The 81,570-nt window shown below is 36.5% G+C and carries 67 protein-coding genes and 2 tRNA genes (1 of these 69 running past the window's edge); 33 read left to right on the top strand and 36 right to left on the bottom strand.

Going from position 1 to position 81,570, the window contains the following annotated elements:
- Positions 1-15 precede the first annotated feature (15 nt).
- Positions 16-89, top strand: a tRNA-Ile gene (locus tag Q0983_RS07805).
- A 246-nt stretch (positions 90-335) separates the two neighbouring features.
- Here Q0983_RS07805 and Q0983_RS07800 read toward each other — a convergent pair.
- From Q0983_RS07800 to Q0983_RS07775, 6 genes are all read right to left on the bottom strand, one after another.
- Positions 336-704, bottom strand: a complete 369-nt coding sequence (locus Q0983_RS07800; RefSeq protein ID WP_299550988.1) for an ASCH domain-containing protein — start codon at positions 702-704, stop codon at positions 336-338.
- Positions 682-2,187 (bottom strand): PIN domain-containing protein, encoded by a 1,506-nt coding sequence (locus Q0983_RS07795; protein WP_299550985.1) that lies wholly within the window; start codon positions 2,185-2,187, stop codon positions 682-684. Before Q0983_RS07795 ends, Q0983_RS07800 begins: the two co-directional genes overlap by 23 nt.
- 4 nt (positions 2,188-2,191) lie before the next feature.
- A complete protein-coding gene (locus Q0983_RS07790; RefSeq protein WP_299550982.1) occupies positions 2,192-3,022 on the bottom strand; it encodes an HNH endonuclease in 831 nt (276 codons plus the stop codon).
- A complete protein-coding gene (locus tag Q0983_RS07785; protein WP_299550979.1) occupies positions 3,019-4,083 on the bottom strand; it encodes a hypothetical protein in 1,065 nt (354 codons plus the stop codon). Before Q0983_RS07785 ends, Q0983_RS07790 begins: the two co-directional genes overlap by 4 nt.
- A gap of 52 nt (positions 4,084-4,135) precedes the next feature.
- Entirely contained in the window at positions 4,136-4,669 is a 534-nt protein-coding gene (locus Q0983_RS07780; protein WP_299550976.1) for an ATP-binding protein, read from the bottom strand.
- Positions 4,670-4,933: 264 nt separating this feature from the next.
- The gene (locus tag Q0983_RS07775; RefSeq protein ID WP_299550973.1) at positions 4,934-5,155 is read right to left on the bottom strand and encodes a helix-turn-helix transcriptional regulator; all 222 of its coding nucleotides are present in this window, start codon (positions 5,153-5,155) and stop codon (positions 4,934-4,936) included.
- Positions 5,156-5,268: 113 nt separating this feature from the next.
- Between Q0983_RS07775 and Q0983_RS07770 the strand changes: the two genes are divergently transcribed.
- Positions 5,269-5,568: a hypothetical protein gene (locus Q0983_RS07770; RefSeq protein ID WP_299550970.1), complete on the top strand. Its 300-nt coding sequence runs from the start codon at positions 5,269-5,271 to the stop codon at positions 5,566-5,568.
- Positions 5,569-5,609: 41 nt separating this feature from the next.
- Here the strand turns inward: Q0983_RS07770 and corA are convergent, their stop codons facing one another.
- From corA to ppk2, 4 genes are all read right to left on the bottom strand, one after another.
- A complete protein-coding gene (gene corA / locus Q0983_RS07765; protein ID WP_299550967.1) occupies positions 5,610-6,665 on the bottom strand; it encodes a magnesium/cobalt transporter CorA in 1,056 nt (351 codons plus the stop codon).
- A gap of 7 nt (positions 6,666-6,672) precedes the next feature.
- Positions 6,673-7,530: a mechanosensitive ion channel family protein gene (locus Q0983_RS07760; RefSeq protein ID WP_299550964.1), complete on the bottom strand. Its 858-nt coding sequence runs from the start codon at positions 7,528-7,530 to the stop codon at positions 6,673-6,675.
- Positions 7,531-7,535: 5 nt separating this feature from the next.
- Positions 7,536-8,306: a hypothetical protein gene (locus Q0983_RS07755; RefSeq protein ID WP_299550961.1), complete on the bottom strand. Its 771-nt coding sequence runs from the start codon at positions 8,304-8,306 to the stop codon at positions 7,536-7,538.
- A gap of 313 nt (positions 8,307-8,619) precedes the next feature.
- Entirely contained in the window at positions 8,620-9,357 is a 738-nt protein-coding gene (ppk2, locus tag Q0983_RS07750) for a polyphosphate kinase 2 (RefSeq protein ID WP_299550958.1), read from the bottom strand.
- A 450-nt stretch (positions 9,358-9,807) separates the two neighbouring features.
- On the opposite strand from ppk2, the gene Q0983_RS07745 reads away from it, so the two are divergent.
- The 3 genes from Q0983_RS07745 to Q0983_RS07735 all read left to right on the top strand — a co-directional run bounded on the left by Q0983_RS07745 (position 9,808) and on the right by Q0983_RS07735 (position 14,710).
- Positions 9,808-11,202, top strand: coding sequence for a tetratricopeptide repeat protein (locus Q0983_RS07745; RefSeq protein ID WP_299550955.1), 1,395 nt, complete (start codon positions 9,808-9,810; stop codon positions 11,200-11,202).
- A gap of 66 nt (positions 11,203-11,268) precedes the next feature.
- On the top strand, positions 11,269-14,196 hold the full coding sequence (locus Q0983_RS07740) for an FAD-binding and (Fe-S)-binding domain-containing protein (protein ID WP_299550952.1): 2,928 nt from the start codon (positions 11,269-11,271) through the stop codon (positions 14,194-14,196).
- Between the two features lie 313 nt (positions 14,197-14,509).
- Positions 14,510-14,710 carry a hypothetical protein gene (locus Q0983_RS07735; protein WP_299550949.1) on the top strand — a complete coding sequence of 67 codons (201 nt, stop codon included), beginning with the start codon at positions 14,510-14,512 and terminating at the stop codon, positions 14,708-14,710.
- On the opposite strand, the gene Q0983_RS07730 is transcribed toward Q0983_RS07735, so the two are convergent.
- Complete coding sequence (locus Q0983_RS07730) at positions 14,711-15,310, bottom strand: riboflavin synthase (RefSeq protein ID WP_299550946.1); 600 nt, start codon at positions 15,308-15,310, stop codon at positions 14,711-14,713. It abuts the gene before it with no gap.
- Between the two features lie 146 nt (positions 15,311-15,456).
- On the opposite strand from Q0983_RS07730, the gene pdxA reads away from it, so the two are divergent.
- From pdxA to Q0983_RS07690, 8 genes are all read left to right on the top strand, one after another.
- Positions 15,457-16,497 carry a 4-hydroxythreonine-4-phosphate dehydrogenase PdxA gene (gene pdxA / locus Q0983_RS07725; RefSeq protein ID WP_299550943.1) on the top strand — a complete coding sequence of 347 codons (1,041 nt, stop codon included), beginning with the start codon at positions 15,457-15,459 and terminating at the stop codon, positions 16,495-16,497.
- Positions 16,498-16,577: 80 nt separating this feature from the next.
- Complete coding sequence (locus Q0983_RS07720; RefSeq protein WP_299550940.1) at positions 16,578-17,123, top strand: DUF177 domain-containing protein; 546 nt, start codon at positions 16,578-16,580, stop codon at positions 17,121-17,123.
- An 8-nt stretch (positions 17,124-17,131) separates the two neighbouring features.
- On the top strand, positions 17,132-17,332 hold the full coding sequence (gene rpmF, locus Q0983_RS07715) for a 50S ribosomal protein L32 (RefSeq protein WP_299550937.1): 201 nt from the start codon (positions 17,132-17,134) through the stop codon (positions 17,330-17,332).
- A 177-nt stretch (positions 17,333-17,509) separates the two neighbouring features.
- The gene (locus tag Q0983_RS07710) at positions 17,510-18,502 is read left to right on the top strand and encodes a beta-ketoacyl-ACP synthase III (protein WP_299550933.1); all 993 of its coding nucleotides are present in this window, start codon (positions 17,510-17,512) and stop codon (positions 18,500-18,502) included.
- Positions 18,503-18,537: 35 nt separating this feature from the next.
- Positions 18,538-19,026: an acetyl-CoA carboxylase biotin carboxyl carrier protein gene (gene accB, locus Q0983_RS07705; RefSeq protein WP_299550930.1), complete on the top strand. Its 489-nt coding sequence runs from the start codon at positions 18,538-18,540 to the stop codon at positions 19,024-19,026.
- Positions 19,027-19,110: 84 nt separating this feature from the next.
- Positions 19,111-20,466, top strand: coding sequence for an acetyl-CoA carboxylase biotin carboxylase subunit (gene accC, locus Q0983_RS07700; RefSeq protein ID WP_299550927.1), 1,356 nt, complete (start codon positions 19,111-19,113; stop codon positions 20,464-20,466).
- 165 nt (positions 20,467-20,631) lie between these two features.
- The gene (locus Q0983_RS07695) at positions 20,632-21,741 is read left to right on the top strand and encodes an FAD-dependent oxidoreductase (protein ID WP_299550924.1); all 1,110 of its coding nucleotides are present in this window, start codon (positions 20,632-20,634) and stop codon (positions 21,739-21,741) included.
- 12 nt (positions 21,742-21,753) lie between these two features.
- Positions 21,754-22,203 (top strand): 3-oxoacyl-ACP synthase, encoded by a 450-nt coding sequence (locus tag Q0983_RS07690; RefSeq protein WP_299550922.1) that lies wholly within the window; start codon positions 21,754-21,756, stop codon positions 22,201-22,203.
- Position 22,204: 1 nt separating this feature from the next.
- Here Q0983_RS07690 and Q0983_RS07685 read toward each other — a convergent pair whose 3' ends face one another.
- Positions 22,205-23,119, bottom strand: coding sequence for an ABC transporter ATP-binding protein (locus tag Q0983_RS07685; RefSeq protein ID WP_299550919.1), 915 nt, complete (start codon positions 23,117-23,119; stop codon positions 22,205-22,207).
- Between the two features lie 186 nt (positions 23,120-23,305).
- On the bottom strand, positions 23,306-25,462 hold the full coding sequence (locus tag Q0983_RS07680; protein WP_299550916.1) for a prolyl oligopeptidase family serine peptidase: 2,157 nt from the start codon (positions 25,460-25,462) through the stop codon (positions 23,306-23,308).
- Positions 25,463-25,617: 155 nt separating this feature from the next.
- Between Q0983_RS07680 and Q0983_RS07675 the strand changes: the two genes are divergently transcribed.
- Together Q0983_RS07675 and Q0983_RS07670 are read left to right on the top strand one after the other, a co-directional pair.
- Positions 25,618-25,977, top strand: coding sequence for a hypothetical protein (locus Q0983_RS07675; RefSeq protein WP_299550914.1), 360 nt, complete (start codon positions 25,618-25,620; stop codon positions 25,975-25,977).
- Positions 25,978-25,980: 3 nt separating this feature from the next.
- Entirely contained in the window at positions 25,981-27,093 is a 1,113-nt protein-coding gene (locus tag Q0983_RS07670) for an HTTM domain-containing protein (protein WP_299550911.1), read from the top strand.
- Between the two features lie 42 nt (positions 27,094-27,135).
- Here the strand turns inward: Q0983_RS07670 and Q0983_RS07665 are convergent, their stop codons facing one another.
- The 4 genes from Q0983_RS07665 to Q0983_RS07650 all read right to left on the bottom strand — a co-directional run bounded on the left by Q0983_RS07665 (position 27,136) and on the right by Q0983_RS07650 (position 30,465).
- Positions 27,136-28,125 carry an aspartate-semialdehyde dehydrogenase gene (locus Q0983_RS07665; RefSeq protein ID WP_299550908.1) on the bottom strand — a complete coding sequence of 330 codons (990 nt, stop codon included), beginning with the start codon at positions 28,123-28,125 and terminating at the stop codon, positions 27,136-27,138.
- A 143-nt stretch (positions 28,126-28,268) separates the two neighbouring features.
- Positions 28,269-28,670, bottom strand: a complete 402-nt coding sequence (gene mscL, locus Q0983_RS07660; protein WP_299550905.1) for a large conductance mechanosensitive channel protein MscL — start codon at positions 28,668-28,670, stop codon at positions 28,269-28,271.
- 48 nt (positions 28,671-28,718) lie between these two features.
- Positions 28,719-29,825 carry an alanine racemase gene (alr, locus tag Q0983_RS07655; protein WP_299550902.1) on the bottom strand — a complete coding sequence of 369 codons (1,107 nt, stop codon included), beginning with the start codon at positions 29,823-29,825 and terminating at the stop codon, positions 28,719-28,721.
- Positions 29,818-30,465 carry a thymidine kinase gene (locus Q0983_RS07650; RefSeq protein WP_299550899.1) on the bottom strand — a complete coding sequence of 216 codons (648 nt, stop codon included), beginning with the start codon at positions 30,463-30,465 and terminating at the stop codon, positions 29,818-29,820. The genes alr and Q0983_RS07650 overlap by 8 nt, the downstream gene beginning before the upstream one ends.
- A 234-nt stretch (positions 30,466-30,699) precedes the next feature.
- On the opposite strand from Q0983_RS07650, the gene Q0983_RS07645 reads away from it, so the two are divergent.
- The 5 genes from Q0983_RS07645 (at position 30,700) to Q0983_RS07625 (ending at position 33,533) form a co-directional block, all read left to right on the top strand.
- The gene (locus Q0983_RS07645; RefSeq protein ID WP_299550896.1) at positions 30,700-31,440 is read left to right on the top strand and encodes a hypothetical protein; all 741 of its coding nucleotides are present in this window, start codon (positions 30,700-30,702) and stop codon (positions 31,438-31,440) included.
- 101 nt (positions 31,441-31,541) lie between these two features.
- Positions 31,542-32,213 (top strand): 16S rRNA (cytidine(1402)-2'-O)-methyltransferase, encoded by a 672-nt coding sequence (rsmI, locus tag Q0983_RS07640; protein WP_299550895.1) that lies wholly within the window; start codon positions 31,542-31,544, stop codon positions 32,211-32,213.
- A 37-nt stretch (positions 32,214-32,250) separates the two neighbouring features.
- Complete coding sequence (locus Q0983_RS07635; RefSeq protein WP_299550892.1) at positions 32,251-32,514, top strand: hypothetical protein; 264 nt, start codon at positions 32,251-32,253, stop codon at positions 32,512-32,514.
- An 11-nt stretch (positions 32,515-32,525) separates the two neighbouring features.
- Entirely contained in the window at positions 32,526-32,870 is a 345-nt protein-coding gene (locus Q0983_RS07630) for a HopJ type III effector protein (protein WP_299550890.1), read from the top strand.
- A 93-nt stretch (positions 32,871-32,963) separates the two neighbouring features.
- On the top strand, positions 32,964-33,533 hold the full coding sequence (locus Q0983_RS07625) for a uracil-DNA glycosylase family protein (protein ID WP_299550888.1): 570 nt from the start codon (positions 32,964-32,966) through the stop codon (positions 33,531-33,533).
- A gap of 123 nt (positions 33,534-33,656) precedes the next feature.
- On the opposite strand, the gene Q0983_RS07620 is transcribed toward Q0983_RS07625, so the two are convergent.
- Positions 33,657-34,247 (bottom strand): carboxymuconolactone decarboxylase family protein, encoded by a 591-nt coding sequence (locus tag Q0983_RS07620; RefSeq protein ID WP_299550885.1) that lies wholly within the window; start codon positions 34,245-34,247, stop codon positions 33,657-33,659.
- Positions 34,248-34,307: 60 nt separating this feature from the next.
- Here Q0983_RS07620 and Q0983_RS07615 point away from each other — a divergent pair, with 60 nt between their 5' ends.
- From Q0983_RS07615 to Q0983_RS07600, 4 genes are all read left to right on the top strand, one after another.
- Positions 34,308-34,736, top strand: coding sequence for an OsmC family protein (locus Q0983_RS07615; RefSeq protein WP_299550882.1), 429 nt, complete (start codon positions 34,308-34,310; stop codon positions 34,734-34,736).
- Between the two features lie 90 nt (positions 34,737-34,826).
- Complete coding sequence (gene recJ / locus Q0983_RS07610) at positions 34,827-36,518, top strand: single-stranded-DNA-specific exonuclease RecJ (protein WP_299550879.1); 1,692 nt, start codon at positions 34,827-34,829, stop codon at positions 36,516-36,518.
- A 164-nt stretch (positions 36,519-36,682) separates the two neighbouring features.
- Entirely contained in the window at positions 36,683-37,813 is a 1,131-nt protein-coding gene (locus Q0983_RS07605; protein WP_299550876.1) for a Fic family protein, read from the top strand.
- 13 nt (positions 37,814-37,826) lie between these two features.
- Positions 37,827-39,095: an MFS transporter gene (locus Q0983_RS07600; protein WP_299550874.1), complete on the top strand. Its 1,269-nt coding sequence runs from the start codon at positions 37,827-37,829 to the stop codon at positions 39,093-39,095.
- On the opposite strand, the gene Q0983_RS07595 is transcribed toward Q0983_RS07600, so the two are convergent.
- From Q0983_RS07595 to Q0983_RS07575, 5 genes are all read right to left on the bottom strand, one after another.
- Positions 39,092-39,844, bottom strand: coding sequence for a UDP-2,3-diacylglucosamine diphosphatase (locus Q0983_RS07595; protein WP_299550872.1), 753 nt, complete (start codon positions 39,842-39,844; stop codon positions 39,092-39,094). The genes Q0983_RS07600 and Q0983_RS07595 overlap by 4 nt on opposite strands.
- Positions 39,845-40,027: 183 nt before the next feature.
- On the bottom strand, positions 40,028-40,483 hold the full coding sequence (locus tag Q0983_RS07590) for a 6-carboxytetrahydropterin synthase (protein WP_299550870.1): 456 nt from the start codon (positions 40,481-40,483) through the stop codon (positions 40,028-40,030).
- Positions 40,484-40,590: 107 nt separating this feature from the next.
- On the bottom strand, positions 40,591-40,767 hold the full coding sequence (locus Q0983_RS07585; RefSeq protein WP_299550868.1) for a hypothetical protein: 177 nt from the start codon (positions 40,765-40,767) through the stop codon (positions 40,591-40,593).
- Positions 40,768-40,798: 31 nt separating this feature from the next.
- A complete protein-coding gene (locus tag Q0983_RS07580; RefSeq protein ID WP_299550866.1) occupies positions 40,799-42,127 on the bottom strand; it encodes an MATE family efflux transporter in 1,329 nt (442 codons plus the stop codon).
- Positions 42,124-42,624, bottom strand: a complete 501-nt coding sequence (locus Q0983_RS07575; RefSeq protein WP_299550864.1) for a GNAT family N-acetyltransferase — start codon at positions 42,622-42,624, stop codon at positions 42,124-42,126. The genes Q0983_RS07580 and Q0983_RS07575 overlap by 4 nt, the downstream gene beginning before the upstream one ends.
- A gap of 59 nt (positions 42,625-42,683) precedes the next feature.
- Here Q0983_RS07575 and Q0983_RS07570 point away from each other — a divergent pair, with 59 nt between their 5' ends.
- Positions 42,684-43,478 (top strand): universal stress protein, encoded by a 795-nt coding sequence (locus Q0983_RS07570; RefSeq protein WP_299550862.1) that lies wholly within the window; start codon positions 42,684-42,686, stop codon positions 43,476-43,478.
- 57 nt (positions 43,479-43,535) lie between these two features.
- Here Q0983_RS07570 and Q0983_RS07565 read toward each other — a convergent pair whose 3' ends face one another.
- Genes Q0983_RS07565 through Q0983_RS07555 form a run of 3 tightly spaced genes read right to left on the bottom strand, consistent with a single transcriptional unit; the run spans position 43,536 to position 46,383 of the window.
- Positions 43,536-44,165: an intradiol ring-cleavage dioxygenase gene (locus Q0983_RS07565; protein WP_299550860.1), complete on the bottom strand. Its 630-nt coding sequence runs from the start codon at positions 44,163-44,165 to the stop codon at positions 43,536-43,538.
- Positions 44,166-44,174: 9 nt separating this feature from the next.
- Entirely contained in the window at positions 44,175-44,453 is a 279-nt protein-coding gene (locus Q0983_RS07560) for a hypothetical protein (protein WP_299550858.1), read from the bottom strand.
- A gap of 58 nt (positions 44,454-44,511) precedes the next feature.
- On the bottom strand, positions 44,512-46,383 hold the full coding sequence (locus tag Q0983_RS07555) for a sulfatase-like hydrolase/transferase (RefSeq protein WP_299550856.1): 1,872 nt from the start codon (positions 46,381-46,383) through the stop codon (positions 44,512-44,514).
- Between the two features lie 127 nt (positions 46,384-46,510).
- On the opposite strand from Q0983_RS07555, the gene Q0983_RS07550 reads away from it, so the two are divergent.
- Positions 46,511-46,584, top strand: a tRNA-Ala gene (locus tag Q0983_RS07550).
- A 111-nt stretch (positions 46,585-46,695) separates the two neighbouring features.
- On the opposite strand, the gene Q0983_RS07545 is transcribed toward Q0983_RS07550, so the two are convergent.
- The 3 genes from Q0983_RS07545 to Q0983_RS07535 are packed head-to-tail and all read right to left on the bottom strand — an operon-like array spanning position 46,696 to position 48,039.
- Positions 46,696-47,148, bottom strand: a complete 453-nt coding sequence (locus Q0983_RS07545) for a hypothetical protein (RefSeq protein ID WP_299550854.1) — start codon at positions 47,146-47,148, stop codon at positions 46,696-46,698.
- On the bottom strand, positions 47,138-47,560 hold the full coding sequence (locus tag Q0983_RS07540) for a helix-turn-helix transcriptional regulator (RefSeq protein WP_299550852.1): 423 nt from the start codon (positions 47,558-47,560) through the stop codon (positions 47,138-47,140). The genes Q0983_RS07545 and Q0983_RS07540 overlap by 11 nt, the downstream gene beginning before the upstream one ends.
- Before the next feature lie 20 nt (positions 47,561-47,580).
- Positions 47,581-48,039 (bottom strand): hypothetical protein, encoded by a 459-nt coding sequence (locus tag Q0983_RS07535; protein ID WP_299550850.1) that lies wholly within the window; start codon positions 48,037-48,039, stop codon positions 47,581-47,583.
- 548 nt (positions 48,040-48,587) lie between these two features.
- Here Q0983_RS07535 and Q0983_RS07530 point away from each other — a divergent pair.
- From Q0983_RS07530 to Q0983_RS07515, 4 genes are all read left to right on the top strand, one after another.
- Positions 48,588-52,760 (top strand): hybrid sensor histidine kinase/response regulator transcription factor, encoded by a 4,173-nt coding sequence (locus tag Q0983_RS07530; protein ID WP_299550848.1) that lies wholly within the window; start codon positions 48,588-48,590, stop codon positions 52,758-52,760.
- A 328-nt stretch (positions 52,761-53,088) separates the two neighbouring features.
- On the top strand, positions 53,089-56,115 hold the full coding sequence (locus Q0983_RS07525) for a TonB-dependent receptor (RefSeq protein WP_299550846.1): 3,027 nt from the start codon (positions 53,089-53,091) through the stop codon (positions 56,113-56,115).
- Between the two features lie 18 nt (positions 56,116-56,133).
- Entirely contained in the window at positions 56,134-57,675 is a 1,542-nt protein-coding gene (locus Q0983_RS07520) for a RagB/SusD family nutrient uptake outer membrane protein (RefSeq protein ID WP_299550844.1), read from the top strand.
- A gap of 287 nt (positions 57,676-57,962) precedes the next feature.
- The gene (locus Q0983_RS07515) at positions 57,963-61,250 is read left to right on the top strand and encodes a VCBS repeat-containing protein (protein ID WP_299550842.1); all 3,288 of its coding nucleotides are present in this window, start codon (positions 57,963-57,965) and stop codon (positions 61,248-61,250) included.
- A gap of 11 nt (positions 61,251-61,261) precedes the next feature.
- Here Q0983_RS07515 and Q0983_RS07510 read toward each other — a convergent pair whose 3' ends face one another.
- Positions 61,262-62,605: a gluconate:H+ symporter gene (locus Q0983_RS07510; RefSeq protein WP_299550839.1), complete on the bottom strand. Its 1,344-nt coding sequence runs from the start codon at positions 62,603-62,605 to the stop codon at positions 61,262-61,264.
- A 66-nt stretch (positions 62,606-62,671) separates the two neighbouring features.
- Positions 62,672-64,891 carry a glycoside hydrolase family 3 C-terminal domain-containing protein gene (locus Q0983_RS07505; protein WP_299550837.1) on the bottom strand — a complete coding sequence of 740 codons (2,220 nt, stop codon included), beginning with the start codon at positions 64,889-64,891 and terminating at the stop codon, positions 62,672-62,674.
- 577 nt (positions 64,892-65,468) lie between these two features.
- Between Q0983_RS07505 and Q0983_RS07500 the strand changes: the two genes are divergently transcribed.
- From Q0983_RS07500 to eno, 3 genes are read left to right on the top strand one after another with little or no spacing between them, the layout of a single operon-like run.
- Positions 65,469-66,962, top strand: coding sequence for an aldehyde dehydrogenase family protein (locus tag Q0983_RS07500; RefSeq protein WP_299550835.1), 1,494 nt, complete (start codon positions 65,469-65,471; stop codon positions 66,960-66,962).
- 14 nt (positions 66,963-66,976) lie between these two features.
- A complete protein-coding gene (locus tag Q0983_RS07495) occupies positions 66,977-67,963 on the top strand; it encodes an aminoglycoside phosphotransferase family protein (RefSeq protein ID WP_299550833.1) in 987 nt (328 codons plus the stop codon).
- A 12-nt stretch (positions 67,964-67,975) separates the two neighbouring features.
- Positions 67,976-69,277 carry a phosphopyruvate hydratase gene (gene eno / locus Q0983_RS07490; RefSeq protein WP_299550831.1) on the top strand — a complete coding sequence of 434 codons (1,302 nt, stop codon included), beginning with the start codon at positions 67,976-67,978 and terminating at the stop codon, positions 69,275-69,277.
- Positions 69,278-69,444: 167 nt separating this feature from the next.
- On the opposite strand, the gene Q0983_RS07485 is transcribed toward eno, so the two are convergent.
- From Q0983_RS07485 to Q0983_RS07465, 5 genes are all read right to left on the bottom strand, one after another.
- Complete coding sequence (locus Q0983_RS07485) at positions 69,445-71,862, bottom strand: glycoside hydrolase family 2 TIM barrel-domain containing protein (protein WP_299550829.1); 2,418 nt, start codon at positions 71,860-71,862, stop codon at positions 69,445-69,447.
- Between the two features lie 52 nt (positions 71,863-71,914).
- Positions 71,915-73,114 carry a glycoside hydrolase family 88 protein gene (locus Q0983_RS07480; RefSeq protein ID WP_299550827.1) on the bottom strand — a complete coding sequence of 400 codons (1,200 nt, stop codon included), beginning with the start codon at positions 73,112-73,114 and terminating at the stop codon, positions 71,915-71,917.
- Between the two features lie 15 nt (positions 73,115-73,129).
- Entirely contained in the window at positions 73,130-74,656 is a 1,527-nt protein-coding gene (locus tag Q0983_RS07475; protein WP_299550825.1) for a RagB/SusD family nutrient uptake outer membrane protein, read from the bottom strand.
- Positions 74,657-74,668: 12 nt separating this feature from the next.
- Positions 74,669-77,686: a TonB-dependent receptor gene (locus Q0983_RS07470; protein ID WP_299550823.1), complete on the bottom strand. Its 3,018-nt coding sequence runs from the start codon at positions 77,684-77,686 to the stop codon at positions 74,669-74,671.
- 229 nt (positions 77,687-77,915) lie between these two features.
- Positions 77,916-81,570: the 3' portion of a two-component regulator propeller domain-containing protein gene (locus Q0983_RS07465; protein WP_299550821.1), read on the bottom strand. Its footprint extends 401 nt past the window's final position; the window shows 3,655 of its 4,056 coding nt (coding positions 402-4,056); the start codon falls outside the window, past its right edge — the gene reads right to left on this strand; the stop codon is at positions 77,916-77,918.

Below are 81,570 nucleotides of genomic sequence, written 5' to 3'. Positions count from 1 at the left end.
TGCACTCCAATTTCAGGTCCTATAACTCAGTTGGTTAGAGTATCTGACTCATAATCAGAAAGTCCCTGGTTCGAGCCCAGGTGGGACCACGAAGTGGTACAAAGCCTCAGCTAAAAAGCTGAGGCTTTTTTATGGAATAAACCTGGGTGAGAGGTTTATCCCGCCTTGGCGGGAAGCCCAGGTCTGTGACGCTTTAGCGTTATGGGACCACGAAGTGGTTTAAAACTTCGCACTCTATTTTCAGGATCAACACTTTTTGTTGGCGTTACCAATTAGTTCGAAGTTATGCTTATACAGGCTCAACACGGGAAAACTTCGAAGAGTAGGTTAGGGAATTATAAATATACATATGATTGAGGAGGAAAGACGTTGAAATCTTCTTTGATACATAAAGGCTGATTATATTTTTTTGTCTCTTTTATCTTGATTGCATGTGCAATTTCCCTATTGGCAAAATACTCATAAAAAAAATCCTCCGTTATTCCGGATTGTAATTTTGTAGTTTCCCATAAATCTTTAGGGCTGGAAGTAATGATATCATCTATTTCAAATTCTCCTATTACCCTTTTTACGGGTGATGAAGCATAAACAATAACTGTTTTGATCTCAGGTTTTTTAAAGATAACTTTTCTAAACTCAAATTTTTTAATTCCGTCAAATATTTTGAATGCAAATTCAGGTTTAATCGACAATAAAACTCTCATCGCTTTTTGTGGCTTTTAAAATTGTGGTTAACTGTTCTTTCGATATTTTTTTAAATCCTCTTGGAGCATCGTTCACTCCAGCAAGTACTCGCAAATCTATTAATTCTTTCATGTTTATTCTATGGGGAAAAGAATAATTATATAGGAATTTAACAACAAATGGTTTCTCTGGAGAATAATTCCACATTTTGCGTAATTGTTCTTCTGGAAACACGCTACTTTTTCTGCAATATAATATAAATTCATCTTCATTGACAAAATTATATTTTACTTCTTGAACAATGCCAATCGTAGAAATCACGCTTTTATAATACCCTCCTGTCATATAAAATATTAGTATATCACCCTTACTGGGATGTGGTAATAAAGCTCTTGATACATAAACTTTATTTATTGAATTTCTATGAGGAAAATCTTCTATAAATTCTTCTGGAGACTCTGTGTTTAAAATAGAATCGGGTAATAATTCTGTGTGATATTCAGGATAGATTGGGACTATATAGCAATCATTTTTTCTTGAAATATATGGATAGGTATGTCTCAACTTATTTGGGTTTACTTTTTTAGTAAAGTCTCTAACATAAACTAATTCATTATTTCCTTTTTTACCCCACTGAACAAACCCCCATTTTTCAAAAAGGTCAATTAACCTTCTTTGCCCTTCTCTTTTATCGAAAATGGTGACATATATTTCATCAACCTTATTTTTAAGTGCATTGTCAAAGATTATTTTCATAAATCGCTCACCTAATCTAAAACCATTGTTAATGACTTTAAATGTTCCAATTTTCAACCTTTTTTTCGAACTAAATTTAGGTAATATGTCGTTGTAGTTCTCATGTTTATTTTCAATCTTCAAATAAAGAAAGGAAAGTAATAAACCGTTGTTTGAGTTCACAGTTATATAAGCTTCTTCATCAAATTTTTTAATGAACCATTTGTCAAAGCCGTGATAATCTTCTTTTAGACTTGAAAAAAAATCATCATCAAGGTTTATTCTTCCAAATTTTAATTTCTGAACATTTAGAACCTTATAATTTACCAAGTCCGGGTGTTCGGCAAATGTTTTTTCCAAAAATGAGTCAATCGTATATACTTTATGATCAATTCCTAGTTCAAGTGCTTTTTTGTGCATTTTTTTGTCTTCGGTAATTAATATATCAACCCTTTCTACGAAGACTTCATTTAAAAGCTGCGTGTCATTCCTATCATTTTGATTAACATCAATGTTCTCTGATACAGCTGTTACTTCAGGTTGTATTGGAGAAGGAATTTCTATTTTTTCATAGCTTTCTAGTTTTATCTGAAAAGTTTCAACAGCTTGATGATTTTTATATTTCTTAATTTCAGTTATTGTCACTGAGTGCACATATTTAGTATATTTAGCTCTATCTAGCCAACGGTACAATATTCCAACATCTTGGTTCACTACTTTAGATGCTTCTCTATGAATAATAATATTTGTATCAAGTAAAGCTCTCATATATTTAAGTTTGAATGAAATTCCGTTTTTCCATTTGTAGAATTGATTTATTATCATTATTAGATAGCCACTTCAAGTATCTATCTAGTCCTGTATTAGTTAAATTTATGGTATATTCAACACCCATAATTGCCATTACAAAATATAAATTATCTAATCGATTATCTTCTCCATTGATAGTTGGTTTATCGGGAATAAAGAAGTCATACTCATTCATTATTTCCATTGTTTTATCAGACTTCCTGTCGTAGCTAATTTGATTCTCATCGTAAATTCTTCTAATATAATATGGCCAGAGAGTGTAACCTTTTCCATATCTTACAAAGTGACGTAGTTCATCTAAACCATCATTTTCAACAAAATCATTTTGCCAACCTTCACACGAAGACACTCTTTTTGCAAGTGCTTCTAGAGCAATTTTACCAATAAACTTAGATACATTTAAATTATCTTTTGGGGGTTTATCGTAAAGTGGAATATAAATTTTATCATAATTTTCTATAGAATCCCAGACATTTTTGTCCTCTACAACAATTTTTAGGGTATTGCTTTCGCTTGGGAAAACCTTTAATTCCGTTTCATTTTTATTTTTCATAAATCCTGGGATACCAGGTATTTTTCCCTTTTTAGTCTCGATTGCTTTTCTTCCTCTTAGTGATGCATAATATGGCATTTCTAAGACTGGTTTTTCAATCTTAAGAGCAAAATAATTGTTACAAGAATCACAAACGATGCCTTTTGAAAGTACTTGCTTTTTATTTCCCAGACTTTCAGGTATAATGTGCTCAACAGACTTTGAATTAGAACTATCCTTTTTACAGAAGATACACCTCATCTATTTTTTTTAAATATTGAACGAGCCCTTTCCCATAAACTATCAAGATAATTTTTTAACCAAGGCCACAAAAAGAAAAGTATCATACTAATCACAATAATAATTGCAATGTAAATCTCAAGTGGTAGTTCTTTTATAATTTCTCGAAATCCTTTTTCTGAATTTAGAGTGTTCCTATATCCAGGAATAAATAATAGAATTCCGCAAACAATATTAATTAGTATTGCTAAGGAAAATTGACCAAAGCCTATTCTTTCTTTAGAATAAATAGAGAAAAACGAATATGATTCTTCAGATTTCTTCTTATTAAAAATCACTATCAATTCATCTTTTTTCACTCGCTTATCACCTAAATATTTATTGAAGGATTCATACTCTAGAGTCCTTACATTCTTTAAAGAGGAATTGTCATAAAACAAAATATCATATTTGTTAGGCACTATATTAAATGAAAAACATTGTTCAATTTCACAGATTTCTTTATCGTTAAAAAAGTCTATTTGATCATCTGGAATATTTCTTTTCTCGTTGATTTTGATATCATGAATAATGGTTGACTTACCAATTCCTTTCTTTCGCATGGATATATAAGAAATTGTTGGTTTCACCCAAAACCTAAAATAAACATTTGGTCTTTCTTCGTCTGGGAGAGCGCGATATGAGTTTAGGTTAATGGTAGTTGTGATAAATTGGTCTCTAGTTTTGTCAAGAGCAACTGGCATTAGGCACAACCTATTCCTATTTGAAAATGTATGGATTACACCTGTCCTGTTTAAACCACCATCTAAAGAATGAGTACTGCTGACCGAATCATTAAAAATAAACCTACTATTCTCAGAATTTCTTAGTTTACCGTATAAATCTTTGACTTCACAAGATTTATTCATCCATGGAATAAATAAGGATATGGATAAACTATCTTCTGTAATTGATTTATTATCAACTTCAAAACCAAATTCAATTAGAGAGCTGTTATTATTAAACTCCCAAGTACACATATGGAACCTCTTTAATACAATTGGGATGTTGCCGTCTGAGAACACAAAAAATGAGTTTTCCATAATAGCTATTTGTTAAAACAGTGTATTGTTGTCATGTTCAAAATCCTTTATTTCACATAGTAATACGGAGAGAATTCATAATCTTTTGGTAGTCTTTTTGAGTACCGATATTTAAAATCACTCCCAATTCTTTTGATAAATGCCTTGCATGAGATAACTCGCTATCTTGTAAATTCTTCAGTAAAGAATATTGGTAAGATTTTCTGTCTCTTTTTTCAAGTCGCTTCTTTATCTCAGGTATTTCTCCTAAAATAATCGCTAATGATACTGGAGAAATTTGTTTAAAAGTCATTAAAGGAACATTTACAATTTCATTTTTATTATTGAGCAAACAAAAATGACCATCTAATAAATAGGTTTTATCCTTTGAAATAGTGTTTTCTAAACCCATTATCAGCCTATTCTGCGTTTCATTTATATCCTTTACTCTTTTATTTTTTAAATCGCTGTTTAATTCTTTCCACTTCAAAAGCTCACTTGCTGATAAATATTCAATATTTAGATCATTACAAATTTTTTTGCATATGGTACTCTTGCCTACACCGTGTATGCCACCTACAAAAATAATTCTCGAACTATTTTTCATCAGTTCTTCTGAGTTGTTTCAATTGATATTTAATAATAGGGAGAGATTAACCAAATATACGAATTTTCTTAAAAACCTGTAATTAGTTTTTTTAGGCTGTAATGGACCAATTTAAAACCCAAACTACATTTGAAATTTGGTTTTTTATTATAAGTGTATAGTCAGATAGTTGTTTACTACTTCTTGATTCCAGTTTGAATTTCTTAAGGCTTTTTGGAATTCGTGCAGTGTTTATAACTCTACATCAATAATAGAGTATAGATATTACTCCCCAATCATTTTAAAAAATTCTGATATTTTTATTTCACGAGCTTCGCAGATTCTTTCCAGTGTAGTTAAAGAAATACCACTTCCCTCAGGTTTTAGTATTCTTCTAACTACTTTTTCGTCTATGGCATGGTCTTTAGCAAATTGTCGATTGGATTCGTATTCACTAATCCATTCAGATGCTATGTAATTACAGATTTTTTTCTTTAGACTAACCATATAGAACAAAGTAATGGCTTGTCTTAAACAATAATGCGGAAAAAATTCCGCAATGTAAAATTTATTCCTATATTTGAGAAGCACAAATCCAAAATACATGACAAAACCATAAAATGACACCACAGGAATTTAAGACAAACTATTGCCATACGCTGCATACAGACCCTGAAACCCATCTGACTGACGGGCAGGCCAAACAGTGCTATATAAAAGTCCCTATCAGTGACTTAAATGAACTTGCCTATATGCAGGAATCCTTACTAAACGGTGTATTAATGTTGGCTCAACTGGAACCAAGCCAATATAAAAACCAACAAATGCAAAGTACCATGTATTGGTTATGCCGGCTGGCCCAAAACAGTTGCCCGCATGAAGAAATCAATGGGTTGAACGAATGGTTACAACAGGACTAAGCGGATTTGTACAAACCTGCTTTTTCTCCTAAGTAATAAAGTTACAGCCACTTCTTTTTCTTGAAAAAGTAAATCATAACCACAAAGATGAAGATCATGACTCCCCAAAGAATAAAGTATGCGTATTTATATTTTAATTCAGGAATATTTTCAAAATTCATTCCATATATTCCGGCCAGAAACGTTAAGGGAATAAATATTACAGAGATGATCGTAAGCAGTTGCATGACTTTATTCATCTTAAAGCTAACCTCTGAAATAAAAAGGTCTTGCAGGCCATTTAATATATCTCTATACGATTCTACCGTATCCATGATTTGAATGGTGTTTTCATATAAATTCCTTATGAAAACACGGCTGTTTTCCTGAACAAAAGCACTTTCTGTTTTATAAAAATTAGCGATGGCTTCTCTAAGGGGTACTATAGACTTGCGAAAAGCCAATAACTCTTTTTTCAAATGATGAATTTTATTTTTATTGCTATCATCCACACTTTCCACCATCTTGTCTTCTAAGGCTTCAATATGAGATTCAATACTTTCCAGGGCAATGTAATAATTGTCTACGGTCTCATCCATTAAAGCGTAGGCAAGATAATCAGCCCCTCGCAGTTTTATACGGGGGCTGTCAGAATTAATACGCTTTCTAACAGACTCGAACAAGTCACTTTCTGTTTCCTGAAATGTTGCCACGAACCCTTTATTAAAATAGATGGCTACATGTTCTCTTTTCAATTCTAATGTTTCAGAATCAAACTTTAAGGAGCGAAGCAGAATGAAATTCCCTTTGGGGTATTCTTCAAACTTGGGCCTTTGGTGGATGTCAACAACAGCTTCTAATATTAACGGGTGAATGTCAAATGTGCTTCCAAAGAGACCAATTAATTCCGTATCATGCATGCCTCTAACATCGTACCAGTCAACCAAAGTGTCCTCAGACCTGGTTAAAGTTGATTTTGAATGACTATCTATGACTCTTTCCGTTAAATTATTGGAGTCATATTGCAAATGATGAATGACTACCTTATCAACTTTTCTATTTCCGGTAAAAACTATGGAACCGGGAGCAAGACCTATTTTTTTCTTTTGTTTATTCATAATAGATTTACCCGTTATTAATGGCTTTTTCTTTGTGAACGATCGTTCTGTGAGGGAATGGAATTTCTATACCTTCCCTGTCAAATCTCAATTTAATACTTTCAAGTAAATCACAACCCATTTTAAAGGAATCGGCAGAGTCTTTGGCCCAGGCCCAACCTCGTAAATTAACAGATGAATCTGCCAATTGTATAACTTTTACGGGCGCTAATTCTTCTCCTTCATTTTTTTGAATGTCTGTTCTGTTGTCTATATGCAGAGGATGGTTTAAAATTTCACTTTTTATGATAGATTTTGCCAATTCAATATCGGAGTCATAGCTAATTCCAATATCTATCCATTTACATATTTTATCATCGCCATAATCAGAATTAGTGATAATTTCCTGGCTTATAATTGAATTTGGAATAATGATCCTTCTATTCTCAAAATCTCTTATAACAGTATGCCTGAGACTTATATCTTCTACCATGCCAATCCTGCCTCCAACATTGAGCCGGTCATTTATTCTGAATGGTTTAAATATGACAATAAATATGCCACTAATAATATTACTGAGTGCATGCTGAGAAGCAAAACCTACGGCTACAGCCAGGACACCTGCCCCTGCTAAAAGAGAGGTAGCTAAAAGCCTTAATTTTGGCATGGTATATATGGCTATACTTGTACCAACTATGTAAATTAAAGCAATTACCAAATGCCTTAAAAATTGATAGTTGGTTGGGTCTGTTTTCATCAGTTCAGTAGATTTCCTTATCTGACGCTTAAAGAATTTATTGACCAAAAAGGAAACTAAAAAAGTCAATAATATGATACCGGCAAAGGTTAATATATGCTCCAAATTATCAAGTAGCTTTTCTTTCATTTACATTAAGTGTTTAATTTGTCAGAAGTGTATTTGAATACTAAAGTAGGGGCTTCTATTTCATTTAGAAAGCCTAATACAGTACTGGGGTCGGCCATTTTTTGCCAAAAATTTCTTTTATGCGTAGTCAGTACCAGGCAGTCATAATCTGGTTGAGTATTGGAAGATTCCTGTTCCATAAATTCATCAATTGTTAAATCCTTATGACAGAATGTGATATTTGTATCTGCTATTTCATGCTTTAAATATTTAATCCATCTGTGATGCTCAGGGGTTTCTTTAAAATTTCTTGAAAAGTGAAGCACTTCAATAACAGCATTTGGAACGTTATTTTTTAACCATTGGATATTGATGAAGTCATCCTGTTTAAAATCTGTTAAATAGGCAAACTTGCGTATTGGCTCATAAGAATTGTTTTCCGGTATAAGTAGCGTAGGGAGGTCAGAAATGTTTAACAATATTTGTTTAAAAATATCATTACTGTAAATACCAAATCTTTTAAAGGTTGTTTGCCTGGCAATGATTAAATCAATTTTTTGCTCATTAATAAAAGTATCTAAGCATTGCCTGATATTGCCGTGCACTATTTTGGTGGATACCCAGGAAGACTCAATGATATCGTTAGTATTCTTTAATACGAAGGACTCTAGTTCTTTTTTATTTGGCACTGTTTGAGAACTTGTCCTTAGTCCTAATCTACTGTGGTAATGCGGAGCTGAAACAAAAACAGGGTCATGCTTCTCTTCAATTTTTAAAACATGAAAGCGTAAGTCCAAATCTCTGCATAATTTAGCCGTGTATCTAAGTAATGGAATGGAATTTCCATCAATATTTCCTATTAAGAGTATATGTTTTATTGTGTTGACTTTTAAAGGTTTATAACTACTAATTTAATAATTTATTTCCAGCCTTATTAGTGTAAATTAAACTTGTTTTTAATCTAATTTTAGAATCCTTTTTGTTCCCAATATCCAGAAGGGACTTATTAATAGGGTCAAAGAAATAATTATGACCGTAAGTTGATAACTAAAGTGTAAACTTTTATAAGATTGGTGATTTGTAATGAATTGGGGTGGATAAAGCCTTATTCTAAATTACATATTTTACAATATTCTTATCCGGAGAAAGTCTAACACCGGTATCTCCTTTTTTGTTATAATCTAATTTATTAATGACACAACGCATCGCCTCTTTACGAGCTACTTCCCTTTCATTTCCATTTATAATGATCCATGGCGATTTTTGAGTACTGGTATTTTGAAACATTTTTTCTTTATACTCTGTGAATTCTTCCCATTTTGATTGGGCCTCTGCATCAACACTACTTAATTTCCACTGTTTTAAAGGGTTGTGGATGCGGTCATCTAACCGTTTCTTTTGTTCCCGGGCATTTATGGAAAACCAGAACTTAAACATGTGTAGTCCATCTTCAATTAGCATGGATTCTAACTGGACAACTTGTTTGTTAAATAATTCGTGTTGCTCTTTTGAACAAAAACCCATCACAGGCTCAACAACGGCTCTGTTGTACCAACTTCTATCAAATAATACTATTTGACCCGGCCCGGGTAAATGTTCAATATAACGTTGAAAATACCATTGTCCCGATTCAACTTCCGTAGGTTTAGATAGAGCAACAACTTTAAAAAGACGAGGATTTAAATATCTTATGAAACGCATTATTGCTCCTCCTTTTCCTGCGGTATCCCTACCTTCAAAAAGCATAATAACACGTTGGTTGGTTTCTTTAACATGTTGTTGTAACCATACCATTTCTGTTTGCAGGCTAATATATTCCGGGTCCTCTTCTGAATTAATAAGTTTCATATAAGCGTTGATTAAAGAATTAAAATGAGTTAAAATCTAACTTTAAAGATAATTGGTTTTGGTCTAAAAACTTAGGTTTGTAATGGTAAAACAGCAGATCATTAGAGTTCTGAGTTCCATGCAGGGAACGCAGGGCATCTCTTTTACTACTTATGAAAAAAGACTAGAATAAATTAGCATCTATAGTTTTATTCTCAAATGGTTTAGCACATTGGAAAACTTGGTACCCCTGCCGTCAAAAACTGGGACGATCATTATAAAAAGGAGTCTTAGGTTTTGGGCAAAGCAGTTCGGATTATTTTAAAGTAGGGGGTCCTTGAAGGGGTAGAGCATGAAAAGGCCTTGGCGATAGCCGGGCTTTTATCATTTTAACCAGATTCAAATATGGCTAAACTTCGGCACATATTTTGTGGCTTATTTTATTAACAAAATCCTAATAACTAACTCGTTATGAAAATCAAGATCACCATATTGCTAATGTGTTTTATGGGTTGCATGCACATGGGGTTTGCTCAAAAGGACATGGAATGCAAGACCAAACTTTCCATTTTTCATGAATACGTAAAATCGAAGAACTATGACAGAGCCTATGAACCCTGGCTGTTTGTCTGGAACCATTGCCCGGAATTGAGTATGGCTATCTATATTGACGGAGAGAAGCTACTAAAGAATAAGATCAAAAAGACGAAAGGTACTGAACAAAAAAAGTTCATTGAAGACCTATTAAAACTATGGGAAGACCGCGAGACTTATTTTCCGGATCAAACAGCGGATGGGGAATATATTTCTAAGGCCTATCAGCTTAGGTATAATTATAAGGAGCTGTTTCAAATATCTCAAGAGGCGTTGTACGAGGGTTTTGATAAAGCATTCCAAACCGATAAAAAAACATTCACCAATCCGAAAAGCCTGTATACGTATTTTTCTTTGATAGTGGATTTACAAGATGAAGGGAAAAAAACATTAAAGGAGGTTTTTGATAAGTATGATGACGTTAATGAAAAAATAGAAAACGAGGTTAAAAATTATTCGCTTAAACTAAATAAATTAATTGAAAAAGAAGATCAGGGCACCCCTTTAACCAAAAAAGAAATACAACGTAAAGCATCTTACGAAAGCTATTTAAAGAATTACAGTTTGATTTCTGATAATATTACTAAGCTACTTGATAAAAAAGCTGACTGTACCAACTTGATCCCGTTATATACCAGGGACTTTGAGATCCACAAAACAGATGCTGTTTGGTTAAAACGGGCCGTGAGTAGGCTGTATCATAAAAAGTGCACAGAAGCGGCTTTGTATGAAAAACTGGTTAAAGCCTATGATGAGGTAGCGCCTTCAGCAGATACCAAGATTTATGTGGTGACCGTCCTTATCAAAAACGGAAAAACAGAAGAAGTGAATAAGTATTTAGCCGAAGCATACGAGTTAGAAACCGATACATTTAAAAAATCCAGGTTAGCTTATAGAATAGGGTTGATTTTAAAGCAGAAAAAAAACTATAGTCAGGCCAGGAACTATTTTAGAAAAGCTCTGAAATTAAACCCCTCAAACGGAAGGCCTCATTTAGCTATAGCAGCCATGTATGCGGCCAGTGCCAATAACTGTGGCGATGATACATTTAATAAAAGGGCCGTCTATTGGCTAGCTGCCAAAGAAGCCAGAAAGGCTTCCAGGGTAGATCCCACCATAAAAAGGGATGCAGACAAATATGTTAAAAGATACGAGGCACTGGCACCTAGCAAACAGATGATATTCATTTGTGAGTGTTCCGGTAAAGAAATTAAAATCCCCTGCTGGATCCGGGAATCGGTTATAGTTCCTAAAATAGAAAAGGCCTCGTAAAATCTAAAAGACCGTTGTGGTTTAGGCTTTTTTTGTTTAAAGAATTATATTCGCTTAAAACATGTCATGCCTGGATCAAAAATCAATCGGAAATTAGCACGCCTGTCCACTCAATTAAAAGGAGACCTGTTTTTTGACGATCTACATAAAAGTATTTATGCAACCGATGCATCGGTGTATCGTAAAATACCGTTAGCAGTAGCTTTTCCAAAAGACAAAGAGGACATTAAGAAACTCATTGCTTTTGCACATGACAATGAAACAACTTTAATTCCCAGAACAGCAGGGACCTCATTGGCAGGCCAATGTGTAGGCGATGGTATGGTGGTGGATGTTTCCAAGTACTTCACGAACATTTTAGAATTTGATGAAGCAGAAAAGACCGTAACCGTTGAGCCCGGCATTATAAGGGATGAATTAAATAATTTTTTAGAGCCTTACGGCCTGTTTTTTTCACCCAATACCTCCACCAGTAACCGGTGTATGATAGGAGGCATGGTAGGAAATAATTCTTCGGGATCTACTTCTATTAAATATGGTGTTACCAGGGATAAGGTTCTGGAGTTAAAAACGATATTATCTGATGGTTCGGAAGCGACTTTTAATAGCCTAACCAAAGATGCGTTAGATGAAAAACTTCAGGGAGAAAGCCTGGAAAATTCAATTTATAAAACACTTTTTAATGAACTTTCCAACCCGGAGGTTCAGGCTGAAATTCATAAAGAATTCCCTAATAAAACCATTCATAGAAGAAATACGGGATACGCTGTTGATGCTTTTTTAGATAGCAACACCAAAGACGGATTATCTGAAAACATAAACGTCGCTAAACTACTATGCGGAAGCGAAGGGACCTTAGCATTTACTACAGCCATTAAATTACAACTAGATGAACTCCCGCCTAAAAAGGAAGTGTTTGTAATACCGCATTTTAAAAGTGTTCAGGAAAGTTTGGAAGCTACGGTAATAGCCATGAAGCACAATTTGTATTCCTGCGAATTACTGGATAAGACCATTTTGGATTGCACCAAAAATAACCGCGAACAACTAAAGAACAGGTTTTTTATCAATGGTGATCCGGAAGCTATTTTAATGTTGGAGCTAAGAGCAGGATCCGATGCTGAATTGGAAACACTTACCAATGATCTGATCCGGGATTTAAAAGACAATAATTTAGGTTATGCTTACCCAAGACTCTATAAAGAAGACATTAAAAAAGCTATTGCATTGAGAAAAGCCGGCTTGGGCTTGTTAGGCAATATTGTAGGCGATTCCAAAGCGGTGGCCTGTATTGAAGATACAGCCGTAGATTTACAAGACCTACCCAATTATATAGGGGAATTCACAAGTATGATGGATGGTTATGGTCAAAAAGCAGTTTATTATGCACATGCCGGAGCAGGGGAAATTCATTTAAGGCCTATTTTGAATTTGAAGGACTCCAAAGATGTTGTATTGTTCCGGGAAATTACCACCCAAACAGCCAAACTGGTAAAAAAATATAAAGGGTCATTTAGCGGGGAACATGGTGATGGTATTGTGAGAGCGGAGTTTTTAGCGTTGATGATCGGGCAAAGAAATTATGAACTGTTAAGGCGAATAAAGCACGCTTTCGATCCTGATAATGTGTTTAACCAGGGGAAGATTGTGGACGCATTTCCAATGGATCAATCCCTGCGATATGAAGTTGATAGAAAAGAACCAACAATCAACACCATATTAGATTTTTCTGATTCGGAAGGCTTGTTAAGAGCCGCAGAAAAATGTAATGGTTCCGGGGATTGCAGAAAGCCTGTATCTACCGGAGGTACTATGTGTCCCAGCTACAGAGCTACAAAAAATGAAAAGGATACCACCAGAGCGAGGGCTAATGTACTTCGGGAGTTTTTAACGAATTCGGATAAAGCAAACCGGTTTAATCATGAGGAATTAAAACAGGTTTTTGACCTTTGCCTGAGCTGTAAAGCCTGTGCCAGCGAGTGCCCCAGTAATGTGGATGTAGCCAGCTTTAAAGCAGAGTTTTTATATCAGTATCAAAAAGAAAATCCACCGTCATTCAAAATAAAAATGATGGCAAACAATGTCAGGTATAGTCAAAAAGGAAGTGTGTTTCCCGGGCTTACAAACGCCTTATTAAACACACGAGTTTCCAAAAATATCCTGGGAATTCACTCTGAAAGAAGTATTCCAAAATTGGCTGCTGTTACTTTTAGAAAATGGTATGCAAAACATAAAGATAACTATACGGAAAATCAGTTTGATAAAGGTGCCGTTTATTTATTTGTAGATGAATTTACCAATTATTACGATGTACAAATTGGTATCGACACGTTCGGGTTGCTTTCAAAGTTAGGATACAAAGTTAATATTGTGTCGCACGAAGAAAGTGGCAGAAGTTTTATATCAAAAGGGTTTTTGGATAAAGCAAAACAAATAGCGGATAAAAATGTGTCTGCCTTTTCTCAATTAATTTCAGATAAAACGCCTTTAATAGGAATAGAACCTTCTGCTATTTTATCGTTTAGAGATGAATACCTGCGTTTGGCGGAAAATAAAACGGCGGCTCGAAGCATATCAAAATGGGCATTCACTATTGAAGAATTCATTAAGAAAGAAGCCTCAAAAGGTAACATTTCGGAAAACCAATTTAATGATGAATCGTTAACAATAAAAATTCACGGGCATTGCCATCAAAAGGCACTAAGTAGCACAGAACCAACATTTTTCATGTTAAATCTTCCCAGGAATTACGCTGTTAGTATTATTAATTCCGGTTGCTGCGGTATGGCAGGTTCCTTTGGCTATGAAAAAGAACACTACCAGGTGAGTATGCAGGTAGGGGAAGATACCTTATTTCCAAAGATCAGGAACATGGAAGAGCATGTTGTAATTGGCGCGGCAGGGACAAGTTGCCGTCATCAAATTAAGGATGGCACAAACAGAAATGCCAAACACCCGGTGAGTATTTTAAAAGAAGCGCTTAAGTTAAACTAGATGTCAAAAAGGTATTTCATAACTGTTTTTTAGCACGGATTTAATAATTATTTAATACTCTGGAAATCAATTTGAAAAGCGCGCCGTAATTTAAACTCAAATTATATATATTTGCAATAAAAAGTAAAAGACGGTTGTTGCTTTTCCAGGTTAGCTATAATTTTTAGATAAAAAACACGTTTTTCTATGTAAAGAAAAACAATCACGAAACTTGCTTTTCATCGGTGATTTTATGCAGTTTGTAGATGTTTTTTAATGAAAAAAACTTAGGATAGTTTTTTCAACTCACATTTTTTCATACATTTGTGACCAAATGACGATACAAAATAGAAGAATATTTGCCTCAATCTTATTTGTATTAATAAGTTTTGTATGTGTTGCCCAGGAACCCCCAGTACCAGGACCTCCGCCACCGGTTGGTTTTCCTATTGATGGAGGTGTTATTTTAGGGGCTATTTTCGCATTATGCTACGGTGCAAGAAAAATTCTGATTCAGAATAATACAGATAAATAATTATTGACCGGCTAAATTCATCGTTACCAATTTTGTAACATACTTCCCTAATACATCAAACTCTAAATTTACTACAGTACCTTTTTTAAACGCATTGAAGTTCGTATGCTCATAAGTGTATGGTATAATAGCCACACTAAAACTATTCTTTTCAGAGTCTACAACGGTTAAACTGGTTCCGTTTACCGTGATAGAACCCTTTTCTATGGTAAGGTTATTCAATGAAGCGTCATATTCAAACGTAAAAAACCAACTGCCGTTTTCCTCTTTAATGTTTGTGCAAATTCCGGTTTGATCAACATGTCCCTGAACGATATGCCCGTCAAGTCTGTCACCCAGTTTCATAGCACGTTCCAGGTTTACCTTATCATTTAATTTCAGTTGCCCCAGATTAGATTTATCAAGTGTTTCTTTTATGGCAGTAACCGTATATTCATCATCATGGATGTCAACAACTGTTAAACAAACACCATTATGAGCCACACTTTGGTCTATTTTTAATTCTGAAGTAATATGACTTTTTACAGTGATATGAAGATTAGAATTTTCAGCTTTTAAATTTGAGATCATACCAATATCTTCAATAATTCCGGTAAACATAGTATTATCTGTTTATTTGGTTAAATTTGCATCTCCAAAAGTACGTGAATTTTTTCATTTAAATATTAGCAAAAGCTAAATGAAAAAATATATGGACTAACATAGAGGTTACTGAAGAAAATTACGAACAAAAGGTGTCATTTTTAATGAAGAAAGCAGAAAATATAATAGTTGGGATATCCATTGGAGATTTGAATGGTATTGGAGGCGAAATAGTATTAAAAACCTTTGAAGATGCCAGGGTTTTAGATTTTTGTACCCCGGTGGTTTTTGCTTCAGCCAAAACGATGAACTTTTTTAAAAGCCATTTTAAATCGGGTATTAACTTTCATAATATTAATAATATAAACCAATTGGCTCATGGAAAAGTCAATGTGTTTAATTGTTGGAATGAACCGGTAAAAATTGATTTTGGAAAGGAAGATATAAAGATTGGTGAATATGCCATTAAATCCCTGAAAGCAGCTACCAGGGCCTTAAAGGATCATCATATTGATGTTTTGGTAACGGCACCAATAAACAAATACAATATCCAGTCGGATGAGTTTAAGTTTCCCGGACATACCGATTATTTAGCACAGGAGCTGGAAGGTGACAGCCTTATGTTTATGATAACAGGTAATTTAAGGGTTGGTTTATTAACAGATCATGTACCGGTTAAGGATATAGTCGAGCATATTTCTGAAGATTTGATCGTAGAAAAGATCAATACGATCTATACATCACTTCAAAAAGATTTTAGAATAGCCAAGCCAAAAATTGCTGTTTTAGGAATTAATCCTCATACGGGCGATAATGGCGTTATAGGAAAAGAAGACGATGAGGTTTTACGTCCAACTCTAAAAAAGTTAAAAGAAGACGGTAAATTGGTTTTCGGACCTTATGCTGCCGATAGCTTTTTTGGCTCGAACAATTACAAAAATTTTGACGCCGTAGTAGCCACTTATCATGATCAGGGGCTGATTCCTTTTAAAACACTTTCTTTTGGTCAGGGGGTTAATTTTACTGCAGGATTGAACAAAATAAGAACCTCTCCGGATCATGGAACAGCTTATGAAATAGCAGGAAAAGGCGAAGCGGATGCCGGCTCATTTAAAGAAGCGGTTTTTGCCGCCATTCAGATTTACAGAAACAGATTTGATTATGAGCAACTTACATCAAATCCGCTAAAAAAGATGCATAGATAGATATAAACAAAAAAATGTTTATAAGTCATGTTGCATAATATAAAAATTCATATATTTGCAGGCTCAAAATAGATGTGATCATGAAGCCATTGAAAGACTTTATAATCCAGTTTGTAGGATTAAAAATAGGAAAGCATCATTTTGAGTATAAAATTGAACAGGCGTTCTTTGAACATTTTGAGTATAAGGAGTTTAATAACGTTAGCGTGGCTGTTGATGTTGAATTGGAGAAAAAATCAACATTGCTGGAGTTGCGTTTCAAAGCGTCAGGATTTGTAAATATTAATTGTGACCTAACCAACGAACCATACGACCAAACCATAGACAATGCGTTTGAGTTAGTGGTTAAGTTTGGAGATGAGTACAATGATGAGCATGTTGATATTTTAATGGTGCCTCACGGTACTTATGAAATCAGCTTACAACAATATATTTACGAGTTAATTGTTCTGGCGGTGCCCATTAAAAGAGTGCATCCCGGTGTAGAAGACGGGACATTAAATTCTGATATACTTGAAAAATTAGAAGAACTAAGCCCAAAGCTTAGTGAAGAAGATAAAGACAAAGAAGAGGACATAGATCCTCGCTGGAATACATTAAAAAAATTATTAACGGATAATAAATAATATAGAACATGGCACATCCTAAGAGAAAAATCTCTAAAACCAGAAGAGATAAGAGAAGAACTCATTATAAAGCATCTGTGCCACAGATTGCTACTTGCCCAACAACAGGAGAAGCTCACTTATACCATAGAGCTCACTGGCATGAAGGAAAATTATATTACAGAGGTCAGGTTTTAATTGATAACTCTGAAGAAGAAAACGCAGCATAAATTATATGCGTGTACTATGTAAAACGCTCACTTGTGAGCGTTTTTTTTTACGACACACTTTTAAATACAAAAACAAATTATTTGTGTGTTATTACGCCAAAATTTAGTAGTTTTCACCAAATTTTGTGTGTTTTTGTTAAAATTTAATGATTTTTTAGTCAATTTAACTACAAGTTTATGAGTAAAATCTCAGCGGCAATTACAGCTGTGGGTGCCTATGTGCCGGACTATGTATTAACCAATCAAATTCTTGAAACTATGGTTGATACAAATGACGAATGGATTACTACCCGAACAGGAATAAAAGAACGAAGAATTCTTAAAGGAGAAGGCAAAGGCACTTCTTATCTTGCTATTAAAGCGGCTCAGGACTTAATTAATAAAAAAGGGCTAGATCCTAAAGACATAGAATTGGTTATTGTAGCTACGGCTACCCCGGATATGAAGGCAGCATCAACGGCTGCTTTTACTGCTTCTGAAATAGGTGCCGTAAATGCCTTTTCTTTTGATATGGATGCCGCTTGTTCAAGCTTTTTATACGGGATGTCTGTGGCAGCAGGATTTATCGAATCAGGGAAATATAAAAAAGTACTATTGATCGGTGCCGATAAAATGTCGTCTTTAATTAATTATAAAGACAGAGCTACCTGCATTATTTTTGGAGATGGTGGCGGTGCCGTATTATTTGAACCAAACAATGAAGGGTTGGGATTGCAGGATGAGTATTTAAGAAGCGATGGCACCGGAAGAGAGTTTTTGCAGGCAACTTATGGCGGGTCTTTGCATCCAATAACCCATGAGGCCATTGACGAAGGCGGGCAATATGCTTACCAGGAAGGAAGAAGCGTATTTAAAAATGCCGTATTTAATATGGCCGATGCTACCATGAAAGTTATGGAGCGCAATGGTTTAACCAAGGAAGACATAGCATGGTTAACGGCGCATCAGGCTAATAAACGTATCATTGACGCCACTGCAGAAAGAATGGGTTTGGAGCCTGAAAAGGTCATGATGAACATTCAGAAGTATGGCAATACTACGTCTGCCACTTTACCGTTATTATTACACGACTACGAATCACAACTCAAAAAAGGAGATAACATAATATTTGCTGCTTTTGGTGGCGGATTTAATTGGGGAGCCATTTATTTAAAATGGGCATATAATTAATTAAGATAACTAACCATTAACTAATTAGTAACATTATGGATATTAAAGAGATTCAAAACTTAATCAGGTTTGTTGCCAAGTCCGGCGCAAGTGAGGTTAAATTGGAGATGGATGACGTAAAAATCACCATAAAGACAGGATCGGATACCGAAACAACCATCGTGCAACAAGTTCCTGCTCCGCAAATAGCTCAGCAAATTTCACCTGCTCCGGTAGTTGAAGCAGCTACACCGGCAGCACCTGCAGCAAAGGAACCTGCGACTCCTGCTACAGATGAGTCAAAATATATTACAATAAAATCGCCAATTATTGGTACTTTCTACAGAAAACCATCACCGGACAAACCCTTATTTGTTGAGGTAGGCCAAACCATTGCTGAGGGTGATGTACTATGTATCATTGAAGCCATGAAGCTGTTTAATGAAATAGAATCTGAGGTTTCCGGTAAAGTAGTTAAGATTTTGGTTGATGATGCTTCTCCTGTAGAGTTTGATCAACCATTATTTTTAGTAGATCCTTCATAACCTATTAAAAATTCCAATCTACAAATCCAACCCCCCAATTATTGGAATTTGGTGCTTGGAAATTGAATTTTTAAAAAAACAGTTATGTTTAAAAAAATATTAGTAGCCAACAGAGGTGAAATAGCACTACGTGTTATTAGAACCTGTAAAGAAATGGGCATTAAAACCGTGGCGGTTTATTCTAAGGTAGATGAAGAAAGCTTACACGTTAAGTTTGCAGATGAAGCGGTTTGTATAGGGCCTGCACCCAGTAGTGAGTCTTACCTTAAAATGTCTAATATCATAGCCGCTGCAGAAATCACTAATGCAGATGCTATTCATCCCGGATACGGTTTCTTATCAGAGAATGCTAAATTCTCAAAAATTTGTTCAGAACACGGTATCAAATTCATTGGAGCTTCGGCTGAAATGATTGACAAAATGGGGGACAAGGCGAATGCCAAAGCTACCATGAAAGCTGCAGGCGTACCATGTGTTCCGGGAAGTGAAGGTATTATCGAGTCTTATGAAGAGTGTGAAAAACTTGCTGAAGAAGTAGGCTATCCTGTAATGCTTAAAGCATCAGCAGGTGGAGGAGGTAAAGGCATGCGTGGAGTTTTCAAAAAAGAAGACCTTAAAGATGCCTGGGATTCCGCTAGACAAGAAAGTAAAGCGGCATTCGGTAATGACGATATGTACATGGAAAAACTCATTGAAGAACCAAGGCATATCGAGATTCAGATCGTGGGTGATTCTTCAGGAAAAGCATGTCACTTATCAGAAAGAGACTGTTCCGTTCAGCGTCGTCATCAAAAATTAACAGAGGAAGTGCCTTCTCCATTTATGACGGACGAGCTTCGTGAAAAAATGGGTCTGGCTGCAGTACGTGCGGCAGAGTATATTAAATATGAAGGTGCAGGGACTGTGGAGTTCCTGGTTGATAAGCACAGAAACTTTTATTTCATGGAAATGAATACACGTATTCAGGTTGAGCACCCAATCACAGAACAAGTGATTGATTTCGATCTGATACGTGAACAAATATTAGTTGCTGCAGGCGTACCAATTTCCGGTAAGCATTATATGCCTAACTTACACTCTATAGAATGTAGAATTAATGCTGAAGACCCGTTTAACGACTTCAGGCCTTCACCGGGTAAAATTACAACGCTTCATGCGCCGGGTGGTCACGGGGTTAGGTTAGATACGCATGTATATGCGGGTTATTCCATTCCCCCAAATTACGATTCTATGATTGCTAAGTTGATTACAACTGCGCAAACCAGGGAAGAAGCTATAAACAAGATGAAACGGGCTTTAGAAGAGTTTGTTATAGAAGGGATAAAAACTACCATTCCGTTCCACAGGCAACTCATGGAGCATCCGGATTATTTAGCAGGTAATTATACCACTAAATTCATGGAAGATTTCAAAATAAAAGAAATTTCAGAAGATGAATAAATCAAGACTCCGAAAGCAATTTCGGAGTTTTTTTTATACTACCAATACCGTATATATTTAATACTAAATAACTAGTAGTTCCTTCTCTTGTTTAAGGGAAGGTGGCATCAAACTTTGTTTGATGTAAGAAGGGTTTTTAAGTCAAAAAACCAGTACATTAGTAACATGAACCTGTCGTACTGGGAAATAAAAAACTGGCTTACTAATGTGGACTTTACCATAGTTGGTAGTGGTATCGTGGGGCTTACCTGTGCCTTACAGCTAAAAGAAAAGTACCCTCAAGCCACTATTTTAATATTGGAAAAAGGCACATTGCCACAAGGGGCCAGTACAAAAAATGCGGGATTCGCTTGTTTTGGAAGCTTAAGCGAAATACTTGATGACTTACAAACCCATTCCGAAGAATACGTTGTAAACCTTGTAAAGAAACGCGTTGATGGCCTACAACTTTTGAGAAGTATTTTAGGAGATTCTAATATTGGCTTTCAGCAACATGGAGGCTATGAATTATTTTTTAAAGAGGATGATTTATTTGACCAATGTATTTCTCAAAAGGAACACATAAATAAGCTGTTAAAGCCTATTTTTAATGTAGATGTTTTTACTTTAAAAAGTAACACTTTTAAATTCAAGAATATCCGGGAGCAATATGTTTACAATCCTTTTGAAGGGCAAATAGATACCGGAAACATGATGGATTCGCTAACACATTTGGCATTAAATAAAGGGGTGAAAATACTCAACAGTGTTTCAGTTGAAGGGTTTTCAGAGGATAATAATTCGGTAAAAATAAAGACCGATCAATTCGAGTTTTCGTCATCCAAATTACTTGTGGCTACCAATGGGTTTGCGTCACAGTTAATTAATGAAAAAGTAGAACCGGCCAGAGCCCAGGTAATTATAACAAAACCAATAAAGGATCTGCATATTAATGGCACGTTTCATTTAGATAAGGGCTACTATTATTTCAGAAATATTGATGACAGAATATTATTAGGCGGTGGCAGAAACCTTGACTTTAAAGGAGAAACCACTTCGGAATTTGGCCAAACATCATTAATTCAAAACAAGTTACAGGCTATTTTAAAAACCATTATTTTACCTGATACAGCTTTTGAAATTGACTGCAGTTGGAGCGGCATTATGGGAATAGGTAACAAAAAAGAGGCCATTGTAAAACAGTTAAGTAGCAATGTATATTGTGGTGTCCGACTTGGTGGCATGGGTATTGCCATAGGTAGCTTAATAGGAAAGCAGTTGGCAGATTTAGTTTAGTTTTGTCATTCCATGAACATTAAAAAAGAATTATATAATCAGTGTATTTTGTTTATTGAAAACAGGTTACAAACTGTTCAAAATACTCTTAATGGAATACAGGAAGCATTGACTACCGAAACTAAAAGTACAGCCGGGGATAAACACGAAACAGGCAGAGCCATGTTACACCTGGAACGGGAAAAAGCAGGGCACCAATTGGCCGAAACTCAAAGACTAAAAGCAATACTTGCTAAAATAAATGTTGCTAAAACACCAGATATTGTGAGTTTAGGGAGTGTAGTTTATACGTCTGAATTGAATTATTTCATGGCCATTAGTGCTGGAGAACTGAAGGTTGAAAACGAAACGTTTTATGCTATTTCACCGGGCACACCCATTGGGCAATTGTTACTTGGTAAGACTATGGGAGACACCATTAATTTTAGGAATCAGGCATTTGTAATTCAGAAGATTGCATAAATTATTTTGTGACAGACAAAGAAACTTGCACCTCCTCTTCTAACTCAGAGTCATGCTCAAAAAATACAGTTTCACCTTTTAAATCAGCTTCAATTAAATAATAATGCCCTTTGTAGTAAGCGCGTTTGACGGTAGCTTTTAAGTTTGACTTTTCTACAACTTTAATTTGATGGGCATAAACAATACCATAAGGTTCAATAGTGTTAAATTCACCAAAAAAAGACGCTATGAGCGGTGTTTTCGGATTATCAAATAATTGCTGTGGTGTATTATTAGCAATAATTTCATTGTCGTGAAGTACGATCATGTTATCTGCATACGATATAGCATCATCTTTATCATGGGTGGCTACAATACAGGTGATATGCTTCTCTTTCAGGTATTTGAAAAGGCTGCGTCTTAAAGATTGCTTTTTAAAATTATCAATATGGCTAAACGGCTCATCCAATAGAATAATTTCAGGTTGTTTTGCTATGGCCCTGGCTAAGGCGACGCGTTGCTTCTGTCCGCCACTTAATAGCTTAACTTTGGTTTTTGCTAAATGTGTGAGTTCTACAACTTCCAATAGCTCATTAATACGCGCTTGTTTTTCTTCGGGATAAAAATTAGAGAGGAAATTACCAATGTTTTCGGCAACGGTGGTATAAGGCATCAAATCAAATTCCTGGGCTACGTATTTCATGAAGTCATAACCGACAACTAAATTATAGGCGGGACCAAGAATTTGAGTACCGTTCCAAAAAATAGCGCCTTCGTTTAAATCAAATTCCCCATACAGCAGCTTTAATAACGTACTTTTTCCCGAACCACTTTCACCAATGATCGATAAATGATCTCCTGTATTGACAGAAAAGCTTATGTTCTTTAAAACAGGTGCTTTGTTATAGCTAAACAATATGTTTTTTACTTCGAGCATGTACTTTTAAAGCAGCAAAAATAGTATAAAAAAGAAGCTATCTAAAAAGTCAACCCGAATTATGTTGTCAGTTTGAGCCTGTCGAAAACGATCCGGATTATCCATCATTTAATATATTTCGACAAGCTCAATTTGACATTTCCATTTACTTTTTAGAGAGCTTTTATAAAATACGCTTACGGGAGTTTATCCCTTTAATGCCTCTTTTGTTTTACTTGGCAAAACCTCATACCCCATGTTGTAAAGTGTAAACCCAAAAATGTCAGCATACTGCTCTATGGTTTTACTCACAGGTGTTCCGGCACCATGACCGGCATCAGTTTCAATTCTAATTAACGTAGGGTTATTACCGGATTGTTTACTTTGTAATTCGGCAGCAAATTTAAAACTATGAGCAGGTACCACACGGTCGTCATGATCGCCGGTAGTAACTAAAGTTGCCGGATATTCTACGCCTTCTTTTATATTGTGTACAGGTGAATACCCTTTAAGGTAATCAAACATTTCCTTATTATCTTCTGCTGTACCGTAGTCATAAGCCCAACCGGCTCCGGCAGTAAACGTGTGATAACGCAACATGTCTAAAACACCTACAGCAGGCAAGGCTACTTTAGCTAAATCCGGACGCTGAGTCATTGTAGCACCTACTAAAAGCCCACCATTGGAACCACCGCGGATGGCTAAATATTCTGAAGAAGTATATTTGTTTTCAATTAAATATTCCCCGGCCGAAATAAAGTCATCAAACACGTTTTGCTTATTAGTTTTAATTCCGGCATCGTGCCATTTTCTACCGTATTCACCTCCTCCACGTAAATTAGGAACGGCGTAAATACCACCTTGTTCCATCCATACAGCCATAGCAATACTAAAGTTTGGATTTAAACTAATATTAAAACCACCATAACCGTAAAGAATGGTCGGGTTTTTACCATTTAGTTCCAGCCCTTTTTTATGAGTAATAATCATAGGTACTTTGGTGCCATCTTTTGAAGTATAGAATACCTGGTGACTTTCAAAGTCGTCGCTATTGAATTCTATGGATGGTTTCCAGTGTAACTTGGTTTCACCGGTTTCTAAATCAAGTGTATAGATACTTGTGGGTGTATTGTAATTGGTAAAGCTGAAATAATCGATGGTTTCTTCTTTCTTGCTACCAAAACCTCCGGCATTTCCAACCCCCGGAAGTTTTATGTCCCTGATTAAATTTCCATTATAGTCATACTGGATTACTTTAGAAATGGCATCAACCATGTATTCTGCAATAAAATAGTTTCCTGATGTTGAAACTAACAGCACATTTTCGGTTTCGGGAATCACATCAACCCAGTTTTCGGAAGTAGGATTGGAAACATCTACTTTTACAAGCCTTTTATTGGGCGCATTTAAATTAGTTACCAAATACAAAGTGCTTCCGTCATTATCTATTACAAACGTATTGCTGTCCGTATGATCTAAAACCGTAATTAACGGACTGTTTTCAGCAGATAGATCTTTTATAAAAAGTTTATTACCGGTTGTAGAAATACGTGGCGTAATGACTAAATACTTATTATCTTCAGTGACTGTAGCGTAAATGTAACGGTGTTTTTCTTCGGGAGTGCCGCCAAAAATTAAAGCATCCTCTTTTTGTGGTGTGCCTAATTTGTGATAGTACACTTTGTGCTGATCTGTTTTTGCAGAAAGTTCACTGCCTTTAGGTTTATCGTAGCTGGAATAATAGAAGCCTTCGTTTTTATACCAGGAAATTTGACTGAATTTTACGTCAATAAGCGTGTCCTCAATAATTTCTTTGGTTTCGGCATTCATTACAATAATCTTTCGCCAATCACTACCACCTTCCGAAATGGAGTAAGCCAGAATACTTCCATCTTTTGAAAAACTGGCACCGCCTAATGAGATAGTGCCGTCCTCAGAGAACGTATTAGGGTCTAAAAATACTTCTTCTTTACCAGTTTTATCTGTTCTGTAAATGACACTTTGATTCTGTAAGCCGTCATTTTTAGAATAATAGGTATAGTTCCCTTCTTTATAGGGCGCCCCTATTTTTTCATAATTCCATAAGGTAGAAAGGCGTTCTTTTAATGCTTCTCTAAATGGAATGTTATCCAGATAACCGTAAGTAGTTTTATTTTGAGATTTTACCCAGCCAGCCGTTTCGTCACTCATGTCATCTTCAAGCCAGCGGTAAGGGTCTTTTACATTAACACCAAAATAAGTATCTATAGTGTCTACAGTTTTGGTTTCAGGATAGTTCACAACAATAACATTTTTTTTTGAGGGTTCTTTTTTGCATGCCATAAATACGGAGAGGCATAATACAATAATTATTACTTTTTGCATTTGATTGATGTTTTTATTTTATCAAAAATAAAGCATTTAGTTTAAACTGATATAGCTTCTTCAATTATGAAGTTGTTCTATTTCTTAGACCATTCATCCATTTTTTTATGTATTTTCTCTCAGAAGTTTTATTATTACACTTTTTTAAAAATAAAATGAAACTTCGTTTTTTATTAAGCCTCTTATTTATCATAACCCAAGTCGGACTTATTTCTTATGCCCGTTTTACACCTGTACGCTTTTTTTGCTGGGCCCCTTATGATATACACAATAGTTTTGAAGCTACAGCCACGATTAATAACACATTTTATGACTCTAAGCAGTTAGAGGAAAGATATAATTATAAGATGAAAGGATGGGAACAGCGCTCTATTTATAATGTTTTTTTGTTGATCGAACGTTATGAATCTACTTATGGCAGGCATGATGATGTAGACGTTAAGGTGGTATACTCTATAAATGGACATCCTGAAGACGTATGGCAATATCAACACGTTGGTAAAAAAACTGAATAATAGATGACATTTTTAAGGCGCCCTTTCAAATTTGAAGGTACGGCAATGCAGCCCAATATTTTATTAATGTGTAAGCTTTTGACCTTGATGTTAATTTATCAAGGCTTTTTTGATAAGCTTATTGACCCGTTTATCCCTTTTATACCATGGCTGGATGTCTTTAATACAGTCCCGGGAGTTTTTAAGGTTAGTGTCAGAGTATTATTTATCTCGGCAACAGTGGCATTATTCTTTAATTATTGGGTGCGAACAGCAAGTTTTGTATTAGGATGTATCGTCATTTTAAGCCAGGTTGCGTCTATTCCAAACTATTATAATCATGTTTTTGTTTGTGGTTGTGCGCTTTTCCTTGCCGGATTAACACACAGAACACAACCCCCTTATTTCCTTATTCTACAGTTAGCCGTTATTTATTTTGGAGCATCTTTGAATAAAATATTAGATCCGGATTGGTGGTCCGGTGCTTTTATGCATAATTGGTTGCTCAATGCCAGAGGTAATGTGTTTTATACTGTTATGTCACCCTTTTTTCCGGATAAAGTGTTCGCTAAGTTTTTATCTGTGATGGCGATTGGAACCGAACTATTAATAGCGATATTGCTATTATTCAAACGCTATAGAACATTTGCCGTTTGGTTTATTATTGTATTCCATACCCTATTATTTACAATTACGACCATTAGGTTTGGGCATTTTTTAGAATCTTTAGCCATTATTTTAATAGGATTTTTAAACTGGCCTAAAGAAGATTTAGTGGTAAGCTATAAAACCGGAAGTCTGGTACGGTTTCGAAAAGTAATTAAGTTTTTAAATTTTGACGGTCAGATAATTTTTAAAGAAGGCTTGAATGAAGAAAAAACGATGATAGCATATACTAAAAATGACACGGAAGTATTGAACTTTAATGCTATAAAGGATATTCTTCTTTATTCACCGGGATTTTATTTATTCCTTTTCTTTTTTGACGTTATAATTAGGTACTTGTTTGATTTTAACTGGAAATACCTGTTTACTATAAATACAGTATCTGTATGGATACTCATTCTGTTTTTTTTACCGTTCTCAACCAATATTTTGAATGCATTGATTTTTAAAACTAAAAAAGCTTCAAGGTAAGAACTACATTGAAGCTTTTAAACATATAGTATTCGAACAATTTTACACTAAATTATTTTCAACTAAGTATTCCGCAATTTGAATGGTGTTAGTAGCCGCACCTTTACGAAGGTTGTCGGCCACAATCCACATATTTAATGTGTTTGGTTGTGTTTCGTCTCTTCTTATCCTACCAACAAAAACCTCGTCTTTTTCATGCGCGTAAATTGGCATAGGGTAGGTGTTGGTATCGGTGTTATCCTGAACTACAACTCCAGGCGTTTCACTTAGTAATTGACGAACATCAGATAAATCAAAATCATTTTCAAACTCAACATTTACGGATTCTGAATGGCCACCGGCAGTAGGAATTCTTACAGCCGTAGCAGACACAGAGAACGTCCTGTCATCCATAATTTTTTGTGGCTCTCTGGCTAATTTCATTTCCTCTTTAGTATAGCCATTTTCTAAAAACACATCGCAATGTGGCAAGGCGTTTCTACCAATGGGATACGGATAAGCCATCTCCCCTTCAACACCGGCAATCTCGTTTTCTAATTGTTGTACGGCTTTAACACCGGTACCGGAAACCGATTGGTAAGTAGATACCACCACACGTTTCATGTTATATTTTTTATGAAGCGGATTTAAAGCCATTACCAATTGAATGGTTGAACAGTTTGGGTTGGCAATAATTTTATCTTTTTTTGTTAAAACATCGGCATTAATCTCAGGAACCACTAATTTTTTAGTCGGGTCCATTCTCCAGGCAGAAGAATTGTCTACAACAGTAGTACCGGCTTCGGCAAATTTGGGAGCCCATTCCAATGAGGTGCCGCCACCTGCAGAGAACAAAGCAATGTCCGGTTTCATAGAAACAGCTGTTTCCAAACCAACAACGGTATAATCATTTCCTTTATAGGTAATAGTTTTTCCAACAGAGCGCTCAGACGCTACAGGGATTAATTCAGTTATCGGAAAATTACGTTCTGCAAGAACTCTTAGCATCACTTCGCCAACCATTCCAGTGGCACCAACTACAGCTACTTTCATTTGTTTTTTTGTTTTACAATTAAACTTTGAGCGCACAAAATTAGGCATTAATTAGATGTTTAAACCAAAAAAAAGACCTCAAATTTTTGAAAATGAGGTCTTTTTAACAACAAATAACAGGTTGTTATTTATTTAACAAATAGTTATTTCTTTAATAGGTCCCTAATTTCAGCAAGTAATTCTTCCTGGCTGGGTCCTGCCGGAGCTTCCGGAGCCAGTTCTTCTTTCTTCTTCATTTTGTTGATACCTTTTACAATCATAAACATGACGAACGCAACGATAATAAAATCGATTACATTAGTTGCAAATTCACCAATAAGTACGGCTACTTCACCTTCAACGGCACCTTCGGCATTAGCTACTCCTTCTTTGATGACCCATTTTACATCTTTGAAATCGGCTTTGAAGATTAATCCGATTAACGGAGATACAATACCTCCGGTAAATGATGTTACTACTTGTTTAAAAGCAGCACCCATAACGAAACCAACTGCAATGTCTACCAGGTTGCCCTTCATTGCAAACTCTTTAAACTCTTTAAGCATAATTTTAATTTTATAGTTAGTGAGACACTAAAATAAGAAAAAGTCACACTATCGTAAAAAGATACGTTTAACTCTTTGCGATATTCCTGTAATCAACTCATAAGAAATGGTGCCCGTGGTTTCGGCTAAATGTTCTGCCGTAGTATGCGCATCAAAGATAATAACTTCATCCCCTTCTTTACAGTCGATATCGGTAACATTGACCATGATCATATCCATACACACATTGCCAATGATTGGGGCTTGACTTCCGTTGATCATTACAAAACCTTTGCCGTTACCATATTGTCTTCCAATGCCGTCGGCGTGTCCAATGGGTAAGGTGGCTGTTTTTAGACCCCCCTTACTTTTAAATGCTCTGTTATAACCTACAGATTCCCCTTTTTCAATCCTGTGGATCTGCGAGATAATGGTTTTTAAACTTGCTATGGGTCTTAGGTTCTGATTTTCAATTTCAGAATTACCAAAGCCGTACAGCCCGATACCGCTTCTAACCATATCCAAATGGGCTTCGGGGTAATTTAAAATACCCGATGTATTACAGGTATGTTGCATAGGCTGATAGCCAATAGCCTTTATAAAGTTTTCTGCAATGCTTTTAAACGTTTCAATTTGGTTTTGTGTGAAGTTTTTTTCGTTTAAATCTTCACTGGCAGCCAAATGTGAGAATATAGAAGTTACTTTTATGCTATCCGTGCTTTTTAATTTTGAAATAATATAATCCACATCGTTTTCCCAAAACCCAAGTCGGTTTAAACCAGTATTGAACTTAATATGAACCGGATAATCCGTTTGATTTTCGGTTGAAGCGGTTTCAATAAATTCATTTAAAACCTTGGCATTATATAAGTTGGGTTCCAGGCAGTTTTCAATAATGGTTTTAAAATTGGCAGGTAATGGATGCAACACTATAATGGGAGCGGTTACACCTGCTTCCCGCAATGTCACGCCTTCGTTGGCGTAAGCCACAGCAAAATAGTCAGCACCTAAGTCTTGCAGGTAACGGGCAATTTCAACAGCATCACTGCCGTAACCAAAGGCTTTAACAACCGCTAAAAATTTGGTAGTGTCTTTTAGTTTTGATTTTAAATGCTCAAAGTTGTGTTTAAGCGCTTTTAAATCTATTTCAAGTACAGTTTCTTGCGCTTTAGGCATTCCGGTCTTTAGATTTTGAAGTGACTTCCTGGGCGTCATTAACTTTCATATTCCTTACTTTGTCACGCATCATGGCTTTATAAAAAGCAGCTCTGCTTAAAGGTTCGTATTCATCAATTTCCCCTAAAAGCACCAGGTTTTCGTTTTTGGCCTTTCTGTAACTGTACTGAGCTAAATTGCCCGTACGTGTACAGACAGCATGTACTTTGGTAACATATTCGGCAGTAGCCATAAGGTTAGGCATGGGTCCGAACGGATTTCCTTTAAAATCCATATCCAAACCAGCTACAATAACCCTAATGCCTTTGTTGGCTAAGTCATTACAAACCCTGACAATTTCATCATCAAAAAACTGAGCCTCATCAATACCAACAACATCACAATTATCTGCTAAAATAGGAATATTAGCCGCAGCAGGAACGGGTGTAGAGCGGATTTGATTTTCGTCATGTGATACTACCATATCTTCATCATAACGTATATCAATGGCAGGTTTGAAAATCTCAACTTTTTGTCTTGCAAATTGCGCACGTTTAAGCCTACGGATCAATTCTTCGGTTTTACCAGAAAACATCGATCCGCAAATTACTTCAATCCAACCAAATTGTTCTTTATGATTTACCGTATTTTCAAGAAACATTTCGTAATTTTAACACTAAAACAAAGCAATTTTTCGTTTGTATAAAGGTGGCGTAAATTTTTTAAAAATCAAAAACCTAAATTAGATTAAATTTAAAAGTTATGAAATGAAATTGAAAAGTGTAATTACTAAATTTATACTTTATGTAATAACATTTTTTAAGAGAAAACGAAGTGATTACAAAAATGAAGAAATTTTTATTTCCTTCATTTAAACAATAAAAATTTTGAATTGATGAAAAAGAAGCTGGAATCTGAATTGGTTAGTATAGCCCACAGAATTCTTAAACTGAAAGGTAAGGAAGATGTGCTTAAAATGCATGCCGAGGTCACGGCACTTTATGAAAAACTTACGGTCTTAAAATTTGCTCATGAAAATTTTGAAGATGCCATACCAACCATTGGTAGTGATTCTTCATTTTTTGGGATGTTAGATACGGCTTTTAATAATAAAGTGAGCGATAATATTGAGGTTGAAGATAAAATTTACATCAATCTTGATGATGTTGAAGAAGAAGCCATCTCTGAGCCGCTTATGGAGACCATTAAAGATATGGTAGCGCAAATGCCTCAGGAAGCACAGGAAATAGATGCTGTTTTTGAAGAAGCCATTCCGGAGCGCATTGCAAAAAAAGCCGATTTAGATGAAATCACCGCAGGTTTTAAAGACATGCCTGTTTTTGAGCCCGTTTCTAAAAGTAACGGAGAAGCAGAAGATAAAAAATCATTAAATGATAAACTAAAAGGTGGCGGACTCAACATTGGACTTAATGATAAACTGGCTTTTATTAAGCATTTATTTGATGGTAAACCGGAAGATTATGACCGGGTAATATCTCAAATAAACACCTCGGCGTCGCTGTCTGATGCCAAGCGTTTTATCACAGATATTGTAAAACCGGATTACAAGGATTGGGTTGGTAAAGAAGAGTTTGAAGAACGATTCATTGAAATTATAGAAGCTAAGTTTAATTGAAAAAGAACTCCTCGATGACAAATCGAAGGTTTCCTTTGAAACTGTCATTCCCGCGAAAGCGGGAATCCACATGGATATAGGCTAATTTCTCCAATTGATACATGAGTAAACTTTACATAGTCCCCACACCTATAGGCCATTTAAAAGATATTACATTAAGAGCTATAGACGTTTTAAAAGAAGCCGATTTAATTCTTGCCGAAGACACCCGCACCTCAGGAAAATTACTCAAGCATTTTGAAATTGCAACACCCATGCAATCACACCATATGCATAATGAGCACAAAACGGTTGATAGTCTTATTCAAAAGCTAAAAACAGGAACCACTATGGCTTTAATAAGTGATGCCGGAACACCGGCTATTTCAGACCCAGGATTTTTGCTGTCACGTGCCTGTATAGAAAATAACATTGAGATAGAATGTTTACCAGGAGCAACAGCATTTGTACCGGCTTTGGTAAACTCCGGATTACCAAATGATAAGTTTGTATTTGAAGGCTTTCTGCCTGTTAAAAAAGGCCGTCAAACCAGGTTACTGTTATTAGCAGAAGAAACCCGTACGATGATCTTTTATGAAAGTCCGCATAAACTGGTAAAAACGCTTGGGCATTTTTGTGAATACTTTGGTGAAGACCGACCGGTTTCCGTATCCAGAGAACTTACCAAGTTGTACGAAGAAACTGTTAGGGGAACCGCTAAAGAGGTATTGAACTTTTACACTAATAAACCTCCTAAGGGCGAGATTGTTATTGTGGTTGGTGGGAGAAAATAATGTCTTTATAAATTGAAACGAACATTAATTTAAACCTGTGAAAGAAAACACATTTAAGTGGAAAGCCGGCATTGGGTTGCTTTTAATAGCACTAAGTATATTTACCAACTGGTATTGGGTCTGGGGTATCTTTTTTGCTGCCTGGGTGTTATCAGATATTAAGTCGGGATACACCCATATGTTGGAACCTATTTCAAAAGCCGAAAGTCCGAAACTGTACTGGGTAGTGGTTATTGTGTGGGCATTGGTAGGCATTTATAGTGTGAGTTATTATTTAAAACCGGAGTGGTTTGCTTATTAAAATAAAAGGAAATGACCTTAGACATATTTAAAAACAAGCTTAAAAATGATCCAAAATCCATTGTGTTTTCCGAAACCATGGAAGTCATTGAGTCTAATTATGAATTTACACCAGTGGCATTTAAAAATGGCAGTTTAGAAAATGCTAAAGGGCAGAATTCGGGGTCCTGTAAGCTATTTGCCTTTGCAAAAAAGCAAGGTTTTACAAAAGAGGAAACCCTGGCTTGTTTTGGGCAGCATTATTTTGATGACGTATTAAAGGACCCTCATGGTAAAGGACATCAGAATATTAGAAATTTTATAAAAATCGGTTTTGAAGGCTTGTCTTTTGAAGCAGATCCTTTAAATAAAAAATAGCCTGTCATTCTGAACGTAGTGAAGAATCTCAAAAAATAGATTCTTCCACTTCAACTGTGCTCAGTGTCAGAATGACATTATATCTTTATAAGTGTGAAGTCACTTTTATCTGAAATAAAACAATGTACCATTTGTAAGGACCATTTACCATTGGGGCCCAGGCCGGTGGTATCAGGACATCCGAATGCTAAAATTGTTATCATTGGACAGGCTCCGGGAACCAAAGTGCATGCCTCGGGAATACCCTGGGATGATGCCAGTGGGAAACAATTGCGTAAGTGGTTAGATGTTTCGGATGAAGACTTTTATGATGATACTAAATTTGCTATTATCCCTATGGGATTTTGTTATCCCGGAAAAGGAAAATCGGGTGATTTACCCCCAAGACCTGAATGTGCCCCTCAGTGGCATGCCCTTTTATTTGATGAACTGAAAAAAGTGGAGTTAGTGATTCTAATTGGGATGTACTCTCAAAACTACTATTTGGGAAAACAAGCGAAGAAAACCTTAACGGAAACCGTAAGGAATTATAATGAGTACTTGCCAAAGTATTTACCATTACCACATCCATCCCCCAGAAATAGATTTTGGTTGACTAAAAATCCCTGGTTTGAGGTGGAGGTACTGCCGGTGTTAAGAAGAAGAATTAAAGAATTAATATAACGGTCGTCATTACGAAGGAGGAACGACTGAAGTAATCTCGTCAACATAGTTCCATAATATTATATAGATTGCTTCACTTCGTTCGCAATGACAATCTAAAATCGTCAATCGTAATTCATAAATCTAAAGATGCTTTCCCTTATTCCAACCATGCTTCCCTAAATACTGTTCCCCACTTTCAACGGCGCCATCTTCAATAGAAGTTCCCATAGAATCGTTCCAACGGTTTAAGTATCCAAATAAAGAAATAACACCTAACATTTCCACAATCTCACCTTCATCCCAATGGTCGTACAAGCGCTTTTTAATGTGCTCATCAACCGCATTAGGAATTTGAGAAGCTGCCAAACTAAAATCCAATGCTGCACGTTCGGCTTCACTAAAAGCCGGGTGCGTTCTGTACTCCCAGATATTATTCAATTGCTCCTGTTCCGCACCATAACGTTCAGCCGCTCTGATGGCATGGGCCTGACAATACCTGCAACCGGTTGAGTTACTGGACACCCAGGCGATCATACGTTTTAAAGCGGAGGTAACACGCCCTTCATTGGCCATAACCGCTTTATTCAAATTAATAAAGGCTTTACTGATGGCAGGGCGACGTTGCATGGTAAGCACCGAATTTGGGCAAAACCCAAGGGTTTCATTAAAGAATGTTGCTAATTCCTTGGTTTCTAAATCATGGTCGGCAGATAAAGGTGTAACTAAAGGCATACATTTTATTTTTAAATGGTATTTTTGACGTTACAATAAACAAAAAATAATTCATAAAAAATGGCAAATCATATTACTACAAAGTGGCTTGGGGAGATGCGGTTTGAAAGTACCAACCCGTCAGGGCATAACCTGTTTATTGATGCAGGGCCGGACAATGGCGGCAAAGGCGAAGGCTATCGCCCTAAGGCTTTAATGTTATCAGGTTTAGCAGGTTGTTCCGGGTTAGACGTGGCTGGTTTAATTAAAAAAATGAAGCTACAGGTAGATGATTTTAAAATTGATATTGAAGCCAATTTAACTGAGGAGCATCCCAAATATTACGATAAGGTCGTTATGAGCTTTCATTTTTACGGTGATGACCTGAATGAAAAAAAACTACAACGTGCCGTGGATCTATCCGTTGAAAAGTACTGTGGTGTCATGGAAATGTTCCGACAGTTTGCAGAAATAACCATAGAAACATACTTTCATAAGAAAAGTGCCTAGGATTTCAAGTACTTGAAGTTACAAGTGCCTAAAGTATTTAAAGTTATAATTTTAGGGCACTTGAAACTTATTTAACTTAAAACTTTTTCAATGCGTTGGACGCTTAAGCCAAAACCGGAACCACATAAGATTCAAGCTTTACAGGAAGCTTTACAGGTTGATGAGCCTATAGCGACCTTATTGGTACAGCGCGGTATTGAAACTTTTGAGCAGGCAAAAACATTTTTCAGGCCAAGTTTAAATGATTTACACGATCCGTATCTCATGAAAGATATGGATAAAGCGGTGGCCAGAATTGAGAAAGCTATTATCAATAAAGAAAACATCCTGATTTATGGTGACTATGATGTGGACGGCACTACCTCAGTGGCGCTAATGTCCTCTTATTTAAAGACCAAACACGACTTGGTTTATACCTATATTCCCAATAGATATGATGAAGGTTACGGGGTCTCTTACAAAGGGATCAACTTTGCCATGGAAAATGACTTCAGCTTGATTATTGCCCTGGATTGCGGTGTTAAAGCCATAGAAAAAGTAGCTTATGCAAAAGACTTAGGGATAGATTTTATCATTTGCGATCATCACAGGCCTGCCGGAGAAATCCCCGATGCAGTAGCTGTTTTAGATCCCAAACGGGCCGATTGTGAGTACCCGTTTAAAGAATTGTGTGGTTGTGGTGTTGGGTTTAAGCTCATTCAGGCATTGGCTAAAAAAGACGGACAATCCGTTGAGGATTTGGTACCTTATTTGGATTTGGTAGCTACGGCCATTGGTGCTGATATAGTTCCTATTAATGGCGAAAACAGGGTACTGGCGTATTTCGGATTACAAGTCATTAACTCCAATCCAAGGCCCGGGATTAAAGCGATTTTAAATCAGGTTGAAAAATCAAAACTGACCATTACCGATGTAGTTTTTATTGTGGCTCCCAGAATTAATGCCGCCGGACGTATGAAACACGGTAATTTTGCAGTGGCTTTGTTAGTAGAGGAGGATACAGATAATGCCAATCAGTTTGCCTTGGAAATAAACCAATATAATTTAGACAGACGTGAAACAGATAAGCAGATTACGGAAGCAGCTCTCAGGCAAATTGAAGAACAAAAAGAACAGGAACGTTTTACTACTGTTGTTTATGACCAAACTTGGCATAAAGGCGTTATTGGTATTGTGGCTTCTAGATTAACGGAAACTTATTACAGGCCTACTTTGGTTTTTACTAAAAGCGGGGACCTGTTGGCGGCTTCGGCTAGATCTGTCAGAGGTTTTGACGTCTATGAAGCCATAGGAGCCTGTAGTGAACATATTGAACAATTTGGCGGCCATAAATACGCTGCAGGACTAACACTCAAGGAAGAAAATTACGATGCTTTTAAACAGGCTTTTGAAGCCACTGTTTCTAAAACCATTAATAAAAACTTACTGGTTCCCGAGATCAAAGCTGATGTGAAAATCGATTTAAAAGACATCACTCCTAAGTTTTATAGAATATTAAAACAATTGGCTCCTTACGGGCCTGAAAACATGACACCGGTTTTTATGACCGAAGACTTAACGGATACGGGTTACGGTAAATGTGTAGGGCAGGATAAAACACATTTAAGAGTGACGGTTTCTCAACCCGATTCAAATGCTATTGTGGGTATCGGCTTTGGTATGGGTGATAAATATGATATTATCTCTGATAAAAAGCCTTTTAGAGCGGTGTATTCTGTTGATGAAAACGAATGGCAGGGACACGTATCACTCCAACTTAAGCTAAGAGACATAAAGACATAATATTTATCAATCTTATTATGGTTTTCAAAAGAAATTTCTATATCCAATTCTAAAATTATAAACGCCTCTATTTTAGAATTTAACAAAAAACTAAAATAAAAACACCTTCTATTTTAAATTTTTTTATTTTTGTAAAATAAAAAACCACTGTTATTTAAAGTTTTATGGATAGCTTTCAAGCAGGAAAGTATATAAATCAAGGGTATTATAAAAGTTTTGAGCCTAATGTGATTAATAAGAATTGGCAAATTACTGATATGCGAATTCTTGCGTTGTTAAGCAAAGCGGATAGACATTTAGGTAGGTTAGATATGTATTCAGAGTATGTAAATCTAGATTTATTTGTCAGTATGCATATTGCGAAAGAAGCCATCCAGTCTTCGAAAATTGAAGGAACTCAGACTAATATGGAAGAAGCTTTTTTGAGTAAAGAAGATATAGCACAAGAAAAACGAGATGATTGGGAAGAGGTACAAAATTATATTTTGGCAATGAATGAAGCTGTTAAAATGTTACATACTTTACCTTTTTCATCTAGATTGATAAGACAAACACATAAGATTTTATTGCAAGGTGTTAGAGGAGAACATAAATTACCAGGGGAATACAGAAAGAGCCAAAACTGGATTGGAGGAGCATCTATAAGTGATGCCGTATTCATTCCCCCAAGTCATAATTCGATAAATGATTTGATGTCTGATATTGAAAAGTTTGCCAATGATGATTTAAATCAATTACCTGATTTACTTAAAATAGCTATAATTCACTATCAATTTGAAACAATTCACCCGTTTTTGGATGGAAATGGTAGAGTGGGCAGATTACTTATAACACTATATCTTGTTGGTAAAGGTATTTTAAAACAACCCATTTTGTATTTGTCGGACTTTTTTGAAAAAAACAGGATGCTTTATTATGATAATTTAATGAGGGTAAGAACTCATAATGATTTATCACAATGGTTAAAATTCTTTTTGACCGGTATTATTGAAACATCTCAAAAAGGAGTGAAAACGTTTGATGGTATTTTACATCTTCAAAGGACTATTGAAGCCAAAATAAAGGCATTAAAAGGACGAAGTATAGATGCTAAATTACTTATAGATTATTTGTATACAAGACCAATACTTAGTGCAGCTACTGCTACCAACGTTCTTGAAAAATCACCTGCATCTGTGTATAAACTTCTAAGAGATTTAGAATCTTTAGGTATAATTGAAGAAATAACAGGAGCCGAGCGCGGAAGACTTTATATGTTTGGCGATTATCTGAACTTATTTTCCAACCGGAGCTAAATTGACAAATAATATGTCTAAAAATGACCCTTATGCAGCACTTAGAATAAAGGAATTTAACGTTTTTTTACTATTGCGCTTTTTGTTGGTTTTTGGCTGGTCCATGCAATTTATTGTTATTGAGTGGGAGGTTTATAGTATAACGAAAGACCCCTGGAATTTGGCTTTAATAGGGGCTTGTGAATTTATTCCGGCATTTTTTGTTGCACCATTTGCCGGTCATATTGTAGATCAAAGAGAAAAGCGCAATCTCTTTGCATTATGTATAGCTGCGTTTTCACTTATAAGCCTTGGGTTGTTTTTGTTAACTTCCGAACGGATCATAGCGGATTGGTCTACCGATACTATTTTATTTGGCATTTACGCCTTAGTATTCTTTGGTGGGTTTTTAAGGGCATTTTTTGGCCCCACTATTTTTTCATTGGTGGCGTTAATCGTACCAAAAAGGATATATCCCAATGCCGCTACCTGGAGTAGCAGTACCTGGAAAGCAGCGGCAGTTTTAGGAGCCCTTTTCGGCGGGTTTTCAATACATTGGATGGGTGTAGCCAAAACACTGTGCCTGGTGTTTGTACTGGTCATGTTGTCTTTGTTTATTGCATTTCAAATAAAAAAGAAGCCTATACTAAATCCCAAGATCGGGGAATCGGTTAAAGACAGTTTAATAGCCGGCGTGCGATTTGTATTTAACAGCAAGCCTATTTTAGGCGCTTTAACATTGGATATGATAGCTGTATTATTTGGAGGCACTGTAGCATTGCTTCCCATCTTTGCCCAGGATATCCTGAATGTGGGGTCTAAAGGTTTTGGCATACTGAATGCTTCTATTTCCTTAGGGAGTATCATATCCATGTTTTTAACTACCTATTTACCGGTAAACAGAAATACGGGGGTAAAATTACTGGGAGCTGTTTTTATTTTTGGGCTCTGTATTATTGCCTTTGGCTTGTCGTCTATATTTTGGGTAAGTGTTTTAGCCTTGTTCTTAAGTGGTGCTGCCGATGGTGTTTCCATGGTGATCCGCCAGACCATTTTACAATTAAAGACGCCGGATGACATGCGCGGGCGTGTATCATCAGTAAACTCTATGTTTGTGGGATCTTCAAACGAATTAGGGGCTTTTGAAAGCGGGGTGGCAGCCAAATTATTAGGCCCGATAACTGCGGTGGTTTTTGGAGGTGTTATGACCTTGCTTACTGTGGTTACTATTGGGATAAAAAACCCGGTTCTCAGAACTTTAGATTTATCCGAAGATATTGAGGCGCATGAGCTAGAAGGCTAGTACGCCTTTAGTTCCATAGTATCCCCATCAAAAACACCGTAGGTATAGTAGCTGATCCAGTCACCCAGATTGATGTATTTTGAGGTCTCGTTGAGGTCTATATTTAAGGGTAAATGCCGATGGCCAAACACAAAATAATCACAGTGTTTTTGCTCCAGTTTGCGTTTACAATATTGCACCAGCCATTCGTTGTCTTCACCAAGAAACTTGGCATCCTCATCTCCGGAAATAAGCTTATTTTTTACGGATAGGTATTGGGCCAGTTTAACTCCTAAATCCGGGTGTAACCAGCGGAACAGCCATTTGCAAAACGGATTGGTAAAGACCTTTTTCATACGTTTATACCCTTTGTCTCCCGGGCCTAATCCGTCACCATGACCAATAAAGAACGTTTTATCATTGAAGGTGAATTCTTTGGGTGTATGATATACCGGAATGTTAAGTTCTTCTTCAAAATAGCCGTTCATCCACAAGTCGTGGTTACCGACAAAATAATGGATTGGAATTCCGGAATCTGATAGTTCGGCCAGTTTGCCTAGGGTTCTGGTAAACCCTTTTGGAACTACCCGCTTATAATCCATCCAAAAGTCGAATAGATCGCCTAAAAGGAAAATAACGGCAGCGTCTTCTTTGACTTCGTCTAACCAGGCCACAAACTTTTTTTCACGTGGTAGGGATGCTTCCCTGGTTGGTGCTCCCAAATGATTATCGGAAGCGAAGTATATTTTCTTTCCTTTTGGAATTTGCATGTGTAAATATAGGTTTTTTAGCTAGAAGACCGAAGACCAAAGACGGAAGTAACTTTCTGTTAACTAATAACTGTGACTGCCAACTTAATTGCGTTAGGGATTGAGGTTTTGTTGGAGCTCTCCCGATATAAAATCGGGAAGCGACTACCGAAAGCCCGACCACGTCTTTAGCGTGGTAACGCCCTAATTATTATCGTAAGCAAACCACTCTGCAAAGCTGGTAGCGGTTTCTTGCAGTTTCAATGAGTGCAACCTGATATTTTTAGGTAAACGCGGTTTGATCTTTTTAGCAAAATCAATTACCATCATTTCACTGGTTGGTTGATAATCCACCAACAGAACGTTATGACCATGCGCTTCCAACTTTTTTGCCAATTCTACATGTGGCGTGTTTTTATTAAATACCGTAGCGTGGTCAAACACATCAACAATTTCTTCTTCTACGATCTTTTTTAAGTCGGTAAAGTCAATGACCATACCATATTTCACGTTCGATTTGTCTGAAATAGGACGCCCGATAACCGTAACGTCCAGGCGATAACTGTGACCGTGAACATTTTTACATTTTCCGTCGTACCCGTAAAGGGCGTGACCGGTTTCAAAAGCAAATTGTTTAGTAATACGAATGTTGTGTCCCATTATCTGCGTTTTCCTCAGTTTCTATTTATAATATACACTACTATTAAAACGATAGCAAGTAACAAAAATAAGCCGTTGCCTGTTAAAAAGCCTAATATATCCATAAGTTATTCTTTGTCTAATCTTTTTTTGTTGTATCTGTAAAGGGCATAAGCCAGTATAACCAAAATAACGAAAGGCAGCATGGACCCAATAAACACCCCAATTTCATAACCTTTATCGGGCGCGTTTTTTATTTTTTCTTCAATATCGACCTGCTGTAGAAGCGTAGTTAATAATAGCATGGTTTAGTATTGTAACCCTAATGCGACAAAGTTAAGGGTTTTTAGCCAGCGGAATGAATTGTTTTCTAAAATTAATTAGCAGCGGAAGGCTTCTGGCAACCATCCAAAACGTAAGGGCTATAAAAATACCGTTGAGTTTAAAATCGAAATGATCCAAAGCGTAAAGTATAGGTACAAAAACCACAAATGTTGAAAGTAATAGTACATTCCTAAGCAATTTCATTTTACCCAATCCTTTAAACACACCATCAAAAATAAAAGCGATAGAGCAAATAGGTTGCATGATGAGTACGATCCAGAAAACAGTATTGAACTCATTTAATACACCTGTTTCTTTGGTGAACAATAAGCCTATAGGATTATATAAAATGGCTCCTGACAGCCCTAAGATAACACCAACTAAAAGGCCTATTTTAATTAATTTTTGATTCAGTGACACCAGTAATTTATAATCTTTAGCACCAAATAATTTACCTGATAAGATGTTGCCCGCACTGGAATAGCCGTCAATAATGAATGCCCCTAAAAACCACAGGTTAATAGCAATGGTATAAGCTGCTATGTAGGTTTTTCCGTATCCGGTGGCAAATCGTGTAGCAAAATAAAGGGTGATGTTTAAAGCCAATGTTCTGACAAACAAATTAAGCACCATACCTGTAAAACGGTTAATTTCTTTATTAAAAGGAAAGCTTAACCTTAAAGGGATGGATGTTTTGGTCAGTAAAAAATATATGGAGAACAAGGCCATTAAAATCTGAGCAATGACACTGGCGTAGGCGGCACCTTTTATATGCATGGGTTCTATAAAGTCGTTAATACCATAAACCAAAATGAAATCCAGAACAATATTTGATAAGGCACCAATAATGGCAATTATCATGGGGTAATAGGTGTTTTGCAACCCTCTGAATGTACCGAATACTGCAATAGTGAACAGTGTAAACGGAAATCCAAAAACCCTGATTTGATAGTAGGTGACGCTGTAATCTAAAATTAAATCGGAGGCATTATAGAGTTTGAAAATGTCTTTTGCAAACGGAAAGGTGGTTACAATTATCAAGAGGCTTAGCGAAGTGACAATAAAAATGGCCTGAGCCGGTAGATTTTTTACGGCTTCTAAATTATTGGCCCCAACATATTGCGAAACAATAGAAGAAATGGCACTTCTGGTTTGCCCCAACACCCAAATAAGCATAGACATAAACGTACCTACAATACCAACGGCTGCTAAAGATTCAATAGCATTGATGGGAATATTACCAATGATGGCCGTATCTGTAATAGATAAAATGGGCTCTGAGATACCGGAAATCAAGGCCGGAATTGCTAGGGTATTTATTTGCTTTAGGCTAATGTTCACAATACAAGTTCGTAACAGTAAAACGGAAAGGCACTTTGTTTTGGAAAATAAATGTCCTCTAAGCGCCGGTAACCGCGTGCTTCATAAAATTTAAGATTTCTTTTGTTCTGAGAAAAGGTGTCTAATCTTATGGAGTCAAAACTATGTTTTTTGGCGTGATCTTCGGCATAATCCATTAATTTTTGAGCAAATCCGTTGCCCTGATACTTAGGGTGAACCGCCAACCTGTGAATGTATATGTTGTTGGCATTTGAAGTTAACCACTTTACCGGATGGTAAATAGCATCCATAAAGGTAGAAATGGTAATGCAGCCAACTATAGCATTGTCATTTTCAAAAACATATAATTCATTGCGTTCAAGATCATTTACAAATGCTTTTTTATTGGGGTAATGCTCATTCCATTGATAAATGTTTTGTGCCACCATATTTGATGCGCAAGCCTTTGTTATGGACAGACAGTTATTAATGTCAGATGCTTTAGCTAACCGAATCATATAAATGTGTAATTTTGCATAAATATCGCTAAAAATTTAGTAGTCAAACTATAATTAATATGAAGAATATCCTGGTTCCTGTCGGATCGTCAAAAAATGCGCAAAGTCATTTGCAGTATGCAGTTGATTTTGCCAAAGCTTTTAATGCCCAATTATTTATTGTTCAGGTGTATAATGTGTACACCAAAGCGGGAACTATGATGAATGTTGATAAGATCATTGAACGTGAAAGTTTGGAGTTTTTAAATGGCCTGGTATCTGAAATTGACACCAAAGGTGTTGATATTACCGTTAGAAGTTTAAAGGGGCACTTAATTGATACTTTGGAGTTGGCTTGTAAAGCGGCCGATATTGACCTGATTTTAGTAGAACCCAGAACCACTTCAATTAAAGACACCGTGTATTTAGGGAAAACCTCCGGTAGAATTATTAAGCAAACTGAAATCCCTGCGCTTATAGTGCCTGAGGGTTACACGTTTAAACCGGCAGTTAATATTTTAATGGCTATTAAGTCGGCTATAATTAAAAAAGAAGGTGTTTTAAACCCGTTGAAAGCGGTTAAGGATAAATTTGGTGCTACCGTAAATCTGCTTTTAGTAAAAACACCTTATCATAAGGAAGGCGATTTTGAGGTTAAAGACGAATTGCAAACGTTAATTTCAAATACTACCACATCTGAGAACGCTACAACATTTCAAGGGGTGCTGGAGCATTTCCAGTCACATCAACCGGATATGTTATGTGTGGTGAGGCGTAAGCGCGGGTTCTTTGCTAAAAAATGGGAAAAGAACACCATTCTTAAAAAAGATTTTCATAGCTCCATTCCTGTGTTGGTATTGCGTGGGATGAAGTAGACGTAAGTTTTTCCACAATTCTATAAAACAGTTTTTCAAGCTTGGTCATTGATACCTCTATTCGTAGTTTGGGATGTTTAATCCTAAAACAATGTCTCTTTTAGCGGTGAGAATACCATCGTTTAATGCAGGTTTTACGATTCCCGAACCACCGCGATTTTTTAACTTATGTCTTTCTTTTGAGGTTAATATCGGGTCATCATCAAAAGCAAATACATCAATGTAGTATTCGTTCTTGCTTGGTTCTTTTACAGTTACATGTATGTGTTCCGGTATGGTGCCGTTGGGATAAGCAGCCGGCCTAAAAGTGTGAAAGGTGTATTGTCCTGTTTTGTCCGTTTTGATCCAACCGCGGATATAGCCGTGCCTTCTGGCCCAACCTTTTTCACCTCCTTTTTTCGGGTAAATTCCGTTTCTATCGGTATGATAAATATATAGAATCACATTTTTGGCAGGCGTTTTTCCGTCCTTTTCAAATACAGTTCCCGTAAGTCTTAATTTGGGTTTATTTTGATCAAAATCTGGTAGTGTATCAATTGATGTTAGTTTTTGGTTACCATATTCAAAAATAGCCTCACAACCTTCACAAGGTCCACCAACAGTTTTATTTGTGTTAGCCTTTTTGGTCTGTGACTGGCAAGAGGTAAGCGTTAGTAACAAGATGAAGATGTTAATTAATGTTCTCATGGCATTTACTTAGATAAATTTTACATAGTTCCTTTTTATGATATAGATAACATTGCTGTTATTAGATAGCATAAAGTTGCTTGCAGAAAACTCAGATTTAAGGATGATCCCGGGCTTGGTACCTTTGCGCCAACTCATAATGCAGGCATGGTGCTGCATGTTATCTATCGGGTCAATGTAAGGCCACATAACCGTATCACCAACTACTATCATGTTCCCTGTGGGGTGTGCCAGAAGTGTTAGCTGATGCAGTAAAGCAACTATTAAGAGGATGTATTTAACGTTCATAATGATCCTTAAACTACTTAAAGATAATAAGATATGAACGTTGATTTCTTTTTTTTAACTAATTCTTAGGAATCAGGTTTGATGGAATATTTAATTTGCCATCATGAGCACCTTTAGCAAAATTGCTGATGTTATAAACGTTTTCTTTAGACCAGTCACACTCAACCCTTCCATCACCTAAAACAATGTTTCCGAGTTTGTTTCTAAACCAATCTGCCAGCTTTTGGTATTGCTTATCAGCGGCTACATTTTTTCTTTCTAAAGGATCTTTTCGTAAATCGTATAAGGCCAATTCCGCCTTTTCTAAAGGACAGGTCAGGGCCCATTTTACATTGACATTAGGAACCAATTTCATATGGTTTTGGGGTCTGGCTCTCATTGAAAAAGCGAAATCTTCAGACCTTAAATAAGCTCTGTGCCCAACGATAACATTTGTTTCTCCTACTATATAATCGCGTTTCTCGGCTTTTCCGTTTATGATGTTATGTAAATTAATTCCGTCTATATAATCGTAGTCTTTATTATCAATAGAAATTCCTGCAGACTCCAAAATTGTTGCTGAAGCATCTACATATTCCACCAAATCAGTATTAACAATGGCCTCCGGAACTTCATTTTTATTTGAAGATACCACAATCATAGCACCGTGTGTAGATTGTTTCCATCCTGTAAACTTTGCTTCGATGCCTTGCTCTCCTAAATGCCAACCATGATCACCAACAACAAAAACAATTAAATATTCTTGATTGTTCTTCTCACAATATTTTTTGAAAGCATCTACAGACTCACCAATCAACGCATCACCATAAGCACAGAATGCGTAATAATCCTGAATAGCTTGCTGCTTTTCCTTAGGTGTCATATCAGTGAAGTTTAAGGTTTTATACATTTTTGCTAGTTGCGGGACAAATGTTGCTTTTTCAGCATCACTGAATGCAGGGATTTTATATTGCTTCTTTTTAAAAATATCTCTATAAGATTTTGGAGGTAATACAGGCGTATGGGGCAAGTGAAAACCTAAATAGGTCATTAAAGGCTTGTTGCTATTAACTCCTTTTTTCGTTTCGCCATAAGTATTGGTGAAAGTTGTGTTTTGATTTTCTAAAAACAGTTTAAACTCTTCTACGATTTTTCCATCAATAGTTTGTCCGGCCGGCATTGGGTTTTCGCCTCCAATGATTAAATCCTTATTTCCGGCACGGGTATAAGAACGTAGAATTTCGTATTTATCCTCCATTTTCTTTCTCAACTTGAGATCTTCCTGGCTTACCTCTGCCTGACCTTTCTTCGCTTTAAGCAAGTATTTTACAACCTTACCATCCGGAGTTTTTACTCTTTCTTCGGTTCCTATATTTTTCCACTTCGTACCTTCTGCATAGGCCGGTTGCCCCCAATAATCGCCTACATCGTTTTTTTGTAAATCGTGTTTAAAGCTGACTTTATAATCATAGTGTCCGGGATCTTTAAAGGTTTGTCCCGGACCCCAATCAAAAATATAGGCGCCTTCCTTACCAAAAGAAGTAGTGGTATATCCATTTTTTCTTAAAGTCTGCGGAATGGAAGGCCTTACAAAATCCGGTTCCTGATGGGTTTGCTCAAAAGCGTAGTGCCCATTTCTGAACGGATATCTGCCACTCAACATAGAACCTCTGGAAGGGCCACAAACAGGAGAATTGGTAAAGGCATTTACAAACATAACGCCTTCTTTAGCTAACTTATTTATATTAGGAGAAGAAACGTATCCTAAAGCACTTTCTTTTTTGCCCGTTGTAGCTTCATTGTAGCATTCTAAGGCGTCTGCTCTATGGTCATCTGTGATAATCCAAAGGATGTTTGGCTTCGACGAGCTTAGCCTATCAGGTTTATCTTGGGCATAAGCCATTAGGCTGACACTGAAATATAAAAGGAATAAAAGGGTTATTTTCTTCATAATGCACTATTAATTCCAAATTTGCAGGACAACTAAAGTACTATTTTTAGACTTACACATTCGTAATTAGAAAAGATTAGTTGCAATTGTATAGAAAATGTATACATTTGCATAGTTTTATCAACACGGGGCATTAGCTCAGTTGGCTAGAGCGTTTGGCTGGCAGCCAAAAGGTCATCGGTTCGACTCCGATATGCTCCACGTAAAAACCCCAACTATCTTATTGATAGTTGGGGTTTTGTTGTTTAAAATAGTATACGATTATTGTATTTGTTAATTAATTTATTCCATTTTTTTCAATCAGAGTGATGATTAATAATTGGAGGTTAACTTTGTATGATCAATTAAAGGTAAAATAAAATTATCAAGAATTGTCGCTTGGAATTTAGTAAATAAAATTCCTCTTGTAGTAGATATTGATATAGCATTAAAAGTGTCAACCATAGATTTAGGAAGAATTCCACCATCTTCATCTTCTAACTTTTCTAAGCCATCTACATAATAACTAAACATTACTTTTAAGTTTCCTATTTGTTTAGGGTTTTCACCATTTTTTTCAATGCGTACATTAATGGTAACTTTGACTTCAGATAATTCTTCCTCATAGTCACCACTAACTCCTAAGTTTCCAGATAGTTTTTCATGATTAAAATCGCTCTCATTTATTTGTTTAAGGTTAAACTCAAGAATTTCAATATTTGAGAGACCATATCTAACAGATTCGCTTAAAGGAGCTTTCCGATTTTTAGTTTTTTCAGCATTCATACCTTGATTTTACCGGAAGTTTATTTAGATTATTTTGAGTCATATAATTAGGAGAAACAGATATAGTTTCGTCTTCTTTACTAAATGAAATATTCAATTCGTATCTTGGTTTTACAAGTTTCTCTTCACAATTATTTATGAGATCTATCTTGATAACCCTTTGTATTTCGAATAAAGTATTGGCTGTAAAATTATGAGTGCCACTAAGCCATTTTGAGATTAAAGAAGGGCTTCTTCCAAGTTCTTTTGCTAAATCTAAATTTGTAAGACCTAACTTACTCATTTGTTTCTTAATTCTAGAGGCTAAAAGCATTCTATTCTTTACTAAATCATATTCAGTAGAATTGCTGTCGTCTTCTAAAATAGAATCAATTAAAGGGCTGTTGTAAGTTTTGTTTTTCTTTTTAGTCATCTTGTGTGGTCGTAATTATTTTAAATATTAATGTTAAACTCTAAATCTCCATCAAATTCTTCTGGATCCATTGAGTAATTAATTCGGATATCTTTATCCTTCATTTTTATCATTAATTCTTTAACAAATTCTCTTAAAAATAAATTTTCATAAGTAAGCTTTGGATCGTCCTGTAATGCTCTTATTGATTTTGGTTTGAAACCTCCGCCACCAACAACTACTAGTGCCATGCCAAATCGCACGCAATACAACCTTAAGTTACTTTTATCCGTATCGTAAAGAGCACAAACACCATCTCCTATGTTTCCTTCGTTTAGTTTAAAAAATTGTTCTCTTGCACCAGTATCATTTCCTATAACTTTTAGCCTAGTAACAATATCTTTAACTTCCTTAAAGTACTTAGTTTTGTTTTCATTTAAAAAATTTTCAAAGAGCGTGGTCTGATCTTCTTCAATAAAGAGGGAGTATATTGTAGCCATGTCACCACTAAGTTGATCTAATTTGACAAGACTACATTTCATTCATTGTAATTTTATGCAAATATAAGGCCAAATATACACTTATAGGTGAATTTTTTTTATTTATTTTGGATTTTTCTCACAAAAAACTGATTTAATATACCTTTAAATTTAATTTATTCTCTGCTTTTAACCAAATTAATTCTGCTTTTATAGGGTTAATTGAATTAAGTATATCGAGATAGCAAACTCAAAAAAGTTACTTTATAGAACGGTTAGATTTGTATGTGATTTGGTAGATGAAAATTCATAGATCAGAATGGTATTTTTTATAGGGTTTCAACAAATTTATTTAAAAGTGATCAAACTCTTTTAGGGTGCTATTTTTCGTTTATACCCCGGCTTTCCTTTCAGGACTTTAGTTGATGTACTTATTTTAGTATTTCGGATAATACTTTTTAGCGCGATGCATATAAAAAGAGTTTCTTATTTTGCAGTAAGATTTATTCTATGATTTTTTGTTTTTAGAAGCAATTATTAAAATTATAGCTGATATTAAGTGCAATTATATGAAAAGAGCATTTGTTTTTTTTTACAGCCTTTTTTTACTGTCTTTCGCTATATATGCTCAGGACCTGGCCAAAGCGTATCAATTTTTCAAGATAAAGGAGAATATCTCAAATATTGGAGTTTGTAATATTACACAAGATCAGTATGGGTTTATTTGGATAGGAACCAACGGAGCAGGCTTGAATAAATTTGACGGGATAGATTATACAACTTACAAGCATCAATTAAATGACCCAACATCATTAAGCAGTAGTTTAATTTTCTGCTCCTACCTGGATAATGAGAACAGATTGTGGTTTGGAACAGAAGAAGGGTTAAACCTGTACGATCGGAGGAATGATTGTTTTAAAAGAATTCCGTTAAAGGAATCAGGTACGGAAAAAAAGAATATTTCTATTAGAAGCCTGGCAGGTGATAAGAATGGTAACCTTTTTATTGGCACTTCTACCCAGGGCTTGTTTATACTAAACCTTAAAACGTTTAAAGTAGAAAAAGCCATAAGTCAGGAAAACAATTCTATTAACCCCATAGAAATCCATGCCCTGGTAACAGATGCCAACGGGACCATTTATGCCGGTACCAACTGGGGCCTTAAAGAATATGATGAAAAAACCAATACGCTAAAACTTTCTTTGATCAGGGCTACGGAAGGCGTGCATTTTATCAAGGAAGCCATACAATCTTTAGTTTTTGATGCGCATAAGAATTTATGGATAGGCTCGGTCAGCAAAGGGGTTTACAGATTGAAAATAAAAGAAGGTAGCATTGATCAGATTTATGAGTTTGATCATTATGAAATTACAGAAAACAGGGTGCTTACCATGGTTAGTTTGCCCGATAAAAGTTTATTGTGTGGCACAGAAAATGACGGGTTAATACACATGGATGCGAATGGAAAAGTAATAAAGCACTATTTGGCGGAACGATTAGAAGAAAAGAGCATTTTATCAAATTCCATCTGGAATTTATTTTTAGATAGAAATGAGCGCATATGGGTAGGCTATTATAATGCAGGGATTGATGTATATGATAAGTTATATGATAAATTCAATGAAATTGAAAGTTTGCACAATAACAATAACTCATTAGAGATAGGCTCTGTAACGGCTATTGTCAAGGACGATCTGGGAAACTTTTGGATCAGTATGGACGGCGGTGGTATTGATGTGGTCAACCCGAAACTTAACAGGTTTCGTCACATTAACGCCAATAACAATGATTTTATATCCGGACTTACAGATGATTATATAGAATCTTTATTTATAGATAGTAATAAAAATCTATGGGCCGGAACCTGGAATAAGGGGATTTATTTATTAAAAAAGGGCTCTAAGAAGTTTATTAATTTCAATATGGATAATACGGGAGGGGCTTTAAATTCTAATAATTTTCTGAGCATTGATGAAGATTCAAGTGGAACTATTTGGTTTACTTCCTGGGATAGCGGTTTACATTCATACAATCCTGAAACTAATAAGTTCATGCACCATACCTCAGCTCCCTTTTTAGAGTATCAAATTTCAAATTGTGATGCCAGAAAAGTATTGGTTGATAAAAATGACAATATATGGCTGGGAACGGTCACCCATGGTTTGTTTAAAATTAATAAGACAATTGATGGAACGTTTATTATTGAGCCACTGGCAGATAGAATGGCATCGGAATTTAATAATTATACAACCGCAAGTCATGTTTTATCTTTATATGAAAGCAATGAAGGCCCCCTATGGATTGGTACAAGAGGCGCAGGGTTGTGTAAGTTTGATTTAGATGCTGACACTTTTACATGGTATAATAGGTATAATGGTTTTACATCAGATAATGTCACGGGCATTGTAGAAGATGTAAATAATAATATTTGGGTGAGTTCTAACTCGGGAATTTCAAAATTAGACCCACAAACAAACACTATTAAACAATATACCAGCAAGGACGGATTATTATCAAATGACTATAACATTAACGCTACTTATAAGGATGAAAGCGGGCGTATCTATTTTGGTAATTACCTGGGTATAGATTACTTCAATCCGTTGAATATCACCACAAATAGAATTAGGCCTTCTTTATATCTCACTGGGTTTAAATTATTCAATAAAACAGTGGTGCCAAATCAAAATGATTCCCCATTACAAAGTGTTATAGGGGAAACCAACAGCATTACTTTAAATAATGCACAATCTGTTTTTACTATAGAGTATACAGGTGTGAACTATACGCGACCGGAAAAAAATCAATATGCCTATTATTTAGAAGGTCTGGAACAATCATGGAATTATGTAGGAGACCAAAGAAGTGCTACTTACACGAATTTGGCTCATGGCAAGTATACTTTTAAATTAAAATCCGCGAATAGTGATGGCGTATGGAATGAAACACCTTTGGAATTAGAAATAATTGTATTACCGCCCTGGTGGAAAACAAATGAGGCTTTATTTGGTTATGTATTGCTTTTACTTTTAGGGATTTATTATTTGAACAGGACCATGCAGATGCGATTGAATAAAAAACAGGAAAAAGCTTTAGAACAAAATATCAGACTACAGGAAAAAGCCTTAAATGAAAAGAAGTTTCAGTTTTTTACAAATATATCACATGAATTCAGAACGCCGCTTACGTTAATAATGAACCCCATTGATGATATTATTCGGGATGAAACATTAAACCTTCCTTTAAGGGTCAGAGAGAAACACAATATCATTTATAAAAATACCAGCAGGCTTTACAGATTGATAAACGAACTGTTAGACTTTAGAAAATTAGAGTTGAATAAGGTTACGGTTAGGGCAAAAGAAATAGACCTTGTTTCTTTTACAAAAGACATTATGAGTTACTTTAAGGAGGAAACTCTTAGTAAAGATGTGCATCTTAATATGGATGCAGATTTTGCCAGTATTCCAATTTGGGCAGATGAAAGGATGTTAGAAAAAATAATTTTCAATATTTTATCAAATGCGGTTAAAATAACACCTAACGGCGGGGCCATTAACGTAGATATAAAATCTACCGATGAACTGTTGATGCTTCCATTGGTCGATAGCAAAGACCCTGTTGAAGTGGTTCAAATATGTATATCCGATACGGGTTCGGGTATTGAAGAAGAAGAACTTAAAAAAATATTTGAACGTTTCTATCAGTCTAAAAGTTTGAATAAAGGCTACTATGGAGGAACCGGTATTGGCCTGGAAGTAGTACGTGAATTTGTTAACCTGCATAAAGGGAAGGTTGATGTAAGCAGTAAGGTAGGAGAAGGCACCACCTTTAAAATAATATTACCAATCGGGAATGCGCATTTTAAAGACGATGAAATCGTAACAGAGGAGGCTGAAATCCAAAAAGAGGCACATACTTTCACACCACAGCCTGTTACAGTATCCGATACAAATGAGAATGGACAAGAAGAAAACTTAACCAAACATACGCTGTTAATAGTTGAAGACAATGAAGAACTTTTAAGCTATTTAAGAAAAGAACTATCTAAAGATTACAAAATTAAAATTGCCAATAATGGTAAAAAAGGCTTACAGATGGCTAAAAAGGTAATGCCTGATGTTATCATAACGGATGTTATTATGCCGGAAATGGATGGTTTGGAGTTTTGTAAACAGATAAAGAGTGATATAGGTACCAGTCATATACCCGTGTTAATGCTTACGGCAAAAGCTAAGATTGATGATAGAATGGAAGGGATAGAAACCGGGGCAGATGCTTATATGGTCAAGCCTTTTAACATCCGTTTATTAAAATTACGGTTAGCTCAGTTAATAACAAGCAGGCAATTAATATTTAACAAATACTTTAGTGTTATAAGTGAAATTCCTGAAGATATAAAAACAACGCCTTTAGATAAAGAGTTCATTGAAAACGTATTGAATCATATTAATGACAATATAGGAGACCCTAATTTGAATGTAGAAGCCCTGGCCTCTCAGTTAAACTTAAGCCGAAGCCAATTCTACAGAAAAATTAAAGCCCTTACAAACCAAACGGCGAACGAATTTTTAAGAAATATCAGACTTCAAAAGGCAAGACAAATCTTGGAAATGGGAGAGACCAATATCAGTAAAGTGTGTTATGCCACAGGGTTTTCTTCGCACTCTTATTTTACCAAATGTTTTAAAAACTATTTTGGGGATTTACCAACTGAAGTAAAACCTAAAAGCAACAATTGAACAGTGCTTTTATATTCCTTTTAATGTATTTTCTTGGTGTTCAGTACATTATTAAAATTGTTGCATCCCTTGTATCAAATGTCGCATTTGTTTTAAGTCGCATTTGTTTGCTTCAAAAGTTGTAGCGCATGCTTTATGAATTGTATTACAACTTTAATATTTTTTTAACATTTGAAAACCGTGTTTAAAATGAGCAAACATAAAGGACTTGCAGAAATACTATTAATCGTATTCATTATAGGCTTATTGCTATTTCTTATTGTATATGTGTTTTAACATATGGTTTATTTAAAACGGAAAGACTTATTAATTCAAACTAACTAAATTTATGAAAGACAGATTACTTAAAAAGATGATGTTCCCCGTATTTTTATTATGGGGAAGTATCATTTATGCACAATCAGTATCAGGAACTGTTTCAGATAAGGCAGGTGTACCCATACCGGGTGCTAATGTATTAGTGAAAGGAACTACTACTGGAACAGTAACGGATTTTGATGGAAAATTCGAAATTAATGTTAACCAGGGAGATGTTTTAGTGTTCTCTTTTGTTGGTTATCAAACTCAGGAAATTAATTATACAGGGCAGAGCTCTGTTAATGTTTCTTTAGAGGAAGACGCAGCGCTACTTGATGAAGTAGTAGTTGTTGGTTATGGTACTAAGAAGAAAAGTCTGGTAACAGGTGCTATTTCCAGTATAGACAGTAAACGTATTGGAACGTCTTCTAATCAGAGAATTGAACAGGTTTTACAAGGTAGAACGTCCGGTGTAACCGTAACATCGTCATCCGGTTCTCCGGGTTCCGGAGCCCAAATTAGAATACGTGGTGCAGGTTCCAGTGGGGTGTCTGAGCCGCTTTACATTGTAGATGGTATGAAAACATCATCTATTGCTGATATCGCGCCTTCTGATATTGCTAACATTGAAATATTAAAAGATGCCGCATCGGCAGCCATTTATGGTACGGAAGGTGCCAACGGAGTTGTTATGGTTACAACTAAGAGTGGGCGTACAGGTGACTTAAGAGTATCTTTTAACACGCAATTGGGGACTCAGTTTGTTAACACAGGGATGGAGTTAATGAATGCGTCTCAATTCGTGGAGTACATGAATGAAGCCGGAATCGGCACAGTAACAGACAACGGTTATAATACTAACTGGATTGATGAAACTTTTACTTCAGCACCCATACAAAGATATGATGTGAACGTTTCCGGTGGTAGTGAAAAACTAACGTATTACGTTTCGGCTTCTCACTTAAATCAAGACGGTGTAGTAGGTAAAGAGAATTCAAATTTTAAGCGTTCTACCCTTCGTGCTAATTTAAAAAGTACAATTAATGACTTCATAGAAGTTGGAGGTAACGCTACCTATTCTTTTTCAGACAGAAACGGTATTCAGGAAAATAGTGATACCAGGGGTGTGATTCAAAATATGTTGATTATTGACCCGTTAACACCGGTAACCTATCCGGATGGCCAGGTACCGCAGGAAATAATAGACAGAGCTAATGATAACAACGTACCACTATTAACAACTAGCAATGGTAGTGTATACGGTTACCCAAGCTTCTCTACCGGTGAGGTAATCAACCCTGTGGCTTATGCTAATGATATTAATAGAACTAATTTTGATACAAAACAATTCCTGGCATCTGTTTACCTTAAACTTAATTTAGCTGAAGGCCTTACATTCACATCCAGATTTGGTTTTGATAAGGGCGAAACAGATACCAGAACCACAATCATACCTTACTTTGTATCATCTGAAGCAGCTAATACCGCTTATACAGGATCTCAAAGTGTTGTTGAGCGTAGACGATGGTTGTGGGAAAATTTCATGTCTTATGAAAAGACTTTTGGAGAACACAACCTTAAACTCCTTGCCGGTTATTCGGCCGAAGATCAAGATGTTGAAACTCCAATATCCCGAAGTGGCTCCGTGGCCATAGATGAATTTACCGGGTGGGATTTTGAATTACCCGGATTTAATGCCCAGGTAAACAATATAGATCCGTTCTTTGACAATATGGTATCCATTTACGGTAGGTTATCGTATGATTTTGCTAATAAATACCTGTTTGAAGCCTCTATAAGAGCTGATAGATCGGATAAATTCCCAACAGCAAATAAAACCGGGGTGTTTCCAGCGTTTTCTGGTGGTTGGGTACTATCGAATGAAGATTTTTGGAACGCAGACTCCAAAATTAATTATTTGAAGTTAAGAGCTAGTTGGGGTCAAAATGGTAGTAGATCTAACTTAAGCGGAAACTCTGACAAAACGTTTATTACTACTATAATAAACGGATTGAACATTGATTATTTGGGTAATACAGGTGCGCAAATCACCGGTTATTCTAATCCTAACTTAGTTTGGGAGACCTCTGAACAATTGGATATAGGGGTAGACTTAAGAGCGTTAAACAATAGGCTAACATTCTCTGCAGATTACTACAAGAAAACTACCAGAGATGCTATTGTTGCCAATGGAGGTTTAATTACACCAGGATCGGCAGGGTTCCTTTCAAATGAATTTAATGCAGGTACCATAGAAAACAAAGGTGTTGAATTTGAATTAGGTTACGGCGATACAACCAGTAGTGGTTTGAGTTATAACATAAGCGCCAATTTGTCTACGCTTAAAAATGAAGTAACTGAGATTTTATTTGTTCCGGAAGGTGCTTCTTTAGTCGGGGCTGGTGCACCTCAAAATGCTGATGGTGTAACGAGATTCTCCGAAGGATTCCCATCCTGGTATTTCTATGGTTTTGAAACCAATGGGATAGACCCTGCCACCGGAGAAATTATTAAAGTGGATACTAATGGTGACGGAAGTATTACAGATGCTGATAAAACACAAATAGGGTCTCCGCATCCAAGTGTTTTATATGGCGGAAACATCAATTTAGCGTATAAAGCATTTGATTTCAATCTGCAATTCCAGGGTTCTGCCGGTAATGATATTTTTGCTACATATCATCAACCTTCCAGGCCAATTACTAACAAACCGTTACACTTTTACACGAATCGCTGGCAACAAGCCGGAGATAATGCCAGTTTCCCGGGGGCTGGAAATGAAATAGATTCTTACGATACGGATTTGATGGTAGAAAATGGTTCTTATATGAGAATTAAACAAATTCAGTTCGGATACACATTCCCAAGTGAATTGATAAGTAAAGCGAAAATAAAAAATCTGAGAGTTTATGTATCTTTAGATGACTATTTCACTTTCACAAAGTATAATGGTTTAGACCCGGAAATTGGAAACTTCAATTTCAACTCATTAGGTGTAGACAGAGGTTTTTATCCAACGGCAGCTAGAGCGCTTTTCGGATTGTCGTTAGATTTTTAATACAAAAAAAGAATAATTATGAAAAAAGTAATATTAACATTTATAGCTATAGCCTTTTTAGGGACGTTCTCCTGTGATGATGAATTTACTACCAATCCGAGATTGAACGTAGAAGATCTGGATACTTATTTTCTTGAAGAAGCGAATGTAGAAACTGCCATCATTGGTATCTATGATCTCATGCAACACAATTATAGTAGAGATTGGCACAGTGCTTATTTTGTAAAACTGTTACCCGGGGATGATGCTAATGCTGCAGGCGGTAACTCCGGAGATCAGCAGCAATTACAGGATATTGATGATTATACTGATGTGTCTTCATCTAATGCTTCCATAGCAAGTATCTGGGATCTGTTCTATAGAACGATTGCCTTATCTAACTTGGTTATTGAAAATATTAAAGACAGTAGTTTAAGTAATAAAGACAGAGCGTTGGCCGAGGCTAAATTTATGAGAGCCTGGTGCTTTTTTGAGCTAACAACCATGTTTGGAGATATTCCTTTAAGATTAACAGTGCCGGAAGTGGCGGAAGATTTTGGGCTTGCAAAGTCTCCAAGATCTGCTGTCTATGCTCAGATAGAAAGTGATTTAACCGATGCTATTGCGTCTTTACCGGACAAGGCAGCCCTATCAGATAACTTTAGGGTATCAAAAGGAACTGCTGAAGCTTTAATGGGCAAAGTATTGGTTTTCCAGGAAAAATATTCTGAAGCCATTCCACATTTTCAAAGTGTCATTTCTAATGCTGCTCACGACCTGGAACCTAATCCGGCAGACGTATGGAGCATCAACAATGAATTTGGGATTGAATCATTATTTGAATTAGGATTTGTTTCAACTACAGCAAGAGATTGGGGTAATATTGCCTGGGGCGGAAGAAATGAAAGCAATCTTCATATTCAACTTATGGGCCCCAGAGGTGACGGTATTTTTGACCTAACAGGAACCGGGCTTTTAAATGGTTGGGGCTTTAACTTACCCACTGCAAAATTGGCTAGTGCATTTGATGCTGCCGGTGATGTTAACAGAAAAGCTGCTACCCTGATGACAGAAGCTGAATTAATAGCTGCCGGAGGTGCCGTTGACCCATCTGCTGCTACTGGCGGATCTATTTGGGATTATGAAGGTGCTATAAGAATTAAATATGCTACAAAAGCAGAAGACACCAGTCCCGGAGGCGTTAGAGAATTAAACTATAGTACGAACTTCAGACTGTTCCGTTATGCCGAAGTATTATTACTTGCTGCAGAGGCGTATAATCAGGCAGGACAGGACTCAAATGCCAGAACCGAGTTAAACAAAGTAAGAAATAGAGCTGGTTTGGCAGATGTAAGCGCTACCTTATCCGGTACTGACTTATTTGAAGCCATTGTTAGCGAAAAGTTTTTAGAATTAGCACATGAAGGCCAACGTTTTTGGGATTTAGTACGTTGGGGCAGAGCTTCTACCGAACTTTCAGGAACTGGCTATACTTCTACAAATGATTTGTTCCCTATTCCTATCACAGAAATAGATAAGAACTCTGAATTAACAGTAGCAGACCAGAACCCGGGATACTAAGTTTTGAGTAATTTTGTTTAGTTTTTTACTTGGAATAAAAAGCAGTGTGGTAAATCCCATACTGCTTTATTTTTTATATTACAACCCGTTGTGAATTTTGAATCAAAATGGTATTTTATGTCAGTTCGAGTGATTTTGAGGCATGAAAAATCGTATCGAGAACTCCCTAAAAAGCTAAAAATTCTTATTCTCGATACAAATTTTACTTATTTCAATCGTAAAATTCACTCGAATTGACAGAATTTAATCAAAACGCAAACGGAATATTACCATAATAAAATAATGTTATGCTTAGAGTTTTCTTCATTTTAGTTTTGTTATTAGTTGCCGGCTGTACATCTAAAAAGGATAACGGCCATAGCAACACGCTATTCAATAAAGTGCCTTCGAGCAAAACCAATATTCACTTTAGCAATAATTTACAGGAAACCGATTCTTTAAATTATTTCAAATACACGTCCATCTATATGGGTGGTGGCGTTGCTGTGGGCGACATCAATAATGATGGGTTAGAGGATATTTTCTTTACAGGCAACCAGGTAAAAAATAAACTATACTTAAATAAAGGTAACCTGCAATTTGAAGACATCTCTCAAAAGGCCAATATAACAGGGGATGACAGGTGGTATACAGGTGTTACCATGGCGGATGTAAATAACGACGGTTATTTAGACATTTACTGTTCTGTTGCAGGAAAAGATGGCGTTAAGAACAACCAGCTATTTATCAACAATAAAGATCTCTCATTTACTGAAAAAGCCAAACAATATAACATTGATGATACGGCTAATTCTGTTCAGGCCAGTTTTTTTGATTATGACAATGATGGTGATCTGGATCTGTATGTTGCCAATTATCCTATGGCACATCCGTCAACCTCAAACATGGTCTACAAAAACAGAATGGACAATGTTACAGACCAGGAGTCCGATAAACTATATAGAAATGACGGGGACACCTTTACTGACGTTACAGAAGCAGCCGGTGTAAAAAATTATAGTTTTTCATTAGGAGTCACGGCAGCGGATATCAATAATGACGGGTGGCAGGACCTATATGTCTCCAATGATTACAGTATTCCGGATTTCTTTTATATAAACAATCATGACGGTACCTTTAAAGAAGTTGTGAAAGAAGCCACTTCTCAGACGGCTTTTTACGGTATGGGCATTGATATTGCCGATATTAATAATGATGGTTTGCTGGATATTTTCCAGGTTGATATGGATTCTGATAACAACCGGCGTCAAAAGGCTAATATGGCAAGTATGAATCCCAGGCTTTTTTTTGAAACCGTTTTTTACGGATTTCATTACCAATACATGCAAAATAGTTTGCAGCTAAATTCAGGTTTATTGGAAAACGGGGTTCCAAAATTTTCTAACATATCAAGGCTGTCAGGGACTTCATCTACCGATTGGAGTTGGGGGCCTTTAATTGCGGATTTTGATAATGACGGGCTCAAAGACTTGTTTGTTACCAATGGTACCAGAAGAGAAGTTAACAACAAAGATTTCTTTAATAACATAGGGAACAAAGAATTCGATAAATACTCGCTTTTAGAAAAAACCAATATGATACCTTCTGAAAAGATAGACAATGTGATGTTCAGAAATTCAGGCAATTTAGGTTTTGAGCGTGTAAATAAAAATTGGGGGATTGAACATAAAGGCTTTTCAAACGGTGCGGTATATGCAGACTTAGACAATGATGGTGATTTAGAGATCATTATAAATAATATTGATGAAGAAGCTACGCTTTTTGAAAATAAGAGTGATCAAAACAACTATTTGCAAGTAAAATTTAGGGGTGATTCTAATAACAAATTTGGTTTGGGCAATCGTGTTTATTTGTACTCTCAAAATAATACACAGGTACAGGAATTAACCTTAACAAGGGGGTTTCAGTCATCCGTAGCACCCAAATTGCATTTCGGACTGGGCCAAAACACACAGATAGATAGCTTAAAGATTATATGGCATAACGGAAACACCCAGTTGTTAAAAAACATTGCAGTAAATCAGGAATTAATCATTCAATATTCAGAGGTTACGGGGGCAGAATTGGTTAAAACAGATCATTCGCAACAGGTCTTTGCAACGTCTCAAAATATATTTCCAAATCATAGGCATCAGGAAAACGATGTTAATGATTTTGATAAACAGGTTTTATTACCTCATAAAATGTCAACACTTGGGCCGGCTTTAGCTGTGGCAGACATTAATAATGATGGGTTAGATGATTATTTTATAGGAGGTTCTTTTGGGTTGCCGGCAAGCATGTATGTACAACATCCATCAGGGTTTAATGAACATCGTATTGAAGCCATAGAAAAAGATAAACTATCGGAAGACTTAGGTGCTTTATTCTTTGATGCCGATAATGACGGCGATCAGGATTTATACGTAGTAAGCGGTGGTTATGAGTATGCTGAACAGTCGGAAATGTTACAGGACAGGATATATTTAAATGATGGACAGGGACATTTCAAAAAAGCAAAAGATGCGTTGCCCAAATTTTATTCCAGTGGTTCTAAAGTTTTGGAATTAGACTATAATAAAGACGGTAAAAAAGACTTGCTTGTTTTAGGAAGGCAGATCCCCGGAAAATATCCGGCTCCTGCCTCCAGCTATTTATTAAAAAACAGGTCTGATGAGTCCGCTGTGAACTTTGAAAACGTAACAGAGCAAATAGCACCATTTTTTAAAGATTTAGGAATGGCTACAAGTGCTGTTATTACCGATTTTAATAAGGACTCCTGGCAAGATATTATCATAGTTGGCGAATGGATGCCTGTCAAGGTTTTTGAAAATAATAAAGGCACATTTAAGGATGTTTCAGAAGCCTATGGGTTAACCAATGATACCAGAGGTTGGTGGTGGAATATAAACCAGGGTGATTTTGATCAGGACGGTGATATGGATTACATTATCGGTAACAACGGGTTAAACTATAAATACAAAGCCACCGAGGACGAAACCTTTGATATTTACGCGAATGATTTTGATAAGAATAATCAGCAGGATATTGTTTTAAGTTATTATAACGAAGGAGAACAATACCCGCTAAGAGGACGGGAATGCTCCTCACAGCAAATACCGGGAATAAAGCAAAAATTTAAAAACTATCAGGGTTTCTCTGAAGCTACTTTAGTTGATGTTTACGGAAAAGAAAACCTGGAAAACGCATTACATTACCAGGTCAAATCTTTTGCCAGTATTTATTTGGAGAATGACAACGGCGCCTTCATTATTCATGAACTTCCAGTTGAAAGCCAATTTTCCAGCATCAATGGTATATTGGTAAATGATTATGATAAAGATGGCCATTTGGATGCTCTAATAGCCGGAAACCTATATAATTCTGAAGTGGAAACCCCAAGGAACGATGCCAGTTACGGACTGTTTTTAAAAGGAAATGGCCAGGGCCAATTTAATAGTGTGCCCGTTATGAAAAGCGGATTTTACGCTCCGGGCGATGTAAAAGATATGAAAGAGATCATAATTAATAATAAGAAATACATCATAGTTGCCAAAAACAATGATGACTTTCAATTCATTAAAGTTTTAAATTGAAAGCGTGTGGGCTAAAAAATTAAAGAACAAATAAAGACCGAAGAAAACCCTACAAGAGCAACAATAGTGGTCATTACGGTCCAGCTTCTGAACGTTTGTTTTTCGGTAATGCCAAGGTATTTACTTACCAGCCAAAACCCGCTATCATTTACGTGAGATAAAATAGATGCTCCCGAAGCAATAGCAATAACCAATAGAGCTTTATCAATGTCTGAAGTGTCTAAACCCAGAAGGGGCGCAGTTATTCCGGCTGAAGTGATCATAGCAACCGTAGCGGAACCCTGAAGGATCCTAACTATAGCGGCAGCTACAAAAGCAAAAAGAAGGATGCTTATTCCCTTATCGGCAAAGTAATTGGCCAGCATTTCTCCTGTTCCTGTATTAACCAACATCTGTTTAAAAACGCCACCCGCCCCGGTTAATAAAATAATGACGCCAGCGGACTCCATGGATTTGGTGGTGATCTTTAACAACGGCTCCTTTTTAACCCCTCTTTTTAAGCCCAATAAATACCAGGCCATAAGATTGGCAATAATTAGAGCTGTAAAGGGGTGTCCAATCATTTTAAGCCATAATTTTAAACTGTCAGAAATAGTTCCTTCCGGAAATAACGGACTGTTTAAAACCGTGTTTCCTACGATCAATACAATGGGAATTCCAATTATAGAAAGTATTAAACCTATACCGGGATAGTTTTTAACGTCCTCTTTATCTGCATAAATTTTTGGAGCTTCCACATGGATCTTCTTTGAAATATATCTGGCAAAAACGGGGCCGCTTAAAATAGCAGTTGGAATACCGGTGATAAAACCAAATAAAATGACCCAGCCAAGATCTGCCTTTAATATATCGGCTACGGCAACAGGGCCTGGCGTAGGTGGGATGTAGGCGTGTGTAACTGCTAAGCCGGCAAGGAGGGGTATGGCATAAAGCAGGATGGATTTTTTTGTTTTTCGCTGTAAAGAATATATCAACGGCACCAAAATAATAAACGCTACATCGAAAAATACTGGAATAGCAATAAAAAAACCTGAGATTACCAAAGCCCACGAAGCGTTCTTTTCTCCAAACTTATTTAACAGATAACCGGCCAATGCCTCTGCACCGCCTGAGTATTCCAAAATGGCACCGAACATGGCTCCCAAGCCAACTACCACCGCTACAAACCCCAGGGTACTACCCATCCCTTCTTGCATGGTAGTAATAATATCTTCAGGGTTCATGCCAGCCACAATTCCGGTAACAATACTGGCAATTAACAGCGCAATAAAAGCTTGGATCCTAAGTTTAAGAATAAGAAAAAGTAAAACAGAGACACCAATCAGAACAGAAAAAATCAATAAGGGATCAATCATTAGTATGCCTGTTTTTTGATGGAATTTGATCCACCAGGTTCCTTTATTACAAAGCTATTAATACTTCTATTTAATATTTATTTTAATTTTTTTAGAAATGTTGTTGGATGCATTCCCCACATGAATTAAATAATTCCCTTTTTCAACAACCCAATCAGAAAGCGTTTCATCATAATAAGCTAAAGAACTAACGGGAACTTCAATATTTAAATGGGTTCCATGACCTGGCTCTAAGGTTACTTTTTGAAATCCTTTTAATTCTTTTAAAGCCCGATCAACTTTAGATTTTGGCTTGCCTATGTAAACCTGAACGACTTCGGCTCCGGATTTAGCTCCTGTATTTGTTACATTACAAGTTACAATTATATTGTCATTTTGATGGTAATTTTCTTTGTCGGATTTAATGTTTTCAATTTCAAACGACGTATAGGACATGCCGTAGCCAAATGCATAAAGCGGATCAATATGTTTTGTGTCGTGCCATCTGTATCCCACTAAAATATCTTCTTTATAATGTTGGGTCAAATTCACTCCGGGATAGGAGGTTTCTCCAAAAGAATGCGCACCATTATCTTCTAATTTTTTAGGGAATGTGAATGGTAATTTACCTGAAGGATTAACATCACCGCTAATAACATCAGCCATAGCATGGCCTGCCATACTGCCTAAATACCAGGCTTGCATTACACCTTTTACATGATCTAACCAGGGCATTTCAACAGCATTACCTGTTAAAAGAATAAACCCAACATTTTGATTGACTTTTGAAATCGCTCTGATCAAATCTTCCTGACCAAACGGAAGGCCGTACTGTTGTCTGTCATCACCTTCACAATCCTGTAAATGGCTCTTATTTAATCCACCAACAAATAGTACAATATCAGCTTTCTTTGCTAGTTTGATGGCCTCAGCCTTTAGAGAATCCTGGTCTAAAGACGGCGGATTGACTTTAGCATATTCGGAAGGCCCCGTTTCATAGCCCATAGAATGCAAAATTCTGGCGTTTTTATAACGCGCTTTGATACCTTCCAAAGGAGAAATTTCAAATTTTGGCTTTAACTCTGAAGACCCGCCTCCGGCTGTCATGGATCTGGTTGCATTTTCACCTATAATGGCTATAGTCAAATCTTTATCATCTTTTATCGGGAAGAAATTATTATCATTCTTTAGTAACACGATACCTTCTGTTGCCACTTTTCTGGCTACCTCATGATGTTCTACATTGTTGGCTCTTCCCAAGGGTCTGTTTTTACTTAAATTGGTGCGAAAACGAAGTCTTAAAACACGACGTACTTTATCATCTAATACAGATTCTGATATCGCTCCGCTCTTAAGCTTTTCAAGGAAGGGATTTGCTAAGAAATAATTGGCATAATGATTTAGGGTGGTGGTCCCTAAACCATCTGTTCCGGTTCCCATTTCAATATCTAATCCGTTATTAGCGGCCTCCATAGTATCGTGGGCTGAACTCCAGTCACTGATGACCACACCATCATACGCCCAATCACCTTTTAAAATCTTATTGATCAATAGTTCATGGTGCGTCGTGTATTGTCCTCTAAACTTATTATAAGCACCCATTACAGCCCACACATCCGCTTCTTGTACAGCGGCCTTAAAAGCAGGTAAATAAATTTCATGTAGAGCCCTGTCACTGGCTTCTACATTTATTTTATCTCGCCAATGTTCCTGGTTGTTTAAAGCAAAGTGTTTTACACAAGCGGCAACACCATTTTTTTGAACGCCTTGTATATAAGGTACCACCATGGTAGATGCTAAAAAAGGATCTTCTCCCATATATTCAAAGTTTCTGCCATTCATTGGGGTTCTGTATATATTAACGCCGGGGCCAAGTAATACATCTTTTTTTCGGTATCTGGCTTCTTCCCCCAGGCTGAATCCATAATCGCCGGCTAATTCAGGGTTAAAAGTTGCTGCCAAACAAGTTAATGCAGGAAATGCTGTAATGGAATCATTGGTCCATCCGGCATAGGCCCAGGAGTCCCAACTAATCTCTGCTCTTACACCATGCGGACCGTCAGCCATCCAAATTTCAGGAATGCCTAATCGTTCAACGCCTTTGGTGCTAAACTTTGATTGGGCGTGACACATGACCACTTTCTCTTCCAGGGTCAATTGTTTTATAATGTTATTTATACTGGTTTCCATATTGTTTTGTTGGATATTATCGATACTTTTTGATTGCGCATTTAGGATACAACCATATAATACTGTAATAAGAAATAAATAAATCGGGTTTTTGAGTTTTTCGTGTAAAGGCTTCATGTTTTTTGTAAATGTTGGAATTAAGTATTACTCTATATTTTTCCTTAAGAATGTTGGGTAAATCTACGCCTTACTACTAATTAGAATTAACAGGAATACTGCTTATGTTAAAACTTTTGTTGCATTATTTGTATTATATGTGCTAATACAACATAAGTGCTAAGGTCTTTGTGATTATTTACAACAGATAATATTTTGAAGGCAGGATCCATGCCCCGGAACTTTTCAAGAAAAACTATTTATGCCGGACTTCGTAAAAGCCCTCTATAACCATTGCTTATAGTTTTATATCCAAACGACAAAATAGTATACAAACTGTGATGTATAGGATTTAAAGAACCTTTATGTTTTAATTAATTTTGATACAATTCGAAAATTAATATTCCGGGATAATTTTTTTAATCCTTTATTATATAGTGTTTTATGAGTATTGTCTAACTTTAATTCAATCACTTTTAACTTAAAGTTTTATTCCGGTTAAGAAATTTAGAGAATCACATTTAATGTACTATATGAATATTGGGAACTATAAGGTGAGAACCTGTTTAACGATAAGTAGAACTAAACTATATAAGACATGATTGCGTATACAACTAAAGTAAAATCATTTTTAAGCCAGGACCCTATTCCTTTTTTAATTGGTGGATCTTGGCTACAGAACTCTGAAAACCTAGTTTTTCAGGTAGAAGACCCTTCAACGCAAGCAGCATTGGGCAAGGTGAGTAGGGCCACTGCAAGCGATACTGTTAAAGCAGTAGAGAAAGCAGATGAAGCTTTTAAAACATGGCGGAATACGAGTGCTAAAGAACGCGCCGCATTACTTCATAAGTTGGCTGATCTATGTGAAAGAGATGCTGAGGAACTGGCACAGTTAGAGGCCTTAGACGTAGGTAAGTCTGTAAACAACGCCAGGGGATTTGATGTACCATTTGGTATAGAATCGTTACGTTATTATGCCAATCTGATAGAAAACAAAGCCTTTGAACAGGTTTTAAATTTGGATGGTGTATCCGGTAAATCTGTCCGATTACCTTATGGTGTCGTAGCATTTATCTTTCCGTGGAACTTTCCTTTAACCCTTTGTATGTGGGGTATTGGCCCTGCGTTGGCCGCAGGAAATACGGTAGTCATTAAACCGGCCGCTTTAACACCATTGAGCACATTGTATCTTGGAACCTTAGCCCAGGAAGCCGGTTTCCCTGAAGGCGTCATTAATATTGTCCCCGCCAGTGGAGCCGAAGCCGGGGATGTGTTAACCAAACACCCTAAAGTGAAATGTGTGTCATTCACCGGTTCGTCAGAAGTAGGTAAGACCATTGGTCAGAATTGCGGGTTTAATTTGAAGCCTGTTAAACTAGAATTAGGAGGCAAAGGCGCCGCTGTGGTTTTTGACGATGCCGATTTGGATAATGCCGCTACCGGTTTAGCCGGAGCTATAACCTTAAATACCGGTCAGGTATGTTGTACTGCTACGCGTTGGATCATTCATGAAAACGCGGTGGATAGCTTTATTGATAAAGTGAAGATTGAACTTTCTAAAACCAATATAGCTCCCGGAATGGACGATGCCAGTGACATGGGGCCTGTAGTGAGTGAAAAACAATTAAACAGTATTTTCGATTATATTAATAAAGGTCAGGAAGAAGGTGCTGAAGTTATTTTTGGAGGCAAGCGTTTGGATGTTGAAGGTGTGCAAGGTTACTATATGGAACCAACATTATTGCAGGGAACGGAAGAGAATATCTGTTTTAAAGAAGAGATTTTCGGACCTGTAGCTTACATTACTACCTTTGCAGATGAAGCCGATGCCATCCGGCAGGTGAATAGCCTGGACTACGGTTTGGCAAATAGTGTATGGACAGAAGATGCCATTCGGGCAGAGCGTGTTGCCAAAGAAATGGTAGCAGGAAACAGTTGGATAAATGCCCATAACGTTTTTGCCTATGGATTACCATATGGCGGTGTAAATGGCAGTGGTAACGGCGGTGGCGTGAATAGTATTGAAACACTGTTTGATTACACCCGGGGCCTCTCCATAGCGCAACCTGTAGTTGTTGAAGCATTAGTATAGATGATAAACGTCCTATGAGCGTTCAGGAATTAATAGTGTATTTAAATAAGAAGGGTATGCTCGTTTCAACCGAAGCGGGCATTACCCCTTTAAAGGGAGGTGTATCTTGCGAAATTTTACTGATTGATGACGGTCAGAACAGATTCGTTTTAAAACGCGCTTTGGAAAAACTTAAAGTTAAAGACGATTGGTTTGCCGATATTGAACGAAACACTACTGAGCAACATTTTTTAACTTATATAGGGGCGTTTCTCCCCGAATCTGTACCGCGCATTTTATATAAGGATACTGAGCACCACTTTTTCTGCATGGAAATGCTGGAAAATGGTCTTGAGAATTGGAAGACCTTGCTCTTAAATAAACAGTTTCGTAAGGCCTATGCACAACAGGCAGGTGCTTTATTGGGGCGTATTCATTCTCAGTCTGCAGGAGATCCGGAAGCAGAAAAGTTATTTGATACACTCGATAGTTTCAAACAGCTGCGCATAGAACCTTATCTTTTTAAAACCGGGGAGCGGCATCCGGAATTACGGCATTATTTTGAGGCGGAGGCTTCCAGGTTGGCTTCAAAAAAGGAATGTTTAGTTCATGGGGATTTTAGCCCTAAAAACATTTTGGTAAATTCAGATAGATTGGTGATTCTGGATTGTGAAGTGGCCTGGTATGGCGATCCTGTTTTCGACTTAGCCTTTTTCTTAAATCACTTTGCTTTAAAGGCGTTGTTACATGCTGAAAATGCGGAAACAGTTTTAGATTTATTTACGGAAATATGGCATGCCTACAAGAAGGAAGCACATGCCTTAATTGACTCGGAATTTGAGCGACGATTAACCCATTTACTGGCCATGCTCATGTTGGCCAGAGTGGATGGTAAATCACCTGTGGAATATTTGAATAACAAACAACAAGATGTAATAAGAGCATTTGCTTGTGAGGAAATACCGGCGGGTTCAAAAAACTTAAAAGCATTTAAAACTAAATGGTTAAATAAATTACAATAAAAAAATATACAGATGAAAATAAAGAACATTGATGCATATCAAATTTATGACTCCAGGGGCTTTCCGACATTGGAGGTGGAGGTCACTTTAGAAAATGGTATCAAAGGATACGGATTGGTGCCATCAGGAGCCTCAACAGGACAATTTGAAGCTTTGGAATTAAGAGATGGAAATAAAGAGTTATTCCATGGAAAATCTGTTTTTAAGGCCATTCGGAATGTTAAAACAACTATAGCCGAAGCACTGAAAGGCACTTCTATTTTTGAATTGGAGCAGATTGATAAAACCATGATAGCTTTAGATGGTACGCCTAATAAATCCAACCTGGGGGCCAATGCTATCTTAGGCGTATCCATGGCGGTAGCTAATGCCGGAGCTAATGCTAAAGGCATTCCGCTTTATGAATATTTGGGCAATGGCGAAGGTCATCTCATTCCATTAAATGAAATACAGATTTTAGGAGGAGGAGCACATGCCGCCTGGGCAACCGACATACAAGATTATTTAGTGATTGCAGTAGGCGCAAAGACCTATGAAGAAACATTGGAAATGACCCACAACATATATCATGCTGCGGGAGAGGTCATGAAGGCCAGAGGAAAATGTGTTGGTATTGCCGATGAAGGTGGCTGGTGGCCGGATTATGAAACCAATGAAGAACCTTTTGAAGTATTTCTGGAAGCAGTTGAAAAAGCCGGCTATGTAGCGGGGAAAGATGTGGCCATTTCGTTGGATATTGCTGCCAGTGACCTTTTTGATGGTGAGAAGTATCGATTCAGATTGGATAATAAAGAATTTACACCGGATGCGTTTTGCGATTTAATGATCTCCTGGTGCAATAAATACCCGATCATTTCTATTGAAGACCCTTTTGCCGATACCGATTTTGATAGCTGGAAACGCTTTATGGAAGTTTGCGGAAATAAGGTACAGGTGATAGGAGACGACTTGTTTACCACAAATATGGAACGCATAAAAGAAGGTATTGCCAAGAATCTGGCGAATTCGGTGCTCATTAAATTGAATCAGATTGGCTCGGTAACTGAAACAATACAGGCCATTAAACTTACGCAAAGTGCCGGATGGTTACCTGTAGTTTCTGCCAGGTCCGGTGAGACCGAGGATGCTTTTATTTCGCATTTAGCGGTGGCTACCAATGCAGGTCAGTTAAAAGTGGGATCCTTTGCCAGAAGTGAACGTATGGTTAAATGGAACGAGAATATTCGTATTCAAAGAAACCTTGGTGATAAAGCAACCTTTATTGGCGGTAAAATTTATGACCAAATATTGAACAAAGAAACTGCGGAAATATAGTCCTTGACTATTCCATATAAAAAGGCTTTCAAAAATACTGAAACTGTCATTCTGAACTCCTGTGCTGAGCTTAGTCGAAGTATGATTCAGAATCTCATGCTGATCATTAATCGTTATGAGAACCTGAAACGAGTTCAGGTTGACAAACATGCTTTTGAAAGCCTTTTTTAATCTATCGTTGAATAGGTTCCTTTAAAACTTTGATTTAACACCATAACCTGTAATGGCTCTACCTTGTTATATCTTTTAACCTCTATCGAGGCTTGCCCGTTTGCCATTTCAATAATTTCGCTACCTGTTGGTGTACCCTGGCTTATAATTGCTTCGCCTCCATTTAAGCATTGAAAATAAACGCGCTTTTCATAATCTAAACAACGAAGGCCGTTGTTGTCTACTGCGGTAGCGGTGATTAAGTAATTGCCATTATCTAATTCTTTATGTGCTAATTTTAGAGCGCTCGCTTTACCATTTTTGACATAACGGTAGCTTATTTTTAGCTCATCACTAACTGTTTTTCCTTCTTTAGTTTTCCCGATAGCTTTTAAAATATTCGTTCCATCTTTAAACTTCACGCTCCAATTTAAACCTGAAGCGGGAAATTCCAAAGTATTACGTGTCCTACTTCCCAGGCTTTCGCCATTTAAAAACAACGCTACCTCCGGACAATTGCTATATACACTGACGTCTTTAAGTTTTCCTTTTGGACCTTGTCGCTCTGTCCATGTGTGAGATTCTATATATGTAAAGGGCTCGTTGCTCCAATAGCTTTTAAATACGTAAAAGGCATCTTTGGGATTCCCGGCTCTATCTACCAATCCTTTTTGATTTATGTATGGAATAGCATTTTCCGGTCGTAGTGGCGTACCAAAATCTTTAAATGCCCATTGCACATTTCCAACAAACGTGGAATCATTTTCGGAAATTCGCAAATGCCAATCGAATAAATCAACTATATAATTTTCACTCCAATCTCCTATTTGTGCAATATTTGCAATATCGGTTTGCACAATGGCCTCTTCCCATCCATCGGATTGAATTTTACCCTCACCGGTGATGGGGTTTTCGGTATGTCGTCCTAAATGACTGGAGCCTCCGTATTCGGCGTGTAAAAAATGGGGGTATTCTTTTTTGTATAGATCTATAGCTTTTTGATAACTTTTATAACTTCCGGAATACCAACCGGACCAAATGGAAGGTGAAAATACATCTACAATATCCGCGCCTTCATAATACTTTCTTATGGCTGTTTTCCTTGTATGATCCAGTTCATGAGCGTAGTCATTAAGCGCTTTTAGAAATTTATTTATCTCTGTGCTATCATCGCCGTTTTCAAAATCCGGCAACCAATAGATTTCATTTCCTAAGGACCATAGGATAATACTGGGGTGGTTATAATTTTGCTCAATAATTTCCTTTAACATGGTTTTCGTATTGGTTTTCCAAACGTCATTTCCAACACCGCCCCGGCACCAGGGTAATTCATCCCACACTAAAAGCCCCAATTCGTCACATGCTTTGTAAACTTCAGGGTCTTGCGGATAATGAGCTAATCTAACAAAGTTAGCACCCATATCCTTTATAAGCTCCATATCGGCCCTATGTTGTGCATTACTCATCGCTGCCCCTACACCGGCATGTTCTTCATGTCTGTGGGTTCCTCTTAACAATAATCGCTTACCGTTTAAGTAAAATGCGCCATGGTCTTTAAACTCAAACCACCTGAATCCGACACTTTCTGAAATTTCATCTATAATCTTATCATTTAGTAAAAGTTGTAACCTAAATGTATAAAGGTTCGGATGATCCGTATCCCAGAGTGTTATGTTGCGCATGTCATTGAAACCAAATTCCCATTCAGAGTCAAAAACGTCCTTTGTTCTGGATTGTATTTCGGTTCCGTCAGTATCTACTAAGGTGGCTCTGATTTTTGCATTATCATTCGGGTTATTTACATCAAACGTGGCAATTAGGTCGGCACTTTCATTTGAAACATTAGGGGTTGTGATCTTTAAATTTGAAAGGTATTGTTCGGGAAGTGTTTCTAACCAAACATCCCTGGTGATACCGCCAAAAATGAAAAAATCGCTTTTTTGGGAGGGTATAACTTCAGGGTTATATGTATTATCGGCACGTACCAATAGGTCATTTTTTCCTGACGAAATAGCATCGGTAATATCAACCCTAAAACCAATATAACCTCCTATATGACCACCAACTTTTTTTCCGTTAACATAAACCTCACTTTCAATATTTACGCCTTCAAAATACAACTGATATTTTAGCCCGGGTGTAACTTCATCAATTTCCAATTCCTTCTTATACCAACTGGCACTTCGCCTGTAACCCGGAGTTATGTCGGTGGCATCAAGCGCATTCCATGTATGTGGTAAATTAATATTTTGCCAATTTTCTTTACTCGGTATACCATCAATTGAACTGGCATTGTTCTCTAAATACAACCAATTATCATTAATATTTGTTTTTGTGCGTTCATAACGCCCTTCAGAATTGGTATTACAGGATAATGAAATTATACCAACCAGTATTAGTGTTATGGCCTTGTATATAGAAATTTTAATGCTCATTTTCAAGTTTTCAATTTGACACTAAATAACCACTTGAATTTGGTGTGTTTATTTAGAGTGAAGTTTGTTTTAATGCTTTTAACCTTATAAGTGTTTGCAAAAAATAGTAGTCGCCATAAACTATAGGTTCATCCATTTCTTCCTTATGAGACCAATCGCCAAAGCTATGATCCAAAATAAATGGAATATCTAAATCTTCTGACAGGATATAATGTCTTGACCTTAAACTTTGAACAACCTTATTGCTATAATTCAGGAAAGCTTCATTCTCAGTATATTGATATAATTCAACCAGCGCGGCAGCCACGATGGCAGCGGCCGATACATCACGTGATACATTTGGTATTTCAGGGTGATCAAAATCCCAGAACGGGATGCCATCTTTGGGCAACCTTTCATGATTTATAAAGTAATTAGCAGTTGCTACGGCTCGATCTAAATACTTTTTGTCCTTAGTATATCTGTAAACCATAGTAAAACCATTAATGGCCCACCCTTGGCCACGGGACCAGGCAGAGTCATCACCAATTCCTTGATGAGTTGCACGCGCTCTAACCTGCCCCGAAATGGTATCATAATCTAATACGTGCCAAGTACTTCCATCTTTTCTAAAATGATTTTTTAAGGTTGTATTCGCATGTTTTACGGCTATCTTATGAAAGGTACTATCGCCTGATATCTTAGTAGCTTCAAACAAAAGCTCTAAATTCATCATGTTATCAATAATTACAGGAAACTGCCATACGTCTTTATTAAAATCCCAGGAACGGATACTCCCAACATTTTCATTAAATCGAGTCGACAATGTTTGGGCGCTTTTTACAATGATGTCCTTATAATCCTGATTATCTTCAACTTTTAAACCATTGCCGAAACTGCAAAACACTTTAAACCCCATATCGTGGGTTCTGTCATTATATTTTTCCTTTTCAATAAACGCAGTCCAGGCTTTAGCTTTGTTTTTAAAAGCTTCATCACCCGTTAACATATATATTTGCCAAAGATTTCCCGGGAAAAAACCACTGGTCCAATCTTTGGAAGGTACTTTTTTTATGGTAGCCGTTTTTGGGTTATAACTACGCGCAAATGCGGTTGAATCAAGTTTATAGTCTAATAGTTTGGAATACCTTATTTGAAGCAGACTATCAATCTGTTCTTCAGATAGAGATATATTCTTACCCTTGTCATTATTGGGCTTACAGGCTATAAAAAGCCATGTAAACCCTATAACGAAACAACTAACTCTAAACATACAAACAACTATTTTTTAGTACCCGGGATTTTGAGGTTCCAAGTTTGGATTTCTTGCCAGCTCATCGGCAGGTAATGGAAATAAGTAATCTTGATTCGGATCAAAATTCTCCTTAAACCCTTCTAATCCTGAGGCACTAAATACTTCGGATCCCATTTTTCGTCTGGCAATGTCATACCATCTTTTAAACTCAAAGGCAAGCTCCCATTTACGGTCTTCCAAAACTAAATCCCTAAACGCTTCCTGGGTAAGTCCTGTTGCCACATCTTGGGGATATAAACCTGATGTTACACCATTACTGTTTCTGGCACGCGCTCTAACTCTGTTAATATAATCGTAGGCCTCTGCGGCTCCCGGATTAATTTCATTCAATGCTTCAGCCGCAATTAACAGTACTTCTGCGTAACGCATCATAGAATAATTATGATTGGAACCTCTACCGTTATTGGTGGCTGCTCCACCGGTGATTCGTGTATATTTTGCAATGTGCGGACGATTAACAGCCCTACTATGGAAATCCCTGAAAATGGTATAAGGTTCTACATTGCCATTAAAAACGCCCGTTGTATCAAGACTAACAGCTTTTCTATAGTCTCTGCCATCCCAGGTATTGTATACTTCAAGAGAAGGTACGGCAACAGACCAACCGCCTCCGATACCGTATTGCTCATCAGCTCTAATGCCTGTTAATGCCGCCTGATAATCTCTACCGTCATCTCCGTCACTGGCTCCAATGAAGTCCAAAGCGAATATTGGTTCCATAGAGCCGTCAATTTTAGTGGCATCAAACAAGTCCTGATAATCAGGTTCCAGACCTAAGTTATAGGTCCCTTCATTATCAATAACCCCTTTAGCTTCATCATAGGCCTTTTGATAATCTCCTATAGTTAAATACACTAAAGCTAAATAGGAGTGAGCCGCTGATTTAGCAGGGATGGATCTGGCTTCCTGCGTATTAGGTAACCATGTTTTAGCAAATTCTAAATCTGCAATAATGTTGTTGTATACTTCGGCAGCAGATGTTTTGCCAATAGAACTTGATGCGCTTAAATCTGTTATCGGTTCAGTTAAATAGGGAATATCTCCAAACTGCCTTACTAAATGAAAATAAGCAAACGCTCTGGCAAAATATGCTTGTGCGGTGACCGGGTTTTTAACGTCGTCTGCCGCATCTACTGATTCGGCCCCTGCAATAGCTTGATTAGCAGCCGCTATAATTTGATATACTCTAAGCCAATAACCCGAGATCATGCCATTGTCTGCCGGAACGTTAAAATCATTGTGCTCAATTCTTCTGGTGGAGGTTGTTGGGTCACCAATATCAACCATATCTCCACGTAACATAATTGTTAAAGACATTTTTCTTCCCCAAAAATCTTCATGGGTCATGTGCCCATAAGCTGCGTTTGCCGCTGTTTGGATGTCCTTAGGCGTATTAAAAAACCCATCCGGAGACAATAAACCTACCGGTTCTTCTTCCAGGTCCGAACAACCGAATATTGATAGCCCTATCAATAAGAATATATATTTGTACGTTTTCATCTTATTTCTTTTTTAAAATTTTACATTAACACTAAAATTAACCGATTGCACTGTTGGGTAATTTCCAAAATCAAATCCATTAGTGGTATTACTGGCTTCGCTTCCCTGACCAACAACACCGTAACTTACTTCGGGATCTAAACCGGAATAATCCGTAATAGTCAATAAATTCTGCGCACTGATTGCTAGTCGTACGCTAGCCATACCTAACTTTTTAGTAATGTCTTCAGGTAAATTATAACCTAAAGCTATATTCTTTAATCTAATATAACTGCCATCTTCCACGAAGCGGGACGTAATTTGTTTCCCTCTAAGTTTAGCACGAGGTATGTTCGTGTTAGTATTTGATGGTGTCCAGGAGTTCAATACATCTCTGGTGGCATTAGAATCACCGTTGAACAACTGTACATTTGTTAGATTCATGACATCTCCGCCGTGAGATCCCTGAAAGAAGATGTTTAAATCAAAGTTTTTATAAGTAAAGTTATTTGTAATACCCATGGTCCAATCCGGATTAGGGTCACCAATGATCTTTTGGTCATCGGTAGTAATATCTCCACTGCCATCTATATCTGTAAACAACTGGTCTCCTGCTTCAGCACCATCAAGAATGGCTGTCCCTGCCGGGAAATCACCTCCCTGGTAAACACCGCGATACTCATAGCCCCAAAAAACACCTACAGCTTCGCCTTCTCTTAAAACATGCGTTCGAGGGATGTTAAAATAACCCGGAGAGGCATCCTGGAATATATCCTGACCATCTAACAGGGTAACAAATTCATTTTTATTAGTAGACCAGTTAAAATCTGTAGTCCAGCTAAAGTCTTCGTTCGTTATATTTCTTGTATTTAAAGAAATTTCAAATCCTTTGTTATTAACCTCACCAACATTTCTTAAACTTGCCGGATTCAGGAATCCAAGATATTCCGGCTGACTGGAATCTTGAATTATAAGATCTTTGGTATCTATGTTATAATAGTCTAACGACAGTGAAATTTTGTTTTTGAATAACCCTAAATCAACACCAATATTGGTTTGATAGGAAGACTCCCATTTTAAATCCGGATTGGCAACTTGGTTTGGCGTAACATTAATTACGGTGCCTCCGTTAATAGGTGTGAAAACCGAACCAAAACTTGCTAATGATTCGTAAGCATCAATAGATTGGTTACCGGTTACACCATAGCTAACCCTTAGTTTTAAATTTGAGATTTTTTCACTGTCTTTTAAAAAGTCTTCATTTGATATTTTCCAGGCTATGGCACCAGATGGGAAAATCGCATACTTTTCATTTTTGGCAAAATTTGAGGCCCCATCGCGTCTTACGGTAGCTGTGATCAGGTATTTATCATCATAATCGAAATTTAATCTTCCGAATTGCGATTGAATTTCTGATTCCGTAAAAGAGGAGGTTGGTATTAATTGTGTAGACCCCGATCCTAAATTAAAATAAGAAAAAGAATCAGATGTAAATCCTTCAGCACCTGCTGAAAATCTATCTGTAGACCTTTTTTGATAAGAATAACCGGCCAGTAAAGTTAAATTACCTTTTCCTATTTCTTTGGTATAAGTCAGGTAATTTTCACTTAACAGGTTTGTTCTCTTAAAGTTTGCAATCGTTGCTCTTCCGCCGGTACTTCCTCCTGCTGTTGTTATCAAAGTTGAGGGCCTAAAAATGCCTTCTGTTCCATTGGCCGTACTGAAACCAAAGGTAGTTTTAAACGTAAGGTTTTCTAAGATATCATAATTAGCATATAAGTTTGCCCTGTAATTATCCGTTTTGATTTCATTTACACCTTCGGTAGCAACGGCATACGGGTTATCAACGTCATCACCTACACCATTAATTGTATTTAAACCGTTTTCATCTAATATACCTAGATCCGGAGCAAACCTGAACATTAATGAAACCACGTCATCGCCACCACCGTTGGCTGTTTCACCGGTTGATTGGGTAGGAACCCCATCTTTATTTCCCCTGCTTCCAAAAAGATTAAGGCCTAATTTTAATTTATCGGTTACCTGTGCGTCAATATTTGATAAGAAAGACACTCTCTCAAATTCAGAATTTATAATAACCCCTTCCTGTTTAAAATAATTTGCCGAAGCATAGAAGTTCATTTTATCACTCCCTCCTGAAAAAGAAAATTGATGGTTCTGGGTACTCCCTGTTCTATACAATAAGTCTTGCCAATCTGTATTTGCAGGCCCTTGAATGTAACCGGGGTTTATGGCTGTCTGATATGCTGCAAATTCATCAGCATTTAATAAATCGAGTTCATTGGCTGTATTTTGAATGGAATAATTAGAATTCAATTCAACAGATAATCTACCACTTTTCCCTTTTTTTGTAGTTACTAATACAACACCATTTGACCCTCTGGATCCATATATGGCGGTTGCCGATGCATCTTTTAAGACCTCTATGGATTGAATGTCATTTGGCTGTGGCATTACGGCCCCTACAAAACCATCCACAACAATAAGAGGTGCGCTGCTGGCATTAATAGAAGTATTCCCCCTAATTTTTATATTGATAGGAGCTCCCGGTTCGCCACCATTATTGGATTGAACAACCACACCGGCGGCGCGCCCCTGAAGCGCCTGTTCTGCATTCAATAAAGGGAATGCATTTAATTCTTCTGATTTAACCGATGATACGGCACCGGTAACATCGCTCTTTTTTCGTGTTCCGTAACCTACCACAACAACTTCGTCTAAACTAGCCGCATCTTCTACTAGTGCTACATTGATTTCGCTCTTAGAACCGACCACAATTTCTTGTGTAACATAGCCTACATAGCTAAATACAAGTGCTGCCTCATTGTTAGATACATTAATAGTATAATTACCATCAAAATCTGTTGCAGCACCAACCGTAGTTCCCTTTACTACAACATTTACACCAGGTAATGCCATACCATCTGATTGGGATGTAACTTTACCTGAAATAGTTTTGTTTTGAGCGGTTACACTAAGCACAAAACAAAAGCTTAAAACCAGGAAAAGTGTTCCTTTTAATTGTTTCATTTTTTTCATTGTTAAATTAGTTTTAGCAAATATTTAAGTTAGATGAGATAAATAATAAACAAACTAAAGCCAACTATAATTGATATAAGAATGACCACTAAATAATTAATTTTCGGTTTGATATTTTTCATCACCTAAAACTAGTGGAATTCAAGGGTATAGAAATACAGAAATGGGTATATAAAAGTACAATATATTGATTGTCAGCACATTGTAATGTGATCAAAACTTAATTCGAAAACTTATCTGCGTATTGCGTGGGAGTTTCTCCGTATTTCTTTTGAAAACACTTGCTAAAATATTTCGGGTTTTTGAATCCTACGTTGTAACAAATTTGAGAAACATTGAGTTTTCCCTGCTCTAAAAGCTGTGCAGCACGCTTCATTCTAAAATGGAGAATAAATTCATTAGGCGTGAAGTTTGACCATGCCTTTATTTTTGTAAACAACATAGTCCTGCTAACACCTAAATCGGAACAGAATGAGGTGATATCAAATTGCTCATTACTGATATTTTCTTTAACTATTTTAAGTGCTTTTTGATAAAGCGTTTCATCAAACGATGATACCAGGACCTCGTTTGGCAAAAGCCCTTCATTGGATGCGAATTTTTGTTTTAATTTTTCTCTCGTTTGTAATACGTTCTTAATCCGAAGTTTAAATTCTTTAACATCAAAAGGCTTGCTTATATAATCATCAGCTCCGCTTTCCAATCCATCCAGTTTATAGATCAAAGAGGTGCGAGAGGTTAATAAAATAATAGGAATGTGACTTGTTTTTAATTCTTCCTTAACGGCCGTACAAAGTTCCGTACCTGTCATTTCAGGCATTATAACATCACTTACAATAAGATCCGGAGATTCCTTTTTTACTTTTTTAAAAGCCACTTTACCATTCTCGGCCTCTATGACATTATATTGATTTTTTAACAGTTCCTTTATAAATTTTCTTAATGGCTTATTATCTTCAACCAAAAGGATGGTAGCTTTTTCAGCTTCATTAAGATCGGCTATGTCATCTTCAATGATAACATTGGGTTCTTCAAGTTGTTTAACGTATTGGGATATGTCATCACTAAATTTAAAATTCTGTAAAATTTCTGTTTCACTTAAATGAGCACGCCCTAAAAGCAAAGACACAGAAAATATGGAGCCACTATTATTTTCATTACTCTTAACTGTTATTGCTCCCTTGTGCAGATCTACAATATTTTTAGCTATTGACAAACCTATGCCGGTACCTTTATTATAGTTACCGTCCGGTTTATTGTTAACGGCTACTTCAAAAAACCGTTCAAAAATTTTGTCCTGATATTCCTGTGCTATCCCTACCCCGGAATCTTCAACATTGATAACTACGTTCTTGTCATGCTTTTTTACCCGGATGGTGATTTGCCCACCCTCTGGTGTATATCGAAAAGCATTTGATATGAGGTTATAGAAAACGCGTTCTAATTTATTTCGGTCATAATACACCAAAATGTCTTCTTCATCGCAAATAAAATTAAAGTCATACCCACCATTTCTGGCATATTCGGTAAAAGACAGGTAAATTTCTTTTAAAAATTTAACAATATTGCCTTCTGCGGCCTCCAGACTAAACAGTTTATTTTCAAACTTTCTAAAGTCCATCAATCTGTTTATCAGCTGTAATAAATGATTGGCACTGTTTTCTATAACAAGCAGCTTTTTATACATTTTACTGCTCCCGCGATAGTCCTCAATAATTTGATTAAGCGGTCCTAATATTAGTGCCAGTGGTGTTCTAAACTCATGAGATATATTGGTAAAGAATTCCAGTTTGGTTTTATTTATTTCTTTTGTTCTTTCTGTCTCAATATGTTCCAATTCCAGTTCATGCTTTAGCTTTGTTTTAGACTTTAAAATATTGAAAAGAAAATATAGTGCTCCCAAAATCAGGAGGCCATAAATTGTAAAAGCCCACCAGGTCCTCCATGGGGCCGGAGCAACATGAATATTTAATTGTGTGGTAGTTTCATTCCAAATGTTATCATTATTGGCTCCAATAACTTCAAAAATGTAATTGCCCGGATTTTGAATAGTATACGATGCTGAATTATTAGTGGTCAAGTTCCATTCTTTCTCTAAACCTCTTAACCTATACTTATACTTGTTGTTGCTGGAATTAATGAAGTTTGGAATGGAGAACGAAATATTAAAATTTCCCTGGGTATGAGATAATCCAACATCACTTGTATAAGGTAATGTATATTCCAATACCTTACCGGTGTTGTTTGGTTCCACATCATTTTCCCGGATATTGAAATCGGTCAAAATAACTTGAGGGGCATAAGTATTGGTGGTTAGATTATTCGCATCAATGTAAGCAACACCGGCAGGACCACCAAAAAAGAATTGAGATTCACCAACTTTTAAACTGGCATTATCGTTAAACTCGTTACTGATCAACCCATCGGTCTGATTATATAGCTTAACATTATTATTACGGGGATTGAATTTTAGGATGCCCTGATTCGTGCTTATCCATAGCTGCTGAGTCTCATCTTCCAGAATACTATGCACTAATGACACAGATTTATTATTTACAGATAAATTGACGGTGTTAAAATTATTGCCATTGTACCTGTATAACCCTTTGGACTTTGTTCCTACCCAGATGTTCCCGGAAGTATCCTGATAAACGGATAAAATATCGTCTCCGTATTGTAACTTCTCATCATAAAAATAATTTGTTATCGAGCCTTCAGATGTAATTTTGTTCAGGCCTTTTTCTGTGCCTACCCAAATATTATTAGCTGTATCTACACAAATAGTCCGTATAAAATTACTGGATAAGGAGCTTGTATTTTCATTTGAATAATAAAACCTCTGAACTTTTCGGGAGTTCAGATTAAACTTTAACAAGCCTATTCCAAAAGTACCAATCCAAACATTTTGTAAAGCATCCTTCTTAATAGCATATACACCAACATTACTTAACAAACCTAGTAGTTCATTGGGTAAGCGGTTTGTTTCAATTTTTTTTGATTTTATGTTGTACAGTTCTACACCGCTTTCAAACGTACCTATCCATAGCATATGATCATCTAAAAGCTTTAAAGCTTTAATGTTATTATCACGTAGGAGAGAGTTGCTTTGATCTATATATTCGTATGTATTGGTTTGTTTATTCCAAACATTAATACCACCTCCTTCGGTTCCTAAAAAAATATCGTCTCCATAGTTTTCAATAGAACTCACCACCGAGTAGTTCAAGCCCTTGCCTGCCTTATTTTGAGTCATGTTTCTAAAATTCCCATTGGCCTCATCCCAAAGGTTGATGCCTCCGTAATAAGTGCCTATCCATATAGACCCTTTTTTGTCCTTGAATAACGATTTTATGGAATTTTTACTTAAACTCTTTTTATCATCAAGGTTTGCCCTTAAAGTCACAACATCTTTGTTTTTACTAACTATCTTTAACCCGTTGTAAGTGCCTAACCAAAGCCTTCCTCTATTATCAAATAGTAACTGTCTTACATTTTCACTATTATCATTTGTACCACCTTTTTCCGAAAAAGAACCAAATGTGTTTTGAGATATGTTGTAGCTAAGTACACCTTTATCCCGGGAGGCAATTAAAATAGTGTCTTTATCATACGCAACTAAATCCTGAACATATAGGTTTTTGGTATTCGGTAAAATTTCAAATTTGGAATTAGAAACATGTATATTGGATTTGAACAGCCCTGCCCTTGTACCAACAAAAACATCTCCGGCTTTTGTTTCTAAAATTGACATCACCCAGCTACTATTTCTGTTATCAGATTTAATTAAATAATTAGTAAAAGTGTTAGTAGATTTATGATAAACCGAAAGTCCCTCCGAAGTGCCTATCCAAACTTCACCATTTGATAATGTATTG

It is taken from the genome of Seonamhaeicola sp. (genome assembly GCF_028281565.1).
Lineage (GTDB): Bacteria > Bacteroidota > Bacteroidia > Flavobacteriales > Flavobacteriaceae > Seonamhaeicola.
This window is presented reverse-complemented; position numbering and strand designations above follow the sequence as displayed.

What these genes read in the sequence shown, in the direction of transcription:
- Q0983_RS07680 (WP_299550916.1), bottom strand. Translation starts at nt 25,462, where the DNA reads ATGCAAAAAGTAATAATTATTGTATTATGCCTCTCCGTATTTATGGCA.
- Q0983_RS07560 (WP_299550858.1), bottom strand. Translation starts at nt 44,453, where the DNA reads ATGAACGTTAAATACATCCTCTTAATAGTTGCTTTACTGCATCAGCTA.
- Q0983_RS07485 (WP_299550829.1), bottom strand. Translation starts at nt 71,862, where the DNA reads ATGAGCATTAAAATTTCTATATACAAGGCCATAACACTAATACTGGTT.
- Q0983_RS07735 (WP_299550949.1), top strand. Translation starts at nt 14,510, where the DNA reads ATGACGATACAAAATAGAAGAATATTTGCCTCAATCTTATTTGTATTA.
- accB (WP_299550930.1), top strand. Translation starts at nt 18,538, where the DNA reads ATGGATATTAAAGAGATTCAAAACTTAATCAGGTTTGTTGCCAAGTCC.
- Q0983_RS07620 (WP_299550885.1), bottom strand. Translation starts at nt 34,247, where the DNA reads ATGCCTTTAGTTACACCTTTATCTGCCGACCATGATTTAGAAACCAAG.
- Q0983_RS07695 (WP_299550924.1), top strand. Translation starts at nt 20,632, where the DNA reads ATGAACCTGTCGTACTGGGAAATAAAAAACTGGCTTACTAATGTGGAC.
- Q0983_RS07670 (WP_299550911.1), top strand. Translation starts at nt 25,981, where the DNA reads ATGACATTTTTAAGGCGCCCTTTCAAATTTGAAGGTACGGCAATGCAG.
- Q0983_RS07685 (WP_299550919.1), bottom strand. Translation starts at nt 23,119, where the DNA reads ATGCTCGAAGTAAAAAACATATTGTTTAGCTATAACAAAGCACCTGTT.
- Q0983_RS07650 (WP_299550899.1), bottom strand. Translation starts at nt 30,465, where the DNA reads ATGTTTCTTGAAAATACGGTAAATCATAAAGAACAATTTGGTTGGATT.
- rsmI (WP_299550895.1), top strand. Translation starts at nt 31,542, where the DNA reads ATGAGTAAACTTTACATAGTCCCCACACCTATAGGCCATTTAAAAGAT.
- Q0983_RS07780 (WP_299550976.1), bottom strand. Translation starts at nt 4,669, where the DNA reads ATGAAAAATAGTTCGAGAATTATTTTTGTAGGTGGCATACACGGTGTA.
- Q0983_RS07535 (WP_299550850.1), bottom strand. Translation starts at nt 48,039, where the DNA reads ATGGCTACAATATACTCCCTCTTTATTGAAGAAGATCAGACCACGCTC.
- Q0983_RS07795 (WP_299550985.1), bottom strand. Translation starts at nt 2,187, where the DNA reads ATGAGAGCTTTACTTGATACAAATATTATTATTCATAGAGAAGCATCT.
- Q0983_RS07515 (WP_299550842.1), top strand. Translation starts at nt 57,963, where the DNA reads ATGCTTAGAGTTTTCTTCATTTTAGTTTTGTTATTAGTTGCCGGCTGT.
- Q0983_RS07590 (WP_299550870.1), bottom strand. Translation starts at nt 40,483, where the DNA reads ATGGGACACAACATTCGTATTACTAAACAATTTGCTTTTGAAACCGGT.
- Q0983_RS07785 (WP_299550979.1), bottom strand. Translation starts at nt 4,083, where the DNA reads ATGGAAAACTCATTTTTTGTGTTCTCAGACGGCAACATCCCAATTGTA.
- Q0983_RS07500 (WP_299550835.1), top strand. Translation starts at nt 65,469, where the DNA reads ATGATTGCGTATACAACTAAAGTAAAATCATTTTTAAGCCAGGACCCT.
- Q0983_RS07605 (WP_299550876.1), top strand. Translation starts at nt 36,683, where the DNA reads ATGGATAGCTTTCAAGCAGGAAAGTATATAAATCAAGGGTATTATAAA.
- Q0983_RS07730 (WP_299550946.1), bottom strand. Translation starts at nt 15,310, where the DNA reads ATGTTTACCGGAATTATTGAAGATATTGGTATGATCTCAAATTTAAAA.
- Q0983_RS07565 (WP_299550860.1), bottom strand. Translation starts at nt 44,165, where the DNA reads ATGAGAACATTAATTAACATCTTCATCTTGTTACTAACGCTTACCTCT.
- Q0983_RS07595 (WP_299550872.1), bottom strand. Translation starts at nt 39,844, where the DNA reads ATGCAAATTCCAAAAGGAAAGAAAATATACTTCGCTTCCGATAATCAT.
- Q0983_RS07510 (WP_299550839.1), bottom strand. Translation starts at nt 62,605, where the DNA reads ATGATTGATCCCTTATTGATTTTTTCTGTTCTGATTGGTGTCTCTGTT.
- Q0983_RS07525 (WP_299550846.1), top strand. Translation starts at nt 53,089, where the DNA reads ATGAAAGACAGATTACTTAAAAAGATGATGTTCCCCGTATTTTTATTA.
- pdxA (WP_299550943.1), top strand. Translation starts at nt 15,457, where the DNA reads ATGAAGAAAGCAGAAAATATAATAGTTGGGATATCCATTGGAGATTTG.
- Q0983_RS07645 (WP_299550896.1), top strand. Translation starts at nt 30,700, where the DNA reads ATGAAAAAGAAGCTGGAATCTGAATTGGTTAGTATAGCCCACAGAATT.
- Q0983_RS07760 (WP_299550964.1), bottom strand. Translation starts at nt 7,530, where the DNA reads ATGAAAGAAAAGCTACTTGATAATTTGGAGCATATATTAACCTTTGCC.
- Q0983_RS07495 (WP_299550833.1), top strand. Translation starts at nt 66,977, where the DNA reads ATGAGCGTTCAGGAATTAATAGTGTATTTAAATAAGAAGGGTATGCTC.
- Q0983_RS07665 (WP_299550908.1), bottom strand. Translation starts at nt 28,125, where the DNA reads ATGAAAGTAGCTGTAGTTGGTGCCACTGGAATGGTTGGCGAAGTGATG.
- Q0983_RS07630 (WP_299550890.1), top strand. Translation starts at nt 32,526, where the DNA reads ATGACCTTAGACATATTTAAAAACAAGCTTAAAAATGATCCAAAATCC.
- eno (WP_299550831.1), top strand. Translation starts at nt 67,976, where the DNA reads ATGAAAATAAAGAACATTGATGCATATCAAATTTATGACTCCAGGGGC.
- Q0983_RS07570 (WP_299550862.1), top strand. Translation starts at nt 42,684, where the DNA reads ATGAAGAATATCCTGGTTCCTGTCGGATCGTCAAAAAATGCGCAAAGT.
- Q0983_RS07710 (WP_299550933.1), top strand. Translation starts at nt 17,510, where the DNA reads ATGAGTAAAATCTCAGCGGCAATTACAGCTGTGGGTGCCTATGTGCCG.
- Q0983_RS07790 (WP_299550982.1), bottom strand. Translation starts at nt 3,022, where the DNA reads ATGAGGTGTATCTTCTGTAAAAAGGATAGTTCTAATTCAAAGTCTGTT.
- Q0983_RS07690 (WP_299550922.1), top strand. Translation starts at nt 21,754, where the DNA reads ATGAACATTAAAAAAGAATTATATAATCAGTGTATTTTGTTTATTGAA.
- accC (WP_299550927.1), top strand. Translation starts at nt 19,111, where the DNA reads ATGTTTAAAAAAATATTAGTAGCCAACAGAGGTGAAATAGCACTACGT.
- Q0983_RS07770 (WP_299550970.1), top strand. Translation starts at nt 5,269, where the DNA reads ATGACACCACAGGAATTTAAGACAAACTATTGCCATACGCTGCATACA.
- ppk2 (WP_299550958.1), bottom strand. Translation starts at nt 9,357, where the DNA reads ATGAAACTTATTAATTCAGAAGAGGACCCGGAATATATTAGCCTGCAA.
- Q0983_RS07600 (WP_299550874.1), top strand. Translation starts at nt 37,827, where the DNA reads ATGTCTAAAAATGACCCTTATGCAGCACTTAGAATAAAGGAATTTAAC.
- Q0983_RS07555 (WP_299550856.1), bottom strand. Translation starts at nt 46,383, where the DNA reads ATGAAGAAAATAACCCTTTTATTCCTTTTATATTTCAGTGTCAGCCTA.
- alr (WP_299550902.1), bottom strand. Translation starts at nt 29,825, where the DNA reads ATGCCTAAAGCGCAAGAAACTGTACTTGAAATAGATTTAAAAGCGCTT.
- Q0983_RS07520 (WP_299550844.1), top strand. Translation starts at nt 56,134, where the DNA reads ATGAAAAAAGTAATATTAACATTTATAGCTATAGCCTTTTTAGGGACG.
- Q0983_RS07470 (WP_299550823.1), bottom strand. Translation starts at nt 77,686, where the DNA reads ATGAAACAATTAAAAGGAACACTTTTCCTGGTTTTAAGCTTTTGTTTT.
- Q0983_RS07530 (WP_299550848.1), top strand. Translation starts at nt 48,588, where the DNA reads ATGAAAAGAGCATTTGTTTTTTTTTACAGCCTTTTTTTACTGTCTTTC.
- Q0983_RS07740 (WP_299550952.1), top strand. Translation starts at nt 11,269, where the DNA reads ATGCCTGGATCAAAAATCAATCGGAAATTAGCACGCCTGTCCACTCAA.
- rpmF (WP_299550937.1), top strand. Translation starts at nt 17,132, where the DNA reads ATGGCACATCCTAAGAGAAAAATCTCTAAAACCAGAAGAGATAAGAGA.
- Q0983_RS07505 (WP_299550837.1), bottom strand. Translation starts at nt 64,891, where the DNA reads ATGAAGCCTTTACACGAAAAACTCAAAAACCCGATTTATTTATTTCTT.
- corA (WP_299550967.1), bottom strand. Translation starts at nt 6,665, where the DNA reads ATGAATAAACAAAAGAAAAAAATAGGTCTTGCTCCCGGTTCCATAGTT.
- recJ (WP_299550879.1), top strand. Translation starts at nt 34,827, where the DNA reads ATGCGTTGGACGCTTAAGCCAAAACCGGAACCACATAAGATTCAAGCT.
- Q0983_RS07615 (WP_299550882.1), top strand. Translation starts at nt 34,308, where the DNA reads ATGGCAAATCATATTACTACAAAGTGGCTTGGGGAGATGCGGTTTGAA.
- Q0983_RS07745 (WP_299550955.1), top strand. Translation starts at nt 9,808, where the DNA reads ATGAAAATCAAGATCACCATATTGCTAATGTGTTTTATGGGTTGCATG.
- Q0983_RS07585 (WP_299550868.1), bottom strand. Translation starts at nt 40,767, where the DNA reads ATGCTATTATTAACTACGCTTCTACAGCAGGTCGATATTGAAGAAAAA.
- Q0983_RS07720 (WP_299550940.1), top strand. Translation starts at nt 16,578, where the DNA reads ATGAAGCCATTGAAAGACTTTATAATCCAGTTTGTAGGATTAAAAATA.
- Q0983_RS07545 (WP_299550854.1), bottom strand. Translation starts at nt 47,148, where the DNA reads ATGAATGCTGAAAAAACTAAAAATCGGAAAGCTCCTTTAAGCGAATCT.
- Q0983_RS07480 (WP_299550827.1), bottom strand. Translation starts at nt 73,114, where the DNA reads ATGTTTAGAGTTAGTTGTTTCGTTATAGGGTTTACATGGCTTTTTATA.
- Q0983_RS07540 (WP_299550852.1), bottom strand. Translation starts at nt 47,560, where the DNA reads ATGACTAAAAAGAAAAACAAAACTTACAACAGCCCTTTAATTGATTCT.
- Q0983_RS07575 (WP_299550864.1), bottom strand. Translation starts at nt 42,624, where the DNA reads ATGATTCGGTTAGCTAAAGCATCTGACATTAATAACTGTCTGTCCATA.
- mscL (WP_299550905.1), bottom strand. Translation starts at nt 28,670, where the DNA reads ATGCTTAAAGAGTTTAAAGAGTTTGCAATGAAGGGCAACCTGGTAGAC.
- Q0983_RS07775 (WP_299550973.1), bottom strand. Translation starts at nt 5,155, where the DNA reads ATGGTTAGTCTAAAGAAAAAAATCTGTAATTACATAGCATCTGAATGG.
- Q0983_RS07475 (WP_299550825.1), bottom strand. Translation starts at nt 74,656, where the DNA reads ATGAAAACGTACAAATATATATTCTTATTGATAGGGCTATCAATATTC.
- Q0983_RS07675 (WP_299550914.1), top strand. Translation starts at nt 25,618, where the DNA reads ATGAAACTTCGTTTTTTATTAAGCCTCTTATTTATCATAACCCAAGTC.
- Q0983_RS07800 (WP_299550988.1), bottom strand. Translation starts at nt 704, where the DNA reads ATGAGAGTTTTATTGTCGATTAAACCTGAATTTGCATTCAAAATATTT.